General features: G+C 33.2%; 95 protein-coding genes (1 of these 95 running past the window's edge). 46 read left to right on the forward strand and 49 right to left on the reverse strand.

What is annotated here, in order from left to right; translation table 11 throughout:
* Together dapA and ACFO3N_RS19540 are read right to left on the reverse strand one after the other, a co-directional pair.
* A protein-coding gene (dapA, locus tag ACFO3N_RS19535) for a 4-hydroxy-tetrahydrodipicolinate synthase (protein ID WP_250835676.1) crosses the window boundary here: on the reverse strand, positions 1-851 show its 5' portion. The gene continues 31 nt to the left of window position 1, outside the view; only the first 851 of its 882 coding nucleotides appear in the window; its start codon is at positions 849-851; the stop codon falls past the left edge of the window.
* Between the two features lie 12 nt (positions 852-863).
* On the reverse strand, positions 864-1,376 hold the full coding sequence (locus ACFO3N_RS19540; protein WP_379800581.1) for a DUF6913 domain-containing protein: 513 nt from the start codon (positions 1,374-1,376) through the stop codon (positions 864-866).
* Positions 1,377-1,423: 47 nt separating this feature from the next.
* On the opposite strand from ACFO3N_RS19540, the gene ACFO3N_RS19545 reads away from it, so the two are divergent.
* Together ACFO3N_RS19545 and ACFO3N_RS19550 are read left to right on the forward strand one after the other, a co-directional pair.
* Complete coding sequence (locus ACFO3N_RS19545) at positions 1,424-2,203, forward strand: 5'-nucleotidase C-terminal domain-containing protein (RefSeq protein ID WP_250835674.1); 780 nt, start codon at positions 1,424-1,426, stop codon at positions 2,201-2,203.
* 46 nt (positions 2,204-2,249) lie between these two features.
* On the forward strand, positions 2,250-3,161 hold the full coding sequence (locus tag ACFO3N_RS19550; protein WP_379800583.1) for a bifunctional metallophosphatase/5'-nucleotidase: 912 nt from the start codon (positions 2,250-2,252) through the stop codon (positions 3,159-3,161).
* On the opposite strand, the gene ACFO3N_RS19555 is transcribed toward ACFO3N_RS19550, so the two are convergent.
* The 9 genes from ACFO3N_RS19555 to rpsF all read right to left on the reverse strand — a co-directional run bounded on the left by ACFO3N_RS19555 (position 3,151) and on the right by rpsF (position 22,348).
* On the reverse strand, positions 3,151-3,840 hold the full coding sequence (locus tag ACFO3N_RS19555; RefSeq protein WP_379800585.1) for a hypothetical protein: 690 nt from the start codon (positions 3,838-3,840) through the stop codon (positions 3,151-3,153). The two genes, ACFO3N_RS19550 and ACFO3N_RS19555, sit on opposite strands and share 11 nt — an antisense overlap.
* A complete protein-coding gene (gene ligA, locus ACFO3N_RS19560) occupies positions 3,830-5,833 on the reverse strand; it encodes an NAD-dependent DNA ligase LigA (RefSeq protein WP_379800587.1) in 2,004 nt (667 codons plus the stop codon). Before ligA ends, ACFO3N_RS19555 begins: the two co-directional genes overlap by 11 nt.
* A 245-nt stretch (positions 5,834-6,078) precedes the next feature.
* Positions 6,079-8,016, reverse strand: a complete 1,938-nt coding sequence (locus ACFO3N_RS19565) for an OmpA family protein (RefSeq protein ID WP_379800589.1) — start codon at positions 8,014-8,016, stop codon at positions 6,079-6,081.
* Positions 8,017-8,027: 11 nt separating this feature from the next.
* The gene (locus tag ACFO3N_RS19570) at positions 8,028-8,960 is read right to left on the reverse strand and encodes a PorP/SprF family type IX secretion system membrane protein (RefSeq protein ID WP_379800591.1); all 933 of its coding nucleotides are present in this window, start codon (positions 8,958-8,960) and stop codon (positions 8,028-8,030) included.
* A gap of 47 nt (positions 8,961-9,007) precedes the next feature.
* Positions 9,008-19,420, reverse strand: a complete 10,413-nt coding sequence (locus ACFO3N_RS19575) for an Ig-like domain-containing protein (RefSeq protein ID WP_379800593.1) — start codon at positions 19,418-19,420, stop codon at positions 9,008-9,010.
* Between the two features lie 1,167 nt (positions 19,421-20,587).
* Entirely contained in the window at positions 20,588-21,061 is a 474-nt protein-coding gene (locus ACFO3N_RS19580; protein ID WP_248726366.1) for a DUF6495 family protein, read from the reverse strand.
* Positions 21,062-21,195: 134 nt separating this feature from the next.
* Positions 21,196-21,636 carry a 50S ribosomal protein L9 gene (gene rplI / locus ACFO3N_RS19585; protein ID WP_095927713.1) on the reverse strand — a complete coding sequence of 147 codons (441 nt, stop codon included), beginning with the start codon at positions 21,634-21,636 and terminating at the stop codon, positions 21,196-21,198.
* A 68-nt stretch (positions 21,637-21,704) separates the two neighbouring features.
* A complete protein-coding gene (rpsR, locus tag ACFO3N_RS19590) occupies positions 21,705-22,001 on the reverse strand; it encodes a 30S ribosomal protein S18 (protein WP_002987043.1) in 297 nt (98 codons plus the stop codon).
* 5 nt (positions 22,002-22,006) lie between these two features.
* Positions 22,007-22,348 carry a 30S ribosomal protein S6 gene (gene rpsF, locus ACFO3N_RS19595; RefSeq protein ID WP_068842999.1) on the reverse strand — a complete coding sequence of 114 codons (342 nt, stop codon included), beginning with the start codon at positions 22,346-22,348 and terminating at the stop codon, positions 22,007-22,009.
* 177 nt (positions 22,349-22,525) lie between these two features.
* Between rpsF and ACFO3N_RS19600 the strand changes: the two genes are divergently transcribed.
* Complete coding sequence (locus ACFO3N_RS19600; RefSeq protein WP_008463025.1) at positions 22,526-23,224, forward strand: LytR/AlgR family response regulator transcription factor; 699 nt, start codon at positions 22,526-22,528, stop codon at positions 23,222-23,224.
* Positions 23,225-23,233: 9 nt separating this feature from the next.
* On the opposite strand, the gene priA is transcribed toward ACFO3N_RS19600, so the two are convergent.
* From priA to nadC, 6 genes are all read right to left on the reverse strand, one after another.
* A complete protein-coding gene (gene priA / locus ACFO3N_RS19605; protein ID WP_379800596.1) occupies positions 23,234-25,684 on the reverse strand; it encodes a replication restart helicase PriA in 2,451 nt (816 codons plus the stop codon).
* Between the two features lie 50 nt (positions 25,685-25,734).
* Positions 25,735-26,139, reverse strand: coding sequence for a type II toxin-antitoxin system VapC family toxin (locus ACFO3N_RS19610; protein ID WP_379800598.1), 405 nt, complete (start codon positions 26,137-26,139; stop codon positions 25,735-25,737).
* A 314-nt stretch (positions 26,140-26,453) separates the two neighbouring features.
* On the reverse strand, positions 26,454-27,200 hold the full coding sequence (gene bla-B1-FLAV / locus ACFO3N_RS19615; protein ID WP_379800600.1) for a subclass B1 metallo-beta-lactamase: 747 nt from the start codon (positions 27,198-27,200) through the stop codon (positions 26,454-26,456).
* A gap of 10 nt (positions 27,201-27,210) precedes the next feature.
* A complete protein-coding gene (locus ACFO3N_RS19620; RefSeq protein WP_379800602.1) occupies positions 27,211-27,639 on the reverse strand; it encodes a DUF2147 domain-containing protein in 429 nt (142 codons plus the stop codon).
* Between the two features lies 1 nt (position 27,640).
* Complete coding sequence (locus tag ACFO3N_RS19625; protein WP_095927719.1) at positions 27,641-28,564, reverse strand: YihY/virulence factor BrkB family protein; 924 nt, start codon at positions 28,562-28,564, stop codon at positions 27,641-27,643.
* 80 nt (positions 28,565-28,644) lie between these two features.
* On the reverse strand, positions 28,645-29,502 hold the full coding sequence (nadC, locus tag ACFO3N_RS19630; protein WP_095927720.1) for a carboxylating nicotinate-nucleotide diphosphorylase: 858 nt from the start codon (positions 29,500-29,502) through the stop codon (positions 28,645-28,647).
* 205 nt (positions 29,503-29,707) lie between these two features.
* On the opposite strand from nadC, the gene ACFO3N_RS19635 reads away from it, so the two are divergent.
* The 7 genes from ACFO3N_RS19635 (at position 29,708) to rlmH (ending at position 35,594) form a co-directional block, all read left to right on the forward strand.
* Positions 29,708-30,808: a DNA alkylation repair protein gene (locus tag ACFO3N_RS19635; RefSeq protein WP_379800605.1), complete on the forward strand. Its 1,101-nt coding sequence runs from the start codon at positions 29,708-29,710 to the stop codon at positions 30,806-30,808.
* A gap of 251 nt (positions 30,809-31,059) precedes the next feature.
* Positions 31,060-31,941: a pirin family protein gene (locus ACFO3N_RS19640; RefSeq protein ID WP_379800607.1), complete on the forward strand. Its 882-nt coding sequence runs from the start codon at positions 31,060-31,062 to the stop codon at positions 31,939-31,941.
* Positions 31,942-31,943: 2 nt separating this feature from the next.
* On the forward strand, positions 31,944-32,339 hold the full coding sequence (locus ACFO3N_RS19645; RefSeq protein ID WP_095927723.1) for an OsmC family protein: 396 nt from the start codon (positions 31,944-31,946) through the stop codon (positions 32,337-32,339).
* A 5-nt stretch (positions 32,340-32,344) separates the two neighbouring features.
* The gene (locus ACFO3N_RS19650; protein WP_379800610.1) at positions 32,345-32,629 is read left to right on the forward strand and encodes a GNAT family N-acetyltransferase; all 285 of its coding nucleotides are present in this window, start codon (positions 32,345-32,347) and stop codon (positions 32,627-32,629) included.
* A 390-nt stretch (positions 32,630-33,019) separates the two neighbouring features.
* Positions 33,020-34,435 (forward strand): adenosine deaminase, encoded by a 1,416-nt coding sequence (locus tag ACFO3N_RS19655; RefSeq protein ID WP_379800612.1) that lies wholly within the window; start codon positions 33,020-33,022, stop codon positions 34,433-34,435.
* Positions 34,436-34,608: 173 nt separating this feature from the next.
* Positions 34,609-34,911, forward strand: coding sequence for an antibiotic biosynthesis monooxygenase family protein (locus tag ACFO3N_RS19660; protein ID WP_379800614.1), 303 nt, complete (start codon positions 34,609-34,611; stop codon positions 34,909-34,911).
* A gap of 209 nt (positions 34,912-35,120) precedes the next feature.
* A complete protein-coding gene (gene rlmH, locus ACFO3N_RS19665) occupies positions 35,121-35,594 on the forward strand; it encodes a 23S rRNA (pseudouridine(1915)-N(3))-methyltransferase RlmH (RefSeq protein WP_035648259.1) in 474 nt (157 codons plus the stop codon).
* Positions 35,595-35,623: 29 nt separating this feature from the next.
* Here rlmH and ACFO3N_RS19670 read toward each other — a convergent pair whose 3' ends face one another.
* Positions 35,624-36,256, reverse strand: coding sequence for a hypothetical protein (locus tag ACFO3N_RS19670; RefSeq protein WP_379800617.1), 633 nt, complete (start codon positions 36,254-36,256; stop codon positions 35,624-35,626).
* A gap of 139 nt (positions 36,257-36,395) precedes the next feature.
* The gene (folP, locus tag ACFO3N_RS19675) at positions 36,396-37,220 is read right to left on the reverse strand and encodes a dihydropteroate synthase (RefSeq protein WP_379800683.1); all 825 of its coding nucleotides are present in this window, start codon (positions 37,218-37,220) and stop codon (positions 36,396-36,398) included.
* 227 nt (positions 37,221-37,447) lie between these two features.
* Between folP and ACFO3N_RS19680 the strand changes: the two genes are divergently transcribed.
* From ACFO3N_RS19680 to ACFO3N_RS19760, 17 genes are all read left to right on the forward strand, one after another.
* Positions 37,448-37,990 carry a DUF1599 domain-containing protein gene (locus tag ACFO3N_RS19680; RefSeq protein ID WP_379800619.1) on the forward strand — a complete coding sequence of 181 codons (543 nt, stop codon included), beginning with the start codon at positions 37,448-37,450 and terminating at the stop codon, positions 37,988-37,990.
* 72 nt (positions 37,991-38,062) lie between these two features.
* On the forward strand, positions 38,063-39,163 hold the full coding sequence (locus ACFO3N_RS19685; RefSeq protein WP_379800620.1) for a BT_3928 family protein: 1,101 nt from the start codon (positions 38,063-38,065) through the stop codon (positions 39,161-39,163).
* 96 nt (positions 39,164-39,259) lie between these two features.
* Complete coding sequence (locus tag ACFO3N_RS19690; RefSeq protein ID WP_379800622.1) at positions 39,260-40,285, forward strand: hypothetical protein; 1,026 nt, start codon at positions 39,260-39,262, stop codon at positions 40,283-40,285.
* A gap of 70 nt (positions 40,286-40,355) precedes the next feature.
* Positions 40,356-41,015 carry an alpha/beta hydrolase gene (locus tag ACFO3N_RS19695; RefSeq protein WP_379800623.1) on the forward strand — a complete coding sequence of 220 codons (660 nt, stop codon included), beginning with the start codon at positions 40,356-40,358 and terminating at the stop codon, positions 41,013-41,015.
* A 323-nt stretch (positions 41,016-41,338) separates the two neighbouring features.
* Positions 41,339-41,836 (forward strand): TlpA family protein disulfide reductase, encoded by a 498-nt coding sequence (locus ACFO3N_RS19700; RefSeq protein ID WP_320492622.1) that lies wholly within the window; start codon positions 41,339-41,341, stop codon positions 41,834-41,836.
* A gap of 103 nt (positions 41,837-41,939) precedes the next feature.
* The gene (gene tpiA / locus ACFO3N_RS19705; protein ID WP_379800624.1) at positions 41,940-42,692 is read left to right on the forward strand and encodes a triose-phosphate isomerase; all 753 of its coding nucleotides are present in this window, start codon (positions 41,940-41,942) and stop codon (positions 42,690-42,692) included.
* Between the two features lie 220 nt (positions 42,693-42,912).
* Entirely contained in the window at positions 42,913-43,746 is an 834-nt protein-coding gene (prmA, locus tag ACFO3N_RS19710) for a 50S ribosomal protein L11 methyltransferase (RefSeq protein ID WP_111424285.1), read from the forward strand.
* A 36-nt stretch (positions 43,747-43,782) separates the two neighbouring features.
* Positions 43,783-44,058 carry an ATP-dependent Clp protease adaptor ClpS gene (locus ACFO3N_RS19715; protein WP_095927736.1) on the forward strand — a complete coding sequence of 92 codons (276 nt, stop codon included), beginning with the start codon at positions 43,783-43,785 and terminating at the stop codon, positions 44,056-44,058.
* Positions 44,059-44,233: 175 nt separating this feature from the next.
* Positions 44,234-45,505: a sterol desaturase family protein gene (locus tag ACFO3N_RS19720; RefSeq protein WP_379800625.1), complete on the forward strand. Its 1,272-nt coding sequence runs from the start codon at positions 44,234-44,236 to the stop codon at positions 45,503-45,505.
* An 8-nt stretch (positions 45,506-45,513) separates the two neighbouring features.
* Positions 45,514-46,200, forward strand: coding sequence for a lysoplasmalogenase (locus ACFO3N_RS19725; RefSeq protein WP_379800626.1), 687 nt, complete (start codon positions 45,514-45,516; stop codon positions 46,198-46,200).
* A 20-nt stretch (positions 46,201-46,220) separates the two neighbouring features.
* On the forward strand, positions 46,221-46,667 hold the full coding sequence (locus tag ACFO3N_RS19730; RefSeq protein WP_379800627.1) for a 2-dehydro-3-deoxyphosphooctonate aldolase: 447 nt from the start codon (positions 46,221-46,223) through the stop codon (positions 46,665-46,667).
* Between the two features lie 20 nt (positions 46,668-46,687).
* Positions 46,688-47,026, forward strand: a complete 339-nt coding sequence (locus tag ACFO3N_RS19735) for a hypothetical protein (RefSeq protein WP_379800628.1) — start codon at positions 46,688-46,690, stop codon at positions 47,024-47,026.
* Between the two features lie 241 nt (positions 47,027-47,267).
* Complete coding sequence (kdsA, locus tag ACFO3N_RS19740) at positions 47,268-48,086, forward strand: 3-deoxy-8-phosphooctulonate synthase (RefSeq protein ID WP_379800629.1); 819 nt, start codon at positions 47,268-47,270, stop codon at positions 48,084-48,086.
* A 22-nt stretch (positions 48,087-48,108) separates the two neighbouring features.
* Complete coding sequence (locus ACFO3N_RS19745; RefSeq protein ID WP_320492617.1) at positions 48,109-49,014, forward strand: hypothetical protein; 906 nt, start codon at positions 48,109-48,111, stop codon at positions 49,012-49,014.
* 100 nt (positions 49,015-49,114) lie between these two features.
* The gene (locus ACFO3N_RS19750) at positions 49,115-49,792 is read left to right on the forward strand and encodes a YiiX family permuted papain-like enzyme (protein WP_379800630.1); all 678 of its coding nucleotides are present in this window, start codon (positions 49,115-49,117) and stop codon (positions 49,790-49,792) included.
* A gap of 90 nt (positions 49,793-49,882) precedes the next feature.
* The gene (locus ACFO3N_RS19755) at positions 49,883-50,335 is read left to right on the forward strand and encodes a hypothetical protein (protein ID WP_379800631.1); all 453 of its coding nucleotides are present in this window, start codon (positions 49,883-49,885) and stop codon (positions 50,333-50,335) included.
* Between the two features lie 4 nt (positions 50,336-50,339).
* Positions 50,340-50,642: a hypothetical protein gene (locus ACFO3N_RS19760; protein WP_379800632.1), complete on the forward strand. Its 303-nt coding sequence runs from the start codon at positions 50,340-50,342 to the stop codon at positions 50,640-50,642.
* A gap of 55 nt (positions 50,643-50,697) precedes the next feature.
* Here the strand turns inward: ACFO3N_RS19760 and ACFO3N_RS19765 are convergent, their stop codons facing one another.
* The 16 genes from ACFO3N_RS19765 to dnaK form a co-directional block, all read right to left on the reverse strand.
* Entirely contained in the window at positions 50,698-52,089 is a 1,392-nt protein-coding gene (locus ACFO3N_RS19765; RefSeq protein ID WP_379800633.1) for a M20/M25/M40 family metallo-hydrolase, read from the reverse strand.
* Positions 52,090-52,255: 166 nt separating this feature from the next.
* A complete protein-coding gene (locus tag ACFO3N_RS19770; protein WP_379800634.1) occupies positions 52,256-54,175 on the reverse strand; it encodes a discoidin domain-containing protein in 1,920 nt (639 codons plus the stop codon).
* Positions 54,176-54,204: 29 nt separating this feature from the next.
* Complete coding sequence (locus ACFO3N_RS19775; RefSeq protein ID WP_320492611.1) at positions 54,205-54,978, reverse strand: glycerophosphodiester phosphodiesterase family protein; 774 nt, start codon at positions 54,976-54,978, stop codon at positions 54,205-54,207.
* Between the two features lie 91 nt (positions 54,979-55,069).
* Positions 55,070-57,370 (reverse strand): beta-glucosidase BglX, encoded by a 2,301-nt coding sequence (bglX, locus tag ACFO3N_RS19780; RefSeq protein WP_379800635.1) that lies wholly within the window; start codon positions 57,368-57,370, stop codon positions 55,070-55,072.
* Positions 57,371-57,380: 10 nt separating this feature from the next.
* Positions 57,381-58,094: a carboxylesterase family protein gene (locus ACFO3N_RS19785; RefSeq protein ID WP_379800637.1), complete on the reverse strand. Its 714-nt coding sequence runs from the start codon at positions 58,092-58,094 to the stop codon at positions 57,381-57,383.
* A 6-nt stretch (positions 58,095-58,100) separates the two neighbouring features.
* The gene (locus tag ACFO3N_RS19790) at positions 58,101-59,477 is read right to left on the reverse strand and encodes a glucoamylase family protein (protein ID WP_379800638.1); all 1,377 of its coding nucleotides are present in this window, start codon (positions 59,475-59,477) and stop codon (positions 58,101-58,103) included.
* Positions 59,478-59,550: 73 nt separating this feature from the next.
* Positions 59,551-61,029, reverse strand: a complete 1,479-nt coding sequence (locus tag ACFO3N_RS19795; protein ID WP_379800639.1) for a RagB/SusD family nutrient uptake outer membrane protein — start codon at positions 61,027-61,029, stop codon at positions 59,551-59,553.
* Between the two features lie 4 nt (positions 61,030-61,033).
* On the reverse strand, positions 61,034-64,048 hold the full coding sequence (locus ACFO3N_RS19800; RefSeq protein ID WP_379800640.1) for a SusC/RagA family TonB-linked outer membrane protein: 3,015 nt from the start codon (positions 64,046-64,048) through the stop codon (positions 61,034-61,036).
* A 244-nt stretch (positions 64,049-64,292) separates the two neighbouring features.
* Positions 64,293-67,037 (reverse strand): helix-turn-helix and ligand-binding sensor domain-containing protein, encoded by a 2,745-nt coding sequence (locus ACFO3N_RS19805; protein WP_379800642.1) that lies wholly within the window; start codon positions 67,035-67,037, stop codon positions 64,293-64,295.
* Positions 67,038-67,137: 100 nt separating this feature from the next.
* Complete coding sequence (locus ACFO3N_RS19810; RefSeq protein WP_379800644.1) at positions 67,138-67,794, reverse strand: hypothetical protein; 657 nt, start codon at positions 67,792-67,794, stop codon at positions 67,138-67,140.
* A 9-nt stretch (positions 67,795-67,803) separates the two neighbouring features.
* The gene (locus tag ACFO3N_RS19815; RefSeq protein WP_379800646.1) at positions 67,804-68,988 is read right to left on the reverse strand and encodes an acetate/propionate family kinase; all 1,185 of its coding nucleotides are present in this window, start codon (positions 68,986-68,988) and stop codon (positions 67,804-67,806) included.
* Between the two features lie 72 nt (positions 68,989-69,060).
* A complete protein-coding gene (gene pta / locus ACFO3N_RS19820; protein ID WP_379800648.1) occupies positions 69,061-71,154 on the reverse strand; it encodes a phosphate acetyltransferase in 2,094 nt (697 codons plus the stop codon).
* Positions 71,155-71,220: 66 nt separating this feature from the next.
* Positions 71,221-72,294 (reverse strand): magnesium/cobalt transporter CorA, encoded by a 1,074-nt coding sequence (corA, locus tag ACFO3N_RS19825; protein ID WP_379800650.1) that lies wholly within the window; start codon positions 72,292-72,294, stop codon positions 71,221-71,223.
* 151 nt (positions 72,295-72,445) lie between these two features.
* The gene (locus ACFO3N_RS19830) at positions 72,446-72,886 is read right to left on the reverse strand and encodes a hypothetical protein (protein ID WP_379800651.1); all 441 of its coding nucleotides are present in this window, start codon (positions 72,884-72,886) and stop codon (positions 72,446-72,448) included.
* The gene (locus tag ACFO3N_RS19835) at positions 72,876-74,063 is read right to left on the reverse strand and encodes an AAA family ATPase (protein WP_379800652.1); all 1,188 of its coding nucleotides are present in this window, start codon (positions 74,061-74,063) and stop codon (positions 72,876-72,878) included. The genes ACFO3N_RS19830 and ACFO3N_RS19835 overlap by 11 nt, the downstream gene beginning before the upstream one ends.
* 103 nt (positions 74,064-74,166) lie before the next feature.
* Positions 74,167-76,050 carry a molecular chaperone DnaK gene (gene dnaK / locus ACFO3N_RS19840; RefSeq protein ID WP_248726323.1) on the reverse strand — a complete coding sequence of 628 codons (1,884 nt, stop codon included), beginning with the start codon at positions 76,048-76,050 and terminating at the stop codon, positions 74,167-74,169.
* A 388-nt stretch (positions 76,051-76,438) separates the two neighbouring features.
* On the opposite strand from dnaK, the gene ACFO3N_RS19845 reads away from it, so the two are divergent.
* The 5 genes from ACFO3N_RS19845 (at position 76,439) to ACFO3N_RS19865 (ending at position 79,963) form a co-directional block, all read left to right on the forward strand.
* Entirely contained in the window at positions 76,439-77,488 is a 1,050-nt protein-coding gene (locus ACFO3N_RS19845) for a hypothetical protein (protein WP_379800653.1), read from the forward strand.
* Positions 77,489-77,568: 80 nt separating this feature from the next.
* The gene (locus ACFO3N_RS19850; RefSeq protein WP_379800654.1) at positions 77,569-78,015 is read left to right on the forward strand and encodes a hypothetical protein; all 447 of its coding nucleotides are present in this window, start codon (positions 77,569-77,571) and stop codon (positions 78,013-78,015) included.
* A gap of 81 nt (positions 78,016-78,096) precedes the next feature.
* Entirely contained in the window at positions 78,097-78,552 is a 456-nt protein-coding gene (locus ACFO3N_RS19855) for an SRPBCC family protein (RefSeq protein ID WP_379800655.1), read from the forward strand.
* A 65-nt stretch (positions 78,553-78,617) separates the two neighbouring features.
* Entirely contained in the window at positions 78,618-79,403 is a 786-nt protein-coding gene (locus ACFO3N_RS19860; protein WP_379800656.1) for a TlpA disulfide reductase family protein, read from the forward strand.
* Positions 79,404-79,525: 122 nt separating this feature from the next.
* Positions 79,526-79,963: an acyl-CoA thioesterase gene (locus ACFO3N_RS19865; protein WP_057122622.1), complete on the forward strand. Its 438-nt coding sequence runs from the start codon at positions 79,526-79,528 to the stop codon at positions 79,961-79,963.
* 95 nt (positions 79,964-80,058) lie between these two features.
* On the opposite strand, the gene ACFO3N_RS19870 is transcribed toward ACFO3N_RS19865, so the two are convergent.
* Positions 80,059-80,751, reverse strand: coding sequence for a hypothetical protein (locus ACFO3N_RS19870; RefSeq protein ID WP_379800657.1), 693 nt, complete (start codon positions 80,749-80,751; stop codon positions 80,059-80,061).
* A 281-nt stretch (positions 80,752-81,032) separates the two neighbouring features.
* Between ACFO3N_RS19870 and ACFO3N_RS19875 the strand changes: the two genes are divergently transcribed.
* The 6 genes from ACFO3N_RS19875 to ACFO3N_RS19900 all read left to right on the forward strand — a co-directional run bounded on the left by ACFO3N_RS19875 (position 81,033) and on the right by ACFO3N_RS19900 (position 86,488).
* Positions 81,033-82,022 (forward strand): alpha/beta fold hydrolase, encoded by a 990-nt coding sequence (locus tag ACFO3N_RS19875; RefSeq protein WP_379800658.1) that lies wholly within the window; start codon positions 81,033-81,035, stop codon positions 82,020-82,022.
* 144 nt (positions 82,023-82,166) lie between these two features.
* Positions 82,167-82,556: a DUF1398 domain-containing protein gene (locus ACFO3N_RS19880; protein WP_095927817.1), complete on the forward strand. Its 390-nt coding sequence runs from the start codon at positions 82,167-82,169 to the stop codon at positions 82,554-82,556.
* Between the two features lie 14 nt (positions 82,557-82,570).
* On the forward strand, positions 82,571-83,428 hold the full coding sequence (locus ACFO3N_RS19885; protein WP_379800660.1) for a ThuA domain-containing protein: 858 nt from the start codon (positions 82,571-82,573) through the stop codon (positions 83,426-83,428).
* A gap of 3 nt (positions 83,429-83,431) precedes the next feature.
* On the forward strand, positions 83,432-84,277 hold the full coding sequence (locus ACFO3N_RS19890) for a sulfurtransferase (RefSeq protein ID WP_379800662.1): 846 nt from the start codon (positions 83,432-83,434) through the stop codon (positions 84,275-84,277).
* A gap of 197 nt (positions 84,278-84,474) precedes the next feature.
* Entirely contained in the window at positions 84,475-85,698 is a 1,224-nt protein-coding gene (locus ACFO3N_RS19895; protein ID WP_379800663.1) for an ATP-binding cassette domain-containing protein, read from the forward strand.
* A gap of 175 nt (positions 85,699-85,873) precedes the next feature.
* Positions 85,874-86,488 carry a 3-keto-alpha-glucoside-1,2-lyase-like domain-containing protein gene (locus ACFO3N_RS19900; protein ID WP_379800664.1) on the forward strand — a complete coding sequence of 205 codons (615 nt, stop codon included), beginning with the start codon at positions 85,874-85,876 and terminating at the stop codon, positions 86,486-86,488.
* 220 nt (positions 86,489-86,708) lie between these two features.
* On the opposite strand, the gene ACFO3N_RS19905 is transcribed toward ACFO3N_RS19900, so the two are convergent.
* Entirely contained in the window at positions 86,709-87,752 is a 1,044-nt protein-coding gene (locus ACFO3N_RS19905) for an RluA family pseudouridine synthase (protein WP_095927823.1), read from the reverse strand.
* On the reverse strand, positions 87,742-88,362 hold the full coding sequence (locus ACFO3N_RS19910) for a PASTA domain-containing protein (protein ID WP_095927824.1): 621 nt from the start codon (positions 88,360-88,362) through the stop codon (positions 87,742-87,744). Before ACFO3N_RS19910 ends, ACFO3N_RS19905 begins: the two co-directional genes overlap by 11 nt.
* 449 nt (positions 88,363-88,811) lie before the next feature.
* On the opposite strand from ACFO3N_RS19910, the gene ACFO3N_RS19915 reads away from it, so the two are divergent.
* The 5 genes from ACFO3N_RS19915 (at position 88,812) to ACFO3N_RS19935 (ending at position 92,740) form a co-directional block, all read left to right on the forward strand.
* Positions 88,812-89,783, forward strand: a complete 972-nt coding sequence (locus ACFO3N_RS19915) for a D-alanine--D-alanine ligase (RefSeq protein WP_379800665.1) — start codon at positions 88,812-88,814, stop codon at positions 89,781-89,783.
* Positions 89,784-89,929: 146 nt separating this feature from the next.
* Positions 89,930-90,622: a DUF421 domain-containing protein gene (locus tag ACFO3N_RS19920; RefSeq protein ID WP_379800666.1), complete on the forward strand. Its 693-nt coding sequence runs from the start codon at positions 89,930-89,932 to the stop codon at positions 90,620-90,622.
* 135 nt (positions 90,623-90,757) lie between these two features.
* Positions 90,758-91,216, forward strand: coding sequence for a pantetheine-phosphate adenylyltransferase (gene coaD, locus ACFO3N_RS19925; RefSeq protein WP_379800667.1), 459 nt, complete (start codon positions 90,758-90,760; stop codon positions 91,214-91,216).
* A gap of 2 nt (positions 91,217-91,218) precedes the next feature.
* Positions 91,219-92,091: an alpha/beta hydrolase gene (locus ACFO3N_RS19930; RefSeq protein WP_379800668.1), complete on the forward strand. Its 873-nt coding sequence runs from the start codon at positions 91,219-91,221 to the stop codon at positions 92,089-92,091.
* Positions 92,092-92,161: 70 nt separating this feature from the next.
* Positions 92,162-92,740, forward strand: coding sequence for a PhnA domain-containing protein (locus ACFO3N_RS19935; protein WP_379800669.1), 579 nt, complete (start codon positions 92,162-92,164; stop codon positions 92,738-92,740).
* A gap of 277 nt (positions 92,741-93,017) precedes the next feature.
* On the opposite strand, the gene ACFO3N_RS19940 is transcribed toward ACFO3N_RS19935, so the two are convergent.
* Positions 93,018-93,461: a hypothetical protein gene (locus ACFO3N_RS19940; protein ID WP_095927830.1), complete on the reverse strand. Its 444-nt coding sequence runs from the start codon at positions 93,459-93,461 to the stop codon at positions 93,018-93,020.
* A 200-nt stretch (positions 93,462-93,661) separates the two neighbouring features.
* The gene (locus tag ACFO3N_RS19945; RefSeq protein ID WP_379800670.1) at positions 93,662-95,026 is read right to left on the reverse strand and encodes a DEAD/DEAH box helicase; all 1,365 of its coding nucleotides are present in this window, start codon (positions 95,024-95,026) and stop codon (positions 93,662-93,664) included.
* A gap of 294 nt (positions 95,027-95,320) precedes the next feature.
* On the opposite strand from ACFO3N_RS19945, the gene ACFO3N_RS19950 reads away from it, so the two are divergent.
* Positions 95,321-97,048: a M14 family metallopeptidase gene (locus tag ACFO3N_RS19950; protein WP_379800671.1), complete on the forward strand. Its 1,728-nt coding sequence runs from the start codon at positions 95,321-95,323 to the stop codon at positions 97,046-97,048.
* Positions 97,049-97,234: 186 nt separating this feature from the next.
* On the opposite strand, the gene ACFO3N_RS19955 is transcribed toward ACFO3N_RS19950, so the two are convergent.
* The 9 genes from ACFO3N_RS19955 to ACFO3N_RS19995 form a co-directional block, all read right to left on the reverse strand.
* Complete coding sequence (locus tag ACFO3N_RS19955; protein ID WP_379800673.1) at positions 97,235-97,906, reverse strand: hypothetical protein; 672 nt, start codon at positions 97,904-97,906, stop codon at positions 97,235-97,237.
* A gap of 11 nt (positions 97,907-97,917) precedes the next feature.
* Positions 97,918-99,288 carry a hypothetical protein gene (locus ACFO3N_RS19960; protein WP_379800674.1) on the reverse strand — a complete coding sequence of 457 codons (1,371 nt, stop codon included), beginning with the start codon at positions 99,286-99,288 and terminating at the stop codon, positions 97,918-97,920.
* A gap of 315 nt (positions 99,289-99,603) precedes the next feature.
* Positions 99,604-100,023 (reverse strand): helix-turn-helix domain-containing protein, encoded by a 420-nt coding sequence (locus tag ACFO3N_RS19965; RefSeq protein ID WP_379800675.1) that lies wholly within the window; start codon positions 100,021-100,023, stop codon positions 99,604-99,606.
* A gap of 137 nt (positions 100,024-100,160) precedes the next feature.
* Positions 100,161-100,559, reverse strand: a complete 399-nt coding sequence (locus tag ACFO3N_RS19970) for a hypothetical protein (RefSeq protein WP_379800676.1) — start codon at positions 100,557-100,559, stop codon at positions 100,161-100,163.
* A 37-nt stretch (positions 100,560-100,596) separates the two neighbouring features.
* Positions 100,597-101,058, reverse strand: coding sequence for a hypothetical protein (locus ACFO3N_RS19975; RefSeq protein ID WP_379800677.1), 462 nt, complete (start codon positions 101,056-101,058; stop codon positions 100,597-100,599).
* A 189-nt stretch (positions 101,059-101,247) separates the two neighbouring features.
* The gene (locus ACFO3N_RS19980; RefSeq protein ID WP_379800678.1) at positions 101,248-101,646 is read right to left on the reverse strand and encodes a hypothetical protein; all 399 of its coding nucleotides are present in this window, start codon (positions 101,644-101,646) and stop codon (positions 101,248-101,250) included.
* Positions 101,647-101,650: 4 nt separating this feature from the next.
* Positions 101,651-102,439, reverse strand: coding sequence for a hypothetical protein (locus tag ACFO3N_RS19985; RefSeq protein ID WP_379800679.1), 789 nt, complete (start codon positions 102,437-102,439; stop codon positions 101,651-101,653).
* Positions 102,440-103,426: 987 nt separating this feature from the next.
* Positions 103,427-104,008: a hypothetical protein gene (locus tag ACFO3N_RS19990; protein ID WP_379800680.1), complete on the reverse strand. Its 582-nt coding sequence runs from the start codon at positions 104,006-104,008 to the stop codon at positions 103,427-103,429.
* A gap of 9 nt (positions 104,009-104,017) precedes the next feature.
* Complete coding sequence (locus tag ACFO3N_RS19995) at positions 104,018-105,256, reverse strand: hypothetical protein (protein WP_379800681.1); 1,239 nt, start codon at positions 105,254-105,256, stop codon at positions 104,018-104,020.
* A 629-nt stretch (positions 105,257-105,885) separates the two neighbouring features.
* On the opposite strand from ACFO3N_RS19995, the gene ACFO3N_RS20000 reads away from it, so the two are divergent.
* Positions 105,886-106,116 carry a DUF4287 domain-containing protein gene (locus tag ACFO3N_RS20000; protein WP_095930836.1) on the forward strand — a complete coding sequence of 77 codons (231 nt, stop codon included), beginning with the start codon at positions 105,886-105,888 and terminating at the stop codon, positions 106,114-106,116.
* A 54-nt stretch (positions 106,117-106,170) separates the two neighbouring features.
* Positions 106,171-106,911: a DUF6882 domain-containing protein gene (locus tag ACFO3N_RS20005; RefSeq protein WP_379800682.1), complete on the forward strand. Its 741-nt coding sequence runs from the start codon at positions 106,171-106,173 to the stop codon at positions 106,909-106,911.
* Positions 106,912-107,155: the final 244 nt, after the last annotated feature.

Consider the following 107,155-nt stretch of genomic DNA (forward strand, 5'->3'; position numbering starts at 1 on the left):
AGCCTTGTTGCTAGAGATTCATCAACAGAAACCAATGGTAGACGAACAGTATTCTCAGCAATTCCAAGGGCTTGGAAGATTTGTTTGATTCCAGCTGGATTTCCCTGCTCAAAAATCATATCAATACTGTCTGACAAAAAGTAATGTGTTTTGTAAGCGTCAGCCGCTTTTTTATTTAGTCCTAAACGGATCATTTCTGAAAATTCTTTAGGAAAACCTTGTCCGATTACAGAAATAACACCTGCTCCTCCCGCCAAAACGATCGGCAAAGCTAGCATATCATCACCAGAAATCACTAAGAAATCTTTTGGAGCATTTTTAATAATCTGCATCGCTTGAGCCATATCTCCAGCCGCTTCTTTAATGGCTACAACATTTTTAAAGTCGTTAGCCAAACGCACCACTGTTGAAGGAAGCATGTTACTTGCCGTTCTTCCAGGAACATTATATAGGATTACCGGAATTGGAGAAGCTTCAGCAATTGCTTTAAAATGCTGATAAATTCCTTCCTGAGTTGGCTTATTATAATATGGAGAAACCGATAATATCGCTTCAAAAGCAGAAAAATCTCTTGTTTTTAACTCCTCAACAATCTGCATAGTATTATTTCCTCCAACTCCTAAAACTAGAGGCAATCTTCCTTTATTCACATCGATTACAGTCTTTATAACCAACTCTTTCTCCTCTGCTGTAAGGGTTGCATTTTCTGCTGTTGTTCCCATTACAACAAGATACTCCACTCCGCCATCTATAGAGAAGTTTACAATTCGCTGTAAAGCCTCAATGTCAACTGAAAAATCTTTTTTAAATGGCGTCACAAGCGCAACACCAGTTCCTATCAATGATTGCATATTATTATTAATTTATTTTATATTTTTTAAATACCTAAACAATTCCGAAACGAATAGTTTATAGCTTCCTAATTCTGTACTAATCATCCAACGATTTAGCCTCTGGTCTACAGCAGAAAATCCGACTTTAAATTTAGCTTTTGACTTGCTCGTGATTAACATCAGAATACTATTCTCGACATTATAATAACTCAGCAAAAGATCAAATTCTGAATTCACAAAATCATTCAAGAAACCTTCTGTAATTTCTCCGTTCCAACTGATATGTTTTTTACCAAAAGTTGGGCGGGGACAGACTTCTTTTTCCCTAAATTTTCCTTTGTATGCAAGAACTTTTATATTTTCTAAAGCAATTCCGTGGAGCGTTAACTCCTTTATTAGTGCTTCCGAATATTCAAAATCGCTCTCATCTATCAATAAACCAATTGATTGGACGTTCTTAGTAAATACTTCGTTTTTTTCCTTATTTAAATTATTATTTAATGATTTTTTTACAAAAAATTCCTTTATATAATTCAAAAACATAGTACTTTTACTAGATTACAAAATTAATTATTTAAGTTGCATTTAAAATGGTAAAACTAAAAAAGTATAACGGATTTTTAAAACTTTTTGTTATATTCTTAACACTTTTTTTAATCTCTTCCTGTAGTAAGAATAACTACAATTTAACTAAAATTGAAGGAAAACAACTCCCAGTTACTGAAAAAGCTGCAGAAACTCCTGAAATTGAAAACTTTATTAAGCCTTATCGCGATCACATCAATAAAGATTTGGATAATGTATTGGCTTATTGCCCAGAAACTCTTGACAAAAGCACTGGAAAATGGCAAACTGGCATTGGAAGCCTGATGGCAGATGTTTGTGTGCTAAGAGGAAACATTGTTTTTAACGCTCGCGAAAAGAAAGATATCGATTTATGTCTTTTAAATCATGGCGGTATTCGTGCTATTCTTCCAAAAGGAAATGTTACAACGAGATCGGCTTTTGAAATTATGCCTTTTGAAAACAGCTTGGTTGTTCTAGCTTTAAAAGGTGAGCAAATCTCAGAAATTGCTGCTTATATTATTAAGGAGAAAAAACCTCAGCCATTGTCTGGAATGACTTTTACTATTACTAAAGACAATAAGGCAAAAAACATCATGGTGCAAGGCAAACCGCTTGATTTAAACAAAACGTACTATGTTGCTACAAACGATTACTTGGCAAATGGTGGAGACAGCATGACTTTCTTTGCAAAAAGCACTCAAAAGTTTGACTTAAACTACAAGCTTAGAGATGTATTGATTGATTATTTTAAAGAAGTTGACACTGTTGTTGCTCCAAAAAATATCAGAATCACAGAGGAATAAAAAATTATAAAAAACAAGCAAAGCATTTCTGCAAAAAATATATAAAATGAAAAGAAGAGAGTTTATCGAAAAAACAGCAGCGAGTACTGCCCTATTAAGTTTAGGATTGTCTTTGAGCAGTTTTGAAAGTAACGAGATTAAACATTTAACGATTCTACATACTAATGATGTGCATAGCCACATTGACCCTTTTCCTGCTGATGATCCGCGTAACCCTAACAAAGGCGGTGTTTCTCGTCGTGCAACGTTGATTGAAACTATTCGTAAAGAAAATCCGAATGTACTTTTATTGGATGCTGGTGATATTTTTCAGGGAACGCCATATTTCAATTATTACGGAGGTGAATTAGAATTCAAATTGATGAGTATGATGAAATATGATGCTTCTACAATTGGAAATCACGATTTTGATAATGGTCTTGACGGATTATATGCACAACTTCCCCACGCAACTTTTGACTTTATCAACTCTAACTACGATTTTAAAAATACGGTTATGGACGGACATGTGAAACCGTACAAAATCTTTAATAAAAATGGAATTAAGGTTGGTGTTTTTGGTGTTGGAATTGAATTGCAAGGTTTAGTAGATAAAAAATTATATCTAGAGACGGTTTACAACAATCCTGTTGAAGTTGCTCAGGATATGACAAAACTTTTAAAGCAAGAACAAAAATGTGATTTGGTAATTTGTCTTTCGCATTTGGGTTATAAATACAAAGATGATGCAACAAAAATTAGTGATTTGATATTTGCTGAACAAACTCAAGACATTGATTTAATTATTGGAGGACATACGCACACTTTCTTAGACAAACCTACAATTGTAAAGAATAAAGCCGGAAAAGAGGTTCTTGTTAATCAAGTTGGGTGTTACGGAATTAATTTAGGCCGTATCGATTTCTATTTTGATAAAAACAAAGCGTATACAAACCAAAGTGCAACTATTATTGTATAGTCTTTTTTTGAATTCTAGCTTTTTCTAAAAAGTATTCTACCATAAAGAAATAAGCTAGAATTTGAGTTGTATCTCGTATTAAAACTAAAACAATAGAATACGAGAAATATTCATTAAAAATATAAAAAATATCAGAGAAGATGTAGCTTACTGCCATGAGCGACATTAGTAGCGCTATATGTGTTCCTTTTGTGATGTAACTTACAAAACAGAAATAGCTCAATATACTCAGAACGATTCCGTACACGGTGTATATTACGATAAATTTTCTCATACTGTCGAGCTGCAGGCTCAAAACAGAGATTAACAAATAGACGATAAAAACAACTACAATAGAAATAGGTAGAATATCGCGTTTGGTTAATCTGATTCTTTCGTGCTGTCGAATAAACATGATGACGATTAAACTATAAACAACTAGAAAACTGAGCACTCCACCTAATTCTGAGCTTTCAATATCCATTAAGTCATAAACTTGTCCAATAAAACAGAATAAAAAAATCAATCCTTCTGTTTTTCCGATTTGAAACTCACTGCTAATTAAATAATAAATAAAAATAGCAGGGAGAACAATCGCTTTTGCATATGTCGCAAAAACATCTTGTTCTGTCCAATCAAAAATGATGGTACAAAACAAGCCGAAAAAGAACAAAATTAATGATGGTTTATTAGGCTTCATTCAATTTGTTTATAAAGTCTTCTTCTGATAATATAGTGATGTTCAGCTTTGTTGCTTTTTCCAGTTTTGCTGGTCCCATATTATCTCCCGCGACTACAAAATCTGTTTTTGCAGAAATTGAGCTTCCTACTTTTCCTCCATTATCTTCGATAGCTTTCTTTAATTCATCTCTAGAAAATTGGCTAAAGACGCCAGAAACTACAAAAGTTTTTCCAACAAATTTATCAGTAGCATTTGGGTTTATTTTTTCTTCAATTTCAAATTGAATTCCATAACTTTTTAATCGTTCAATAATTTTTCTATTTTCTTCATTTTCGAAGAATTCGATAACACTTTTAGCAATTCTTTCTCCAATTTCATCAACCAAAATTAAATCCATTAAAGAAGCCTGTGCTAAAGCATCTATGTTTTTATAATGTTTGGCTAGTTTTTTGGCAACTGTTTCTCCAACAAAACGAATTCCAAGTGCAAACAACACGCTTTCGAACGGAATTTCTTTTGATTTCTGAACTCCGTTTACCAGATTTTCAGCAGATTTTTGAGCCATTCTTTCCAAATGCAGAATATCCTCAACTTTCAGTTCATACAAATCGGCATAATTGTGCACTAGGTTATTTTTGAAAAGCAGCGCCACTGTTTCTCCCCCAAGCCCTTCAATATCCATTGCTTTTCTTGAAATGTAGTGCTGAATTCTTCCAATAATCTGCGGAGGACATCCGTAGAAATTCGGACAATAATGATTGGCTTCTCCAACATTTCGAACCAATTCTGTATGGCACTCTGGACAATAAGAAATATAATGTGTTGGTTCTGAATTTTCAGGACGTTTGTCTAAATCTACTGCAATGATTTTTGGAATGATTTCTCCTCCTTTTTCAACAAAAACAGTATCATTTATTCTAATATCTAATTTTTCAATTTGATCGGCATTATGAAGAGAAGCTCTTTTTACAATAGTTCCAGCTAGCTGCACAGGTTCTAGATTGGCAACTGGCGTGATAGCTCCAGTTCTTCCAACTTGATACGAAATTGATTTTAATTTAGTTGAAACTTGTTCTGATTTAAATTTGTAAGCAATTGCCCAACGTGGCGATTTTGCTGTATATCCCAATTCTTCCTGATGCTGAATGCTGTTGACCTTTACAACAACTCCATCTGTTTCATAAGGCAAATTATGACGGTGAACATCCCAATAATCAATGAAGTCAAAAACTTCTTGCATACTATTAACTAGTTTTGCTTCTTTTGGAACTTTAAAGCCCCAGCTTCTGGCTAATTCTAGTCCTTCATATTGCGTTTTAAAAGGCAGATTGTTTCCTGTTACAAAATAAAGCAAGCATTCTAGCGGGCGTTTGGCTACCTCAGCACTGTCTTGTAATTTTAAACTTCCCGAAGCAGTATTTCTTGGGTTTGAATATGGAGTTTCACCAATTTCTATTAATTCCTGATTCATTTTTTCAAAACCAGCAAACGGAAGAATAATTTCTCCACGAATGTCAAACTTATCAGGATAATTTCCTTTCAAATGCAATGGAACTGATTTTATGGTTTTTATGTTGCTCGTTACCTCATCTCCTTGAAAACCATCTCCACGCGTTAAGGCTTGAACTAATTTTCCGTTTTCATATGTAATACTTATTGAGGCTCCATCGTATTTTAATTCGCAGGTATATTGCAAGTTTACGTTTCCTAAAACTTTCTGAATGCGGTTTTCCCAATCTAAAAGATCTTCTTTAGAATAAGAATTATCCAAAGAATACATTCTGTATTGATGTGCTATTGTTTTGAAATTTTTGGTGACAGTTCCTCCTACTCGCTGAGTTGGCGAATTTTCGTCAAAAAACTCTGGATGTTTATTTTCTAAATCCTGAAGCTCTTTTAGCTTAATATCAAAATCATAATCTGAAATTGTAGCATTGTCTAACACATAATAATTATAGTTGTGCTGATTAAGTTCATTTCGTAATGCTTGAATGGTCTCTTGAATGCTCATAAATAGTAAAATATTGCAGATTATAATAATGTAAAACTGAATATCAAAATTAGAATTTATTTTTGTTCAAATGCAGAAAAAATAAAAGTTTTAAAAAATCAAAAATCAGACTGCAAATCCATGCAGTCTGATTTCCTCCTTGTCCATTATTCTTAAAAAAAGAATTAAAAAAAACCAACTTCCAAATGGTTTTGACGTTTTATATTTTTAACTGAAAATCAATACTTTACAGTACAAATATAGAACTATTTTTGAATAATGATAAAATCTGAACGTCTATTTAGCACATGCTCCTCTTCAGAACATTTTACACCATTTTTACATTTATTAATTAATCGTGTTTCACCATAGCCGATAGCACTTTCGATACGAGAAGCATCTATGCCCTGCGAAAGGATATAATCTCGAGTTGATTTTGCTCTATTATCTGAAAGTTTCAAGTTGTACGAATCCTTTCCGCGTGAATCGGTATGCGATTCAATTTTGATTCTGATGTTTGGAAACTTCTGCATGATGAAGACCACTTTAGACAATTCTTCTACAGCTTTTGGTGTAATGTCATACTTGTCATAATCGAAGTAAATTGGATTTACATCCACTTTTTCTACTCCTTGTTTTTTGACAACTAAGTCATCATAATTGCTCAATTCAAAATTTACATCTTTTATTTCACCACCATTTTCACCAGTTGTTTCAACTGTTTTATCATCACTACTGTAATTTAGTTTTGCGGCAATCATTTTTACCACTTTGTTGCAAGGAACTTCAATAGCATATTTTCCGTCAAAGTTTGTTTTGGTTTCGCCCAGAACTTCACTAAAAGAGTTATACGCCATTATCGTAACATCTGTTAAAGGCTTTTTTGTTTTATGATCGATAGCCATTCCAGAAATACTTTGGTTGCAAACTGGTTTTCCTTTTACAAAAGAGTAAATATCATCATCGCCCTTTCCTCCTGCTCTGTTGGAAGAAAAATAGCCATAAGCACCTGTTCTATCAATTATAAAAGAAAAATCGTCTTTATTACTGTTGATAGGCGCTCCAAGATTTCTTGGCGCAGAAAATGTTCCATCGGGTAAAAGTTTACTTTCATAAACATCTAAATCACCCCAGCCATAATGTCCATCAGACGAAAAGTATAAAACTCCGTTTTGGTAAAATGGAAACACTTCGTTACCAATCGTATTAATATTAGATCCTAAATTTTTAGGAGAACTCATGGTTCCGTCGGCCGCAATTTTCACCATGTACAAATCTGTTTCGCCTTGACCTCCAGGCATGTCTGAAGCAAAGAAAAGCAATTGTCCGTCTTCGCTTAATGATGGATGTCCTACAGAATAATCGTCGCTATCAAAAAATACTTTCTGAGGATTTTCTAATTTATTATTGACAATTGATCCTTTGACAATCTGAAAATTGTTAACTCTGGCCTCATCAACAACCAATTTATTTTTCTTTACAATATTGGTCGAATAATAAATGGTACTTCCTTTATTATCAAAACTTGCCGTAGCTTCGTGATATTTGGTCATTACGTTTGGAAGAAAAACCGTCTCGTTGAATAAACTTCCGTCTGCCGGATTTCTTTCTGCAATGTACAAGTTAAGAAAAGGCTGATTATTCCAGGTATACAATTTTTCACTAAACTTTGTTGTATCACGAGCTGACGTAAATACTACATTATCTTTAAAAAATGTAGCTCCAAAATCTGATTTACTGGTATTAATATCCAAATTTTTAATGGTGTAAAGCGGTTTTGCTTTAGCAACGCTGTCAATGTATTTCTTTTGGGCAACATATTTATTAATCTCTACTTTATCACCTTTTTTATCTAGATATTCTTTTGTGATTTTATCTGCCTCATCATAATCCATAACTGCTTTCATAGATTGAATATAACGCAGGTAGTAAATATCAGTCAGATTATTTCCTTGCACTTCATATAACTTTCTATACCATTTTAATGCATTTCTAGAATCAGAAATAAAATAATAGGAATCTGCTGCGTTCTTCAAAGTCTGTGCTGATGGATCTTTTATGTTTTGCAAACATTCTTCGTAAGCTTTGGAAGCATCCAAATAAGAGAAGTTTTTAAACAAAGCATCAGCTTTCTTTAAGTTAGTTTTTTGAGCGAAACTAAAAGTAACGCTCAAAATTAAACATAGGATATATAGTTTTCTCATAAGTTTTGTTTTTAGAAGAATCGAGGAGATTTAATTTTGCTTTGGTTTTTCACAAATTGATAACGCAAGATGATCTCGTGTGAACCATCATTGTATTTATTCAATTGGCTTACAGTATAATCAAAAGCATATCCAAGATAGAAACTTGGTGATATTTGAAAACCTGCCAGTATGCTTATCGAATCATCTGTTCGATACGCTCCTCCTATAACAAACTTTTCTTGAATCATGAAATTTGCTGATACATCTGCGGTAAGCGGTGCTCCACTTACTGCTTTTACTAAAAATGCCGGTTTAAATTTCAAATTTGGATTCAAATCAAAAACATATCCCCCCATTAAATAGTAATGCAAACGATCATAGTCTATAGATTCTTTTACATCGTCATAGTAATCATTCTGAATAAAACTTGGAATAGAGAATCCTACATACCATTTTTCTGTATAGTAGTAAATACCTGCTCCTACAGCTAGTTTCATCTGATTGTTAATATTCTGATTTAACAAAACATCATCATCATCGTAGTATCTTCCTTTAGACCAATCGATATTTAGCATTCTCGTACCGGCTTTTATACCAAAAGCTAATCTTTTTTCATATCCGAGAGGTAATGAATAAGAGAAGTTTCCATCAAGATATAGTTCGTTGGACGGTCCGATTTTATCATTTACAATACTTAAACCTACTCCTAATTTTTCATTTCTAAGAGGAGCATGAATAGAGAAAGATTGTGTTTCTGGAGCTCCAGGCATTCCGACCCATTGAGAACGATATAAAAGTGCTGCTTCTATGGTTCCGGTAGATCCAGCATACGCTGGATTTACCGCCATAGTGTTATACATATACTGGGTATATTCGGGATCTTGTTGTGCCGAAGCGCAAACCGTAATAAAAGAACATATTAAAATGAAATATGTTTCTAATGATTTTATATATAGTTTCATAACGATACTTATTTAGTTTAATTAATTAGATGATTAATAGAAGTGGATTATCTCATAATAGACAACCAGCCTTTTTTAACCGTTCCATCTCCAATGGTTATCACATAAAAATAAGTACCTGTTGGCAGCATATCTCCTCTATTAACTACACCGGATACATTTGCTGTACCGTTCCAATCATTTTCATAACGTGTTTTACTATACACTAATGCTCCGTATCTGTTAAATACTTTCAGTTCGTTGTTTGGATAAGACTCAATACAGTCAATTCTGAACAAATCGTTTTTACCATCATTGTTTGGAGTAAACTCATTGTAAACCGTTAGACAAATTGGTTCTAATGTAACCGAAGCTGAATTATTTGATGCATCAACATCTAAAGGAGTCGAAATTTCAACAGTAGCAACGCTAGTGTAGTTTCCGCTTGATAATACTTCTGCAACAACTGTCAATACTACGCTCTGACCTGCCGTTAATGTTGGTATAGTCCAAAGCTGTGTCGCTGGATCGTATGTTCCTGCAGTTGCCGAAGAACTTACCAATTGTAAGCCGCTAGGAAGCAAATCACTCACAATAGTATTTATAAAATCTCCTTCACCTACATTGTTTACTGTAATCGTAAACGTTACTTTATCTCCAAAGTTCGGTGTTGGATTATCTACAGTATGTGTAATAGTTAAATCTGAACAGCTTGCAACAGTAACATCTAACGTTTTAATTGTTCTTTCGTCGCAATTATTAACATAAGCCACAGTTACTTTTCCTGGACCAATATCTGACCAAGAAACTGTTACAGAACCATCGTTTGTACCACCACCTGAAACAATAGTACCTCCATTAATAGTCCATACATAATTAGATTTACCATTTGCAATTGAATATGTTACGCCTTTGAACACACAAGGAGTATCATCTGTAGTAGCAAGCTGAACGGCAGCGTCATTTTCGAATGCAATTGTAACTCCTAATCTTGGTCCGTTATCACAACCGTTAAATGTGTTAGTCAACGAACCAGCATAATAAGTCGTTGCTGTAAGCGGAGTTGTATTTGCTAATGCTGTTCCGCCAGTTGCAGATGCGTACCAAACTACATTTGTTTCGTTTACAAAAATACTAGCCAATGTTGGCAAAGCTGATAAACAGAATGTTTGTGTAGTTCTTGGTGTTGTAATTACGCTTGGTGAATTTACATTTACCGTAACAGCTAATCTAGCTGGATTTTCGCATCCAATAGCACTTGAAACTGCACCATAATATGTACCTGTAACAAGAGCTGTTGTTGGCGCAATTGCTGTTCCTCCTGTAGCTGTGCTATACCAAACAACATTTGCTTCGTTTACTTGAATATTTGCCACTGTTGGCGAATTTAAAGTACAGAAGTTTTGTGTTGTGTTAGCCGTAGTTGGTGTTGGACTTGGATTAACTACGGTAACAGTCACCTGCAGACGAGTTGAACTTTCACATCCTGATGGATCAACTATATTTCCGAAATAAATTCCTGAAGTAAGCGCTGTTCCTGCTGGAATTGCTGTTCCTCCTGTTGCTGCTGTAAACCATGTTACATTGCTTTCGTTTACCTGAATATTGGCAATAGTTGGAGCATTTGCAGAACAGAAAGTCTGTGCTGTACTATTTGTCGTTGGATTTAATGTATTACCAACTGTTACAGCCACTTGCAATCTGACACTGCTTTCGCAACCTGTTACTGGATCTTTAATTGCTCCGAAATAAGTTGTTGTAGTTAGCGCAGTTGTCGCAGCCAAAGCAGTTCCTCCTGTTTGAGTTGTGTACCAAACGACATTACTTTCATTCACTTGAATATTAGCAACTGTAGGATTTGTACCTGTGCAGAAAGTTTGTGTAGCAGCAGTTGTTGTTGGTGTTGCAGGGTCAGTCACATTTATATCAACTGTTAATCTTGAAGCGCTTTCGCATCCTGTTACAGGATCTAAAATTGCTGCAAAATACTGGCCTGTTGTTAAAGCTGTTGCTGATGGAATTACTGTTCCGCCTGTTAAAGCTGTATACCAAACAATATTTGTTTGATTAAACTGAACACTTGCAAAAGTCGGTGCGTTTACCAAACAGAAGTTTTGTGTTCCTGCTGTTACTAAAGTCGGAGTTCCCGGATCGTTTACAATCACATCAACCGTTAATCTTGAAGCGCTTTCGCAACCTGTTGCTGGATCTAAGATCGCTGCAAAATACTGTCCTGTTGTTAAAGCTGTAGTTGGAGCAATTACTGTCCCACCTGTTAAAGCTGTGTACCAAACAATATTAGTTTCATTAGTTTGGATGCTTGCAAATGTCGGAGCATTAGCCAAACAGAAGTTTTGCGTACCTGCTGTTACTAATGTTGGCGTTCCTGGATCATTTACAATCACATCAACTGTTAATCTCGCAGCACTTTCGCAGCCTGTTGCTGGGTCTGAAATTGCAGCAAAATATTGGCCTGTTGTTAAAGCTGTTGTAGGAGCAATTACTGTCCCGCCTGTTAAAGCTGTGTACCAAACAATGTTATTTTCGTTTGTCTGAATGCTAGCAAATGTTGGAGCATTAGCCAAACAGAAGTTTTGTGTTCCTGCTGTTACTAGAGTCGGAGTTCCCGGATCACTTACAATTACATCAACTGTTAATCTTGAAGCGCTTTCACAGCCTGTTGCTGGGTCTGAAATTGCAGCAAAATATTGGCCTGTTGTTAAAGCTGTTGTTGGAGCGATCAATGTTCCGCCTGTTAAAGCTGTATACCAAACAATATTCGCTTGATTAAACTGAACGCTTGCAAATGTCGGAGCATTAGCCAAACAGAAGTTTTGCGTACCAGCAGTTACTAGAGTCGGAGTTCCCGGATCGTTTACAATTACATCAACTGTTAATCTTGAAGCGCTTTCACAGCCTGTTGCTGGGTCTGAAATTACAGCAAAATATTGGCCTGTTGTTAAAGCTGTTGTAGGAGCAATTACTGTCCCGCCTGTTGAAGCTGTGTACCAAACAATATTAGTTTCGTTTGTCTGAATGCTTGCAAATGTCGGAGCATTAGCCAAACAGAAGTTTTGTGTTCCCGCTGTTACTAATGTTGGTGTGCCTGGATCGTTTACAATCACATCAACTGTTAATCTTGTAGAACTCTCGCAGCCTGTTGCAGGATCTGAAATTGCTGCAAAATACTGGCCTGTTGTTAAAGCTGTTGCTGATGGAATCAATGTTCCGCCTGTTAAAGCCGTATACCAAATTATGTTAGTTTCATTCGTCTGAATGCTTGCAAATGTTGGAAGGTCTTCTTTACAGAAAGTTTGTGTTCCTGCAGTCACCAATGTTGGTGTTCCCGGATCGCTTACAATTACATCAACTGTTAACCTTGAATTGCTTTCACAACCTGTTGCAGGATCTGAAATTGCCGCAAAATATTGTCCTGTTGTTAGAGCCGTAGTAGATGGAATCAATGTTCCGCCCGTTGAAGCTGTATACCAAACAATATTAGTTTCATTTGTCTGAATGCTGGCAAATGTAGGCTGATTTACCTGACAGAAATTTTGTACTCCTGCTGTTACTAAAGTTGGTGTTCCCGGATCGTTTACAATTACATCAACTGTTAATCTTGAAGCACTTTCACAACCTGTTGCTGGATCTGAGATCGCTGCAAAATACTGCCCTGTTGTTAAAGCTGTAGTAGATGGAATCAATGTTCCGCCTGTTGAAGCTGTGTACCAAACAATGTTAGTTTCATTCGTCTGAATGTTTGCAAACGTAGGAGCATTTGCCAAACAAAAGTTTTGCGTACCTGCTGTTACTAATGTTGGAGTTCCTGGGTCATTTACAATTACATCAACTGTTAATCTCGCAGCACTTTCACAACCTGTTGCAGGATCTGAGATTGCTGCAAAATATTGTCCTGTTGTTAGAGCCGTAGTAGATGGAATCAATGTTCCGCCTGTTATAGCTGTATACCACACAATGTTAGTTTCATTCGTCTGAATGCTGGCAAATGTAGGAAGATCTTCTTTACAGAAAGTTTGTGTTCCTGCAGTCACCAATGTTGGTGTTCCCGGATCGCTTACAATTACATCAACTGTCAACCTTGAATTGCTTTCACAACCTGTTGCAGGATCTAAAATTGCCGCAAAATATTGTCCTGTTGTTAGAGCCGTAGTAGATGGAATCAATGTTCCGCCTGTTATAGCTGTATACCAAACAATATTAGTTTCATTAGTCTGAATGTTGGCAAATGTAGGCTGATCTACCTGACAGAAATTTTGTACTCCTGCTGTTACTAATGTAGGTGTTCCTGGATCGTTTACATTTACTGTTACTTCTAATCTTACTGAACTTTCACAGCCTGTAAGTGCATCTGTAGCTGCTCCGTAGTAAATTCTACTTACTAAAGGAGTAGTTGAGGCAATTACATTTCCACCTATCGCTGCATCATACCAAATAACATTGCTCTCATTTACTTGAATATTTGCAACTGTAGACGCAGAAGATAAACAGAAATTCTGAGTATCGTTTGTAGTTGTTGGCGTATTTGGATCGCTAACTATAATTACTGCATCTTGTAATGTTCCTGCTAAATTTTCGCACGTATTAGTGCTTGAAACCGCTACATAATAGGTGATCGGACTTACTGCTTTTGTTAAACCTGTAGCAGTTAAAATACCAGCTGCATCTATTGCATAACTAACCCCTGCTATTACAGCTCCATTTGTAATTGGCTGCGTTTTAGCAGCGTCTAAATACCAAGTAAATACTGGGCTAGTTAATGCTGGTGCAGTCGGAGTTAATGATGCTGATAAGCCTGGGCAAACCGTTACATCATCAACCAAAATATCGCTTCCTATTGAAGGAGGCAAAATTGTGAATGTGATTTGTTTTCTATCTGCTGCTGCAGTTTCACACAATTCATCTGAACTCACTCCAACGAAATAAGTATAAGTTCCCGGAGCCAATCCGTCTACTGTCAACTGTGCAGTTATTTCACCAGGAATTAACTGACTTGTTGTTCCATTAAAACTATACCAATGGTATACAGGATTTGTTAAAGCAGGAGTTCCGCTTAAACCTGTTGCTAAAATTACAGTTCCAGAAGCAGAACAAATTGACGTTGCTGTTCCTCCGTTTAACGTAATATCTGTTAAAGCATTTACTGGAGCAGAAGCTTTTACTTCAACAGTAACTTCTCCTCTTGCATAATTTTCACAACCGTAACGTACTGGTTGTACATAATACTTGTAAATACCTGCAGTTAAATTATCTGGTAGCGTAAAAGTTGGTCCGCTAGCCACCAAGTTCCCTCCTGTCTCGGCATCGTACCATCGATAGGTTGAACAGGCGACTTCAGGAATCTGGAGTTCAATTTCGCTGCCCGGACAGACCGTAATTTTATTCTGCGGATCTGCTCCAATAACGGTGGTGTTAGCTGTTCTTTCTACAGTATGAACTCTTAAGAAATCTAATACTCCAGCAACACCTCCTAAACGAATTCTAACTCTATCATAAATCTCTGTTGGAGAAGACACTAATACCATTGCCAAAGAATTTCCTGGCAATAATTTTATACTCAATAATGTACTTGTATTTTGAATTGGAGCACCAACTGCCACATTTCCTAAATAACGCTGAATTGAGAATCCTGTAAGCAGATTCACACTTAAAAGACTGCCTGGTTTTGAAACCACAATTCTTAAAGTATCACTAAGAACAGAAGGTGTTTTAAATTGCACCGTTAAATCTGCTGCTGCAGCAACTCCAACTCCACTATACATTGTAGCAAAAGTTGTTACGTCATTATCAGCAACATTCCAAGCATCACTTACACCTATTAAAGCAGTTGCCGCACCTATAGGAAGGTTTATATCTGTAGCACCATAAAAAATATCCTGAATATCTCCTGGAGTACAAGTTACAGCAGTAACTGGTTTATTATAATGAGCTTCAAATACTTTTGTATTTTGAGCAAGACTTAAAATTGAAGAAGATACAATACGAATACCATCATAATCTTGCGGACCTGATGCATCTGAAGGAACAAAAGTAAACTCATAAGTATTGTCTCCTGAAATTAGTTTTAATAGCGATCCCGACACAGGCTGCATTGCTCCAATAAGATTACCTCCAATAGTTCCTACTACCGATAAGTTCTCTCCAACAGCCAACAAACTATATTCAGATCCTAATTTAACTGTAACAGGAGTACCTTTAGCAATAGGAGTTGCCCAAGTTAAATTCTGCCATGTTGTGCCAATTCCTAAAAGTCCTAAACCAGTAGTAATTGTTGAGAATGTCTGAGGATTTCCATCAATTGCATTTGCATTGTTTGAAACACTCCCAGTAAGTATAAAGCCTTCACTTTCTCCTGATGCATAAACTCGTTCTGTCAAGTTTTGACAGCTAGTAAGATCTATCACATTGATTACCTTAGTTGCAGTAACACTACAAGTTCCTAAAGTTGCAACAGCCGTGTAGGTGTAAACTCCCGGAACATTTAAAGGACCTGTTGTAAATGGAGGACCTGCAAGCGCAACACCTTGTGGGTTAAACCATGTTACAGTTCCTGTAGAAGTAGCATTTAACGCAACATCAGCTCCAACATTTACAGATTCTTGCGGATTGGTAACCGCTAAAGTTGGTACTCCATTAATTGTTACCGTCACAGACTGCCTAGCTGAAGGGCAAGTGCTTGTCGCGCCCTGTGCTTGTATAGAATAAATACCACTTACTGTTACATTTGCAGCAGCATCGGCGGTCATTACATTATTTAAAGGATCATAAAAAGTATAAGTAGCTGCTGAATCAAAATTAGTGATTGCATTAGCCAAATTGGCACTACCACAGGCTACTAATGGAGTAGTTATAACAGTTAAAGGTGTTGTTGAAGGGAAATTAACCGTTACTAGTTTTAAATCTCCATTCACATTCTCACAAGTACCTCCATTAACTGCAGATATATATAAATTGTAAGGAGAATTTAAAGCTGTCAAACCAGTTAATGACAGAACACCAGTAATAGGATCTTTTGCAAATGTTATGCTTCCATCTACACTTCCATCTACAATTTCTGTTGCTTTATTTTGATCTCTATAATACTTAAACTGAACACCAGCAATATCAGAAGATGGAGTTAAAACTGCCTCTCCAGAACAAGTAGCTTCAACTGGACTTGTAATTACAATATTTGCTGCAGTCGGAATTGGTAAAACATTAACAGTAACCGCTTGGCGTAAACTGTTAACACAACCTGCTCGTGTTGCTTCTAAGTAGTATGTAGTGGTAGTTATTAATGGAGCTGTTGGAGTTACGCTTACAACATTTCCTAAAGTTGGAGAATCATACCATTCAAAAGTTTCTCCTCCTGTTGAAGTTGCAGATAAATTAGCTGATTGACCAGCACAAATTGGTGCCGTTGCTCCAGTTATTGTGGCATTTGGAAATCTATAAGAAGCTCCATAAATGTTTACAGTTGTCAATAAACCAACCAATGCTCCCAATCTAATATCCACTCTATCAAATGCAGCCGTTGTTGGGTAACTAACTTTGAATTTGTTTCCTGATAATACTTGTAAGTTCAATAAACTATTGTTTACTGCAAGTCTGCCTGGATTTTCAACTCCTCCTAAAGAAGTTCCTATGCTTACAGATCCCAGCAAGGCAATATCAGCAAGACCACCTGGTAACTCTAACTCAACATCAATAATATCCCCCGCTTGACCAGGTGTTAGAAAATTTAGCTGTTGTTGTATGTATGAATCAAGTACTCCCGCAGTTATTGTCAAAGAAGAAAATGTATTTGGATTTCCGTCAACAGCGTTAGGTCCGTTAACACCATTACATAAAACACATAATAAACCAGGGTCAACCGTTATGGCTTGTGTACTTGGCTGTAAACAAGTACTAACTGTATTGGTTACTATCACATTAATAGCAGCTCTTGAAGTGCTTCTACAATCTGATGCCGTATTTACAGCTTCAACATAAAATGTTTCATTTGCTGTTAAAACTGGATTAGGTATATAAGTATTACTACCAGTACCTTGCAAAAGAGTTCCTCCTGTTGGAGCATCATACCATAAATAAGAAACTCCAGGGCTACTTACAACAGACAGCTGTACATTCTGACCTGACTGAATAATAACGCTAGAAGATACAGGCACTGGTGCCGCTGGTCTAGGATTTACATTTACATTTACCGCTGTACGAGTACTTAAACAAGTTCCAATTACTGCTTCAATATAATAAGTAGTTGGAACAGTTAGATTTGGAGTTACAAAAGAAGTTCCTGTAAATACCAAAGTTCCTCCTGTAGCAGCATCATACCAATTATACGTTGTGCCTGCAACTGGAGATTGAATTGTTATCGTTGTCGTTTCTCCACTACATAAATTTGCAGGAACAGTAGAAATCGCCGTTGGCGCCACTGGACTATCAACTGTAACAGTAAAAGGATTTCTTACACTATTAACGCAACCATTACGAGTTAATTCAACATAATAAGTTGTATTAGCTGTCAAGGCTGGAGTTGTAAAAGAAGCTGTACTGCTTAATAAATTTCCACCAGTTAAAGTATCATACCATCTAATAGTTTCCCCTAAAGCCAGATTAGCATTTAATGTCGCCGTTTGTCCACTGCAAATTGTAGTATTTCCAGAAACAACTGGAGCTTTATATCTATAGGCCGCCTGATAAATATCCAAATTAGTTATAAGACCAAGCACACCTCCTAAACGAACTTCTACACGGTCAAAATTGGCACCAGCCGTAACGCTTGCTCTATATCTAGTACCGCTCAACAACTGTAAAGTAATAAGAGGATTATTAATTGCAACTCTATCATTATTATAAGTTGCACCATTGTAGGTTGCCAAACTAATCACGCTTAACAACTGAACATCTGCTAAACCTCCTGGCAATTCTAAGTCAACATCAACAATATCACCAGCTTTTCCTGGATTTGTAAATTGTAATGTTTGCTGCATAGATCCTAATACATTGGCAGGAAGAGTAAGCCTTGTTGCAGTTGCAGGATTTCCATCTACAGAAAAATTCGGATTTGTAGCATTACACAATAAACATACGCCAATTTGAGAAGTTACTTGACTGCTGGCTTCAAGACATCCGCCTAAAGCTGCTGGCTGAACCGTTACTGTAACGGGTACTCTCGTTGCACTGACACAATTTCCATTTGGACTTTGTGCTTCAACATAATACGTTTTAGTAGCTGTTAAAATTGGCGTTGTAAAAGTGGCTGTATTTGTTGCAACAGCTGTTCCTCCAGTTGAAGTTTCATACCAGTTCAATTGAGCTCCAACCTCTGTAGTAGATGCGTTTAACGTTGCATTCTGACCAGATTGAATAGTCACACTTTGCGTTAAAACTGTCGGAGTTATTGGAACGGCTGTAGAAACAACACTAACTGGCGTACGTGAACTAACACAGCTGCCAATAGCAGCCTCCACAAAGAATTGAGTCGTTCCTAATGGTACTGTTGGTGAATAAGTAGTTCCACTAGCTAAAGCAGGACCACCAGTTGCCGAAGAGTACCAGTTGTAAGTTGTTCCTGGAGCCACATTTACAACCGATAAAGTGGTTTGCTGAGTTGCACCTGTAGAACAAACTGTTGTTCCAACATTACTAATTCCTGGAATCAATGGATTAGAAACATTCAAGACAACAGGTACACGAACATTTCCTTCGCAGCCTGCAGCTCTAGTTATTCCTATATAATATGTTGTATTTGCTGCTAAAGCAGGAGTTGTATAAGTATTTCCTACTGCCAAAGCTGTTGTAGAAAATTCAGAACTGTACCATGCCAGCGAAGTACCCGCTGCAGGCGTTGCAGTAAGAGTTGTTGGAACTCCCGCACAAACTGTCTGCGATAAACCGCCAGATACAGTTGGTTGTGCAAATTCTAGCCTAACATCATAAACTCGTAAGCTTACCAAAAGACTTAAAAGTCCACCACCAACCTGAATTTGAATTTGGTTGGTGTCACCCGTAATAGGGAATTTTGCAACAGCAACAGTATTCCCGCTTAACAAATTCAAATTCAAAAGCGGACTATTTAAAGCCACACTGGAACCCACATTGGCTCCAGAATTTTTAGCTTGAACTGTTGCATTTGCTAAAAAACTTAAATCAAGCAATCCGTTGCCTGTACCAAAGTATATTGCAACTTGGTCACCAGCTCTAGCTGTTTGGTTTAAGGTCAATGTTTCTTCTGCAAAACATCCAAGCACTGCAACACCATTTGTTAAGGTTGCATAAGTGGATAAGCCAGCGCTATCAAAAGCATTGGCAGGACTATTAACATCTACTCCTAAACACAAAAGTCCTCCTCCTGCACTATTTGTTTGAGACACAGGTCTACAAATAGTCTGAGAGAATGCATTGGTGCATATAAAGAATAAAGTCAAAAGTCCTAATAATCTCATTTGAGGATTGAGACTACAAAAAGTAAATTTTTTTTTCATAATTTGGAAGATTAGAAAATGGACAATAAAACACCTCTTGCAGTAAGTGCAAGCACCTACGCAATTAAACAATCAGTTAAAAATCAAACAGTTAAAACAAACAATAGTAGCCTATAAAAAAAGCTGCTAAATACTGTTTTAATAAAAAAAATTATGTTGAATTCGGTATATCAAAGTATACCGTAGAACAAATTCTATCTCTTTGAGACAAAATAAGTTCTGTTTTTTTAGAGGAAAAATGATTGTAATCAATTTTCCAAGAGGAGTGATTTGTTGCAGGCCTAATTTTCATAATGAAAATTTTAGTTGAAAGTAGAACTGGGGTTCTTTATATATGTTGATTCATTTTTTTCAGAAAGTTGATTAGTCTTTTCTAAAATTAACTAGCTGCAAAGCCAGTTCGAATCTATTTATATCCAATAAAATTATTCTCCCTTATAATTAGCCCGCCAAATGGGGTAATTAAAAGACAGCAAACTAAAATGTAAACCTTTTGAAAAAAAATTAAGTATTAGGTAACGATTAAATTTATCGTTGAAACGAAGTAAACGAAATAGATTAAAAAATAAAACTAAAACAAAATGTACGATTAAAGTAAATTTGATAAAGAAAGTAATTGTCAATTCCATACGCAGACTTATTAGGTTGTGGTGTAATTTCTCAATTTTCAATCTTAACAACATGGCAAATAATTTTCTAACCAATATGTCTTGAAAACCAAAAGAAAACTTTGTTTAACTTTTGTTACCTAAAATTAGGTAAAACAAAAACATAAAACAAACATAAAATTCTTATAATTTATTCATAAAACTTTAATTACAAGATTATAGGCACTTCAAAACATCAAGAAAACAGCTACTTTTAACATAATTAGCATACAATTTCTCTATTAAACAAAATATTAAACAAAATATGTTAAAACGAAATAAACAAAGAATAATCCTACATTAAAAACAGTTTTATCGACAAAACTATCCGTAATAAAGACCAAACGCAATAAAACTGTTTCACGAAACCTTAAAATCTAAAAAAAATGAAAGGTTTAAAAAAAAACAAGTAGAAATACGGAGTCAAAAATTTTAAAAAGATTAAACAAAAGTTAAAAACAAAAAAAGCAGACAGTTTCCAACAACTGTCTGCTTTATTAAAAACCTTACAAAAATTATTTTAAGATTCTATAATTGTATTAATTTGATTAAACAACTGTCCGTCACTTAAAAAAGCGCCTTGTTTAATCAATTCAAAAATCGAAGAATTACGTTCCTCTGTAAACACTTTCTTCCCGACTTTCATTTCAATATTATCTGTAAACATATTATCGCTTAACCATTGAAGCCCCTCTTTAGTTAAAAAATCAACCTCTGGAGAAAAAGTTTTCAAAACAATTGACTTAATATAAGTATCAAAACAATGAAACAGAAAAATATGGCTCTTAGAAAAATGTTCCAAATATTCTGCTCTACCTAATACACCTTCCCAAATCAAATCTGAAAAAACATCAAGTTCCTGTTCTGCAACTTCTGGTTTATTAATCTTAAGCTCTTCCCACTCTTTTCTGTCTATTGCTTGTGTTGCCAAAAAACTTGCAAATTCAGCATGTAATTCGTCAAACTGTTCTTTTGTTAATCTTGCGTATTTCATTTCTTTTTTTAGGCTTTATGCTTTACGCTGTGAGTTCTAAGCCAACAGCCATAAGTCTAATTATTACTATTAATCTTGCCTTAAACAAAAAAATCCCGACTTTCATCGGGATTTTTGTATAGATCTAAAAACTATTACTTTTCAGCAACAATTTCGTAAGCTAATTCAACGATTACATCTCTGTGTAAACGAACTGTAGCATTGTATTTACCTAAACGTTTTACAACACCGCTAGTGATGAATTTTCTATCGATAGCATTACCAGATTTCTCTAAAGCAGCAGCAATATCGATGTTAGTGATAGAACCAAAAAGTTTCTCTCCACCAGCTTTTGCAGTAAGTTTAATTTCAAGAGCTTTTAAAGTTTCAGCTATTGCTTTAGCATCAGCTACAACTTTAGCTTCTTTGTGTGCTCTTTGTTTTAGGTTTTCAGCTAAAACTTTTTTAGCAGAAGGAGTTGCTAAAGTAGCAAAACCTTGAGGAATTAAAAAGTTACGACCGTAACCAGGTTTTACAGATACTACATCATCTTTAAACCCTAGGTTTTGTACGTCTTGTTTTAAAATAATTTCCATGTTGTTGTCCTTATATTTTAGAAGTTAGGTTCTGATCAAACAGAAACCAGCGACTAGATTTTTTTATACTATTTTAATAAATCGGCCACGTATGGCATTAAAGCTAAGTGACGAGCTCTTTTTACAGCTACAGAAACTTTTCTTTGGTATTTTAATGAAGTTCCAGTTAAACGACGTGGAAGAATTTTTCCTTGTTCGTTAACAAATTTCAATAAGAAATCAGCATCTTTATAATCGATGTATTTGATTCCTGATTTTTTGAAACGGCAATACTTTTTAGTTTTGTTAGTTTCAATGTTTAAAGGCGTTAAATATCTGATATCTCCGTCTTTTTTTCCTTTTGCAGATTGCTCGATTGTAGACATAATAATTACGCTTTAGTAGATTTTAATTTTGCTCTTCTTCTCTCAGCCCATGAAATAGCATGTTTATCTAAACTTACAGTTAAGAAACGCATAACTCTTTCATCACGTCTGAATTCAGTTTCAAAAGCTAAAAGAACTTCTCCAGCTACTTTGAATTCGAATAAATGGTAAAAACCACTTTTTTTGTTTTGGATTTCGTAAGCCATTTTTTTAAGACCCCAATCCTCTTTCGATACCATTTCAGCTCCTCTACTAGTAAGAAATTCTTCAAATTTCGTTACTGTTTCCTTCACCTGAACCTCAGATAAAACGGGATTTAAAATGAAAACAGTTTCATAATGATTCATAAATAAAAATTTTATTTGTTAAAATTGGGTGCAAAAGTAAGCATTTAATTTACATATCCAACATTTTTTTTCTTTTATTCGTCATAATGCAAAAAAGATGCCTCAACCTTAGTTTTTTTTACAAAAAAATAATACATTTACTACTGCTATCCTGAATTTATTCTAAATATAAATGTTATGAAACTAAACTGTGTTGTTGTAGATGATAGTTCTATACAAAGGACAATTATTGCCAAATTGGTCAATAATCACCCAGGCTTGCATTTAATCGGGGATTTTTCTAATGCAATTGAAGCAAAAAGTTGTATCTCATTAAATAATATTGACTTAATATTTCTTGATATTGAAATGCCTGTTATTAACGGATTTGATTTTCTTGACGGATTAAAATCAAAACCGCAAATTATATTTATTACATCCAAAGCCGAATATGCCCTTAAAGCTTTCGACTACGACGCTACCGACTATCTTCAGAAACCTATTGCAGTAGATCGTTTTAATGCCTCTGTAAAAAGAGCAATTGATATGCATTTGCTTAAAAAAGATATCAAAGAAGAAGAAGGCGAACATATATTCATCAAAAGTAATCTAAAAAAACTTAAAATCTTTACTTCAAAAATAAAATGGATTGAAGCTTTTGGAGATTACGTAAGAGTAGTAACCGAAGATGACAGTAATTTGGTGCTCTCTACTATGAAATCTTTTGAAAATGATTTATCTAAAGACAAATTTATTCGTGTTCACAAATCGTATATTATTAATATCGATAAGGTCGAACGTTTCAATAGTAAATTTGCCGAAATTGGCATTACCAAAATACCGCTAAGCCGCAATAAAAAAGAAGATCTAGTAAAAGCACTTTCAACTTCTTCTTAAATTGCCGTTTTAATAAAAATCAACGTTTACTACAACTTTTATAGCTCTATATTGAGCCACAGCTTCAAAACTATTCAGCATTTTCTGAATAGTTTTTTTTGTGTTTCCTAAATGAAGATTATGCGGAATCTTTATTAAAATAGTTCTGATATATTCATTTCGTATTCTACTTATCGCTGGCTCTTCTGGCCCTAAAACAGGCATTCCTAAGTTCTGACTTAAAACCTGATACAGCCACATAGCCCCTTCCTTCAATTTATCAAAATCTTTATGCTTTAGCGTAAGCTTAATAATCCTGAAATAAGGCGGATATCTATAAATTTGTCTGTCATACAACTGTTCTTTATACATACCTATATAATTATGGTTTGTAACTTGTTGAATTGTATTGTGATTCGGATTGTAAGTTTGAATGACAACTTTTCCCTGTTTTTCTGATCTTCCTGCTCTTCCCGCAACTTGAGTCATCATTTGAAAACTACGTTCAAAAGCCCTAAAATCTGGATGATGAAGCATATTATCCGCATTCATAATTCCGACCAAACCTACATTATCAAAATCAAGTCCTTTGGCCAGCATTTGAGTACCCACCAAAATATCAACTTCACGATTTTTAAACGTATCAATTATCTTTTCAAAACCAAATTTACCTCGAGTAGTATCTTGATCCATTCGAGCTGTTTTTGCTTTCGGAAAAAGCGAAGCCAGCTCCTGCTCTATCTGCTCAGTCCCAAATCCTTTTGTAGTTAAATCTATACTAGAGCAATTATGGCAATTTGTAGGTTTTGCTATAGAATAACCGCAATAATGGCATCTCAATTGGTTCTTATGCTTATGGTAAGTCAAACTTACATCGCACTGCTGACAATGCGGAACGTGCCCGCAAGTCAAACATTCTATTATAGGCGAATATCCCCTTCTATTTTGAAACAAAATAACCTGCTCACCTAATGACATCGATTCTGCAATCTCTTCGATTAAAAGATCGCTAAAATGTCCCGTCATTTTTTTTCTGAAATGCTTGTCTTTTAAATCAACTAAAAGCACTTCAGGCAAGCGGACATTTTTGTAACGTTCAGAAAGTGTTACCAATCCGTATTTATCATTTTGGGCATTAAAATAGGTTTCAATGCTAGGCGTTGCAGAACCCAATAACACTTTCGCTTTATGAAAATTAGCCAAAACAATTGCAGCATCTCTGGCATGGTATCTTGGTGCAGGATCTGTCTGCTTAAAAGTCTGCTCGTGTTCTTCGTCAACAATTAATAATCCTAAATCATTAAAAGGCAAAAACAAAGCCGATCTTGCTCCAATTACAATTTGTGCTTTTGGAGAATTTTCAAGCGTTTGCCTCCAAACCTCAACTCTTTCATTATTACTGTATTTAGAATGAAAAACAGCTACTTTGTCTCCAAAATGGAAACGCAATCTCGAAACCAACTGTGTAGTAAGGGCAATTTCTGGCAACAGATACAAAACCTGTTTTCCTGTCTGCAAATACTCTTCAATTAACTTGATATAAATCTCAGTCTTTCCGCTAGAAGTTACACCATGAAGCAGACAAACTTCTTTCTCCAGAAAACTATTTTTGATTCCAGAAAAAGCATTTTCCTGAGCCTCACTAAGCTGCAATTCCTTATCTGATACTTCCCCATTAAATGTAACACGATCATGCTGCAAATAATACTCTTCGAAAATTTCTTTTTCAACTAAAGCCTTTACAACCGCTGCTGCTACATTTGAAACTTCCGTAAGTTTTTTGACCGTAATAGGCTTTTTCTCCGAAGCATTCAATTGAAAATAAGTTAAAACAATTTCTTTCTGTTTATTAGCACTTTTCAGCACTTCGAGTAATTCGGCCAAGCCGTTATCCGATTCGTATTTTGAATGCAATTTAACATATCGAACCAATTTTGGCTTGTATGTTTCTTTTATTTCTTCATCCAAAAAAATAATATCTTTCGCGATTAGCTTTTGCAGAATCGGAAGTATATTCTTTTTATTTAAAATCGAAGTAATCTCCTGAATCTTTAATGAACTTTGATGATGTAGCGCTTCATAAATCAAGAATTCATCATCAGAAAGTTCGCTATCATTCACCACAACGTCAGGCTTGTGCGAAATGATTGTTTCACTTTCCAACAATAATCCACTCGGAAATGCGCCTCGATACACATCTCCAATTCCGCACATATAATAATTTGCAACCCAAAGCCAATGTTTAATCTGGATTTCGGTTGCAATGGGCACTTCATCTAAAATTTGATGGATTTCTTTAGCTTCGTATAATGTTGGAGCATTTTCATGAACGTCCAGAACAAGCGCTGTATATATTTTACTTTTACCAAATGGTACCGCAACACGCATTCCTTTTTTTATGAAATGAAATTCGGCTTCAGAAATTCGGTATGTAAATGTCTTAGCTAATGAAAGTGGCAAAATGACTTCGATGAAAAACATGCAGATATTTTATAAGTATTGGAAAAGGTTTAAAGAATAAAAAATCACAGTTAACTTCTTTCAAACCAGTTTTCCATTTGAATTCCGTCTAAAAGCTTAAAATCCTTAACATTGTCGGTAACCAAAATTAATTGGTTTTCTACTGCAGTTACACCAATTAAAAGATCAAATTCGTCATTAATAGGTTTTCCAAGCTTTCGAAGTCTGACTTTCTCAACAGCATATCTTTTAATTGATCCGAAAATTGGAATTATAGTTAATCCATTTAAAAAAATATCAACCGATTTATTAGATTTTTTAGGATCAGCACTATTTTCAGCTCCAAAACGAAGTTCAGCAACAGTAATTTCTGAAATATAGCAGTTTTCTAAACCTACTTCTTTCACCATTTTGTCAAGGTTTAACTTTCCTCTCAAAAAGAAAATACAAATACTTGTATCTAATAAATATCCCATTAAAACTTAATTTCTTTGTTTTTAAAGTTTCTATTAGATTTTATTTCAGAAACAATTTCTTCAGCAGATTTTTCAGATGCAAATGCGCCAAAAGATTTATAAAAATTATTTTCTTTTGACTTGTTCCCTTTTATTGACTTTGTCAGTCTTTCTATTAATTCAATCTTGTTAGAAAAGCTAAGCCCTTCGAACAAACCTGAATAAGTTTCCAATATATTTTTATCCGTTACCGTCATTTTCCCTCTTAACTATTTTAAATGCAAAATTAAACTATTTTTCAACTCAAAGCGTATAAAAACCATCATCTGAAAAAGCTACTTTTCCCCTAGAGAATTTTGAGACAAATACTCATCTACCAGCTTTAAAGTATACCCTACGGCTTTATTTGTCGTTCCTCCATCGTGCCCCGGAATAACATACTTCGGATTTTTAAATTTCGACTGAACTTTTTTTATAGATTTCTCCCATTCCTTAACATCTGCATCGCCTAAATATCCTAAATCTTTGGCTTCAACACTCTTTATAAAACATCCTCCATAAAGAATTTTCTCTCTCCCAAACCAAACCACAATATTATCTGGAGCATGGCCTTTACCTGGATAATACACTTCAAAATTATATTGCCCAACGGTAAAAGTCGCATCATCTGGAATTACAAATTCTGCTCTTCCTTCATTATTCGCTTTAAGGATTTCGTCTGTCAATTTACCTGAGTAGGTTTTAATTCCTTTTTTTCTATAAAAATCCAATCCACCCGCGCGATCTTCATGCGAATGCGTTGCAAAAACCATTACAACCTTTTTATTATGTTTCGCTTCAATGCTGTCCAACAAAGGCTGAAACTGCGTTTTATCCCACGGAGCATCAAAAAGAACAACACCTTCTTTTGTAACAACATACATAGCATTGGCAGAAATCTTTACCCCTTTGTATTCATTAAAAGTTTTATAAACATAAAAGTCACCCGTAAGATGACTTATTTGTAATGGCGAGTTCTTAGATTGTCCAAAGCTATTTGAAACTATAACTAAGAATAAAATTATTGAAGCAATTTTTCGCATTATATTTTAATTAGTTTTTTACTCTCGTCCAGTATTGTGTTCTTCCCATTAAAGAAATTCCGACATAACCGCGAAGCTTCAATTTGTCTGCAGATTCTAAAGCAAGATAACATTTGTACTTTTTACCGCTTGTAGGATCCAAAATTGTTCCTCCGTTATATTCTGAGCCATCTTTTTTAAGGCCATTCATAATTACCATACCTAAAATTGGCTTATTTTTTTCGGCTCCATCACATTTTACACAAACATCTTTTTTATGGCTGTCGCGAAGAATATCCACTACTTTACCATATATTTTGCCTGATTTCTCGTAGATTTCTACTATAGATTTAGCTTCTCCTGTTTCATCGTCAATTGTTTTCCATTTTCCAATTACACTTTGACTTTGCATGGTCAGCGCAAAGAAGAACACTCCGATAGTTAGCATCAAATTTTTCATATTATTTCTCTTTTTTTTGTTTTAATTTTCTGATAGAAGCATTCAATTCGAACCCTAAAAGCAGAATCATACAGTTTATCCAAATATAAAACATTAGAATTAATAATGTCCCAATTGAACCATAAAGTTCATTGTATTTTGAAAATTTTATAACCCAAATCCCAAAAAAGAATGAAGATATAACAATTAAAACCGTTGTAAAAACAGAACCAATGCTTATAAAAGGCACTTTATTGTACTGTTTTGTACCATAACGCAATAATATTGAAGATGTTATCAAGATCATTAAAACAACAAACAGATATCTTCCTAAAATGATCAACGGAATTCGATCACTGAGCACATCCTGAATTATTGTTTTTTGAATAAACACCTCAAAAACCACAATTGTTGCCACTGTTACAAACAGAATAACAGTCATAACAATAGAGATCGCTAGCGCAACTAAATATTGTCTAAAAAAACCACGCTTATCAAAAACGTGTTTGGAAGATTCAAAACCGCTTAGAATTCCATTAATACCATTTGCCATTAAGAATATCGAAAGCAAAAAACCTGACGATAACAATCCTGAGTGACTATTATTTAAGATATCGCTGATGATTTTACTAATAGCATCAAATGTATTTGGAGGAACACTCTGCTGAACAAACTGCAAAAAATCTTCTTGAAAATTGTCTATAGGAATAAACGGAATCAAGTTTAAGATAAACAGCGCAAAAGGAAATAAAGCCATAAAAAAGCTAAAAGAAACTGCACTTGCATGATACGAAAAAGCTCCATCAATAATCCCGATGGTGTACATTTCTAATAAATCGTACAATGAAAATCCTTCCAGCCAAGGCAGTTTTATCTTCTTCAAAAGTCGGGCTAAAGTCCGCACCACAGGCAGTTTCTCAATCCGATCTTCTATCTCTTGCGACATATTTTTTTGATTTTAGATTTCAGAGTTCTGATTTTAGATTTACAAAACTCATAACTTATAACTCAAAACGTATAACTTCCTTAAAACGCTTTCAAACTCAAATCCATATTATAAACAGAATGCGTTAAAGCTCCAGACGAAATATAATTTACACCGCATAAAGCATATTCGCGAACTGTTTTTTCGCTAATATTTCCTGAAGATTCTGTCTGACATTTTGTGCCTATTAAAGCAACAGCCGTTTTGGTATCTTCATAATTAAAGTTATCAATTAGGATTCTATGAACACCGTCACTCAATAAAATTTCTCTAATTTCATCTAGATTGCGGGCTTCAACAATAATCTTTAAATCCAGATTATTTTCCTTTAAATATTCTTTAGTTTTAGAAATAGCGCGAGTAATTCCGCCAGCAAAATCGATATGATTGTCTTTCAACATAATCATATCATACAAAGCATAACGATGATTTTCTCCTCCGCCAATTTTTACAGCCCATTTTTCTGCAACTCTAAAATTTGGAGTTGTTTTACGTGTATCTAATATTTTTGCATTTGTCCCTTCCAAAAGCTGCATTAAATGGTTTGTTTTTGTAGCAATTGCAGACATTCTCTGCATAGTATTCAAAACAACTCTTTCTGCTTTTAATATAGATTGAGAACTCCCAGAAACTTCAAAAACAATTTCGCCATACTCTACACGCGTTCCATCTTCGATAAAAGTTTTCACTTTCAGCTTCGGATCTACATGCTCAAATATCATTTTAGCCAATTCAACACCAGCAATTATTCCTTGATCTTTTACCAATAATTTAGCCTGACCGTGTGCTGTATCAGGAATACAAGCCAGCGAACTGTAATCGCCTGGACCAACATCTTCTCTAATGGCATTACTGATTAAAAGTTTTAATTCTGCTTGAAATTGAGCTTTGCTTATCATTTTTCTGTTTTTAATAATAATGCTAAATTAGGATATATTTTATGGATTTGAAAGTTCTGACAACATGAAAAATTACATAAAACATTAAATATCTCTTTTTTAACCATTAAGATATTCCTAAAAATAAAGTTACAATTCTTAACAAAACTTAATCTCTTAATAAGCGTTCAATTAAATATCTTTGAAGTTCAATCAAACAAAATTTATGGGATTAATTAAAGATATTTACTCGGTTTCTTTTTACGAAAAATTTGGTCAGGCTGTCGCCGAAGTGCATCCTTCATTCAACAAAAAGAAATTCATCGACACTATTTACGAAGGTAATTTTATTCAAAAAGAATGGAAAGAACGAATGAAGCATACTACAGTTGTACTTCATCAATTCATGCCTCAAAATTTCGTAGAAGCCACTTCTTTAATTGATAAAATCATTGAAAACTTAAAGAGAAATAATTTTGCAGACAGCAATTTGGCTTTCATTTTCTTTGCCGATTATATCGAAATGTATGGTTTAGATGATTTTGAAACTTCAGCGAAAGCCTTTGTTTCCATAACACAATTTATAAGCTGCGAATTTGCCGTTCGTCCTTTTATTTTAAAATATAAAGAACAAATGATCAGAGAAATGACAAAATGGTCATTGCACGAAAATCATCATGTTCGCAGATTGGCAAGTGAAGGCTCCCGCCCCAGATTACCTTGGGCAATGGCAATTCCGTTTCTTAAAAAAGACCCCTCGTCTATTCTTCCAATTTTAGAGAATTTAAAGAATGATCCCTCAGAATATGTCCGCAGAAGTGTTGCCAATAATTTAAATGATATTGCAAAAGATAATCCGCAGATTGTGTTAGAAATCGCCAATAAATGGAAAGGACACAGCAAAGAAACCGACGGAATCATCAAACACGGCTGCCGAACTTTATTAAAACAAGGTCATCCTGAAATTTTAGGCCATTATGGTTTAGAAAGTACCAATATTGAGCTTTCTTCATTTGAAATTAAAACGCCAATTGTAAAAATTGGTGATTATTTGCAGTTTCAATTTCACTTAAATAATAAAAATGAAGAACCAAAAACAATCCGTTTAGAATATGCGGTTCATTATAAAAAAGCAAAAGGGCATTTGGCGAAAAAAGTCTTCAAAATCAGTGAGAAAATTTACCAGCCGAATCAATTAACCAAAATCGAAAGAAATCAATCTTTTAAATTGATTACGACGCGAGTTTTTCATACTGGAGTGCATCAATTATCAATTATCATTAATGGAACTGAGAGTGAAGTTTTGGAGTTTGAATTGATTGATTAAACAGAATCTCTTTAGTGTTGTCAGACTGAGCGAAGTCGAAGTCCCGTAAAGTGATTCAGCATGCGGGACTTCGACTTCGCTCAGTCTGACAAAAATACACTTCACTTTACAATAACAAAAATGAAATAAATTATTCGGAGGTTTTCCTTACTTTTATAATTCAAAAATCCAAAAACAACTTTTCTTAATCTAAATTAAGTTACAGAGACGCATCACAACTGTAATTTTGTTTTCAAATCAAATAATACCACATGTCAAATATCAGTTTAATTATCGAAGAACGTGCTGCCAATATTGGCAACTTTATGGTTGGGCGATTATTGCCTTTCCGTGAAAAAAGAGCTGTCGGACCATTTGTATTTATTGATCATATGGGACCCGCGCATTTAAGTGATCATGAAAATATGGATGTTCCTCCACATCCTCATATCGGACTTTCTACTCTTACATTTTTGTTTGAAGGAAGCATTATGCACCGCGACAGTTTAGGAACAGAATTGGAAATAAAACCAGGCGCTGTAAACTGGATGACAGCGGGTAAAGGAATCGTTCACTCCGAAAGAACTCCTGAATATTTAAGACATTCAGACAAAATGCTTCACGGATTGCAAATTTGGGTTGCGCTTCCAAAAGAATTGGAGCAAATGGAACCTAATTTTACGCACGTTGAAGCAGATGATATTCCGGCTTGGGAAGAAGATGGCGTTTCATATAAATTAATTGCTGGTGAAGCTTTTGGCAAAAAATCTCCAGTTCCTGTTTATAGTCCGCTTTATTTTATTGAAATTAAAAGCAAAGAAGCGAAGAAAATCAATATTGGACATCATTTATTTGGCGAAAGCGGTTTGTATATTTTAGATGGAAGCATTAAAAATGGCGAACATACTTACGATCCGAGACAAATTCTGATTACAACTGAAGCTTCTCTTTGCGAATTCGAAATTGCCGCGAATTCGACTGTTTATATCTTTGGCGGACAGCCTTTTCCTGAAGGGCATTTTATCTTTTGGAACTTCGTTTCATCTGACAAAAACCTCATCGAAAAAGCAAAAACAGATTGGACAAATCAAACTTTCCCAAAAGTTCCAGGTGAAACTGAATTTGTTCCATTACCAGAACCAAGAATCAAATAAATATGGATACAGTAAAAGCAACAATAGACACACGAAAATATCGTACAGAAATAACTTCTAAAACAGGCAATATTCTAATTGCTGACGAACCGCAAGAAATGGGCGGAAAAAATTTAGGCTTTAGTCCTTTTGAACTCCTAGCTTCTTCGCTCGCTTCTTGCACTTTAATTACATTGCGAATGTACATTGACCGCAAAGCTTGGGATGTTTCAGAACTTACAATCTGGGTAGATTTTGAAAAGAATGAAGAACATACTGTTTCTTTATTCTCAACCAAAATCTTAATTACAGGAAATGTAGACGATGCTCAAAAACAGCGAATTTTGAAAATTGCCAACAGCTGTCCTGTTCATAAAACACTTATAAATACAATTAAAATAGAAACTTCTTTAGTATAAATAATATGGAAATTCAACAAATAAACGATATAAGAAAAGGCTATTTTGAAGCCATAGAGGATGGAAAAGAAGCCGGAAAAATGACTTACACTTGGGCTGGAGATAGCAAATTCATCATTGACCATACCGAAGTAAGCCCAGATTTTAACGGAAAGGGCGTTGGTAAAAAATTGGTTATGGCTGCCGTAGAATATGCAAGAGCAAACAACTTAAAAATTATTCCGCTTTGTCCGTTTGCCAAAAGCGTTTTTGATAAAGTTGAGGAAATTCGTGATGTACTTTTTTCTTGAGTTTCTAAGGTTCTGAGATACTAAGATTCTAAGTTTTTTTTAACCGCAAAGAACGCAAAGTTTTTTTCGTAAAGCTTTGCGAACTTTTTCGTTTATATTAAGTTAAGCTTGGAATAAAACCTTGCGAACTTTGCGATAAAAAAAACTGGTTATGCCCGCAGTAGAGTTTTTCTAACCGCAGAGAACGCGAAGGATTACGCAAAGTTCGCAAAGTTATTTTCACAAAGCTTTGCGAACTTTTTCGTTTATATCAAGTTAAGCTTTTAATAAAACCTTGCGAATTTCGCGATAAATCTTTGCGCTCTTTGCGGTAAAACTCACCACAACAAAAAACAAATTTTCAAAATTCTCCGAAAACTCGTATATTTGCGCGTAATTTAATCTTAGAGTATGACAAGAATAATTACGCTTTTCTGTATTTTTATAGCACAAATCGGCTTTTCTCAATCGGCTGAGAGTTATTTAGAAAAAATCAGAAATAATGAAGCTCTCTTAACGGCTTTCTTTCAACAAATGCCTAAAGGAGGCGATTTACACCACCATTTTTCAGGATCAGTTTATGCAGAACCTCTTTTAGAAAGAGCTATTGCAGAAGATTTTTATTTAAATCTGGAAACTATGGCAGTTTCTAAAACCAAACCCGAAAAAGGAAACTGGGAAAACTTCTCCTCTCTTAATAACAAAGGAAAATTAGAATATTACGAACAGCAAATCATGCAAACTTGGTCAGTAAAAGATTATAATGGTTCTGTCCCTTCTGATGATCAGTTTTTTGATTCTTTCATGAAATTTGAACCTACTATCGCGGGGCATTTTGCAGAAGGAATGCTTGAACTAAAAAAGCGCGCCATTGCAGAAAACGTTACTTATATTGAAACGCAATTATCTACAATTCCATGTGATATGAATGTTTCTGACTTAGCTGATTTCAATACGAAACTTCGTCAAGCTTCAGAACAGAAAGATGAAAAAACAGTTCTGAAACTTTTGGATGAATTGTATAAATCTCTTCAGAAAAAAGAGGCTAAAAAATATGCTGAAGATTTCAACACTAATTTCATTGCCAAATTGCATAAAGATTTAAAAATGGATGACGATAAATTCACAATGCGTTATCAAAACTTTGTCCTTCGTTTTATGGAACCGGTAGATTTGTTTAAAAATCTAGTTATTGCTTTTATTTCGTCAAGCGAAAGTAAACTAACTGCGGGTGTAAATATCGTTTCACCAGAGCACGGACAGATTTCCATGAAAGATTATTGGTTGCACATGGTGATGTTTAAATACTGTCATTCCAAATTTCCTGACGTAAAATATACGCTTCATGCTGGTGAATTGACTTTAGGTTTAGTTCAGCCAGAAGAATTGACTTGGCATATTAATGACGCCATTTATGTAGCAGGTGCCAACAGAATTGGCCACGGAGTTGATATCGCTTACGAAGCTAATTCTTATGATTTATTGAAATATATGGCTCAAAAAAATATTCCGATTGAAATCAATTTAGTCAGTAATGAATTCATTTTGAAAGTAAAAAAAAACAGACATCCATTTACGCTTTACAAAGAATTTAATGTTCCAATTGTGATCAGCACAGACGATGCAGGAATTTTAAGAAGCAATATGACGGAACAATATGTTTTACTAGCGAAAAGATATCCTGATGTGAATTACGAAACAATTAAAAAATACGTTTATAACAGCATTAATTACAGTTTTATTCAAGACGCATCAGTAAAAAAACAATTAATAAAAGATTTAGACAACCGTTTTAAAACTTTTGAAGCGAAGTTTTCTAAAAACTAATCTAAAATCTGTGTAAAAATTTCACGCAGATTTTAAACGGATTAAGGCTGATTTAATGAAGATTTTTTTTTACCAAAATACTAAAAATAAAATCAGCTTAATCTGCAAAATCTGCGAGAGTATATTTTTTTCCGGCAGATTTGGCAGATCCAGCAGATAAAATTCCTTTAAATATGATACTAGAAGCAGCATTTCTTTTCGTTAAACCAGAATTAACTTCTCAATTTGAAGTCGATTTTACAAAAGCAAGTCAATACATTTCTTCAATTGATGGTTATTTAGGGCATCGATTAGAGAAATGTCTGGAAGTCGAAAACAAATATCTTTTATTGGTCGATTGGAATACATTAGAAGATCACACAGTAGGTTTTAGAACTTCTGAAGCGTATCTGGAATGGAAAAAGATTTTACATCATTATTACGAACCTTTTCCAATTGTAGAGCATTTTGAAACGGTTTTTGCAAATAAAAAATAATGTTTTTATTTGCCACAGATTAAAAGTATTAAAAAGGATTTTCTATTTGCTGTTTTTGTCAGGCTGAGCGAAGTCGAAGCCTACGTCCAATTGGAACGCCCTTCGACTTCGCTCAGGGAGACAATCTAAAGAAATCATTCTAATCCTTTTAATCTGTGGCAAAATAAATTCGTGCGAATTCGTGCAATTCGTGGCAAAAAAATTAACCAATGAACATCAAACTTATAGCCATAGGCAAAACAGATAATAAATCGCTTCAAACTTTGATTGACGATTACACCAAACGTTTGTCCTTTTACATCAAATTTGATCTGGAGATTATTCCCGATATCAAAAACGTAAAAAACTTATCTGAAAGTCAGCAAAAAGAAAAAGAAGGCGAATTAATTCTGTCTAAACTTTCAGCAACTGATCAATTGATTTTGTTGGATGAAAACGGAAAGACATTCTCAAGCGTTGGTTTCTCAGAAGAATTACAAAAGAAAATGAATTCTGGTGTTAAAACTTTAGTTTTCGTAATTGGTGGTCCTTACGGATTTTCTGAAACCGTTTATAAAAAAGCACAGGGAAAAGTTTCGCTTTCGCTAATGACGTTTTCGCATCAAATGGTTCGTTTGTTTTTTATAGAGCAATTGTACCGGGGATTTACCATTTTAAGAAACGAACCTTATCATCATCAATAGTTTTTTTGTTTCAGGTTTAAAGTTTCAAGTTAGAAAATGAATTCTACTGGAAGCGTATCAAGATTATAAGTCACGTCTTTTTGAAGTAGAATTTTATATTGAATATATTCTTCATAACTCATGTTCTTATCAAATAAAAATACTAGATCTGGTACTTTATCAAACTTTATACTATAAAACTGCTTTAGTATTTCTGATATTTTTATTTCCTGATTTCCCATAAAAACCTGTTTTTTACCTTTTCTAAAGTAAACCACAAAACTTCCTGCTGTAGGTTTCTCCATTTTATAAAACACTTTCGTGAAAGGCAAAAAGGCTAGATTTTTCCCAATAGAATCTGCGTAGGAATAATAATTTTCGGCATTTTCGTTTTTGTGGGCACTGTCAGCTCGCTTTTTATCCTGCATTTTGATTACCTGCGGAATTACAACTTTTAATGGCAAACGCTTGTCAATATTGAACATCCAATTGGTTGAAATAATCGCACTCTTTCTATTCAAATCGGCAATGGTATCTTTTCCTTCTTTTTTAAAGAAAATGTAAATCGGCGAATGATCTTGTACATCTTTTACGATTGTAACATTTGATTTTGGTAATAAAACGTCTTCTTTTTTTCCGCAGGAGAAAAGTAGGAAAGCTATAATTAGGATAAAGTATTTCATATTTTTACAATTCATTTTACACAAAGTTTGTCATTTCGACGAAGGAGAAATCTTCGCAAGTAACTCTGCAACGAGAATCCATTCTTTGTTGATCTAGCAACGAAGATTTCTCCTTCGTCGAAATGACAAAACTGGCGATTTATAAACTCATTTTATTAAACAAAGTAACACATTCCACCGCTTCTTTCACATCATGCACACGAAGAATTTTTGCACCTTTTGTCAAAGCAATGGTATTAAGAAAAGTTGTTCCGTTTAAGGCTTTTTGAGGCGTAATATCCAGCGTTTTATAAATCATTGATTTTCTTGAAATTCCAGCTAAAACGGGCAATTCTAAAAGATTAAAAAGTTCCATTTTTTGCATGACTTCATAATTCTGATCGGTTGTTTTGGCAAAACCGAAACCAGGGTCTAAAATCAAATCGTTGATTCCTAAAGCTCTCGCTTTTTTGACTTTTTCAGAAAAATAAAAAAGCATTTCTTTAATGATATCGTCATATTGGGTCAAACTCTGCATCGTCTGCGGATTTCCACGCATATGCATCATGATATATGGAACGTTATAATATGCAATTACTTCAAACATTTTTTCGTCCAATTCGCCTGCCGCAATATCGTTTATAATTGCTGCGCCGCTTTCTATACTTGCTTTTGCAACCTCAGCCCTAAAAGTGTCAATAGATAATAAAGTCTTTGGAAAGTGTTTTAAAATCAATTCTATTGCAGGAACAATTCGGTCAATTTCTTCTTGTTCGGTTACAAACTCAGCACTTGGTTTGCTGGAATACGCTCCAATATCGATAAATGTTGCACCTTCAGAAAGCATTTTATCTACTTGCGAAATAATTTCGTCTTCGTTTTTATATTTTCCTCCATCAAAGAAAGAATTTGGCGTAACATTCAAGATTCCCATTACTTTAGGAATCGATAAATCTATAAGTTCACCTTTGCAATTAATCGTCATGCGTTTTGTTATTTTTGTTTCATGTTTCATGTTTCAAGTTGATGCAGATTGCGTAAGTTCGAAAAGCTAAAACTCGAAACCTAAAACTTGAAACATTTTTTTAGTTTCAAGTTACTGCTGTTAACACTTTGTTTAGAAAAAACTTGAAACAAAGAAAACCGGAAACTTGAAACTCTTTAATTTAATCCTTATTTTTGAAGAAATTTTAGCAAATATACAGCATATAAATGAAGAATACTTCCCAAGAATTTGATAATGTTATTGAGGTTTGCCGAACCTTGTTCATCAATAAAATGAAAGATTATGGTAGCGCGTGGAGAATTTTAAGATTGCCATCGCTAACAGATCAAATTTTTATAAAAGCGCAACGAATCAGAAGTTTACAGGAAAATGATGTTCGTAAAGTGGATGAAGATGAAAAAGGAGAATTTATCGGAATCATCAATTATTCTATTATGGCTTTGATTCAATTGGAATTAGGCGTTGTTGATCAGCCCGATCTTGACGTGGAAAAAGCAACTGAATTATATGATGCTAAAGTAAAATTGACCAAAGAATTAATGGAGGCCAAAAATCATGATTATGGAGAGGCTTGGCGTGATATGCGCGTGAGCTCTTTAACTGATCTAATTTTGCAGAAACTCCTTCGCGTTAAGCAAATTGAAGACAACAAAGGGAAAACAATCGTATCTGAAGGTATCGATGCCAATTATCAGGATATGATTAATTATTCTGTTTTTGCTTTAATCCTAAACCCAATTACTAAGTAAAATTCTAAATTTTAAATTCCAAATTCCAATGCTAAAATTGGAGTTTGGAATTTGAATTTTTAAACATTCATTATGAAAAACATTATTACTCAATTTTCCCGATTATTTGTCGGCGTATTATTTATCATTTCCGGATTAATCAAACTAAACGATCCAGTTGGATTCTCTTATAAACTGGCTGAATATTTCAGTGAACCTGTTTTCAATATGCCTTTTTTAGAACCATTGGCTTTGGGATTGGCGATTTTTTTAGTGATTTTAGAAGTAGTTTTAGGTGTAATGCTTTTGGTTGGCTACAAATCAAAACTAACAATTTGGGCTTTACTTTTATTGATTGTTTTCTTTACATTCCTTACTTTCTATTCTGCTTATTTTGATGTGGTAAAAGATTGCGGATGTTTCGGAGATGCTTTACATTTAACGCCTTGGCAATCATTCACAAAAGATATTGTTTTACTATTCTTTATATTGATTTTATTCATCAACAAAAAATTAGTAAAACCTTTATTCTCTAAATTGGCAACCAATATTATCACTTTAATCAGCATTGTTTTGTGTGTTTTTATTGCGGTTTGGGTTATCAATCATAATCCGATTAAAGATTTCCGTCCGTATAAAGTGGGAACAAACATCGAAAAAGGAATGGAAATTCCAGAAGGTGCTCCAAAATCGGTTGTAGAAATGATTTTTATCTACAAAGTAAATGGCGTAGATAAAGAATTTACAGAGAAAGATTTAATGAATATTCCTGAAGGCGCTGTTTTTGTGGATCGTAAAGACAAAGTAATTTCTGAAGGTTACGTTCCTCCTATTCACGATTTTACTATGACAAAAGATGATTCTGATTATAAAGAAGAATTATTAAAAGAGCCAAAATTACTGATTTATGTAACTTACGATTTGAATTTATCAAATCCAGAAGGAATGAAAAAATTAGCAAAAGTTACTGCAGATGCAAAAGCAAAAGGTTATAAAGTAATCGGAATGACGGCTTCTGGAGCTGATGAAATTGCTAAAGCCAAAAAAGAATATGCTTTAGACATTGATTTCTATTTCTGCGACGGAACAGCTTTAAAAACTGTCGAAAGAGCAAATCCAAGTATTGTTGTGGTACATGACGGAACTATCGCTCAAAAAGTGCATTACAATGATACAGATGATTTGAAACTATAAGAAGTTTAAAATATCAGATATTTACAGAACGCCAATATTCTTTTTTTTTAGATTTATTGGCGTTTTTTTGAATAAACAATTTACCCATAAGAAAGTATGAGTTCAAAACTAAAAAATGAATTAACTAGCACGTTTTCTAAAAATCTTTATCTTTTTTCATTTCTATTCTTTTTAATTCTTTATGCTATTTGTGATTTTAAATTTTACGAAACTGATGGTATACATTTGCTTCCTCTTCATGTCCTAGCATTAATTGCTGGTATTATTTTTGAAAGTAAAAGAATTACAAAAACGTGGAAAACAGCTACTTTAATATCAATTATTTCTTTTGTTGCTACTTTTTCTTTAGGGCTTTATCTATATCATATCTCGCCTAATTCAAAATTTGATTTGACGCAAATTTTAAATTTAAGTATTTTAGCTTGGCCTTTTGTTTTCTTTATTTTGTATGTTACTTTTTCATTAATATTTAATCATCGAAGAATTGTTCCTCAATTGACAGAAGGTATAACCTTATTGCTTTCGATATCCATGATTTATTGGGTTATAGATACTGGTTTGGTAAGGTTTGATAATATCATCTTACGAACATTTATTATTGTTGTACTTTCACTTTCCTTATTTTCTTTATATAATGCTTTTAGTAAAGTTTATTTATCGGATACTAAAAAACTAATTCTAAGCATCTGGAGTTCGGTAATTATGATGTTTTTCGCTATCGATAATTTATCGAGTTTTTCTGGAAATGGAATCGTTGTAAGTTCTAACGAATTAATACAAGGAACTTATATTGCAATTCAATATTTTCTTTTGGGCATTTCAAGTATTTACATGATTCAGAATTTTATGATGCTCATTGGTTTTCTGCCAAGTTGGAAAATATTCTTCTTTGTAGAGTATTCTGACACCATAAGCGAACTCAAAAATCAACACATCGATAGATATTCAGATATACAGGTAAACAAATCAGATTCTAAGTTCTGTATTCTTTTTGTTAGTACTATATTCTTTTTTAATTATTTTTTTGAAATCGTTCCCAGACAATTTATAATCTGGTTAACTTTTGTAACATTTCCATTTCTTTTAATGACATATAATCATTTTCTAAAAATGAAAAAATAAACTTATTTTTCACTTCTATGACGGCTTTAAAATCCTACATTTGGTTATAACCAAAAAACAAATTTAACCAATGAAAAAACTCATTAAAGCTTTTACTCTTTTGCTTACAATTTTATCTAGCATTTTATCTTTTAGCCAAACAAAAAATGAAGACCAACGTTACATTTTCTTTTTTCACAACAAATTTGTTGAAGAAAATGATTTAAATGCAGTTCATCCAGAATATGGCAGAGCAGAATACAATGAGATTTTAGAATCTTATAAAAAAGATGGCTTTATTGTTTTTAGTGAAAAAAGAAAGAAAAATACCAATTCTGCCGAATATGCCGAGAAGATCGCAAAACAAATCAAAAAGCTTATAAAGAAAGGCGTCCCGCCAAATCATATTACCGTAATTGGAACTTCACAAGGTGGTTATATTGCCCAATATGTTTCGACTTATCTCTCCAATCCAGATGTGAATTTCGTTTTCATTGGTTGTTTTAGAGATGTTGATATTCAAGAAATTCCCGATCTTAATTGGTGTGGAAATATTTTGACTATTTATGAAAAATCAGATATTTACGGAGTTTCTGCCATTAAAAGAAAAGAAACTTCGAAATGCAAAATAGATCATTTTAAAGAAATTGAACTTAATACAGGTCTAAAACATGGCTTTTTGTACAAAGCGGCAGACAATTGGATTGCTCCAAGTAAAAAATGGGCAAATGGCAATTATGAATTAAATTAAGCATTGAAAAACATAAAGGAAGCCTTCAATAATTTTGATTTTATTGGAGGCTTTTTTTATTGCAATCTGACGTTTTTTTGATTATTTTTTTTTTCCAAAAATAAAATTTTTATCATTTTTTTATTTGTAAAAAACCTCCATTAGAAAAAAACACCATTTCCTACCTCAACTATTACGATTTCAATACTGTTTTTTCAACCAAAAAACGGTGATTTGTTACAAAATAAACGACTCTTCAAATTTTGTTAATCTACAATTGGCATTCAATTTGTTTGTTTAACTTTGTGAATTCAGTACCCTAATAAAAATAATTTTAATCAAATATGAAACAATTAGTTCTAGTCGTAATTGCGTTTATTTCTTTTTCTTGCTCACAAGCTCAAAAAACAGCTTTTTCTAAAGAGGCTCTGTCTGAGAAATTATTAGCCACTGACGGAAGTCAGGTTACCTTCAAAAACATCTTAAAAAAATACAAAGGCAAAACTTTAGTGATAGAAGTTTGGGCTTCTTGGTGTGGTGATTGTGTCAAAGCAATGCCAAAATTAAAAGAGCTACAAGCTAATAATCCTGATGTGTCTTACTTATTCATTTCTGCTGATAAAACGGCTGACAAATGGAAAGCTGGAATCGAAAAACATGAGTTAAATAAAGGCGATCATTACATGATGAACGATGGCATGAAAGGGCTTTTTGGAAAAGCCATTGACTTAGACTGGATTCCAAGATACATTGTTGTGGATAAAACTGGAAAAATCGTTTTATACAGAGCGATTGAAACTGATTTTGAGAAAATCAATTCTACTTTACAATCATTGAAATAAGCTTTCAATAACAAAAACAATATCAATGTCAAAATTCAATTTAAAGATTCAATTTAAATTTTGACTTCTTTCAAAAACAAAAAAATAATATAAAACTACCAAAATGAGAAAATCGATTGTTGCAGGAAACTGGAAAATGCATAAAAATGCTGCGCAAACTGAAGAATTATTAAACGAATTAGTGGCTAAAATTCCAGCTAAAACAAATGCACAAGTTATTGTAGCTCCAACTTTTGTAAACTTACAAGCTGCTGCTGCAAAATTAAAAAATACAACTATTGGTGTTTCTGCTCAAAACGTTCACCAAGCTGAAGGTGGTGCTTTTACAGGAGAAATTTCTGCAGATATGTTAACAAGCATTGGCGTTAACACTGTAATCTTAGGTCACTCTGAGCGTAGAGCTATTTTCCACGAAACAGATGCTTTAATTGCAAACAAAGTTGATACAGCCTTAAAACATGACATGACAGTTATTTTCTGTTTTGGAGAAGAATTAAAAGATCGTCAGTCTAATAATCACTTTAACATTGTTGAAAACCAATTACGTGATGGTGTTTTCCATATCGCAAAAGAATCTTGGTCCAAAATTGTTTTAGCTTACGAGCCAGTTTGGGCTATCGGAACTGGAGAAACTGCTTCGCCAGAACAAGCACAAGAAATGCACGAATTTATCAGAGAAACTATCCGTAAAGCTTTTGGAGCTGAAATCGCTGATGAAGTTTCTATTTTATACGGTGGTTCTGTAAAACCAGAAAACGCTAAAGAAATCTTCTCTAAACCAGACGTAGATGGTGGTTTAATTGGAGGTGCCGCTTTAAAAGCTGACGATTTCTTAGCTATTGTTACTGCTATCTAATTTTAGATTTTAGATTTTAGATTTTAGATTTTAGATTTTAGATTTTAGATTTTAGATTTTAGATTTTAGATTTTAGATTTTAGATTTTAGATTTTAGATTTTAGATTTTAGATTTTACAAAAAACCATTCGCGGTGCGAATGGTTTTTTCGTTTTGGAATTTGGAATTTTTAAATTGAAAATTTATAATTTAAGGATTACCTTTGCAAAAATTTTTATTTATGTCAAACATCTATTTAGGATATCATTTTACGATTGAGCCGAAAGAATTAGGATCAGAAATTTTAGTTGCTGAATTGGGCGAAAAAGCGTTTGAAAGTTTTACAGAAACAGAAAACGGAATTTCGGCTTTTGTGAAGAAGGATTTATGGGATGAGAATATTCTGGATGATATTTACATTTTACAATCTGAAGAGTTTAAAATTGAATATACCATTGAAGAAATCGATCAGGTAAACTGGAACGAAGAATGGGAAAAAAATTTCGAACCAATCGATGTTGATGGAAAATGCCACGTAAGAGCTCCTTTTCACCCAAAAACCGATGCTGAGTTTGATATTTTGATCGAACCTAAAATGAGTTTCGGTACTGGTCATCATGAAACTACTCATATGATGATTCAGCATTTATTGGAAATGGATGTAAAAGGCTTAAAAACACTTGATATGGGTTGTGGAACTGCCATTTTAGCTATTTTAGCAGAAATGAAAGGCGCTGAACCTATCGATGCCATTGATATTGACAATTGGTGTTATTTAAATTCTATTGAAAATGCCGAACGCAATAATTGCAAACATATCAGCGTTTATGAGGGCGATGCGGCTTTATTAGCGGGTAAAAAATACGATTTAATCATTGCCAATATCAACAGAAATATTTTGTTGAACGATATGCAGGCTTATGTTGATGCTTTAAACCCAAAAGGAATTATTCTTTTTAGCGGTTTTTATGAAGAAGACATTCCATTTATTGACGCTTCATGCGTTGAAAAGGGATTAACTTATGTTAAAAAGCTTCAAAGAAACAACTGGGTATCTTTAAAATACGTAAATTAGATACTGATAATCAACTCAGTACAAAACCTATAAGATATGAGTACTAAAGAAAAAGTAAGAGAAAGAGTTCGCGAAAAAGAAGCCATTGCTTTTAATAACGAGATCATTGTTTATAATGATGATGTAAACACTTTTGATCACGTAATCGATACTCTTATGCGTGTTTGCGACCATACGGCTGAACAAGCCGAACAATGCTCTTTGATTGTTCATTACAACGGAAAATGCACTGTAAAAACGGGTCCGATTGAAAAACTTAAACCTCAATGCACACAACTTTTGGAAGCTGGACTTAGCGCCGAAATTGTTTAATTGATCCATAATTTAAAACGCATTCTGTTTTGTTCTATATTCGAATAAAATAGAATGCGTTTTTTATTTGTCTTATTTTAAATCAAAATATCACATTAAAAACCGTTTAATTTAACAATAATTTAAAAAGCATTTGATTTTATTCTATATTTGAACGAAATAGAATGCTTTTTTTATGGAAGAATATGGAAAGATATTGATTATTGCAATGCCCATTTTTTTGACTTTAATTATCATTGAAAAAATATACGGCATTTATGTAAAAAACGATACAGCGCCACTAATAGACAGCGTATCGAGCATTAGTTCTGGAATAACCAATTCTGTAAAAGATGTTTTAGGACTCAGTATCACTTTTCTTTCTTATGAATGGCTGGTTTCTAAAATTGCATTACAACACTTAGAAGTCAATGTCTTGTCTTATTTTATAGCCTTTTTTGTGATTGATTTTTATGGATATTGGAGTCATAGACTAGCGCATCAGATTAATTTTCTTTGGAACAAACATGCTATTCATCACAGCAGTGAAGAATTTAATCTTGCCTGCGCATTACGTCAGCCAATTGCTAGTTTGGTTAATCTATTTACTTTTTTATTGATTCCTGCTGCTTTGTTGGGTGTTTCTGCTTCAGTAATTGCAATAACGCTTCCTATTCACTTGTTTTTGCAATTTTGGTATCATACCAAACACATCAAAAAAATGGGCTTTTTGGAGCATATTTTAGTAACTCCTTCGCATCATCGCGTGCATCATGCCATTAATCCAGAATACCTAGACAAAAACCACTCTCAGATTTTTATTTTTTGGGATAAGCTTTTTGGCACTTTTCAAGAAGAACTGGACGAAGTTCCACCCGTTTTCGGAATCACAAGACCAGCTAATACCTGGAATCCTATTAAAATAAATTTTCAGCATTTGATTTTACTTATAAAAGATGCCTGGCGCGCTCCAAAATGGAAAGACAAACTCACCATTTGGTTTAAACCAACAGGTTGGCGCCCCGAAAACTTTGAAGAAAAATATCCTGTAAACAAAATTGAAAATGTTTTTAATTTTGAGAAATACGGCACTCAAAACTCTCAAAAATTAATTTACTGGTCGGTCGTACAAGTTTTAATAACATTACTATTTGTAAGCTATCTATTTGAAAATATTGCCAAAATTGGTCTGCCCAATATTTTCATCTACGGTTTTTTTATTTTCGTAACCATATATAGCTACACGGAGTTAATGGACAAAAATAGATTTGCTCTCTTATGGGAAGGCACCCGAATAGCAATAGTAATGGGTATTATTGGCTATTACGGAGACTGGTTTGGGCTAAATCGTACAATCCCAATTAGTAATTATATTATTTTTACCTACCTGATTTTATCTTTTTCAGCAACACTTTATTTTGTTAATTTTGACTTTAAAACCAACCAAAACCAATATACCAATTCATAACCCCTATTATGAGAAACTCATCTTTTTTTAAAATTTATGCTGCATTTAGTGTGGTTTACCTCATTATTCTGCTCACTGGCCACGAACGTTTTGATCTTTTTCTCAAACCCATTCTAATACCAATTATTGGGTTTGGCGCTTACTTTTATAGAAATTTTCCAACGCAGAATATTTTATTAGCTGCACTTGTACTCTCTTGGCTTGGAGATGTTATCTTACTTTTTACAGATCTTGGTGAAATATATTTTATTTTAGGACTCTTATGTTTCCTATCTGCACATATCATCTACTGCATTCTTTTCAATAAGCAGAAGAGAATTAGAAAAAAACAAAACAAACCAATTTTTATATTTGGCAGCATATTAATCGCAGTCTATTTAATCGGGATGGTTTCTGTATTAATGCCCCATTTAGGAGATCTTGAAATTCCTGTTTCTATTTACGCTTCGGTAATTTCAATTATGCTTCTATTTGCTTTCAACGGATTTTTAGTGTGGGAAAAGCCGGGAAATCAGCTTGTGTTTTTAGGGGCTATTTTCTTTATTATTTCTGATAGTATTCTGGCTGTAAATAAATTTTATGCTCCAATTCCTAAAAGCTCCTTTTTTATTATGCTAACTTATCTTCTGGCACAATATCTGATTGTAGTTGGTGTTTTAAAACTAAATCCAAAAAAAGAACAGCAAACAGTTTAACTTTTCCAACAACCTCAATCATGAAAAAAATAGCACTTTTAATTGTTTTAGTAATCATTGCTTCTTCTTGCGTAAGCACAAAATCGACTTTAAAAAATGTTGATGATAATGCGCCTGATTTGATTTTGAAGAAGGACAATACGTTTGCTATAACGCAATTTGCTAAAGACAAAAAGTACGGTTATGATCCTGATTATCCTGTTAATATATTTTTTCAAAATACCAATAGTGAGACTTTAAACGAAAGCCGTTTCTTAAATGCTTTGGCGGGTCCAAATGGCGAAAAAATTACGTATACTAGATTAGAAACCTGCTGTCCGTTCCCAACCAAAAGAAGCAATATGGGCGCTGGATTTTTGAATGTTTATGAATTGAAATGGGAAGGGCAGAAAAAGCCTGTAAAACTGTATTTGAATATTTATGAAAAAGGGATTTTAATGGTTCCGATGGGATTGAGGTTGAAATAAAATAATCTCAGATTAAGATTATGCTTAATGCATTACCGCTATTGCTTATTATTTTACCCGTATTATCACAATTAATATGGGGAACATTTTCTATCTATAAACCTGCCTCATTTAAATTCAGCCAAATTTCTTGGATCAATTTTATCCTGCAAATTGCACTTTCTCTTGTGGCTTTTAATATTGCTGATTATAATTTTTCTAAACAATATGAACAATATCCCAATCCTATGAGATGTGGTATGCCACTTGTAGGAATGGCTGTAGCATGTTTCTTATTACTTTTTGTTTTGATTTTGATCCTTGTAATTCAATTTCTAATTAAAAGATGGAGAACAAAAAGAAATAGGATAAATTCTTAATATTTCTTAATAAAGACAGTATTAAGCTGCAAAATTCTAGAACATGATAAATGTCATTTATTAGTTTCTTTTCATGCTTTAATATTGCCACGGAAAAAGCACTTAATGGTTTTAAAGAAATTTTAGCAATTCGTTAATTCTACTCAGCTCCTAGTCAGCTATTCGAGTTCTTAAAATAATCTTAAATCTTCATCTGCTATTCATAAATCATAACTACCTTTGCAGTGCAAAAAATAATTTTATGAACTTACAACATATTCCACAAATTAAGCATACTGACAGCGGAAATTTCTTTTTATTGGCAGGGCCTTGTGCTATCGAAGGAGAAGAAATGGCTCTTAGAATTGCTGAAAAATTAGTTGGTATTACAGACAATCTTCAGATTCCTTATGTATTTAAAGGATCTTTTAAAAAAGCAAACCGTTCTAGAATTGACAGTTTTTCTGGTATCGGTGACGAAAAAGCTTTAAAAATCTTAAGAAAAGTTTCAGAAACTTTTCATCTTCCAACTGTAACAGATATCCATACAAACGAAGATGCTGACATGGCAGCTCAATATGTTGACGTTTTACAGATTCCTGCATTTTTAGTTCGCCAGACCGATCTTGTTGTGGCTGCTGCCAATACCGGAAAAGTGGTAAACTTAAAAAAAGGACAATTTATGAGTCCGGAAAGCATGAAACATGCTGTTCAAAAAGTTTTAGACTGTAATAATGAGAATGTTATGGTTACAGATCGTGGTACTATGTTTGGCTACCAAGACATGATTGTTGATTTTAGAGGTATTCCTACTATGCAGCAATATGCTTCTACAGTTCTAGATGTAACACACTCTTTACAACAGCCAAATCAGACTGCTGGTGTTACAGGCGGAAGACCTGACATGATTGAAACAGTAGCAAAAGCTGGTATCGCAGTTGGTGTTGACGGTATTTTTATCGAAACACATTTTGATCCTGCAAATGCAAAAAGTGATGGTGCTAATATGCTTCATTTAGACTATTTTGAAGGTTTGATGAACAAACTAGTAGCTATTAGAAAAACGGTTAACTCATTTTAATTTTTTATAATACTTAAGTTCTTTGAAAACAAAAATTTTATTTTTCTTACTGACCTGTGTTTCTTTAAACACATTTGCTCAGGAAGAAATACCAGTACAAAAATATGCTGCCCATAATAAAGGAAAATTCTTTGTTATGTGGGGTGGTAACAGAGAAAGCTACTCAAAATCTGATGTAAACTTTAGAGGTAAAGATTACAACTTTACAGTGGAGAATATGGCTGCTCATGACAAACCAAAAGGATGGCATGTTGATTACATCAATCCTGTTAACATGACTATTCCTCAAACCAATTTGAGATTGGGTTACTTTTTTAGTGATCATTATAGTGTGACTATTGGTGTTGACCACATGAAATATGTAATGTCACAGAATCAAATCGCAAATGTTACCGGAAACATCAATTTACCTGCAGATGATCCTGCGTCAATTTACAATGGTAATTACAACAATACTCCTGTGGATATGTCTCAAGGAGGGGCTAAAGAAGGCGGTTATGGCAATGGTGAAATAAATGTAAATGGTCCAGCTTTTTTAATGTACGAACATACAGATGGTTTAAACTACATTAATACAGAAGTTGCAAGATTTGATGATGTTTCTAAATGGTTTGGATTACCAAATATTGATAAAGTTCAGATTAACTTAACCGAAGGTATTGGCGCTGGAGTTTTATATCCTAAAACCAATACTACTCTTTTAGGTAAAGAACGTCACGATGATTTTCACGTTTCTGGTTATGGTGTTTCTGCAAAAGCTGGTTTAAACGTTACTTTCTTCAAGCATTTCTATATTCAGGGAGAACTAAAAGGTGGTTACATCAATATGCAAGACATTAGAACAACTACTAGCAATGAAGATAAAGCTTCTCAGCACTTTACTTATTTTCAAAGAATTATTGCTGTTGGAGGTATTTTTAGACTCTAATATTTCGTAAAATATATTTTAGAAAATAGCTGCCATTTTATTTGGCAGCTATTTTTTTTATTATTTACTTTGCACTTCAAAGTACTTTAAATTTTACTTTATGAAAAACAAAAAATATCTATTTCCGATTATTACTTTTTTCTTAAGCTTTAGCTGTGCCTTATTCGTGGCTATAAAAGTTTTTCCGAATAATCCGTTTACTGGAACATCCAAAACAGAAAAAACAGCTGTTAGCAAGTTTAAAGACGGAGATCTTATTTTTCAAACATCAGAATCTAAACAGTGTGAGGCAGTTCGCATTGCCACAAATTCGAAGTTTTCTCATTGTGGAATCATTTATGATGTTAACGGAAAATGGTTTGTTTTTGAAGCCGTACAGCCTGTAAAGCTTACTCCGTTGGAAGATTGGATCCAACATGGAAAAGATCATAAATATGTAGTTAAACGATTAAAAGACGATACTGTTTTGAAACCAGAAGTTTTACAAAAAATGAAAGACTACAGTCAGCAATTTAATGGCAAAGAGTATGATGCTTATTTTGAATGGACTGATAACAGAATATATTGCTCTGAATTGATCTGGAAAATTTATAAAAATGCTGCAGGAATCGAATTGTCTCCACTTAGAGAATTGAAAGATTTTAATTTGAAAGATCCGAGAGTTCAAAAAATACTAAAAGAACGTTATGGCAACAACATACCATTAGAGGAAAAAGTCGTTGCCCCTTCTGACCTTGCCGATTCTACTATTTTAAAAACTGTAATAGACACTTACTAATATTTTAAAAAGCTAGATTGCTTTATTGTTTCTAGCTTTTTTATTTACCTATTTACTTTGAAATTCAAAGAACTTTATAAAAACTAACCTATGAGAGATTATTTGATTGAAAAACTGTATGAATGTTCTAAAAAACCGTATCAAAAATACTTCAAAAAGAACCAGCCTTGGAATATTGAGAAAGGTCTTCTAATGGATTATCCTAAAGAAAGTCTAGGATTTAGCTTGGGAAGTTTTCTATATCAAAATCATTTTGATATTCAGGAAAAACTAGAAGATCACGACATTATTCATGTCCTTACCAATACTGGAGTTTCGGTTTATGAAGAAATCGGAATGCAGTATTATTTACTTGGAAATGGAAAAAAAAGCTTGTATTTATTTATGGTAATTCTAACAGGAACTGTTTTTTATCCGAAACGTATGAGCTATTTCATTCAGCAATTTAAAAGAGGAAAAAAGGCAAATGCTTTTCATTACCTCGATTTTTCAAAAATGCTTTTTTTGCCAATTCAAACTATTCAGCAAACTTTTAAAATTTAACAACATGAAAACAACTTATAATTCTTCTGAAGAAAAACAGTCTACAGAATTAGCTATTGGTACATTTATAATCAGTACAATTCTATTTATTCTTTACATCGTTTCAAACGGAAGTGCTATGATTTTAGTTATTGCATGGCCTTTTGCTTTAGGAGCTATAATTGTAAATACAATTATGTTTTTACATTTGACAGATTTGTTTATTCATCTCTCAGAACAGCGAAAAGATATTGGAGTGAAGCTTTTAATCTTATTTTCAAATATTCCAATCCTCTTTTTTTATTATTTGGTTGTGATGAAATCTTGACATAAAAAAAGCCACAAGTAAACTTATGGCTTTTTGTGTCTTATTTTTTTGAAACTTAATTTGCTTTTTTAGTTTCGATTCCGTTTTGGTCTAATAAATACATTAATGTGGTCATTGTTGCTGCACCAAGTTCAAGCTCTCTTTTATTGATTGCATCAAATTTATCGTTTGCTGCGTGGTGATAATCAAAATAACGCTGAGAATCTGGTTTTAAACCTGCTTTTACAATAGCTTGAGAAGTCAAATGACTAATATCTGAACCTGCATGGCCAATTGTGAAACTGTGTACCAAATAAGGCTCAAAAAGGTCTTTGTAACCTTGAATTTTTTTCAAATTAGCATCATCTGCTTCAATTGAAAATCCTCTTGGAGAAAATCCGCCTGAATCACTTTCTAAAGCAAAAATGTGGTTTTCTTTATTTTGTTTTGAAACCTCTTCATATTTGGCTCCGCCTCTTCCTCCATTTTCTTCGTTCATAAACAATACAACACGAATCGTATTTTTTGGTTTGTAGTTTAAGTTTTTCAAAATACGAATTACTTCCATACTCTGTACTACTCCTGCTCCATCATCATGAGAACCATCTGCTAAATCCCAAGAATCTAAATGTCCTCCAACAACCATAATGTTTTCTGGAGTTACACTTCCTGTCAATTCGCCAATTACATTATAAGACAATGCATCTGGTAAAGTTTCGCAAGATTGTTTAAAATAAAATTTCAAAGCTGGATTTCTTTTTAAAGTTTTACTCAACAATTCTGCTCCATTTGTACTAATAGCAGCTGTTGGAATATATTGTTCTTTTGGCAAATCACCGTAGCTTTGAGTACCTGTATGAGGGAAGTCGTCTAGACGTAAATTCATAGAACGAACAATTGTTCCAACGGCACCTAATTTTGCGGCTTCTTTTGCTCCAGCATACCTTTGGTCAACACAAGCTCCATAAGAAGTAAAAGTTTCAATATTTTCAGGATTCATTGGTCTGTTATAGAAAACAATTTTTCCTTTTACTTTATCTGCTCCAAGTTCATTTAGTTCTTTAATTCCTTGAACTTCGATTATTTCTGCTGTAAGACCTGTTTTTGCAGTAGCTACAGAACCACCAAGTGCACAAATTGGCACAGTAGTTTTTACTTTTCCATCAAGAATGTAAGCCGTTTCTTTTTCGCCACGTACCCAATGAGGCACCATAACTTCTTGTAAATAAACTTTATCTAGTCCTAAACTTTCTAATTGTCTTTTAGTATAGTCAACTGCCAGTTCTGCACCTTTAGATCCAGACAAACGAGCCCCGATATCGTTAGACAAATATTCTAACCAAGTGTAACATTTTGATTCGGTTAAAGCTTTTTTATAAAATAATTTGATGTTTTTTTCATCATTTGTCTGAGCAAAAGATGTCAATCCGCTTAAAACTAATGCAGTTAAAAGAATTGTTTTTTTCATAGTTTTGATAGTAATTTTGGAGTTTAGTATACCATTGGTATATTAGCAAAGGAACAAAATTATTAACATTTCTGACGTCTTTTTCTCAACCTTTTCTCAAAAAAAAGCTCCAATTACAAATTTTTCAATTTGCAATTAGAGCTTTTACAGATTTTATAAATAAAGACTATTTAACTTCTATAATCTTATTTTTTGTTCCGATTCCGTTTTCATTAAAAGGCTCAATAGTAAAATAATATTTTGTTCCTTTATCTAAACCTCTAAAATCATAGGTATTATTACCGAAAACCATAATGCTGTTATACAATTTATCTGGTTCAATTCCGTAATAAATATTGTAACCAATCGCATCAGCTTGCTTTTTCCAAGAAATCATCGCATTTCTAGAATCTGCCTTGTTTCTGTCTACTTTAAAAGAAGCAACAGCTTTTGGTTTTGCTGCCAATCCATTTCCAAAAACTCTAAAATCTGAAATTGCAAATAAACCAGATGCATTATGAATATTCTCCATTTTAATGTAACGCGCTTTAATAGATTTTGAAAGCTCTACATAATCATGAGGTGCATCTTTATCATTTTTAGATTTATCTACAACCAAAGTCCAATTTTGAGCATCATCAGACATGAATATTTTATATTGATAATAGATATCCATTGCTTTATTAAACTGCGTTGCTTTATGATCTGCGTAGTTAATTTGTAAAGCATTAATTTCCATTTGTCTTCCTAAATCCATTTGAAGCCATTCTCCTGGATTGCTAGTTTTTGCAGACCAATAGGTTTGAATGTTTTCATCGGTAAGATTTTCTGGTCCATAACAGAATTTCTCATATACTTTTTTACCGCCATTATCCATTCTGTGCGTTTCTACTTCCATACATTCTTCTGAAGAAGAAACCGTTACAGGCTTTTTATAGGAAAGCAGCATCCATCCAGAAGAAGCTCCTTTTGTTTGATCACGTTGGGCTGTTGGCAATACAATTGGAAAATCCCCATAAGCTGTGATCGAATACATTACATCATCTTTATCAAATCCGGCAGGAAACATATCTATACGACGCTCAAAACGATCTTTAATAGAGATCTTGCACGTTCCTGTATTCCAGTAATTTCCATAATTATCTGCGAAAGTATTTCCGTGTCCTGCTCCAATTACAAATCCGCCTGGTTTATAAGACATCGGATTGTGTTTTTGGTACGTAAATGGCCCTAACGGATTATCTCCAACATGAACACCATTTGCGTAGCCTTTAAATTCGGTTGCAGGTGCACCATACTGCATATAATATTTTCCGTTATGTTTTGTCATCCAAGCCCCTTCAATGAAATTCCCCCACGGCGCAGGTTCCATATCATTGTTTGGTCCAAAACGTTCCCATCCATGAGCTGATGGATCAAGAATTGCTACTTCTTTAACTTGTCCATAAACTTTCTGAATATCCTCTACTTCTGTCGCTTTATACAATTCTGCATAGTCTGCTTGATTTCCTTTTGGAAGCCAAGTATTATAATCAACCTCAACACCTACAAGTGGTAATTTTCCGCTTGAGCCGTAGTACATATATACTTTTTTGTCATCGTCTTGAAAAATCGCTGGATCCCAAGTTGGCAACATTGCTTTATCTACGTGACGTGTCCATCTTCCCGATTTCGGGTCTGCCGTTTTCCAAATCGGATGATCTCTCTTCCAAGTTGAACCTACATAGAATAAAGTATCGTTTACAACCCACGCTGCTGGAGCACATTGGTCGTCATCGCCTGGCTGCCTCTGGAAACTCCCGTAAACAAAATTCCAGTCTGACATGTCTTTACTCCAAAAGAAACCAGCCTGATTGGTTGCAAATAAATAATATTCGCCTTTATAAGTAATAATTACAGGATCGGCGCTTGAACGGCGCGATTCCGGAATTCCGTTGTGATTATGAGTCGTAAAATTGTACCCAATATTTATCGGATTACAATAGGTTGTTGCTGGTCTGCTAGGGTCAAACCATTCTGTTTTACCAGAATTTTGTGCCGAAAGGCTACTTCCGAAAAGCATCGAAAGCAATAAAATTGGCTTAAGTTGTTTATATATATTCTTCATGGTTAGATTCTTTAGTTAAGCTTTACAGCTTATTTTTTAATCTCTTTTCTTTCCTTTAAAAGTTCGGGTTCGTTTGTAGTAATGTAATTGAATTTGTGTGCAATAATCCAATCCATATCTTTAGCCTCATTAACAGTCCAAGCATTTAGAATAATTTTATTATCCTTTGCTTCTTGTATCCATTCAGGATGTTTTTGAAAAACAGAATAATGGTAATCAACACCGTTAATTTTATCCGCTTTTACCTCTTTTGGAGATTTATTCCCTTCTAAATATTGCAGAGAAGTTTTCGGATCTATTGCTCTGATTTTTTTTAGAATATCGTAATCAAAACTGATGTAGCAGGTATTTTTATCGGCTTTTAATTTTTTAATGGTTTCGACTGCTGCTACACCCGTTTTTTGTCCTCTTTCTTTACTGATTTCCGAAGGTTTAATTTCGCAAACTAAAAGTGTGTGCTTGTTATTTCGCATTCCTTCGGAAATATATTCATACAGCGTTGGAAGTTTTTCTCCGTTAGAAAGTTTAAACTTTATCAAATCTGCATAATTTGTTTCTTCAATAAGCAGTTTGTTGTAATGGGCATCATGATTGATTACAAGTGAATCATCTGCTGTTCTCCAAACATCAAACTCTGATCCTGGCAATTTTAAATCTATTGCATGTCTTAATGATGCAATAGAATTTTCAGGCAGATTATTCTTTTTCCATGCTCCGCGATGTGCTACTATTGCGTTCTTTTGCGCATTGCAATAGGAGAAAGCAATAAGACATACGGCACTAAATATTTTAATTTTATTCATAATAACGTAGTTAAAAAATTACAAAAAGGTTTTGTCTTTTTAGAAAAAAAGCCCTCCAAACGAAGGGCTTTTCACTAATCAAATAAACCAACTATTTAGTTAACTCAAAACTAACTTTCTTATCGGCATTTGAATTTCCTCCAATGAAAATATCAAACTGCCCTGGCTCTGCTACGAATTGTAAATCAGAGTTATAAAATTTTAAATCTTCAACAGTAATATCAAAACTTACTGTCTGTTTTTCACCTTTTTTAAGTGCTATTTTTTGGAAACCTTTTAATTCTCTAACTGGTCTTGTTACTGAACCAACTAAATCTCTAATGTATAATTGAACTGTTTCTTTTCCGTCAAAATTTCCAGTATTTGTTACATCAACAGTTACTTTCAATTTTCCAGATGGATTCATTTTATCAGAAGAAATTTTCAAGTTTGAATAATCAAAAGTCGTGTAGCTTAAACCAAATCCGAATGGGAATAAAGGCTCGTTTCTTTCGTCAATATAATTTGATCTGAATTTCTCGAATTTACCTTCTGTGTTAGAAAGTGGTCTTCCTGTATTTTTGTGTGCATAATAAATTGGCAATTGTCCAACACTTCTTGGGAAAGTTGAAGTCAATTTTCCTGAAGGATTTACATCTCCGAATAACACATCAGCAATTGCATAACCAGCTTCTGTACCAGCAAACCAAGCATTTAAAATTGCTGGAACTGTTTTTTCTTCGTCTGTAATTACTAACGGACGTCCATCAAATAAAACTAAAACAACTGGTTTTCCAGTTTTTAATAACGCATTTAATAAATCTTTCTGCGCTTGTGGAATTTCTAAGTTTGTACGGCTGCTAGATTCTCCGCTCATTTCTGCAGATTCTCCTAAAGCTGCTACAATTACATCTGACTGCTCTGCTACTTTTAAAGCTTCTGCCAATAAATCTTCTTTTGAACGAGCATCACGGTGTAAAGTTTTACCGAACATTGTCGCATTAGTTTCAAAAGTTTCATCGTAATCTAAATTGCTTCCTTTTGCATATAAAACTTTAGTTCCAGCTCCCGCTACTTCTTTAATACCTCTCAATAATGAAACGGCATTTTCCATTTTTGTAGCCACACTCCAAGTTCCTGGCATGTTTTCTTTAGCATCTGCCAATGGTCCGATTAAACCAATTGTTCCAGATTTTTTAAGTGGTAAAAGCTGGTTTTGGTTTTTTAATAAAACTAAAGATTGTGCAGCAATATCACGTGCTTCTTTTCTGCTATCTGTTGTAAAAATCTCTGTTTTTGCTCTCTTCTCATCACAATATTTATACGGATCTTGGAATAATCCTAAGTCGTATTTTGCTTCTAGAATAAGTTTTACAGCATTATCGATTGTTTCGATTTTTACTTTTCCTTCGTCTAAAGATTTTTTCAAAGTTCCTAAGAAACCTTCTCCAACCATATCCATTTCAACACCAGCATTTAGAGATTGAGCAGAAACTGCTTGTAAATCTCCCATTCCGTGCTCAATCATTTCAGGAATTCCAGTAAAATCTGTTACTACAAATCCTTTAAAACCCCATTGTTTTCTTAAAACATCTGTCATTAACCATTTGTTTCCTGTTGCTGGAATTCCGTCAACTTCGTTGAAAGAAGCCATAACCGAACCTACACCAGCATCTACTGCAGCTTTGTAAGGAGGGAAATAGTCATTAAACATTCTAATGTGGCTCATATCAACAGTGTTGTAATCACGTCCGCCTTCTGGAGCTCCATATAATGCAAAGTGCTTAACACAAGCTAAAATTGAGTTGTTTTTTGAAAGGTCATGCTGTTGGTAACCATTCACCATTGCTTTTGCAATCTGGCTTCCTAAATATGGATCTTCTCCTGAACCTTCAGAAACTCTTCCCCATCTTGGATCGCGAGATATATCAACCATTGGAGAAAATGTCCAGTTGATACCGTCTGCACTTGCCTCTTTTGCTGCAATTTGCGCACTTCTTTCAATTAATCCCATATCCCAAGTACAAGATAATCCTAACGGAATTGGGAATGTTGTTTCGTAACCGTGAATAACGTCCATACCAAAAAGCAACGGAATTTTTAAACGACTTTTTTCAACCGCAATTTTCTGTACTTCTTTAATTTTTTGAACTGATTTAATGTTGAACAAACCACCCACTTTTCCTTCAGCAATATTTTTTGCCACATTTGAGCTGTTTGCCTGCCCAGTGGTAATATCACCAGATGTTGGCAAGTTTAACTGACCCAATTTCTCGTCTAAAGTCATTTTTAACATTAATTCCGCCACAAATTCAGACTTTGGTTTAATTTTCACTGTATTTTTAGCTGGCTTTTTTTGAGCATAACCCAAAACAGCGCATCCTAAAAAAAGTAAGACTAATTTGTTTTTCATTCTATTCTATTTATTTGTTTGTATTCGTTTTTCTTTGCTGTAACATCCAGTCATAGATCTCTTTGTTATCATAAACTCTTGTCCAGCTGTCATGATTTGCATCATCAAAAATGGTCAGCTTTACATCTTTGGCATTACATTTTTTCAATTCATTGTAAATCGTGATGGCATAATTTACATTGACCACATTATCCTGTAATCCGTGGAAAATTCTGGTTGGAATATTGGCTATTTCACATGCTTTTTCTAACTGAATTAAATCTACAAAGCCAGCGACAGGTACGTTTGCGGCAAATAGATCCGGATGTGCAAAAGCCAAATTCCAAGAAGCCCAACCTCCTGAGCTCAAACCAGTAACATATATTCTTTCTGAATCGATTTTATTCTCTTTCTGAATTTTTACAATCAGCTGATAAATTGATTCTATATCCCAATTTTCATCTTCTTTGCATTGCGGAGCCAAAACATAAGCGTCTAATTGGTGTGTTTTTAAATATTTTAAAGGACCATTAATTTTTACTTTCTCCAAATCGGTTCCTTTTTCTCCATCACCCGAAATAAAAACAATCAATGGCTTATTCTCCTTAACATTCTCTGGACGATGCAAAACATATCCCAGTTCATATTTAGACATTATAACTGTATTAATTTTCCCAGTTGTTTCACTCTGCCCAATAACAACTATAGAAAACAACAGAAATATAAATGCTAACTTATTTTTCATAGAACCTTAAATTCCGTATTTCCCAGATTTAAATCCAAGTTTTATTAAACCTTGTTTTACTTCTGGTGCATTCATAAACAATTTCCACAATAGTCCTGTTCTGTAATTTTCGATCATTACAACTTCTGGACCTTGATCAATTGCCAAATAGCGTTTTGCCACCCATTTATTTCCTAAACTAAGAGCATCATAAAAACCTGCATTTCCCCAAGTTTCATCTTTATGATTCTCATATAAATTGCGGATAAATGTCATTGATTCTTTTGGCGTATAAACGATTGAGCTAATTGCTGCTGTTGGCGAAATCACACCTTGATCGTTACTTGGCATGTGTGCATTATATCCAATAGAACCATCAGGATTTCTTGAATATGATGCAGTTAACCCCCAATATTCTGGACCATAACCTTCAATTTTTTTCGGGTTTTCAACACAATATTCGTAGTTAATTTTAGTCTGGTTTACATTTAAATCCCAATAATTAGCATATTTATCGCTTAATTGGTTTGGATCTAAACCTACATAAGAATAATGCGCCCAGAATAATGGACCACCAAATTCTTCTGCCCCATTATGCTTTAAAATAAGTGGGATATTGTATTTTGTTTTTGAAGAAACTATACCACCGCTTCTCGCCCATCCTTCGTGATATGCTTTTGCATCGATTGTATGCGTTGGCGAAGACGCTGCCATTACGTAAGTAATAAGACATTCGTTATATCCTTGTAATGGAAAATTCATCTCCCAAGCATAACTTGGAGACCAGTGCCAGTACAAAACATTTTTATTGTTTGTGTACCACTGCCAGTCAACACCTTTCCAAAGTGCATCAAATTTTTGTGCTACCGCTTTTTCTTTTTCAGAACCATCTTTAAAATATTCACGAACGGTAATCATTCCTGCAACCAAAAATGAAGTTTCGACTAAATCACCACCATTATCCTTGGTTCCAAAAGGTTTTACTTTTCCTGTATTTCCGTCAATCCAATGTGACCATGCTCCATGAAAACGATCTGCTTTGCCTAAAAAATCTGCAATTTTGTTAAGTCTCTCTACTCCTTGCTCTTTAGTAATATAACCTTGAGACATTCCTGAAACAAGTGCCATTAATCCGAAACCTGAACCTCCTGTTGTAACGATATTAGAATCATTTTCAGGATAAACTCCGTCAGGATGATAACGTTCTCTCGCTAATCCAGAATTTGGTTCTGCATAGTCCCAAAAGTATTTAAAAGTTTCTTTTTGAACAGCATCTAAAAGCTGCTCATCTGTTAATGCAGTAACGCCAGAAGTATTTTCCTGTACATTTTCTTTCGACTTATCGGCATTAGATCCACAACTAAAAAAAGTAAAAGCTAAAAATAAAACTGAAATTCTAACCATTATAAAAATTTAAGATTTTAATAAATAATCACTTCCCTTAGAAAATCTAAAGGAAGTGATATTAAGATTTTAATTAATAACCAGGGTTTTGTGTTGTTACCCCTCCAGATTGTTGAACCACTAAAGCCGGAATTGGAAATAACTCATGTTTACCAACAATAAAAGTTTTTCCGCTTGGGAAAGTAGCACTAACATCTGCTTTCATAGCTGCTTCTGCCTGTCCTGTTCTTACAAGATCAAACCATCTGTCATGTTCAAAAGCAAATTCTAATCTTCTTTCTTTATAAATTGCTTTTCTAACATCTGACTGACCTGTTGCTGGAGTATCACCTAATCCCGCTCTATGTCTAATTTGATTGATCAAAGGAATCGCTTCTGCAGTTTGACCTAATTCATTTAAAGCCTCAGCCTTCATTAATATTACCTCAGCATATCTTAAATATCTAAGATTTACGTCTGTAAATTCCTGATTGTAAAACGCTGATGAATATGCTTTATAATTGTACATTGGGTTAGATACAGTAGATGCCACCTCTCTACCATCATACAAAACAGAACCTCTAAAAATAATGGTTGCGGCTTTTCTAACATCTCCAGCTTCGTAAGCATCAGCAAGTCCTTGAGATGGTGTATTGAAACCCCATCCCCATCCTCCAGCACCTCTAGGCGCTTGAGACACAGTATAATTTCCTATTCCATATCCTGGAGAAGAAGTTCCTCCAATTCCATTAATTTCAAAAATTGACTCTGGACCAAACTCTCCTTCTTTCTTGTATTGCAAAGAATAATCAGAAACTAAAGAATAACCTGTTACTTGATTGCAATTGTCAATTACTTTTTGCCAGTTTTTTTGGTATAAATTAACCTTAGCTAACAAAGCATAAGCAGCTCCTTTAGAAGCACGTGCAACATCAGTCCCACTATATGAAGATTTTAGCGGTAAAGCTTCGATAGCATCATTTAAATCTTTTTCGATAAAAGCATAAACTTCTGCTGGAGTTTTACGAGTTAACTGCATAAGTCTGTCTTCTTCATTTCCAGGAATTGGCAAACGGTCAACAATTGGAACTCCTCCATATCCTTTAACTAAAGTAAAATACATAAAAGCTCTTAAAAACTTTGCTTCTCCTTCTAATCTTGTTTTTAAAGCTGGCGAAACTTGCGTAAGTTTTGGAAACATTGCTAATGCTTGATTAGCTCTGTTGATTCCTGCATAATTATAATTCCAGATACTACTGAATGATGGTGTAGAAGAATTAAAAGTTAAAGCATCTAGAACATCTTTATCTGTACCAGTATCTCCAGGATCAGAACCTTTGTCTGCGTCGTCAGTCATAATACTGCTTACCCCATTCCAAGCAAAAGAAGACATGTCCCAAGATAAAAATATATTATAAACTGCATCAACCATTGATGTAGCTCCTGCATCGCTATCAACTAAAGCTGGATCTGCAGGAATATTTTTTGTCTGATCTACTTCTAAAAATTCGTCTGAACATCCAGATACAAACAAACCAGAAAGTATAAAAAGTGATATATATAATCGTTTCATGATATTAAAATTTTAAGTTTGCACCAACTACAAATGTTTTCAATGCCGGGTAAGCATCTAACTCTACTCCCTGAGTACCTTTAACTAATTCTCCATCTCCTAAAACCTCAGGTGAGAATCCTGAAAATTTTTGACTAATGAAAGGATTCATAGCATTTACGTAGATTCTACAATAGTTGATAAAACCTTCTTCTCTTAACGGAAGTTTATAACCTAATGTAATGTTATTGATTCTGAAGAAGTCTCCAGATTCTAAATAATAAGTTGATGCTACTGGAACCTGATTAAATGGAGCTGGATTAGATCCTGATGTATTTGTTGGAGTCCACATGTCATTAAGTAAAGAAGCTTCTACATTTTCTCCATAAAAACGCTGTGCTTTTTTTCCGTTATATACTTTTGCTCCATTTGTTCCGTATCCGTCTACAGAGAAATCAATATTTTTATAATTTAATCCTAAAGTAACGCCGTAAGTAGAAGTTGGTAAAACAGAACCTACATATTTCCTGTCTTTAGTTTGATCTAAAGCACCTTGAGCTACCTTATTTCCGTCTGCTGTATAGTACAACATCTGTCCGTTTGCTGGATCAACCCCTGCATATTCGTACATATAGAAACTACCTAAAGGCTGTCCTACTGATGTATTATCAAGTATTTTTGTTACTTGACCATTTCCTAATGAACCACCATTAATTGTTGCAAGTCTAACATTTTTTAAACTAGCTAATTCATTTTTGTTATGAGAGAAATTTCCTCCTACCCAGTAACTTAAGTTATCAGTAATTTTGTCATCCCAACGCAAAGCAATTTCGTACCCTTTATTAGATACCTCACCTACGTGTGTTGGAGATTCTACAGTAATTCCTGAAGTTGAGTAAGGCGTAACATTTAAAATAGCATTGTTAGTGTTTTTACTATAAACATCAAACGATCCTTTTAATCTACTATTAAACAACTCAACATCTATACCTGCAGAAGCTTCTTCTACAATTTCCCATGATAAACTTGGATCAATTTGCGAGTTAATAGTTGTTCCAGAACCTCCATTGTAATCTACTCCAGAAGTAAATGACTGAATGTTTAATGGAACTTTTTGGTTTCCTAATTTACCCCAAGAACCTCTAACTTTTAATAAATCTAAATTTTTAATATCAGATAAGAAGCTTTCTTTTGTTACAATCCATCCAATACCAACTGATGGGAATGTTCCCCAACGGTAGTCGCTTGAGTAATTTGAAGATCCATCACGTCTTACAGTACCTGTTAATAAATATCTATCCAATAATTTATATTGAAAACGTGCAAAATATGATGCTAATCGAGCTTGATTATCATTTACAGCTTTATATGTAGTTACACCTCCATTTTGTGCGTAATTAATACCATCAAGCCCCCAATAGTTACTATTTGGGTTTACGTTTCTAATATCTGCAGTAGTTTTTGATCTCGTTCCAATTACGTTAGCCTCAATACCTGCAGTAACTTCAACATCATGAATTTCAGCAAAAACTTTGTTATAAGTAAAATAGTTTGATAAATTCCAGTTGAAATAATCGTCAGTGTTTCTTGTCAAAGTGTTTGTATTCAAACTCTTTTTGTCATAAGCAGATTCTACTCTGCTCGGATCAGCTGCTAACCAAAGACCTAAATTATCAACAAAATTATATTGTTTATAAGTAAAATATTCTCCATTAAATTGAGATGTAAACTTCAATGATTTCATGATGTCCCAATCTAATCTTAATCCACCTTGAAGTGTAACTGTTTTTTGTTGCTCGTTGTTATAATCTAAGGCAACAACAGGGTTTCCAACTGAGTTAAAAGAATCTCCCGTTTGAGAAATAACTCCATTTTGTATAAATGGCACACCATATTTCCCATTAGGATAACGTACCGGAACTAAAGGCGATTGTCTGTAAGCAGATGTGAATGCAGACATTGGCTGTGGAGTATTTTTTATAGAACTAACACTGAAGTTTTGGCTAATTTTAAGTTTCTCCGAAATTTTGTACTCATTGTTACTTCTAAAAGTAGTACGCCCGTATTCAGTTCCTTTTAAGATACCCTCTTCTTCGTAATTACCAACACTAAAGAAATATTTAATATTTTCTCCTGATCCAGAAAGCGATACGTTATTTTGAGTGTAAACTCCTGTTCTTGTTATTTCATCAAACCAGTTTGTATTATACGGTTGATTTTGAGAAAATCTTCCAGCAGGAAACTGACTAATAAACGCTGCATTATTATACTGAATATATTGGTCAGCATTTGCCATTTTCACTTTCTTTAGAGGAGATCTAAAACCAGCATAGCTATCAATATCTACAGTAAGTTTCCCTTTACCTGTTTTAGTAGTAATCATGATTACCCCATTTGCACCTCTTGTTCCATAAATGGCAAGTGCAGAAGCATCTTTTAAAACCTCATAAGAAGTAATATCATTTGAGTTGATATTATTAATGTTATCAGTAGGCATACCATCCACAACATATAACGGATTTCTTCCTCCTAATGCAGTACCAACCCCTCTAATAACAATAGAAGGCGTACTTCCTGGCGCATCTGAAGTAGCAACTTGTACCCCTGCAGCTTTACCTTGAATAGCTTGAGAAGCATTTATTACTTTCATTTTGGTAATCTCTTCGGACTTAATTGAGCTTACAGCCGAAGTATTATCAATTTTCTTTCTTGTACCGTATCCAATTACAACTACTTCTTTTAAAGCAGTATCGCCCGCTTCTTTTAAGGTTATTGTCATTGGTGCGGCAGTAGCCGGTACAGAAACCGAATCAAAACCCAACATAGAGATCTTTAAAATATCTCCAGGTTTTGCATTAATTGTAAAGTTTCCGTCGAAATCTGCATCTGCAGTTGCTCTAGCATCAGCTGAAGCGATAATTGCTCCTGGAATTCCCATTCCATTACTGTCTACTACTTTTCCTTTAATTGCTTGAGCTTGCCCCATCATATAGGTAGGCAGCAGCAAGAGCGCTAAAAAGCTAAAAATAAAATTTTTCATACAGTACGTAATCGTTTAAGTTAGTAGAGCCAAATTAAGCAATTACAACGTTGTAGTACATCAAACACCACTACAACATAGCTACATCATTATGTTAAATTTTTACCTTACAACAATGATTATCAACACTATAAATGTTAAAGAAATTCGTTTAACATAACATTATGATGTAGTAATGATGTATCGCAATTATATAAAAAATGATATGGAAAAATATAAATTCTGTAAAAAACAAAACCAAATCTTACAGAGTTAATAAAAACTTGGACAAGTTTTCGTCCTGAGTAAGGTTTAGCTTCTTTCTAAGACGATATCTATGCAATTCTACACCTCTAAAAGAGATATTCATCATAGGAGCAATTTCTTTAGAAGAAAGATTCATTTTTAGATAAACACACAGTTTTATATCCTTTGGAGTTAGTTGTGGATATTTTTTAGAAAGGTTAATAATAAACTCATTGTGAATTTGATTTAGATTGGTTTCAAAAGTTTCCCATTCGTGCTTATTCACTTCATTGATTTTAATCGCTTTTCTAATTTCATTCTTTAGTTTGCCAAAATCTTTTTCGGTTTCCAAAATACCTTGAATTTTATCAATCATTTCTGTTTGTTTGGCAATTGATAAAGATTTACCTGCTACTTCTGAAGATTTTGCTTGCAATTCTAATTCCAAGATATGTTTTTCATATTCTTGAATATTAAGTTCGTTTTCTTTCTTCAACTCCATCTCCAGAATTTCTCTCTGATGTTTTAATTCTTCAGCCTGCAATTTTAATTTTTGCATATAGCGAAGTTTATTCCATTTATAATAGAAAAATAAAACTGCTCCAACCACAAGAAGATATAATAGAATCATCCAAAAAGAGAAATACCACGGCTCTGCAACTTTAAATTTATAAGAAGAAACTTTATCATAAGTAGATCCATCATGTTTGAATATTTCTACTGTATGATCACCACTGCTTAAATTATTTAAAACTATTAATCCATCTGAAATAGAGATAAATTCTTTTTCCTTATCAAGTTTATAAAACAAATTTGGTCTGCTCGCGCCATAAATTCCAGAAATAACGTTAATCTTTAATTCCGTATTGAATTTAACTTTCTCTTCATTAGGAACTAAAATATCATTACTAAATGCTTCAATTTTTACTCCAGAATTTTGTTTGTTTTCATATTCGAGTTTAAGTGAAACAAATCCGTCATCGAGATTAAACAGATAATAATTATCTTTCTTGAAAATCCTTAAATTCTCATTGATTAATTTTCCTTTATAATATTTCTCCTGAATAATATTCCACACAAACTTGTTACCTTCTGTATAAATATGATATAAGATTCCGTTTTGCAAAACCATAAAATGATCATCGTCTATGGAAACAATATCTGTTACATTTTTAAAACTTGTATTAAACAATTCATTTTCTTCCAATTTACCAGCTATCGAATTGTAGGTATACCAAGAATTGTTAATTAGAAAAAGTATTTCTTTTCTAAACTCAAAAATCTTTATTCCAAAATCGTTTTGTATTTTACTCTGCTGTGTGACATTTTCAACTTTTAGCGTGTTGTAATTATCATCTAGTAAAACACGATACAAACCACGATAATTATCTGCAGCCCAAATTTCATTTTTTTTATTTTGAGCTACATATTTTATAGGTTTTGCAAGATCTTTTATGATTTTATAATGAGACATGTTTGCGGGATCGTCATAAACAAGAATACCGCTATAAGTCGATTGAAAATAAGTGTCATTAATACTGCTCTTGGACATATTCCAACCTCCGCTAACGCCATTTATCTTGCTCAGCGTATTATTTTCATACGAAAAAGTACCATCATTATGACCTATAATATATTTTCCGTCAATGAGAGAAATATTCCAGCCCTGCCCTTGCGTATTAGGCATCATATTAAACTTTCCGGCACTATATTCAAAAATTCCATGATTTGAAGCAATTAAATAGCCTTTATTAATTGAAGCGACTGCATAAACTGATCCTAAAAGTCCAGAATTATCATAAAAGAAAGAAATAGGAGAATTAACCTCAACGTGCGCAATACCATTATCTAAACCAACCCACAAATCATTTTCTTTATCCAATCCTAAACTTAAAACCGAATTATTCATTAAGACATTATTGCGTTCAATATTTTTAAATGAATTGGTTTTTAAATCTAAAATGAAAATTCCACGATTTCCAGTTCCGATAATTAGTTTTTCATTTTTGACAAATTTTGCCACATTAATTGTAGCCGATTTTAAAACTTCATTTATGGGATGATCCCAACTTCTTAATCCATTTTTTTCTACAATAAAAACTCCTTTTTTCTGTGTAAAGATGTAAGTCTGGTTTTTATACTTTTCTATGGCATGAACAACAGTATTTTTCAAAACATTCCATCCTTTTGGATTGGCAATATATTTACCATTCATTTTAAAAATTCCGTCTATAACTGAAGCAACATATAAATCTTTATCTACACCAAAACAATAAGAAATAAGAAATGGAAATTTAATTTTCTTAATTGTTTTTCCATTATAAATAAAAACATCATTAAAAGATTGAAAATAAAGAGACCCGTTAAATTTGAATATTTTCCATATTTCCTCGTTGTCCTTCTCATCAAACAATCTGAGGTTTTTGGTAATAGAAACATAGTGCATTGTTCCTTCTTTTCTATACCAATAGCCAAATTCTTTATAAGAACCAGAATAGATTTTATCTCCCTCAATCAGGATAGATCGAATGATCGTTTTGTTTGGAAGTGTATATTTTTCCCATTTTACTCCGTCGTAACGAAGCAAGTAGTGATTATTGGCAAAATACATCGCATTATCATTTCCTTGTGCCACATTCCAGATCTGATTATCACCCTGATAATCTGATTTGCTGTAATTTTCGACAAAGGGAAGTAATTCTTGTGCTTGAAGTTGTAAAGCGATGAAAAAGAAGATAACTGATTTAAAAAGTATCGATTTCAAAGTATTCGTTTTTAACTTCAAAGATACTCACAAATATTTAATTTTTAGGTCAAAAAAAACTCCTCAAGCTTGAGGAGTTTTTTATACTATTTAGATAAAATCATTTTTTAAAATTAAGTAGTACTGATTGAGGAGCGTAATTAATATCAAATCCTTTTTCTAAAGATTTTTTCACTTGTTCAATATATTCTTCATTGACAGTTTTTTTATCATTAAATTCCATCAATTCTCTTTCAGTTTTTAATTCTGTTTCATTCCTAATTTCAAATATATCCCATTCAGAATAATCTTTCGGATTGATTAAACAACAAACTGTCTGTGGTCTAATACTATTTACAAATTCATCCAAATTACAAATCCCGTTTTCTAATTTATAATTCAACCAGTCTTTATCTGCAATATCAGAAACATGAAAAACATGCACTGTATTTTTTATCTTATTTAACAGTACAAGTTCTGTACAATTATATAAATGACCTATTTGAATAAAATGGTCTGAAATTTCAGATCTAAACTCTTTTTCAAAAACATCTAATTCTTCTGAAGTGTTTAAAAAACTAAATGGCTTTTCAAATTCATCATCATCACCATCAATAATTAAATTTGCTGGGATTGAAAGTAGATTGTCTCCAAAAATTTTATATTTATAAATTTGTCTGAAATTTTCAGGAAACAACAAACCACTTTCGATGTCCAATTGACAATATCCAGAATAATCTTCAAGTTGCTTTTCAAGCTCAAATAGTTTATTGTCCATTTTTAAATTTTAATTTTTTAGTAATTGAAAAACCTGATTGGCAATTTCATACTCCTCATCTGTCGGAACAACTAAAACTTTTGTAGTAGCATTTTCTGAATTGATTTCTCTTAATTCTTTAGAACGAATTTGATTTTTTGCTGCGTCAATTTCAATTCCAAAATAATTCATATCTGTACAAATCAAATTACGCATGTATGATGAGTTTTCTCCAATTCCCGCAGTAAAAACAATAGCGTCAAGTCCGTTTAGAGCTGCTGCGTAAGCACCAATCGTCTTTCTGATTCTATAAGCATTCATATGTAATGCCAACTGGCAATCTTTGTTTCCTTTTTCGGCTTCAGCTTCAATATCACGCAAATCACTGTAGCCTGTAAGACCAAGCATACCGCTTTGTTTCAGTAAAACAGCATTTACTTCATCTGGCGTATATCCTAAATTTTTAATCATATAAAAGACCACAGACTGATCAATATCTCCAGCACGAGTCCCCATGATTAAACCATTTGAAGGAGAAAACCCCATTGAAGTGTCAATGCATTTTCCATTTTTAACAGCGGCCATACTGCAGCCATTTCCTAAATGAATCGTAATTATTTTAGAATTATCTTTTAAATAATTAATGGCTTTTTCAGACACATATTTATGGCTCGTTCCATGAAAACCATAGACACGGACTTTATTTTCTGTCAAAAGATAATTTGGAATAGCATATTTATACGCTACTTCTGGCATAGTCTGATGAAAAGCGGTATCAAAAACAGCAATTTGCTCAGCAGAACTGAAAATCTCTTCTGCTACATTAATTCCTTCTAAATTTGCTGGATTATGCAAAGGCGCCAATTCAAAAAGTTGTTTGATCTTTTCTTTAACTTTCTCATCGATTTTTACGGTGTCACTAAAATCGCTTCCTCCATGCACAACACGATGTCCCACTGCCGAAATTTCTGAAGTCGATTTAATAACTCCTTTTTCAGCATCCAATAGCATATTGGCTACTTTTTGTAAACCTACTTTATGATTCGGAATTGGAAGCATTTCTTCGATTGAAGCTGTTGCTGTTTTAAAAGTTATATTTGAAGTTTCTAAACCAATTCTATCAATCATTCCAGAACAGATTACTTCGTTTTCTGGCATTACCATTAATTGGTATTTAATTGAAGAACTTCCTGAGTTTATTATTAGTATTTTCATTCTTTTTAAGTTGCTAAGGTTCTAAGAAGCTAAGATTCTAAGCGTTTTAGTTTATTATTTTTTTTATTGTTTTTACATTCCCTGCGCTTGAATCGCCGTAATAACTACCGTATTAATAATATCGTCTACAGTACAACCGCGACTTAAGTCATTTACGGGCTTATTTAAACCTTGTAACATTGGTCCGATTGCCAAAGCTCCAGTTTCTCTTTGAACGGCTTTATATGTATTATTTCCTGTATTTAAATCAGGGAAAATTAATACGCTTGCTTGCCCTGCTACTTCTGAATCTGGCATTTTGCTTTTTCCTACAGTTAAATCTACTGCTGCATCGTATTGAATTGGCCCTTCGATTTTTAAGTCTGGTCTTTTTTCTTTTACGATTGTTGTAGCCGCTCTCACTTTGTCTACTTCATCACCTTTTCCAGATGATCCAGAAGAATAAGAAAGCATCGCAATTTTTGGTTCAATTCCGAAAGCTAAACTTGATTCTGCAGAAGAAATTGCAATTTCTGCCAATTGTTCTGCCGTTGGATTTGGATTAATGGCACAATCTCCAAAAACAGAAACTCGATCTTCTAAACACATAAAGAACACAGAAGAAACTACAGATGAATTCGGTTTGGTTTTAATGAATTGTAGTGCTGGTAAAATGGTATGCTGTGTAGTGTGTGCCGCCCCAGAAACCATTCCGTCTGCGTGGCCTTTGTACACCATCATAGTTCCAAAATACGAAACATCTTCCATTAAATCTCTTGCCATTGTAATGCTTACGTTTTTCGCCTTTCTTAGCTCATAGTACGTATTAGCATAATCTTCATACATTTCAGATTCTATCGGATTGATAATGTTTACTTTAGAAAAATCAAATGTAAGTCCGAGTTCTGCAACTTTGCTTTCAATTTGTTTTTTGTCTCCAATAATAGAAATATCAACCACATCCATATCTAATAATCTTGAAGCTGCGGCAATAATTCGATCATCATTTCCTTCTGGCAATACAATATGTTTTCTATGCTGTTTAGCTCTTTTAACCATGTTGTATTGAAACATCTTTGGAGTCATTCCTTCAGGTTGGAAAGTGATTACTCTTTGCGATAGCGCTTCAATTTGAACGTACTTTTCAAAAGTGTTAATTGAGGTTTCAATCTTGTGTGTATTGTTAGCGTAAATCTCCGATTTAATCGAACCTATTTTATTGGTGATATGATAAGTTCCGCCATCAACAGCAATAATTGGGACAATAGGAGAAAGTCCTTCTATAAGCTTTAAAATACTTTCTTCTGGAACAATATTTCCTGTTAGGATAATTCCTGAAATAGTTGGGTAATTTGCTGATTCATTTGCTTGTAAAGCTCCTAAAATAATATCAGAACGGTCTCCTGGAGTAATAACTAACGCATTGTCATGCAAATGAACCAGATAATTATGCAATTGCATTGCTCCTACACTATAATGTCCAATTTCATTATTCAGATAATTTTCTCCAAATAGCACTTTAGCATTCAATTCATGTACAATTTCCTGCATGGTCGGATTATTCAAACTCGAAATAAGCGGAATTGTATTAATCAAAACATTTGAAGGCAAACTTTTTTGCAAGCTCGTAGTAACCAATTCTATATTTTCTGGCTGTACTTTATTGGCAAAAACGGATAATACTTCAACCTCTTTTACTTTGAAAGAATCATAAACCAGATATAAACTATCTAAAAGTTCTTCTAAGGTTTTACCAACACCTGAACCTACAATTATGGTTGGAATTCCGAGGTTTTTGGCAATCAAAACATTTAAGTCTAATTCGATAGAAGTTCCCTCGCCTGTAAAGCTAGTTCCTTCAACTAAAACAAAGTCAAATCGTTCTTCCAGCTTCTTATATTTCTCAATAATTAAATCTAGAACCTCTCCTATCTTACCTTTATTTTTTTTCTTGATCAATCTGCTCTTGGTAATAGCATACGCATCGTCAAACGCAATATCAAGGTTAAAATACGACAAAACAGTTTCGATATGATTATCTACCTCACCATCCACAAAATCTTCGATTATAGGTCTAAAATATCCTACTTTAGCCGTTTTACCAATTAAGATGCTCATTAAACCGAGCGTAATAATTGATTTACCACTATTATGGTCGCTAGTGGCTATATATATTGCTTTACTCATAATTATTTATATTTATTCTAAATAACAAAATTACATAAATACTATTTCTCTGGCTTGCAACAAATGTTAAAACCAGCGTCTTTTTTTGAAATAAACGATCAGGGCTACTACGAGCAAGAACATAATACCCATAACTACAAAATAGCCATTTTGGGTTTTAAGTTCTGGCATGTTTTCAAAGTTCATTCCGTACACTCCAACTATAAAAGTAAGCGGAATAAAAATTGCTGAAATAATCGTCAGCGTTTTCATGATTTCGTTCATTTTTCGGCTTTGTTCCGAGAAATAAAAGTTTGAGGCACTTTCCAGTGCGCTCATGTCAGATTCTATCTGCTCTAAAAGCTCTAGACTCTTTTGATGAAGTCTGATAAAGAAATTAAATGTTTCTTTCTGAATCAAACCGTTGGATTCGTCATCATCTTTAATCGTTTTTAGATAAAACAAAGAATCCCGAAGCGGTATAATGGAGCGTTTTAAGAAATTTAAATTATCGCGGTGATTTTCAATTTTCTCTAAAATAACGGGTTTCGCTTCTTTTTTGGTCAAATTGATTAATTCTTCAATTTTATCTTCTTCGTCTTCCAATGTGATGTAGAAATTCTCCATTACAGCGTCTAAAAGCAAATACAAGAGATAATCTACCTTTTTGGTTCTAACAATTCCTGCATGCGTACGTAAGCGCTCGCGAATATGGGTAAAGAAATCACTTCGTTTTTCTTGAAAGGAAATTAAAATTCCGTCTTTCAGAATAAAACTAATCTGTTCGACACTGATATTATCAGAATACTCAGAAGGCAAAAGTGATTTTATATTAAAGAACAGAACATTTTGCTGTTCTTCTAACTTGGTTCTTTTTGTTGTGTTTAAAATATCAGCTAAAAGAAAATCGTCAAGCTTAAAATGCGCTCCGATAGTTTTTATCAGATTAATATCGTTTAAACCATGAATATTGAGCCAATTGTTTTTAGTATAATCAAAACAAGAATTAAGGGCAAGAACTGTAAACTTATCATATTCAACAACATCATTATCATTATAAACAAAAAGTTGCATTTCTGTTTCGTGCTCTTTGTGGGTGCCAGTATACTCTAAAGTAATGTGTTGCAACTTACGTCCTTTCTTGTATTTGATCTTTCTCATCCATGAAAATTTACAATAGTAATATTACGAAAAAGAATCCGAACAGGAAATGACAATTATCAGTTTGTGGAAAACCTAGACTTAGATGAAACTGTGGTGCGTCTCTACGTTAATTGGTACAAACAAAAAAACCGAGCTAAAAATTCTCGGTTTATTTTGGTATATATTTAAATTCTCTACTTTTAATTTCTAAAAGTCTTCCATATCTTTTAGCAAAAGCTTGTTTTAAATTATTAGTTTCTGTACTTGATAAAGGATTTCTTGAACTAATAATAAATCCAAACCTTTTATCTTTTGGAATTCTTATTATTGTAGATTCAAAAATACTTATTGTGCTAATTATTTGATCTAAAGCAATCTTAACATCTTTCCCTTTTAATTCTATAAAATAAAAATCGTTGTTTAGATGTCTAGCAAATCCAAAATCACATTTTTGAACCTTTTTCGAAGCGATTAAACAATCGTCTATTCTTATTTTTGTAAAATCTTCTTTAGAATCAATTTCAAATCTTTTTCCATTTTCAGAAGCTACTTTACTTTTTGAACAACAACCTTGATTTGCTTTAATTAATTCATCAAAACTATTGTGCATATCGTAACTCTGTTAATTTATCAAACTCGTCTGAAATAATATCAGAAACTCCATCAATTGCATTTGTATCTATACTTCTAAACTCTTCATTTTTGATTGAATATACTTTCCCATCATTTCGTACTTCATAAACAGAAATTTCATCGTAATCAACCCACTTATTTTCTGAAACAATTAAGTTTATCTCTTCTTTCAAATCAGTATGTTCATTGAAAGTGTTTTTCGCTAGAATTAAAGTGTCTAATGAAGAGAGAATATAAGGGCTATGAGTAGTAATTACTAGATTATTCTTAGTTTCTTTTATTTTTTCTACTAAATAATTAATTAAGTTTTTTTGTTTAACTGGGAAAAGATTAAGTTCTGGTTCTTCCATCAAAATAGTTTTAACTTCTCCACTATCTGAATAATTAATCTCATATTCTAAAACCAATAACAATGGAAGCAAAGATTGTATTCCGCTTGAAGTCTTAGATAAAACATACTCTTTTTCTTCAATTTTAACATATTCTGATTCATTATCCCATTTGAAATTAATCCCAAATGATTCAAAATAAAGTTCTTTTATTTCTTTTCTTGCAACTTCATATCTTGCAGAAAAATCCTTAAAACAATTAGGCAAAGCAACATTATTTGCCCATAAACCAGATATAGATGAACTAAGCATAGAAACTAAAATCCTTTCAGCAGGAATGTATATTGGCGATGAATGAAGTGACTTATCAATATTTATAATTTGCTTAATCATTTTTTTTAAATCATCAACAACTCTATCTGCATATTGATTATTTTCATTATTTAAAATCTCATTAATTTTATTATTAAGATCTATTAAAGAATCTTTTTCAATATTTTTTTTTGTATCATTTGTTGGAGTAAATAAGAATTTACTTTTACGCGATTTCAAGTCATTTTTAGAGATCGTAATTCGTAAATTATCATGGATATATTCAAATGAAGATTCCTCTGTATCAAAATCAATATTGTAATGTCCTAATAGTCTATTGAACTCTCCAATTCTGTCAGCACCAAAAGTTAAATCATTATCTCTAAAGATCGTTATCAACTTCGCTAAAACGCTTTTCCCTGTAGAGGTATCTCCAATAAACACAACATATTTAGTCAAATCTATTTCAGCTTCTTTAATTGGTCCAAAATTTTTAACTATTAACTTTTCCATTTTTTATTTTCTAATTACAATGTAAATATAACAAAAAAACCGAGCCATTTCTGACTCGGTTTTCAATCTTAATACTTTGTACTAATTACTTAGTACTAAAGAATTATTTTACTTCTTCGAATTCAACGTCTTCAACGTTATCTCCAGAAGACTGCTCTTGTTGTGGAGCAGCTTGTTGTCCTTCACCACCTTGAGCGTACATTGCTTCTGTAGCTGTTTTCCAAGCTGCATTTACATTGTCTAATCCTTTTTGGATTGCGTCAAGATCTTGAGATTGGTGAGCCATTCTCAATTCAGTTAAAGCGTATTCGATAGCTGTTTTTTGATCGTCTGTCAATTTATCTCCTAACTCTTTCAATTGAGATTCAGTTTGGAAAATAGTACTGTCAGCTTCGTTCAATTTCTCAGCTCTTTCTTTTGCAATTCTGTCAGCATCAGCGTTAGCTTCAGCATCTTTTTTCATTTTTTCGATTTCTTCAGCTGTTAATCCAGAAGAAGCTTCGATACGGATATCGTGAGATTTTCCAGTTCCTTTATCAGTTGCAGAAACTTTGATGATACCATTAGCATCGATATCGAAAGTTACTTCGATTTGAGGAACTCCTCTTGGTGCTGGTGGAATACCGTCTAAGTGGAAACGACCGATAGTTTTGTTATCAGCAGCCATTGCTCTTTCTCCTTGTAATACGTGGATTTCAACAGATGGTTGAGAATCAGCAGCAGTAGAGAATACTTGAGATTTTTTAGTTGGGATAGTTGTGTTAGACTCGATTAATTTAGTCAATACACCACCCATAGTTTCGATACCTAAAGAAAGAGGAGTTACGTCAAGTAACAATACATCTTTTACATCTCCAGATAAAACTCCACCTTGAATAGCAGCTCCAATAGCAACAACCTCATCAGGGTTAACACCTTTAGAAGCTTTTTTACCGAAGAATTTTTCAACTTCGTCAGCGATTCTTGGCATACGAGTAGAACCTCCTACAAGGATTACTTCGTCGATATCAGATGTAGATAAACCTGCATCTTTTAATGCTTTAGCAACTGGCTCCATAGAACGTTTTACTAAAGAATCAGATAATTGCTCAAATTTAGCTCTAGATAATTTTTTCACTAAGTGTTTTGGTCCAGAAGCAGTAGCAGTTACGTATGGTAAGTTGATTTCTGTTTCAGCAGAAGATGATAATTCAATCTTAGCTTTCTCAGCAGCTTCTTTCAAACGCTGTAATGACATTGGATCTAAACGTAAGTCAATACCTTCTTCAGTTTTGAATTCGTCAGCTAACCAGTCAATAATAACTTGGTCAAAATCATCTCCACCTAAGTGAGTATCACCATTTGTAGATAATACTTCAAATACACCGTCTCCTAATTCAAGAACAGAGATATCAAAAGTACCTCCACCTAAATCGTAAACAGCAATTTTTTGATCATTTCCTTTTTTATCTAATCCGTAAGCAAGTGCAGCAGCAGTTGGCTCATTGATGATACGCATAACTTTAAGACCAGCGATTTCTCCAGCTTCTTTTGTAGCTTGACGCTGAGCATCGTTAAAGTATGCAGGAACAGTGATAACTGCCTCAGTTACTGTTTGACCTAAATAGTCTTCAGCAGTTTTTTTCATTTTTTGAAGTGTCATAGCAGACAATTCTTGAGCAGTGTATAAACGACCGTCAATATCCACACGTGGAGTATTGTTGTCACCTTTTACAACACTGTAAGGAACTCTTTTTGCCTCTTCTTGAGTTTCAGCAAAAGTGTGTCCCATAAAACGTTTAATAGAAGCAATCGTTTTTGTAGGATTCGTTACTGCTTGTCTTTTTGCAGGATCACCTACTTTAATTTCTCCACCTTCAACAAAAGCGATGATAGATGGTGTAGTTCTTTTTCCTTCTGCGTTAGGGATAACAACTGCTTCGTTACCTTCCATTACAGAAACACAAGAGTTCGTCGTACCTAAGTCAATTCCGATTATTTTACCCATTTTTTATATATTTAATTTTTGATTTAATTTTATAACTCAGGTGGCATAAGTCAATCTTTGTGCCAATATAAAAAACTAAATAAAATTGTCAGTTTTAGCGTCAGTGCCCTAAAAATCATCTGACAACATGACATTTCCAAAACCTGACATTCATGGCACAACATTGTATAACTGTCATTTTTTTTAGTACTATTAGCTTTTCATTATGATTTGAAAACTAATAATTATGACTTCAAAAATCTCTTGTAGAGGAAAATGAGAAATGGCAAAGAAGTTTCGACAGAAAGAAAATAAAATTTATGTTTTTAGTTTTTTGCTTTTGACTGAAGTGCTAAAAAACTTACATTCGTATTCTAGTTGCAAAAAAACATACAATCCTTAACCAATCATGAAGCAAATTTTACTATTACTTATTTTAGGTACAATAACTGCATGCCAAAACAAAAACTATCCAGATTTAATAAACAAAGAATCGAAATTTTCAGATTCAGATTTTACAAAAGAACATTTTCAAGAATTTTTGATTTACGAAGATATCACCACTAAAAACAGTAAATTACCTAAACCTAAACCTTCTGCAAAAAAACAATATCCTTGGATGCTATCAGTCTCTAAGGAACGTACAGAAGAAACTCTTAATCAAATTGAGAAATCTATAATCGCAATAACAGACGGTGCCTCTGATTATAATAAAGAACCTTCAAATTCTATTAACTTTTCTTCGCTGGTAGATAATTTTTATACAGAACAACAACTTTCAGAATATAGAAAAAATAGAAGCATAACTACACAAACTTCAATTTTAGATTATATAAAAGCCACGATTAAAAAATACGATTTGACCAACGAAAAAAATGAAAAAATAAAATTGAATGGAGAAGTTCTAGGTTTAGGTGGGGGTGGTTTTGAAGAAAAAAATGGAAAGCTTTTAGAAGGAATTGTATTTCAAACCCTTGGAATGGGAGATTCAAAATATTTAAGACTGAAAGGTTATGTAGATATTGAAGTAGAAATTCCAGTAGAATATGAAAAGATAGAAATTACCAAAAGTGATATTGGAGACAAATTTAGCATTGGAGGCCAAAAAATACAGATTTTAGAATTTGATGCTAATGCAATTCACTATAAATTATTTAATTCTGATTCCCAAAATTTCAGCGTTTATATAGACAATTGCAACGGAAATTATGGAAGTGTGCAATCTCCTGAAAATATTTATGATAAATTTAGAGACAATCAAGGATTAGACTATGCTTCCTTTTTGAAAAAATATAAAGAATTTGGTTTAGACAAAATGGAGAATCCTAATGAGGGTAATTTTGTTTCAGTATTAAAATCAGACGACTGCCAACTCGAAAAAGTCTTTTTCTACTGTTCAATAACTTCGAAATTGGCAAAAAAGACCATTAGGGTTCCTGTTAACATTCAAATAAAATAATAGGATTGACGGAAGCTTCATTTAATTCAAACCTAAAGAATAATTTGACTATGCACCACACATAATAAAAGACAGTAAAAATGAAACTAAGCCTCAAATTTATATTCCTTACTATACTATTTATCCCTATCTTAACATTGTCGCAAACAAACAAAAATTACATTGCTATAACTTACTCAAGCATATGTTGTGGGACACCATCTGAAAAACCTGTAATGGATTTTGTAAAAAAGGTTGAAAAAAAATTGAAACTAAAACCTTTTGAAATATTTATAGAAAATGGCTTAGGAAAAGAAGGTGAACATAGTTTTTATATTGGAACAGATAACTTGATTAACAATCAGTTAAAATCTTTTTGGAATAATCTAAAACACATAGCATATAATCAAAATCAATCCAGATCAAAAAATGAAAATGGGTTTGTAAATATAGAAGACAAACTTATATCTAATTCTACTTTGGAAAATATAAAAGCAAATCCAAGAACCAGTATTAGTTCGTTAGAAATTTATAATTACAAAGAATAAAATTGTATAAAAAATTCTTAATTAAAAATTAAACCCATTAACTTTACTATAACAATTTGATTTTCAATAAAAAAACTCAAAATGACTTCAGATATTCTTACTACGACATCAGATTCAGAAATTGTAACCACACGTATCCTGAATTTCCCGCAAGAACTTGTTTTTAAAGCTTGGAGCGATCCAGAACATTTGCAAAATTGGTGGGGTCCAAAAGGTTTTACTAATACTTTTCAGGAGTTTAACTTTTGCGAAGGCGGAAAATGGAGCTTCATTATGCATGGTCCAGAAGTTGGAAATTATGCCAATGAATGCGAATTCATCAAAATAGACAAACCCAATCTTATTGCTTGGAAACGCCATTCGAAACCACTTTTTCAAATCTTAACCACTTTTGAAACTGTTGCCGAAAAACAAACCAAAGTAGTTTTTAAAATGCTTTTTGAAACTGAGGCAGAATGCCAGAAATTAAAGCCTTATGTTGTCGATAAAAACGAAGAAAACTTTGATAAACTGGAAGTTGAATTATCTAAAATGTAATTATGAAAACTTAATTCCGTATTTTTACCTTATCATCAATCATTAAACAATCAAAAATCAATCACATGAAAAAAATTATCCTTCTAGCAATTTTTCTAATTGCTCAATCCTTTTATGCGCAAAACCAAGTCGCAAAAAAACCTGAAACCGTTATTATTATCAACAACGAAATTGCCACAATGGATCAAGTTATGAAATATGGCAATGAGGGTTATATCAAATCAATGAATAAAGGCGTTAGTGAAGAAAAGCGAAATGAATTAGCAAAAAAATTTGGCGATAAAATTGGCGATAGAGAATTTATATTGGTCGTAGAGGTTTTTACCGAACAAGAAAAAATCGAAAACGATAAAAAGATTAAAGACAATGCCTTAGATCCAAAACCTCAAGTCGAACAAAAACAATTTCTTTTAAATATCAACGATAAAGCAAAAGACTTTACTTTAAAACTTGTCGACGGCAAAGAGGTAAAACTTTCTGACTTAAAAGGAAAAGTAGTACTGGTTAATTTCTGGGCAACTTGGTGCGCACCATGCTTACAAGAGTTTTACGATGTTCCATCAAAAATTCTTGAACCTTTTAAAAATGACAACTTTGTGTTTTTAGCAATTTCAAGCGGAGAAAAAGAAACTGCAGTGGCTAAAAAAGTAGTGAAGTTAAAAAATGATGGCCTTAATTTTAATTTCGGCATTGATCCAAATAATATAATATGGAATCAATATGCTACAAATGCAATTCCTAAAAACTTTTTAATTGATCAAAACGGAATTATACAATATGTGGCAGTAGGAAATGCTGAGGGAAACCTAGACAAGATAGCAAGCGAAATTAAAAAACTGCTTTCAAAATAGATTATTGGACCGCTATTTATAATTTTGAAAACGAAAAAAAATTATGCACGCATAGTAATTTTGTGCTATTCGTTTGTTTTTTATTTGTAATTTCGGTTTTTCAATAAAATACAATATTAAAAATGGCTTCATTTACAAAAGAAATATCTTTCCGTTGGTCAGATCTTGATCCTAATTTTCACGTTCGCCACAGCGCCTATTATGATTTTGGCGCGCAACATCGTATCGAAATTTTAGAAGAATTGGGTTTAACATTAAAAGTAATGCAAACGCAAGGTTTTGGTCCTGTTTTGTTTAGAGAAGAATGTGTTTTTAGAAAAGAATTAAAACTTTCTGATAAAATATTCATTCATACTAAAACTTCAAAAATGAAAGCCGATGCTTCTCGCTGGTCGATCATACATGAATTTAGAAGAGAAGACGATACACTTTGCGCAACAATCACAGTTGATGGCGCGTGGATGGATACAAAACTGAGAAAACTAGCTTCTCCAACTCCAGAAATCGCGATTCAGGCTTTGAGTATTTTTCCAAAAAGTGATGATTTCGTTGGACTATAAACCAGTAAATCTTAATCTTATAAAAAAATCCCAAAAACAATTTTAAAACTTGTTTTTGGGATTTTTCTCTTAACCAAATTGTATTTTTAATTTCGTTATTCAAACTTTAATCCAAAGTTTACTTTTTCAAAAGTAGTACTGCAGGAAAAGGCAAATCGTCCGACATTAACAGTTCCGAAAATGCCGCCAACGGAATGTCCAGAATAAAATCCGCCAGCAGAAAATCGGCGAACCTGATATTTTAAAGCAATATCATTTACCCTCGAACTCAACTGTCCAAAAGCAATTACATGCGGGATAATTTCATAACTCCCAAAAACTTTGGGAACCAGTTTTTTGTAATAATCAAAACTTTCGTCAGTTTCATAATCAATAATTGACGAATGTAAATTTTCGAGGTTTCCGCCAATATAGGTGTTTTCAGAAAAATGCCAGGAGATACTGAAACCTGTAAAAGTTCCCTCATAACCGCTTCTAGAATCTACATAACCGATACCAATTGTAGCTCTAAATTTTTCGCAAATTTTCCCTATATACCCCACATAAGTGCGATCGATTTCAGACTTGTCAATTCCAGCACCAAAAATGATATTGTCTTCACACATCGTAAGAGCATACTGAAAATAAGCTGAATATTGATCTTGATTTGCCGCGACGACACTCCGGCCTTTATCGAGATCTATATTTGGGGAAATTAAGGTTGAGTTTATAACGGCGAAATCAAAAGTATTGAGTTCTTGGGCAAATGTGGGGACAGTGAGCAGGAGCAAAAGTAGTGTCTTCTTCATAATACTATTTTTTAAGGCTTACAACATTCTGATACTAAATTACATACATTTTTCCTGTTAATAAAAGAAGTTCTTTGAAGTGCGACATTACTCGTCAAAATACATTATTTTCATAATCAGCTTCATTTAATCGATAAAAACTCAATAAATCATCGATTATTAACACTAAAAACAATGAAACCATTTTGAATACTTTTTTTCTGATAACTTTAAGATAATATGCTTTGTTTTAAAAATGGTTCGGTTTAATTTTATAAGTCGTAATAAAAAATGCATTTAAAATGAAAATACTCAAACTACTCTTTATACTAATTCCTTTCTTAAGTTTTGGCCAGCAAGGAAATATAAAAGCACTGGATATTAATTTAAGTAATTATGAATATCCGTTTCCTGTTCATTTTATCGAATTGAGCAGTCAGCGCCAGTACATGAAAATGAGCTACATGGATATCATTCCAGAAAACTACAATCAAAAAAATATTGTGTTACTTCACGGAAAAAATTTCAATGGCGCTTATTGGGAAACTACTATTAAAGCCTTGACAAAAGAAGGGTTCCGAGTAATTGTTCCTGACCAGATTGGATTTGGGAAATCGACAAAACCAGACCATTTTCAATACACTTTTCAGCAGTTAGCCGAAAATACCAAGAAACTTTTAGATCATTTGGGAATTCAAAAAACCACAATTTTAGGGCATTCTATGGGCGGAATGTTGGCAACGCGCTTTGCATTAATGTATCCTGAAACAACAGAAAAATTAGTTTTAGAAAATCCGATTGGTTTGGAAGACTGGAAATTAGTCGTTCCGTACAAACCTGTTGACTGGTGGTACGAATCGGAATTAAAACAGAATTACGAAGGCATCAAGCAATATCAAATGGCAAATTATTACGATGGAAAGTGGAATGCAGATTATCAAAAATGGGCCGAACTGGGTGCAGGATGGACAACCGCACCAGACTATGACCGCGTTGCTTGGAATTCTGCCCTTTTGTACGATATGATTTTTACACAACCTGTTTTATATGAATTTAAAAATATTAAATGTCCAACGCTATTAATTATAGGAACGAGAGATAAAACTGCTTTAGGAAAACCACTTGTTTCTGAAGAAGTGAGAAAAACAATGGGGAATTATGCAGAATTGGGCAAAAAAACACAAAAAGCAATTCCGAATTCAAAACTCGTAGAAATTCCAAATACAGGACATTTGCCACATATCGAATCTTTTGATTCGTTTATAAAATCATTAATCGTATTTTTGAAATAATATTTTTTTCGCCACTAATTACACAAATTTACACGAATTAGACTTTTGCCACAGATTAAAGGATTAAAATGATTTAATCTGTGTAGATCTTTTTAATCTGTGGCAAAATCTAAAATCTAAAATCAACTATCTAAAATTTAAAATATGTTTACAATCGAACAAATAAAAGAAGCACATGGAAAAGTAAAAAGCGGTGCAGATTTTCCAAATTATATCCAGGATTTAATCATTTTAGGCGTAAAAGGATATGATACTTACGTTCACGACGGAAGCACTGTTTACTACGGATTAAATAATTATACCGCCGCAGCCGAAGAAAAATATCCGGAAATTAAAGTTGCTGATTCTCCAAACAAAGAACTTTTTATAGAAAATTTGGTAAAACATCAGCATGGCGAAACCGATTATATGACTTTCTGTAATCATTGTGCACAAGCTGGAATTGCAAAATGGCGTGTTGATATTATTGAAATGACTTGCACGTATTTTGATAAATCGGAACATGAAATTTTAATCGAAAAAATTCCTGTTTAATCGGTTCAACATTCATGGCTTTTTTTAACCAAAACTACCAAACCGTCTTTAAGAAAAGCATTGTAATTTTTGCTTTAATAGTTTCTTTCTTTGGCTTTTCTCAAAACAAAAAAGAACATTCAAAATTTAAAGTCATTGCTTTTTATACGGCTAAAAACGATCAGGCGCATATTAGTTTTGTACTCGAAGCCAATAAATACTTTCCAAAATTAGCTGCAGAAAATCATTTCCAATATGATTCTACAAGCAATTGGGATAATTTAAATGCTAAGTTTTTAGCGAAATATCAGGTGGTTTTATTTTTGGATACAAGACCTGAGAAAAAAGAACAGCGAGAAGCTTTTCAAAAGTATATGGAAAATGGCGGCGGTTTTATTGGATTTCATTTCTCTGCATTCGCTTTAAATGATTCTAGCTATAATCAAGATTGGAACTGGTATCACAACACCTTCTTAGGTTCTGGCGAATACGGAAGCAATACTTGGAAACCAACTTCGGCAGTTTTGAGAGTAGAAAATGAGCACCTTGTGACTAAAAATTTACCTAAAACCTTCTCTTCTGCTCCAAATGAATGGTACAGATGGTCGAATGATTTAACCAAAAATCCAGATATTGAAATTTTAGTGGCTATTGACGAATCTAGTTTTCCACTCGGAACTGGCCCAAAAGCCCACGAAATTTGGCATAGTGGCTATTATCCAGTTGTTTGGACCAATAAAAAGTATAAAATGCTGTACGTAAATATGGGCCATAATGATATTGATTATGAAGGCGGAACAAACAAAACCTTATCGTACACTTTTGAAAACAAAACACAAAGTCAATTAATTTTGAATGCTTTGCTTTGGCTTGGAAATTCAAAGAAAAAATAAAAAATGTCAACTACTCTTCCTCCTATCATTACGGCTCAAGAATTAATTGCTAATCCTAAAATCATTTTAATTGATGCTAGAGCTGGCGCGAATACTTTTGACAATTATCAAAAAGAACATTTAAAAAGTGCTCGTTTTGTTGATTTAAATCGCGATTTGTCCGCAGTTCCAGAAAATCCTGCCAATGGCGGAAGACACCCCTTGCCTTCTCCTGAACAATTTGCAAAAACACTTTCTGCATTAGGAATTGCACCTTCCGATCCTGTTGTCGTTTACGATGATAAAAATGGCTCTAATTTCGCTGCGAGATTCTGGTGGATGATGCGTGCGATTGGACATGAAAAGATTCAGGTTTTAAATGGCGGTTATCAAGCTGCGATTCAAGCTGGTTTTCCAACCAATTCTGGAAATGAGACTTTTGAAAAAACAGCCTATCCTTCTCAAGAATGGAAATTGGCTTTAGCAGATATTGAAGAGGTCGAAAAAGCTCGTAAAAACAATCAAAATATCGTAATCGATGTTCGTGACAAAAACCGTTACGACGGCTTAACAGAACCTCTGGATTTAATTGCTGGACATATTCCTGGAGCCATCAACGTTCCCTTAACTGAAAATTTGGACGAAAACGGATTGTTTAAATCTGCCGAAGAATTGGCCGAAAAATACAAAGCTGTTCTTAAAGATATAAAACCAGAAAATACAATTGTCCATTGCGGCTCTGGCGTTACAGCCTGTCACACGTTATTGGCAATGGATTACGCTGGACTTCCAATTCCGAAATTATATGCAGGTTCTTGGAGCGAATGGTCAAGAAACGATCGCGAAATGGCAACACAACAAACAGAATAATTTTAGCCACAGATTTCACAGATTAAAGTGATTTTTTTTAGCCACGCCCCGAGCGATAGCGAACAGGCGAAACAATTTCACTAATTATAAATGATAAAAAATTCGTGCGAATTAGCGAAATTCGTGGCAACACATTTTTTTAATCTTTTTAATCTGTAAAATCTGTGGCAAAAAAAATAATACAAATAAAAATTACAATGCAACACTGGGATATACTTTTATCAAATCAGGTAAATAAAAAGAAATTAATAGACAATATATTAAATGGCGAAGCAACGGGCGAATTAGCCGTTTTTAATCATCAAAAAGGAATACTGTTTTCTGATATTGCTATCGAAAAATTCATCGAAAAAGAATTTCAATATGACAGCGTAGAAGCCTCTCCAGATTCGCACAGACAACTTCGCACTTTTTCGTCTGGCGAACGTAAAAAAGAGTTTTTAAAATACTGCATCAATCAAAAGCCAGATTACATTATTTTCGATAATCCTTTTGATCATTTGGATCAGGCTTCAAGAGTAATTTTAGCCGATTCATTAAAAGATCTAACCAACGATATTGCAATTATTCAGCTTTTAAATCGTACTGTTGATGTACTTGAATTTGTGCCCAATAAAGCTCAAATTAAAGACAATACATTCGAATTGTATCCATTCAAAAAAACCGAAAATCATTTCAAAACATTAAATACAACTGCAATTCCTAAAGCAACAGAAACTCATACTTTTCCAGAAGATGAACTAATCAGACTTGAAAATGTTTCGGTGAGTTATGACGAAAGAAAGATTCTAGACAACATTTCATGGACAATCAAACAAGGCGAATTCTGGCAGTTAATTGGTCCAAATGGTTCTGGAAAAAGCACTATCTTATCTTTGATTACAGGAGACAACCCGAAAGGATTTGGACAAAATTTATTCTTATTTGGAAGAAAAAAAGGAACTGGCGAAAGTGTTTGGGATATTAAAAAACAAATCGGGATTTACACTACTGCTATGATGGATCTGTTTCAGAAGGGTCATACGGTGGAACAGATGATATTATCGGGATTCTTTGACCAAATCGGATTGTATACAGAACCTACAACACATCAGAAAAATATTGTAACGCAATGGCTCGAAGTGATTGAAATGACGCATTTAAGAAAAAAACGTTTTATAGATCTTTCTATCGGGCAGCAGCGTGTGGCATTAATTGTTCGCGCCGTTTTAAAACATCCGCCATTATTAATTTTAGACGAACCTGTAGAAGGTTTAGACGACGAAAATGTAGATTTGGTAATTCAGCTCATCAACACCATAAAACAAGAAACCAATGTTTCTATACTTTATGTTTCACACCGAATCGAACAAGGCCTTGCTCCTACTTCTGTTTTCGAACTTTTACCATCAGAAACGGGATCAACCGGAAAAATAAAATAGCAATCAGAATTGAATTAAAATGAGTTAATTAGATAATAGGTCAATTAGAAAATTTACCGACAGAACGCAAAGCATATCTGTAGAGATGCCATGCAGTGCGTCTCCGCAACGAATATCCACAATACGTTAGACGTACAGCAATGCCCCCTACGCAATACCGCAACAATACCAAATTATGATAAAGCAAATAAGCATTACATTTATTTTTTTACTGATTTTAAGTTCGTGTTCAAGCACGATATCGACTTCTAAAAAAGAATACATTTTACAGGATTCAAAAAAACTAAAATCAAATTGGAAAATCGATTCTAAAGAATGGGTTTTAAAAAATGATACCCTTACAGGAAACGGTTCTCTTTCGCCTTGGGGAGTTTTGGTTTCAAAAAAACAGCTTCCTAAAAATTATGAAATTGATTTTAAAGTCAACATGACAAATTCATCATTATTCGAAATCATGCTCAATTTGGATAAAGGAAAATACATTAGAACTTACTTATACCAAATTGATCAAAACATAGTAATTGGCGACGGGGTCTATGATAAAAAAGACGATTCATATGGAAAACGAGGTGGGAAAACCTTATTCAAAAAACCAATGAAACTAGAAAACAACAAGTGGTATGCTGTAAAAATTAAAGTTTTAAACAACCAATTATTCTTTTCTATAGACGATAAAACAACTTTAGAATGTTCACTCGAAAAAAACAACCTAAACCAAAAAGGAAAACTAGGTTTCATAACCAACGGAGAAGTTAAAATAACCAATTTAAGAATTAAATCTCTACAATAATTTAATTACCAGAAGCAATATATGCCATTACACAAAGCATATCCGTAGAGGCGCACTGCAGTGCGTCTCCGCAACGAATATCCACAATACGTTAGACGCACTGCAGTGCGCCTCTACAGAATATTAGAACAATAATAAATTGCGTTAAAACAAAAAAAAGCTCCTATTTTTTATGGAGCTTTTTCTATATTCTATAATCTATTCTCTATTTTCTAAAGAACTAATTCTCATCTTCCGTATTATGCGACTTCACATAAACACGCCATTTCTCAATACAATCCTGAAAATCCTGAGGCAATTCTGTATCAAAGCGCATTAATTCTCCCGTATTTGGATGAACAAATCCAAGCGTTTTTGCATGCAGCGCCTGACGTGGTAAAGCTTTAAAACAATTCTCAATAAACTGTTTGTATTTTGTAAAAGTCGTTCCTTTCAAAATCAAATGCCCACCGTAACGCTCATCATTAAACAACGGATGACCGATGTGTTTCATATGTGCACGAATCTGGTGCGTTCTACCTGTTTCTAATTTACAAGAAATAAGAGTTACATAACCAAAACGCTCCAAAACTTTATAATGCGTAATAGCAGGTTTTCCAATTTCTGGATCATCAAAAACCGCCATTTGCATACGGTCTTTTAAATGTCTCGCTAGATTTCCTTCAATTGTACCGCTCTCGGCCGCAACATTCCCCCAAACTAAAGCGATATACTCACGTTCGGTAGTTTTAGCCTCAAATTGTTTTGCTAAATGCGTCATTGCTGCTTCTGTTTTAGCTACAACCAAAAGACCAGACGTATCTTTATCAATTCTATGAACCAAACCTGGGCGTTCACTGCTATTCATTGGCAAATTATCAAAATGATGCGCCAAAGCATTAACCAACGTTCCGGTATAATTTCCGTGACCAGGGTGCACAACCATTCCAGGCTCTTTATTAATCAATAAAAGAGCATCGTCTTCATACACAATATTCAGCGGAATATCTTCAGGAAGAATATGATTTTCAAACGGAGGATGCGACAACATAACCGTTATCACATCAAAAGGTTTTACTTTGTAATTTGATTTTACTGGAATCTCATTCACAAAAATGTTTCCATTAGTTGCCGCATTCTGAATTTTATTTCGTGTGGCATTCGGAATCAAATACATTAAATATTTGTCAATACGCAAAAACGCTTGACCTTTTGGGACTTCAAATCTGTAGTGCTCAAATAATTCGTCTTCCAGATCTAAATTTTCTTCAATATTATTGTTCATCACTTGGGGTTTCTACAGGCGCTGCAGTACTATCTGTTGCCTGACTTTCATCTACATAACTTGCTTTTCCGTCTCCTAAAACCAAATCGATTTTAGACGCTTTCAAAACGCGATCTCCTACTTTTAAGTTTCTTCCTTTTAAACGCATTTCCAAAACCATATCTTTTCCAAGATTCGGAATATACGTAATCGTTCCTGGCTCAAGACCTAACGCTTTCAACGTTGGAACAGCTTCACGATATGTTTTTTCGATTAAATCTGGAATTTTCACAGAAGAAAAACCAGATGCATTAATCTTAATATAAATTTTTCTACCCACTTTTACCATCGTTCCAGGCAGTGGATCTTGCTCTACAACGCTATATTTTGGGTATTCACTTCTGTAATCAACACTGTCCAAAAGAACATAATCTAAATCCAGTTCATCCAATTTATTTTCAACTTGCTCTTCAGTTAGTTTAGACAAATTCGGCACTGCAATTTCGTGACCGTGATCTGTTGTAAAAGTTAACCAATGCATAAATAAATAACCAATAACCGCAATTATAGCTGCGGCCGCAAGCAATTGCAAGAAAAAAACTCGGCTTGTTAAATACTGACGTAAACTCATAAATTTATTTTTAATAGCGACAAAGATAAAGTATTTCGTTTCAAAAAAAATGATAATTTTGTTTAAAACAAGAAACTCGCATGATTGTCATCCTGAGCGAAGTCGAAGGATAATTTTCAGGAGCCATTTCCTGCTATCCGCTGTATTCCCGATAAACAAAAACTACGGCTAAAAAGCCTTGTTTTTCTAAATCGGGAGATGCCGCTTCTATCAGGGCTAGGACACTCGGTTTCATAAGAACGTTTTCTTTTTGTCAGACTGAGCGAAGTCGAAGTCACACAAAGTGATTTAGCACGCGGAACTTCGACTTCGCTCAGTCTGACAATCAAAACGAATAAAAAAACATTTAAGAAAAATTAGTTCACCTGCTCCATCTTTTCGCTATAGCTTAGATTGTGGCAAAAACTTGAAACATTAAACTTGAAACAATTAAAAAATAAAAATATACAATGAAAAACATTGCCATCATCATGGGCGGCTATTCCAGCGAATACAAAATATCATTAATCAGCGGGAATGTCGTGTATCAATATCTTGACAAAACAAAATACAACGGATTCCGTATTCACATTTTCAAAGAAAAATGGGTTTATGTTGATCAAAATGATGCCGAATTCCCAATCGATAGAAATGATTTTTCAGTTACCGTAAACGGCGAGAAAATTACTTTTGACTGTGTTTTTAATGCCATTCACGGAACTCCAGGCGAAGACGGATTAATGCAAGCCTATTTCGAATTAATCGGTCTGCCACAATCTTCTTGCGATTATTATCAATCGGCACTAACATTCAATAAAAGAGATTTATTATCAGTTTTAAAACCATACGGAATTAAAACTGCAGTTTCTTATTATTTGAACAAAGGAGACGAAATCAATACTGCAGAAATCGTTAAAAAAGTTGGGCTTCCTTGTTTCGTAAAACCAAACAAAGCAGGTTCAAGTTTCGGAATCTCAAAAGTAAAAACTGAAGCTGAATTGCCAATTGCGATTGAAGTTGCGTATAAAGAGGACAACGAAATCATTATCGAAAGTTTCCTTGACGGAACTGAAGTTTCTGTTGGCGTAATTAACTATCAAGGAGAAATTAAAGTATTGCCAATTACAGAAATTGTATCAGACAATGATTTCTTCGATTACGAAGCAAAATACGAAGGAAAATCGCAGGAAATCACGCCAGCGAGAATCTCTGACGAAATGACTAGAAAAGTTGGCGAAACAGCAAAACGTGCCTATGAAGTTTTAAAAATGAAAGGTTTCTCTAGAAGCGAATTCATTATCGTAAACGACGAGCCTCATATGCTTGAAATGAATACTATTCCTGGTTTAACAACAGAAAGTCTAATTCCGCAGCAAGCAAAAGCAGCCGGAATTTCTCTGGAAGATTTATTCACAAACGCAATCGAACTAGCTTTGAAATAAGATGTTAAGATACTAAGGTGCTAAGATTTTAGCACCTTATTTTTTCGCATTGTCAGGCTGAGCGAAGTCGAAGCCTTTTAACTATGAATCTTTGAACCTAAAAACCTTAGCCTCTTAGAATCTCAGAACCTTAGCACCTTAAAAAAATGAAAGAAATCTTCGAATGGAATAGACTATTTTTTAACGAATTGCCAGAAGTTTTTCTTTTGGAAGTAATATTTCGTTCGACAGTAATGTTCACCATTTTACTGTTAACGCTTAAACTGGCTGGTAAACGAGGTGTTAAACAATTATCAATTTTCGAAACCGTAATTGTTATTGCATTAGGTTCTGCTGCTGGCGATCCTATGTTTTATGAAGATGTCGGAATCGTTCCGGCAGCAATTGTCTTTTTGGTCATTATTATTTTGTACCGTTCTGTGACATGGCTTACTGGAAAAAGTAAAAAATTCGAAGAGTTTATAGAAGGTAAAACCGAATGTTTAATTAATGATGGGAAATTTTCTATATCAAGTTTTAAAAAAGAAACTTTGGCACAAGATGAATTTTTTGCTGAATTACGCATCAAATCGATCGAACATTTGGGGCAAGTAAAACATGCTTTTATAGAAACAAGTGGCGAGATAAGCGTCTTTTATTACGAAGACAAAGATGTTGGATACGGATTGCCGATTCTGCCTTTGCTTTTTGAGAAAAAAAATAGAATTATACCAGAAGATGGAATATATTCCTGCTCTTTTTGTGGTAATACTGAAAAATTAAACAAAGGAACTTCAACTTGTAAAGACTGCAATAAAGACGAATGGGTTCCTTCAATCAATAACAAGAGAATAACGTAGATTTAAATTCCAAAAATAAAATACCAAATTCCAAACTATAAAAATTTTAAACTCAAAGAAACAAAGCTTCAGTAATTTTTTTTAAAACTTTGAGCCTTTGTGCCTTTGCAGCTTTGAACCTTAAAAAAGAAAGAAATGCGAAAAGCCATATTTCCAGGATCGTTTGACCCCATTACATTAGGACACGAAGATATCATCAAAAGAGCTATTCCTTTATTTGATGAAATTATAATTGCCATTGGTGTCAATGCCGAAAAAAAATACATGTTTTCGTTAGAAGAAAGAAAACGCTTTATTGAAGAAACTTTCAAAGACGAACCAAAAGTTTCTGTTATTACTTATGAAGGATTAACGATTGATCTCGCTAAAAAAGAAAAAGCCAATTTCATTCTAAGAGGTCTTCGCAACCCAGCCGATTTCGAATTTGAAAAAGCCATTGCACATACCAACAGAAAACTGTCTAAAATAGAAACCGTTTTCTTATTGACAGCCGCAAGTACCTCATTTATCAGTTCGAGCATTGTGCGCGATGTATTGCGTCATGGTGGCGAATATGAAATGCTGGTTCCAGAAGCAGTTAGAGTGAAAAAATAACTATGAATAAGAAACAAATTCTTTTTTGCATTATTACGCATGTATTTTTTCTGATAATTTCATCAAACAAATTACTAGCACAAAAAGATAAGGATTTTGAGAAAGAAATAGAAAATCCTAGTCAATACAATTTTGACAAAATTGATTTTGTTGATTCCGAAAATAATGAAAAATTAAGCGGTACTTTAATATCTCCAAAAACAGAATATTCGAAGATTATTATAATTGTTCCTGGTAGTGGAAAGAATACAAAAAATTCGCATTACGTTTTAGCAGAAGAAATATTAAAAAACAATATTGCTGTTTACCGATTTGATGATCGTGGAGTTGGAGAATCAGAAGGAAATATTAATTTTAGTGTAGATCAAATAATACGTGATCTATATTATGCTTATACTAATATTAAAAAAGCAAGCTATTTATCTCAAAAAAGTATTGGAATTTTGGGACACAGTTTGGGAGGAATTGCAACTATCGATAATTATCAAAAAGGTCTGAATTTAGATTTTATTGTACTGATGTCAACTCCATTTGAAAAATATGGAAGATTTACTAAATCACAATTCCCTTTTAATAGCATTAAAAAAGTAAGTGCCAAAACTGTATTTGAAAACATAAATATCCCCTTATTATTCCTAGTAGGTTCAAATGACAGTTTCTTAGAAAGTGAAAAAACTGCCGATCTTTTACGCTCAGTGAATAATAAAAACATTGATATTAGAATAATCGATGGGTTAAATCACTTCTTAATAAAAGGCAATGATGACTGGAAAGAAACAAAAAAATACAATGATTTATATCACATGGACCAAAAAGCCTTGGCTGAAATTATTAGCTGGATCAAAAACCTTAAACTAGATTTAAATCAAAAATAGTTCTAATCATTAAATTTGCAATGCTTATCAATTATAAGTAATTTCGCATTTTTAAAACAAACAATAAATAATGAGCATCGAAAGAGAATTAAGCAAACGAAGCGGATCTAAATGTGAGCTTTGTGGTGCTGAAGAGAATTTAAAAGTTTATCAAGTCCTGCCAACTAAAAAAGGTGGAGTTGATGAAGCTGTATTAGCCTGTAACACTTGTATTGACCAAATTGAAAATCCAGACAACGTAGATTTAAATCACTGGAGATGCCTGAACGACAGTATGTGGAACGAAAATATTCCAGTACAAGTTGTAGCTTGGAGAATGTTAAGCCGCATGCGTGCTGCAGGATGGCCACAAGAATTACTAGATATGATGTACCTAGATGAAGATACACTAGAATGGGCAAAAGCAACAGGAGAAGGCGAAGATGACGAAAATAAACTAGTCCACCGCGACAGCAACGGTGTGGTACTACAACACGGAGATTCTGTAGTTTTAATTAAAGATCTTAAGGTAAAAGGTTCTAGCATGGTTGCCAAACAAGGAACTGCTGTTAGAAACATCCGTTTAGACCACGAAAACGCCGAATACATTGAAGGAAAAGTAGACGGACAGCAGATTGTGATTATTACACAGTATGTGAAGAAGATTTAAATAAAGTTGCTAAGGTTCTGAGATGCTAAGATTCTAAGTTTTTTTTAGAATACTAACTATTTAACCGCAAAGCACACAATGATTTACGCAAAGTTCGCAAAGTTTTATTCACAAAGCTTTGCGAACTTTGCGCTTTTATAAAGCTTAAAATTAGAAAAAAACTTTGCGTACTTTGCGGTTAAATCAAAGACAAAGTATATCAACTTAAAACCTGAAACAAAAAAAGCCCGTTCATAAAACTGAACGGGCTTTTTAAGTATATTGTTTTAATCGAAAATTATTTTTGGAATAATTTATTGATCTGATCTTTTACGAATGGCTCAGAAACGTTGTTTGTTGCTGCGTCTCTTTCTTTACCAGAAACCATAAACTGAACTGTAGCTTTGTCTGGAACCACGTTTCCTGTGTAGTGCAACCAAATGTAGTTGTTAGGTAACTCTAATTTGATATCGTACAACGGAGAAGCTGTAAATCCGCCCATGATAATGTTGTATAAAGCGTTATAAGCATTATCGATGTTCTTAAATGAAAATTTTCTCAAAGTCGAATCGTCATCACTTTGAACAATAGTGTAATACACAGTGTATTCGTCACCAATTTTCTGAATGTAGTTGTTATTTACTTTTCCTAATTTTTCTACAGGAACCGTTTCTAGAACCTTAACCTGTGCAAACGAAATAAAAGTAAAAAACAATGCGGCAAGAGTAATAATCTTTTTCATATAGTATTTGGGGTTACAATTTTACGAACACAAAAAAACACAGAAATATTGAAAAAACACCTATCAATTCGTTATTTTTTTAACATAAAATTGTAAAACTTAGCCAAGCAATCCTAAACTATTGAAATACAATAAAATAAATATTGTAAATTCCAAAATCCAAATTCCAAAATCCAAAATCTAAAATCAGAAATCAGAAATCAATACTTCCCTCTCTTCTCCTCTTCTTCTTTCTTGATGACATTACGAGCGACTTCTATTTTAAACTTCTTCCCTTTCATTTTTTCATCCTTAATATTCTTCAGAAGATCTTTTACTTTATTATATTTTACCGCTGCAAACGAAACAAAATCTTTTACTTCAATCAAACCTAAATCGTCTTTTTCTAGTTTTCCCTTTTGCGAAAAGAATCCAACAATATCAAATTTATTCAGTTTTGTCTTTTTACCGCCGCTGATATAAATAGTCTGAAATTGAGGCGGATTCGGAAGCGAAACTTTACCTTCAACATCCAAAACCTCCATTTCGTAATCAATGTAGTCTAATTGTTTTTCACTTTCGTGAATAATTACATACGCCGTTCCTGTTGCCTGCATACGCGCTGTACGTCCGTTACGGTGTGTAAACTCGTCTTCTTTTAAAGGCAGATGATAATGAATAACATGTTTCATTTCTGGAATATCCAAACCTCTTGCTGCCAAATCGGTTGTAACCAAATACGTAACACTTCCGTTTCTAAACTGAATTAAGGCACGCTCACGCTCTTCCTGATCCATTCCGCCATGATAATACACCGAATAGATTCCTTTTCCGTTTAAAGTATCGCTAATGCGTTCTGCAGCATCACGATGATTGCAGAAAATAATTGCCGATTCTGATTTTAAAGAACAAATCAAATTGAATAAACTTTGCAGTTTATCTTTTGCTGGCGAAATCACCATTTTCATCGAAAGATTGGTTTTCTCTTCTTCCTCTGGAATAAAATCCAAAACAACCGGATTTACAACTCGCGTATATTTCGGAATTTCAATATCTGAGGTCGCCGAAACCAAAACTCTTTTGTTGACCTTCGATAATCGTCCAATGATAAAAGACATCTGTTCGTGAAAGCCTAATTGAAGCGATTTATCAAATTCATCCAAAATTAAAGTCTGAATTTTATCTGTTCTAAAAGTTTCTCTTTCAATATGATCGGAGATTCTTCCAGGCGTTCCAATTAATACTGCTGGCGGATTGCTTAAATTCTTGATTTCTGTTTCGATTGAATGCCCGCCATAACAAATATTGACTTTGTACTGCGTTCCCATTTTTTTCCAAACCTGTTCAATTTGAAGTCCCAATTCGCGTGACGGAACCAAAATCAAACATTGAACAGACAACACTTCTGGCTGCAACAATTCCAATATCGGAAGTAGGAAAGCCAATGTTTTTCCAGATCCTGTTGGAGAAAGTAATAAAGTATTGTTTTCGTTTAAAATAGCATCATGTGCCATTTCCTGCATTTCGTTTAGGCTTTTAATCCCTAAATTCGAAAGTATATCGTTGGAATGGTGTTTTTTATTCATTTTGCAAAAGTAGAGAAAAATAGTGGGCAGTTTACAGTTTTTAGTGTTCAGTTTACAGTCGCAGTTACAGTTTTCAGTCTTGAGTCAAGTTTATGCAGAAATCGTAAAAAAACTATTTCACGCAGATTTTGCAGATTAAGGCAGATTTTTGTTTTTATTATTTTTAAAAATCTTTTTTTAATCTGCTCAAATCTGCAAAATCTGCGTGAAACCAATAAACGCAAAGCTTGTCAACTTGAAACTTGAAATCTGAAACAAAAAACTATATATTTGATTCCTATTAAACCCAAAAACATGAAACTTTTTACATTTCTCTTTTCACTTCTCACTATAACCATTACTGCTCAAAACAATAAAAAATACGATACTTTTTTTGAGAAAGGAAACGGAAATCAATCTGCTTCGTATCAAGAAACTATTGCTTATTGGAAGATGCTCGCTGCCGATTTTCCGACTATTCAAATGAAAGAAATGGGACTAACGGATTCTGGTGAACCTTTACACATGATTACCTTCAATCCTGACAAAGAATTTGATTTTGATAAAATCCAGAAAACCAAAGCTGTTCTATTTGTAAATAACGGAATCCATGCTGGAGAACCAGACGGAATCGATGCAACAATGCAATTCTTCAGAGATTTGGCAACAGGAAAAATGAAAGCGCCTAAAAACACGGTTTTGGTTACCATTCCAGTTTATAATATTGGCGGGGCTTTAAACCGAAATTCGACAACGCGCGCCAACCAAGACGGACCTGAGATTTATGGTTTTAGAGGAAATGCAAGAAATTACGATTTGAATCGTGATTTAATGAAATCGGATACGCGAAATACAAAGAGTTTTGTAGAGATTTTTCAGAAAATAAACGCCGATGTTTTTATCGATAATCACGTAAGCAATGGTTCTGATTATCAATACAAATTGACGTATATTATGACGCAGCACAACAAACTGGGAACCGTTTTGGGTGATTTTATGAATAACGAAATGATGCCGGCTTTGGTAAAAGATCTTCAGAAAAAGAAAATCGAAACTACGCCTTATGTCGATTCGTTTAAAGATACGCCAGACAAAGGTTTCGGACAGTTTGTAGATAGTCCTCGATATACAACGGGTTATACTTCATTGTTTAATACGATTGGTTTTGTGGTAGAAACACACATGCTTAAAAAATATGCCGAACGTGTAAAAATGACCTACGAATACATGAAATCGACTATGGATTTTACCGACGCGAATTATCAGAAAATAAAAGATTTAAGAGTAAAGAATTTAGAACAATATCAGCCTAAAAAATCATACACTTTAAAATGGGAATTGGACAGTACAAAAGCGACCACTTTTTCGTTTTTAGGATATGAAGCGGGTTACAAAAAAAGCGACGCTACAACAGGAAATCGTTTGTATTACGACAGAAGCAAACCGTACAAAAAAGACGTTCCGTACATTAAAGAATTTAAATCGGTTAAAGAAGTCGTGATTCCAACGGCTTATATTGTTCCGAGAGGATATTGGAATATTATTGATCTTTTGAAAAACAACAATATCTCGTTTATACCAATTAAAAACGATACGATTATAGAAGTCGAAAGCTACAGAATTGCCGATTTTAAAACCGTTCCGTCTGCTTATGAAGGACATTATTTGCACAGAAACACAACCGTAACTTCTAAAATGGTTAAAATGGCTTTCGCCAAAGGAGATTACATCATTCCAACAAACCAAAAAGGCGTAAAATATCTCGTAGAAGCTTTTGAACCAGAAGGCGTAGATTCGTTCTTTAATTGGAATTTCTTTGATGCTATTTTACAGCAAAAAGAACATTACTCAGAATATATTTTTGAAGATACTGCAGGACTGCTTTTAAAAGAAAATCCGTCTCTTAAAGCAGAATTAGAAACCAAAAAACAAAACGACCGCGAGTTTGCTAAAAACGCCCAAGCGCAATTGGATTGGATTTATAAGCATTCTGTTTATTATGAAAAGGCGCATATGCAGTATCCTGTTTATCGTGTTTTGTAGATTTTTTTTGCCTGTTTTTTTAACGCAAAGTGCGCTAAGATTTTTTTGATTTTGATTGGGTTGGGCTTGCGATAAGAACGCAAAGCTAGAAGTGTAAAACTTTGTCAAAATTCTTGCTCAAAGTTTTGTTGCGCAACGTTTGTCATTTCGAGGAACGAGGTTTTTCTTTTAGCTATTAAACTACATTTAAAATAATTTTACATTATTTTTGGCTTCTTCTATATCTTCTTCTTTAATTCTGAATACATCTAGAATTAAAGAATCAAATTTTTCTAAGAGAATATCTTTGCTACTAAATTGGAATTCATCATTGATTATTTGATTTCTAAATTCATCCATTTTAAAGATGCCAAGAATGCATATTTTCTCGAAACTTAATTTGTAAGTGTCTCTTTCCGCTTTCATCATTAACTTATCTTTTATTCCTCCTTTAAGTGTTATGAACATAAAAACATTCTTACAGTATTCAAAGGCATCTGCAACACTTTTTTCTAGATTTTTTTCTATATCAGAATCATCTACAAAATTATTACTAAACAATTTCACAAATCTATTCTGCAAACCATCTAATGAATTAAAAGCATCTTGATAAGTTAGGCAGTTAGCGTTATGTAGAAATTGATTTCGAATGCTCATCACATCATTCATTATAGTTTTATCATCCTTTTCAATTGCCCCATAATCAAGCAGCAAAAGCATTTTTTGGTTAAATGATAAACAGTTAGATGTATTACCGAAGCTTTTTGTATTTTGAAAATCTTCTCTATCAAATATAAATCCTAAGGTATAACTTGCTGTTGTTTCAAGTGCCAAAGAATAATTTAAAACATCTAATCTACATTTGTCTGTATGTGTCATTCCGTTTTTTTTTAAAATATACAATTTTTAAGTTCTGTAAAATAAGATTGTCTTTGATTTTTTAAATCTACAAAAACTGAAACTGGAGATTTTTGTCGATAATTTTTAAGCTTTTCTTTAACGTCAACTTCATTTTTATAAAACCAAGCAGCCGAACCGATTACTAAGGGTAATAGTGAAATATGATTTGTCACAATAGGTACAGCTAAATTTGCTCCTAACCATTGCGCCCTAGACGTCTCAGCTTGTTTTCTTATTAATTTCCATTCTGATTCTGCTTTATTTATCTCTTCCATAAAACCCTCCTGTATAAATTTCAATTTTTGAGGGTTGAAATTATCTATTGTAGTACTATCAAGCTCTTTATAAATCTTTTTTAATTCTTGCCGAACACCTGCCAATCTATTCTCCTTTTTCAACTCAAGAGCAAAATTAGTATCGACATTGTTTAAAAAAGGCAGAGGAATGTCCGAATACAGTTTGTTCGTTTTAACCCAAAAATCATTTACTCCAAAACTTTTAATTATATTCCAATTAGTTTCAGATGGAGTGTATAAATTACCTCCTGTTTTATCAGCAACATAAAGAAGAGAATCTAATGAACCACCGCCTTTTGTAGGATTTATTGTTTGCCTCCCTTTTAAATCGCTACTTAAGTTCTTATAAAGAGGATTAGCTTTAGGCATTATTTCTATAATTCTATCAGCAAAATCTTCAGCTTCCTGAATGCTAAATGAAGGCTGTTCTATCACTAAAAGGTTTTCAATTATTTGCTCTCTATTTTTATTGTGAAAAATATCCGCAAATTGGGTGGCTAAATCTTGTAGAATTTCCTTTTGAAAAATTCTATCTTTTGTAATATCGGCTTTAACTGCTTCTGAAAATCTTTTTTTAGTAAGAATATCAATTTCGCCCCGAAGTTTTAAATTATATTCACAAGGATTAACAATTAATTTTACTATACCTGCTCTTACCCACTTTTGTAGAACCGTATAAAAATATAAAGACTCTAAAAAATCAGGTAACCACAATTTTGGATTTTTTGTTGGGTCGTAAGCGTGACTGGTCACTGATGGATTTTGAAGAGGATGAAAAACTATTATTTTATCTGAGTAAAGGGAAAACCTAACAACCTCATCAATTATTTTACTGCCTTTTAGGGTGCTGTAATGAATGTTCGTAAAATCGGTATTTGATTTTACCAATTCCTCTGTATAATTAAAATTTAGCGGATATAGCTTTGAAAAATATCGATATGTTCGAACAATCTTTTCCTTAGTAATTTGTTTAGCGATGTTATCCCAATTTCGTTCCTTATTAATCTTAAATGTTTCATTAAGGAAATCGTAAAATTTTGAGTTTTGTTCGTCAAAGTAATCCATAACTATCAAACTATATTTTTGGTTTTGCTAATGTAAGATTTATTTTAATTTATAGGTCGACTTAAAATCATTTTTGCTAACTGGCGGGATTAAACCATACGCGTGTTCCAAAAAGCCCAAAAACACCGAAATCGCCAACTGCTTGACGCAAAATAAGCCCCCGCTTGCGCGAGCGTCCCGTTCGTGAACGAAATCTAAGTCAAAACTAAAAGAGCACGAGCGAGACGCTTGCGCCAGCTACAATAAACCCTATTAAAAAGCCTAATAAAAAACAATTTTATTAGGCTTTTTTAAACTCAATAAAGAACAAAAAACTTATTTATCCTTCAATATTTTTCCTAAATACTCCACTTTATCTTTTTCAGCTTGAACCAAACGTTCGTAAAGCTTTTTATTTTCTTCGTAAGCTTCAACTAACTTATCTAGTGGATTAAAATTACAGATATTATTGGTTCCGAAATTAGTACCATGACTTCCACTATTATCATAGAAATTATTAAAAAAATTAATTGCTGCTTCTTCTGAAAAGTTTTTCAGCGCTTCAACACTTACGCCCAAAGCTTTTGCAATCTGTTTTAGCTTTTCTTCATCTATCGTTTCACTATTTTCTAAAGCAGAAATCGCCTGCTGGTTTGTTCCTAAAGCCTGAGCCAAAGCTTCTTGCTTCATGTCACGAAGTTCACGAATACGGCTAATTTTTCTTCCTATATGGCTTGGTTTTGTAAATGCGCTCATAATTGTAATGTATTGCTTATTAAACAAAAGTACGATTTTTGAGACATGAAATTAAATAAGTTTTAAGTTTCTGAGATTCTAAGATGCTGAGCCTTCTTTTTAATGCTTAATTGAGCGAACTTAAATTGAAATAAATTTTATTCAATTTCAAAACTTGCTTCTACTTGTAAGTAACTTTTTTTACCATTTTCAGTTTTGACTAAAAAAATAACGTAATTTTTTAGGTAATCCCAAAGTTCATAATCTCTTAATTTTAATCTTCTATTTTCGTCATAGAATTTAGACGACCTAATATATTCTTTAAGATTAATTTCTCTTTTTTTAGTCTTGTAATTCTTCATCTTCTGAACTCCAGTAAAGTAAAATCCTCCTACAGTAGCACCACTACCATCTTCTATGTAAAAATGATTTGGAATTTCGGTATGCGTATTAATGTATTGACTATCATAAGAAAAGAAAAGTGTGTCTTTTACTTTTTCCTGAGCTTGAGAATTTATTCCAAGAACAAAAGTCACTAATAAAATGAATATTTTCATAATTTGTTTTCCAAATTTCAAGCTTTATCCTAAATATTTATCCAAAAATCATAATTGAAACATTTACTTTAATATATTCGGTCTTTTTATCACTTTCTCTTATTAAAATAATTTTATAGTTTTTCATAAAATCGACCAGTCCTTTTATATCTAATGCTATTTTTCCTTGATTTATAAAGAATTTTGAATTCCTTATAAAATATTTTAAATCCAAGACTTGTATAGGTTTTAAATCAAATAAAATTTCAGCTACTTGAAAACAAAATTCGGTATGTCCATTTCCATCTTCAATAAAAAAAGTTTTTGGAATATTCTTGTTTTCAAACAGATAAGAATTATCTATTTTAAAATACAACGTGTCTTTTTTTACTTTTTGCTGCGCTTGTACATTATTTAAAAAAAATAAATGCATTACTAGTGTGCATCCTATAAAAACAAAGCTTTTAAATTTCGACATCATCATTAAAATCAAATTAAGTTTGATATTATTTATTATCACAAAGGCGAACTTGTGTTAGCTTCTTAGCCACATTATTATACATTGCATCTATAGATGCTTTTTTTTCAGCTGATAATTCATTCCAAGCTTTTACCCTTCCATCCCTCAATCCTCCCCACGCAAGATCCTCGTAAAACGCATCAATTGGTGGTTCTTGAGCTAACTTAAATTGATATAAACTGAAAAATTTTATTCAATTTCAAAACTTGATTCTACTTGAATATAGCTTTTTTTACCGTCTTCAGTTTTGACTAAAAAAATAACATATTTTTTAAGATAAGTCGAAAGATCATAATCTTTTAATTTTAACCATCTTTTTTCATCATAGAATTTAGACGACCTAATATATTCTTTAAGGCTAATTTCTTTTGCTTTAGTTTTATAATTATTTATTTTTTGAACTCCAATAAAGTAAAAGTCCCCGACATTAATACCACTACCATCTTCTATGTAAAAATGATTTGGGATTTCTTTATGGTTAATAATATATTCGCTATCATAAGAAAAGAATAATGTGTCTTTTACCATTTCTTGTGCTTTTGCAGATGTTAAAAATGTAGCTAATAATAAAAAGATAAGAGTTTTCAAAATATTAATCATAAACAACCTCTCCAGCATTTACTTTAATAAATTCATTTTCATCTACTTTAACAAAATAAACAACATAATTGCTAAGGAAATCTGCTAAAGCAGTTTTATTCAATTTTTGTTTTTTGTATTTGCTACAAAATCTTTGCGATTGAACAAATTCTTTCAAATCAATCAATTTGTTTATTGTTAAGCCTCTATCTATCCCTTCCTTTTGAAAAAATATATGTTGGTTCCCATTACTGCCTTTAATTAGATACCATTTAGGATCAGTTGTTGATTGGTAAATGTATTCATTATCCAATTTGAAATAAAGTGTATCTTTTATTTTATTTTCAATTACATTCCTGTCTTTATCACGTCTAGGATAATAAGAAACATAGTTTAATTGTAGAGGTTTAATAAATTCATTTCCATTTACAAAATAAATAACATATTTATCAATCAGAGAATCCTTGACCTTTTTTTCGTCTACAATTTGGTTATGCTTTCCGTCAAAATAAAACTTTCTATTTTCAATATATTTTTTAATTGAAAGAACTTTTTTGGGTTTTAAATTTTTGGTTAAGTAAATATCGCCAATAAAAAATATGTAGCCATTGGTTTTTGTCCGCTTCATATATTCATTTGTCGTTTTAATCCACTCTGGATACGTTTCGTTTTCTAAATCTGGATTAATGGTGGGCGAAATGGTGTAATATTTATCTATGCCAAAATAAAGCGTGTCTTTTTTCTGAGAGAATATCTTACTCACAAAAAAGAAATAAAATATAGATAGAATATATATTTTCATATTAAATGTTTTTGAGTTCCCCTTGCTAGTGCAAGCGTCTCAATCTTGTGACAACAAAGATTCACATCAAAACGCTCATGCTAGCAAAAAAATTAAGACATTTTGATATCTGGTTTTTGTTTTTTCACTACTGTTATGACGTAAACCGATGATATTAAAAACAGGGTTAAAGGGAGTAAAAAAGCAATGTGTATGTTCCGGTAATTATTCACTAATCCTGTAACGTAAACTTGATAAAACAACAACACTACAAAACAGCCCAAAAGAACTTTATAATTCCTACTGATTAAAAACAAAATAAGCAGAAAAAATAAAGGAATAATTGATAACCCTTCCCACAATATCCCAAAACTTATGCTATTAAAAAGGTCGTGCCAAAATTGGTAGAAATAAATCAGCAGCAGAACAATAGTTGGAAAACCATTCTCTTGAACTCCGAAGATTAATAGAAAAGAAAACATTGCGATGAATCTTGCAACTTTTAAATTTATTGACATGTTCTATTTGTGTTAGGTGCGTTAGCTGTTGTAATAATATAATTTGGAAGAGAAAATAATATGCCAGCGACAATATCTGGAGTGTAAATTACACCTGGTACTCGCAAACGAACAAGATTAATATTGACTATAACAATGTCCTGAGCATCCAGCGAGTGACCCGCAAATTTAACGGTGGCACAATTGATATTTCTCAGCGTACCGCCTTGTTCACAAATTTAAGCAAGCTTAAGCTAAAATAAAAAAACCTCGAAAGCAATTTTCGAGGTTTTTTTTATTTGTTATTTCCTGTATTTTCTCTTACGAATTGATATAGTTAAAAAGACCAAACTACCGATTAGGAAAAACAATGAACTAAAATAAAAATAACTTATATGATAGTAAGTGTCATAATAGGAAATCGTATAAAAATATTCATTGCTCACGAAAAAATAAGCAGTAATAATGAGACAGATTACAAAAAAGATTAGATAATATTTAGTTATTGTTTTCATATATTAATATTATTAAAAAATGCATTAAACATAGTAAAATTACCTAGATAAATGTCGCCGAAACTAGAATCAACTATTACGTGATTCATAAGTGATGGGGGAAATTTTTCATACAAAAGTTTCTTCTCAACAATCGTTTCAACATCAATAATCAATTCATCAATTTTCCTTGTGTCTTTTTTTTCTCGCCCTAATTCTTCTACTCTCGATTTTGTAAAAAAAGGTTCAGCAGGATGCCAGCTCTTTCTAATCACATAGTATGGCATTAAAATACTAATTTGCAGAGAAATCAAATATAGTTCGCCATCTTCAAAAACATTTAAATAGAAGGTATAACACCTATCCTGATTAGAATCCAATCTTGAAAAATCTTCAAAGTCTTTTAATATTTGGTCATTTTCAAACTCATTCTTTATACTTACCCGAATATCTAAATTTGTTTCATCATTAAAATAATCAATTAATGACGTAAGTCTCTTATACTCGATACTTTGCATATATTTTACTCTATCATTCCAAGGGCAAATACCCGCTGGATAATAAAGATTTACTTGCTTTAACAAAACCTCTTCTAACATATTTTAATTTTAATTTTCATCGCATTTGCCAGTTCTACTTGGATTTGTTTTGTAATTCGTCGCTGGAAGTGATGATCCAGTATTAAAATTAACAGTGCCACCATTAGTATACTCCCTATACTCTTTAATCAATCTACTTTGAAACTCGGTACGCAAAATTAAATCAGACACTTCTGTCCTAGCATACTTAGCATCCATATCATTCATAACTTTATTAAGAACTATTGCAGAAACAGTTGCTGCTACACCAGGAGTGACATCCACATTTCCTTTATTGAAATTTATTGCCATACCGAAAAGAACCCCCTGAGGAAAATCAACAACGTGATTAACTCTTGCTCCTTTATTATCAAGTACAATAATTCTAAAATAAATATTTTTGACCACAGCTTCTTGCCAATTAGCCCCTTTTTTAGAAGTAAAATTAAAGCTTTCGCAACTAGGCGGTAAGCCCAATGTAGAACTTTCTCCCAGATATTGCCCATTTTCACTATAGTGTGAATAATGTGCCATTCGCTGTAACTTTATAGCTTCTACATCTCCTGAACCATCACAAGGGTAAGGTAAGATATTAGTACTTTTTGTAACCTTTTCGCCGACATAGATAACCTCTAAAATCTTCGGACCGTTACTAATTATTCGCCAAACGTCTTGAGTTAGCCATACAGTTTGTGTATATGTTGCGTCACACAAAGGTATCTTACTTGTAATTTCCGACGGAACATAAAACAAATTTATTGCTTTTGTTAAAACATCCAAATCTTCTTTTTCAGAAATATTTTTCGCTTCACCGTTCCTAACTACAACCGAGCCTAAATTTTCTCCATTAAAGGAATACACATTCAGTCCCCCTGTAAACCCCTTTAGCTTTGTTATAGTCTGAGGATAAGCAACACTTTTTGCAAGCGTATAAACTTCTAAAAAATACGATTGCGATTTGCCTTCATTTTCAATTGTAACACCTTGATACTTTAATTGGCTTTGCAGAACATTAGATTCAAAAGTGTTTACAACTTTTTCTTTGGCTGAAAACTCTGAAATTTTAAAATTGTCTTTTTCAATTTCATTGACCTTTTCAAAATCAGCTTCAACATTTTGGGCAATGTTAAGATTTGAAAATTTCGCTAATTCTAAATTAGTCTTAGCAACTTTTGCATTTTCCTGTTTATTTTCTAGCTCATCATTTTGGCACGACAAAAGAAAAAGTGCAGTAAAGGTAAAAACGGAATACTTAATAAACTTGTACATATTACATTGGGTGGTTAGTAGTTAAAATAAATTTATTTTTCAAATTTTGATATTAGCACTTTAAGCTATATCATTTTCTTATTTTCCTGCAATTGACAAATTTCACTCGCGGCATAATAAGCTCATTTTTTTCTAATAGATTCATAAATAAAACAATTTAAAAGTTAGTATTTATCAAAAATATTCTTAATAATTTCAAGATATTACCAGATAAAGACTAAAAAATAACAGAATAAGACATTTTTTACTCAAGTCAAAAAATACCGTTGTTCTAAAGCTTTTTTTTGTATTATTCAATAGCTTTTTAAGAAATTAAAAGCATTATAAAACGCCAATCTAAAGAGGATTAAGCGCAACCTTTTCATTCTTTTTTTACTTAATCATATTAAATATGATTATGTGATAAATGACAAAAATCTTTTAGAGAAAAAAACTATTACAAATGTGCGCTCCAGTACAAAATATAGCCCCTTAACAGTTAGAACTGAATATCTATATACTTATAAGTGATAAAAAAGTTCTAAACACCATTTGTTTGACAAAGTTGAGCTAAAGAAATTTTGAAAAGCGAATACTAATCTTACTTTAATTTGTACATTCGTCTTGCTTAACTATTTAAATTCTATTTTATGTCATTTCAAGGATATCTAAAAACGATTAAAGAAAAAACAGGAAATGGTCCAGCTGAGTTTAGAACTCTCGCTGAACAAAAAGGATTTACTTCAAACGGAGAATTAAAAGCAGAAGTAAAAGCCGGAGATATTGTTAACTGGCTTAAAAATGATTTTGCTTTAGGACAAGGGCATGCAATGGCTATTTATGCTCTCCTAAAAGGCATTAAAAATGAGGATAGTGAATAAAACTTAACTAGAAAATCAAGAATTTCAATTTTATAATTATACAAGCCATAAAAAATGGGACTATTTAATAATCTTTTTAAAAAGAAAGAAGAAAATACAGAATCAAATACAAATCAGCTAAATGTTGCTAAACATTTTACCTCCGAAAATGATTTTTTAGAAAAATATGGAGCTTTAGCTTTAGAAAAGCAAAGAAATCTTTACAGCGTAACTGGTGAACTTTCTTGGAATGTTGACATGAACAAGGAAGAAATTACTTTTGGAGATGATCTTACTTTTCCAATGCAGGTTTTGGGCTCTTTTTCGCATTCGTCAGAAACTTGGCTATGGCTTTGGGAAAATAAAGCGGGCGGTTACGCAGAATCTGTTATGCAACAGGCGCTTTTATTAAAGCAATATGGTGAAGAAAATAATATAGAATTATTAAGCGTTGGAAAATTTGATGCTGTACAAAACGATTTGCATTTAATAGGAATGATTGCCACTGAAATGTTTAATTTGAGCGGCTATTATCTTGGAAATTACGGTCAAGGAACAATGGTGGTTACGATAAAAGATGATGCAATTGACAACTCTGAAAGTGAGGAATTGTCTAGAATTCTGACTGTTTTCCCAGAATTGATTTCGACTTTTGAAATTCAGAATCATAAAAATGCTTTTACCAATTATCTTTCTCAAAAAGGTTTTGAATTGACTCCAAACGGAAATGAAGTTAAAGCAGAAAAAGACGGAAATATCATTAATGCCGTTTTTAACGAAAATAATCTTTTAACAGCTTTAAATGGTAATTCTTAAGCTTATAAATAATTAAAACGTAAAAAGATCTTTTGAAAACAATTGCCCGCGTGAGGGATAGAGCCAATCCGCCGCGGCGGAAGCAAAAGCCCGGCAGCAATAAAAAAAGACCCAATGAATGCACTGCCCCCAAAAAGTTAGACGCTATTTGGGGGCATTTTTATGGAAAGAAAAGTCAAGCACAGCTATGAATTCAAACTTGAGTGTGTAGAATTAGTAGTTGTTAAACATTATTCATTTGCAT

This window comes from Flavobacterium chungangensis, from assembly GCF_042654045.1.
In the GTDB taxonomy this organism is placed as follows: domain Bacteria; phylum Bacteroidota; class Bacteroidia; order Flavobacteriales; family Flavobacteriaceae; genus Flavobacterium; species Flavobacterium chungangensis.

Bases quoted from the DNA above. Each gene is read 5' to 3' on its own strand.
- coaD (WP_379800667.1), top strand. From the start codon at position 90,758: ATGCGAAAAGCCATATTTCCAGGATCGTTTGACCCCATTACATTAGGA.
- ACFO3N_RS20005 (WP_379800682.1), top strand. From the start codon at position 106,171: ATGGGACTATTTAATAATCTTTTTAAAAAGAAAGAAGAAAATACAGAA.
- rpsR (WP_002987043.1), bottom strand. From the start codon at position 22,001: ATGTCTACAATCGAGCAATCTGCAAAAGGAAAAAAAGACGGAGATATC.
- ACFO3N_RS19800 (WP_379800640.1), bottom strand. From the start codon at position 64,048: ATGAAAAATTTTATTTTTAGCTTTTTAGCGCTCTTGCTGCTGCCTACC.
- ACFO3N_RS19650 (WP_379800610.1), top strand. From the start codon at position 32,345: ATGGAAATTCAACAAATAAACGATATAAGAAAAGGCTATTTTGAAGCC.
- ACFO3N_RS19830 (WP_379800651.1), bottom strand. From the start codon at position 72,886: ATGCACAATAGTTTTGATGAATTAATTAAAGCAAATCAAGGTTGTTGT.
- ACFO3N_RS19775 (WP_320492611.1), bottom strand. From the start codon at position 54,978: ATGAATAAAATTAAAATATTTAGTGCCGTATGTCTTATTGCTTTCTCC.
- ACFO3N_RS19715 (WP_095927736.1), top strand. From the start codon at position 43,783: ATGAGTACTAAAGAAAAAGTAAGAGAAAGAGTTCGCGAAAAAGAAGCC.
- rplI (WP_095927713.1), bottom strand. From the start codon at position 21,636: ATGGAAATTATTTTAAAACAAGACGTACAAAACCTAGGGTTTAAAGAT.
- ACFO3N_RS19815 (WP_379800646.1), bottom strand. From the start codon at position 68,988: ATGAAAATACTAATAATAAACTCAGGAAGTTCTTCAATTAAATACCAA.
- ACFO3N_RS20000 (WP_095930836.1), top strand. From the start codon at position 105,886: ATGTCATTTCAAGGATATCTAAAAACGATTAAAGAAAAAACAGGAAAT.
- ACFO3N_RS19960 (WP_379800674.1), bottom strand. From the start codon at position 99,288: ATGGATTACTTTGACGAACAAAACTCAAAATTTTACGATTTCCTTAAT.
- ACFO3N_RS19730 (WP_379800627.1), top strand. From the start codon at position 46,221: ATGAAAAAAATAGCACTTTTAATTGTTTTAGTAATCATTGCTTCTTCT.
- rlmH (WP_035648259.1), top strand. From the start codon at position 35,121: ATGAACATCAAACTTATAGCCATAGGCAAAACAGATAATAAATCGCTT.
- ACFO3N_RS19635 (WP_379800605.1), top strand. From the start codon at position 29,708: ATGGGATTAATTAAAGATATTTACTCGGTTTCTTTTTACGAAAAATTT.
- ACFO3N_RS19940 (WP_095927830.1), bottom strand. From the start codon at position 93,461: ATGAAAAAGATTATTACTCTTGCCGCATTGTTTTTTACTTTTATTTCG.
- ACFO3N_RS19600 (WP_008463025.1), top strand. From the start codon at position 22,526: ATGAAACTAAACTGTGTTGTTGTAGATGATAGTTCTATACAAAGGACA.
- ACFO3N_RS19570 (WP_379800591.1), bottom strand. From the start codon at position 8,960: ATGAAACTATATATAAAATCATTAGAAACATATTTCATTTTAATATGT.
- ACFO3N_RS19895 (WP_379800663.1), top strand. From the start codon at position 84,475: ATGCAACACTGGGATATACTTTTATCAAATCAGGTAAATAAAAAGAAA.
- ACFO3N_RS19690 (WP_379800622.1), top strand. From the start codon at position 39,260: ATGAGTTCAAAACTAAAAAATGAATTAACTAGCACGTTTTCTAAAAAT.
- ACFO3N_RS19755 (WP_379800631.1), top strand. From the start codon at position 49,883: ATGAGAGATTATTTGATTGAAAAACTGTATGAATGTTCTAAAAAACCG.
- ACFO3N_RS19985 (WP_379800679.1), bottom strand. From the start codon at position 102,439: ATGAAAATATATATTCTATCTATATTTTATTTCTTTTTTGTGAGTAAG.
- ACFO3N_RS19970 (WP_379800676.1), bottom strand. From the start codon at position 100,559: ATGAAAATATTCATTTTATTAGTGACTTTTGTTCTTGGAATAAATTCT.
- ACFO3N_RS19620 (WP_379800602.1), bottom strand. From the start codon at position 27,639: ATGAAAAATTTGATGCTAACTATCGGAGTGTTCTTCTTTGCGCTGACC.
- ACFO3N_RS19990 (WP_379800680.1), bottom strand. From the start codon at position 104,008: ATGTTAGAAGAGGTTTTGTTAAAGCAAGTAAATCTTTATTATCCAGCG.
- prmA (WP_111424285.1), top strand. From the start codon at position 42,913: ATGTCAAACATCTATTTAGGATATCATTTTACGATTGAGCCGAAAGAA.
- ACFO3N_RS19655 (WP_379800612.1), top strand. From the start codon at position 33,020: ATGACAAGAATAATTACGCTTTTCTGTATTTTTATAGCACAAATCGGC.
- ACFO3N_RS19995 (WP_379800681.1), bottom strand. From the start codon at position 105,256: ATGTACAAGTTTATTAAGTATTCCGTTTTTACCTTTACTGCACTTTTT.
- folP (WP_379800683.1), bottom strand. From the start codon at position 37,220: ATGACGATTAATTGCAAAGGTGAACTTATAGATTTATCGATTCCTAAA.
- nadC (WP_095927720.1), bottom strand. From the start codon at position 29,502: ATGATAAGCAAAGCTCAATTTCAAGCAGAATTAAAACTTTTAATCAGT.
- ACFO3N_RS19725 (WP_379800626.1), top strand. From the start codon at position 45,514: ATGAGAAACTCATCTTTTTTTAAAATTTATGCTGCATTTAGTGTGGTT.
- ACFO3N_RS19550 (WP_379800583.1), top strand. From the start codon at position 2,250: ATGAAAAGAAGAGAGTTTATCGAAAAAACAGCAGCGAGTACTGCCCTA.
- ACFO3N_RS19855 (WP_379800655.1), top strand. From the start codon at position 78,097: ATGACTTCAGATATTCTTACTACGACATCAGATTCAGAAATTGTAACC.
- ACFO3N_RS19865 (WP_057122622.1), top strand. From the start codon at position 79,526: ATGGCTTCATTTACAAAAGAAATATCTTTCCGTTGGTCAGATCTTGAT.
- ACFO3N_RS19945 (WP_379800670.1), bottom strand. From the start codon at position 95,026: ATGAATAAAAAACACCATTCCAACGATATACTTTCGAATTTAGGGATT.
- ACFO3N_RS19750 (WP_379800630.1), top strand. From the start codon at position 49,115: ATGAAAAACAAAAAATATCTATTTCCGATTATTACTTTTTTCTTAAGC.
- ACFO3N_RS19860 (WP_379800656.1), top strand. From the start codon at position 78,618: ATGAAAAAAATTATCCTTCTAGCAATTTTTCTAATTGCTCAATCCTTT.
- ACFO3N_RS19880 (WP_095927817.1), top strand. From the start codon at position 82,167: ATGTTTACAATCGAACAAATAAAAGAAGCACATGGAAAAGTAAAAAGC.
- corA (WP_379800650.1), bottom strand. From the start codon at position 72,294: ATGAGAAAGATCAAATACAAGAAAGGACGTAAGTTGCAACACATTACT.
- ACFO3N_RS19875 (WP_379800658.1), top strand. From the start codon at position 81,033: ATGAAAATACTCAAACTACTCTTTATACTAATTCCTTTCTTAAGTTTT.
- ACFO3N_RS19555 (WP_379800585.1), bottom strand. From the start codon at position 3,840: ATGAAGCCTAATAAACCATCATTAATTTTGTTCTTTTTCGGCTTGTTT.
- ACFO3N_RS19680 (WP_379800619.1), top strand. From the start codon at position 37,448: ATGAAGAATACTTCCCAAGAATTTGATAATGTTATTGAGGTTTGCCGA.
- ACFO3N_RS19540 (WP_379800581.1), bottom strand. From the start codon at position 1,376: ATGTTTTTGAATTATATAAAGGAATTTTTTGTAAAAAAATCATTAAAT.
- ACFO3N_RS19955 (WP_379800673.1), bottom strand. From the start codon at position 97,906: ATGACACATACAGACAAATGTAGATTAGATGTTTTAAATTATTCTTTG.
- ACFO3N_RS19920 (WP_379800666.1), top strand. From the start codon at position 89,930: ATGAAAGAAATCTTCGAATGGAATAGACTATTTTTTAACGAATTGCCA.
- ACFO3N_RS19795 (WP_379800639.1), bottom strand. From the start codon at position 61,029: ATGAAACGATTATATATATCACTTTTTATACTTTCTGGTTTGTTTGTA.
- ACFO3N_RS19835 (WP_379800652.1), bottom strand. From the start codon at position 74,063: ATGGAAAAGTTAATAGTTAAAAATTTTGGACCAATTAAAGAAGCTGAA.
- ACFO3N_RS19935 (WP_379800669.1), top strand. From the start codon at position 92,162: ATGAGCATCGAAAGAGAATTAAGCAAACGAAGCGGATCTAAATGTGAG.
- ACFO3N_RS19915 (WP_379800665.1), top strand. From the start codon at position 88,812: ATGAAAAACATTGCCATCATCATGGGCGGCTATTCCAGCGAATACAAA.
- ACFO3N_RS19785 (WP_379800637.1), bottom strand. From the start codon at position 58,094: ATGAAAAATAAGTTAGCATTTATATTTCTGTTGTTTTCTATAGTTGTT.
- ACFO3N_RS19905 (WP_095927823.1), bottom strand. From the start codon at position 87,752: ATGAACAATAATATTGAAGAAAATTTAGATCTGGAAGACGAATTATTT.
- ACFO3N_RS19910 (WP_095927824.1), bottom strand. From the start codon at position 88,362: ATGAGTTTACGTCAGTATTTAACAAGCCGAGTTTTTTTCTTGCAATTG.
- ACFO3N_RS19760 (WP_379800632.1), top strand. From the start codon at position 50,340: ATGAAAACAACTTATAATTCTTCTGAAGAAAAACAGTCTACAGAATTA.
- ACFO3N_RS19545 (WP_250835674.1), top strand. From the start codon at position 1,424: ATGGTAAAACTAAAAAAGTATAACGGATTTTTAAAACTTTTTGTTATA.
- tpiA (WP_379800624.1), top strand. From the start codon at position 41,940: ATGAGAAAATCGATTGTTGCAGGAAACTGGAAAATGCATAAAAATGCT.
- pta (WP_379800648.1), bottom strand. From the start codon at position 71,154: ATGAGTAAAGCAATATATATAGCCACTAGCGACCATAATAGTGGTAAA.
- ligA (WP_379800587.1), bottom strand. From the start codon at position 5,833: ATGAGCATTCAAGAGACCATTCAAGCATTACGAAATGAACTTAATCAG.
- ACFO3N_RS19625 (WP_095927719.1), bottom strand. From the start codon at position 28,564: ATGTCGCAAGAGATAGAAGATCGGATTGAGAAACTGCCTGTGGTGCGG.
- ACFO3N_RS19770 (WP_379800634.1), bottom strand. From the start codon at position 54,175: ATGAAGAATATATATAAACAACTTAAGCCAATTTTATTGCTTTCGATG.
- ACFO3N_RS19890 (WP_379800662.1), top strand. From the start codon at position 83,432: ATGTCAACTACTCTTCCTCCTATCATTACGGCTCAAGAATTAATTGCT.
- ACFO3N_RS19645 (WP_095927723.1), top strand. From the start codon at position 31,944: ATGGATACAGTAAAAGCAACAATAGACACACGAAAATATCGTACAGAA.
- rpsF (WP_068842999.1), bottom strand. From the start codon at position 22,348: ATGAATCATTATGAAACTGTTTTCATTTTAAATCCCGTTTTATCTGAG.
- ACFO3N_RS19950 (WP_379800671.1), top strand. From the start codon at position 95,321: ATGAAACTTTTTACATTTCTCTTTTCACTTCTCACTATAACCATTACT.
- ACFO3N_RS19660 (WP_379800614.1), top strand. From the start codon at position 34,609: ATGATACTAGAAGCAGCATTTCTTTTCGTTAAACCAGAATTAACTTCT.
- ACFO3N_RS19870 (WP_379800657.1), bottom strand. From the start codon at position 80,751: ATGAAGAAGACACTACTTTTGCTCCTGCTCACTGTCCCCACATTTGCC.
- ACFO3N_RS19790 (WP_379800638.1), bottom strand. From the start codon at position 59,477: ATGGTTAGAATTTCAGTTTTATTTTTAGCTTTTACTTTTTTTAGTTGT.
- dnaK (WP_248726323.1), bottom strand. From the start codon at position 76,050: ATGGGTAAAATAATCGGAATTGACTTAGGTACGACGAACTCTTGTGTT.
- ACFO3N_RS19720 (WP_379800625.1), top strand. From the start codon at position 44,234: ATGGAAGAATATGGAAAGATATTGATTATTGCAATGCCCATTTTTTTG.
- ACFO3N_RS19845 (WP_379800653.1), top strand. From the start codon at position 76,439: ATGAAGCAAATTTTACTATTACTTATTTTAGGTACAATAACTGCATGC.
- ACFO3N_RS19695 (WP_379800623.1), top strand. From the start codon at position 40,356: ATGAAAAAACTCATTAAAGCTTTTACTCTTTTGCTTACAATTTTATCT.
- kdsA (WP_379800629.1), top strand. From the start codon at position 47,268: ATGAACTTACAACATATTCCACAAATTAAGCATACTGACAGCGGAAAT.
- ACFO3N_RS19670 (WP_379800617.1), bottom strand. From the start codon at position 36,256: ATGAAATACTTTATCCTAATTATAGCTTTCCTACTTTTCTCCTGCGGA.
- ACFO3N_RS19565 (WP_379800589.1), bottom strand. From the start codon at position 8,016: ATGAGAAAACTATATATCCTATGTTTAATTTTGAGCGTTACTTTTAGT.
- ACFO3N_RS19685 (WP_379800620.1), top strand. From the start codon at position 38,063: ATGAAAAACATTATTACTCAATTTTCCCGATTATTTGTCGGCGTATTA.
- priA (WP_379800596.1), bottom strand. From the start codon at position 25,684: ATGTTTTTCATCGAAGTCATTTTGCCACTTTCATTAGCTAAGACATTT.
- bla-B1-FLAV (WP_379800600.1), bottom strand. From the start codon at position 27,200: ATGCGAAAAATTGCTTCAATAATTTTATTCTTAGTTATAGTTTCAAAT.
- ACFO3N_RS19735 (WP_379800628.1), top strand. From the start codon at position 46,688: ATGCTTAATGCATTACCGCTATTGCTTATTATTTTACCCGTATTATCA.
- ACFO3N_RS19640 (WP_379800607.1), top strand. From the start codon at position 31,060: ATGTCAAATATCAGTTTAATTATCGAAGAACGTGCTGCCAATATTGGC.
- bglX (WP_379800635.1), bottom strand. From the start codon at position 57,370: ATGAAAAACAAATTAGTCTTACTTTTTTTAGGATGCGCTGTTTTGGGT.
- ACFO3N_RS19930 (WP_379800668.1), top strand. From the start codon at position 91,219: ATGAATAAGAAACAAATTCTTTTTTGCATTATTACGCATGTATTTTTT.
- ACFO3N_RS19610 (WP_379800598.1), bottom strand. From the start codon at position 26,139: ATGGGATATTTATTAGATACAAGTATTTGTATTTTCTTTTTGAGAGGA.
- ACFO3N_RS19765 (WP_379800633.1), bottom strand. From the start codon at position 52,089: ATGAAAAAAACAATTCTTTTAACTGCATTAGTTTTAAGCGGATTGACA.
- ACFO3N_RS19580 (WP_248726366.1), bottom strand. From the start codon at position 21,061: ATGAAATACGCAAGATTAACAAAAGAACAGTTTGACGAATTACATGCT.
- ACFO3N_RS19900 (WP_379800664.1), top strand. From the start codon at position 85,874: ATGATAAAGCAAATAAGCATTACATTTATTTTTTTACTGATTTTAAGT.
- ACFO3N_RS19700 (WP_320492622.1), top strand. From the start codon at position 41,339: ATGAAACAATTAGTTCTAGTCGTAATTGCGTTTATTTCTTTTTCTTGC.
- ACFO3N_RS19810 (WP_379800644.1), bottom strand. From the start codon at position 67,794: ATGGACAATAAACTATTTGAGCTTGAAAAGCAACTTGAAGATTATTCT.
- ACFO3N_RS19885 (WP_379800660.1), top strand. From the start codon at position 82,571: ATGGCTTTTTTTAACCAAAACTACCAAACCGTCTTTAAGAAAAGCATT.
- ACFO3N_RS19850 (WP_379800654.1), top strand. From the start codon at position 77,569: ATGAAACTAAGCCTCAAATTTATATTCCTTACTATACTATTTATCCCT.
- ACFO3N_RS19575 (WP_379800593.1), bottom strand. From the start codon at position 19,420: ATGAAAAAAAAATTTACTTTTTGTAGTCTCAATCCTCAAATGAGATTA.
- ACFO3N_RS19965 (WP_379800675.1), bottom strand. From the start codon at position 100,023: ATGAGCGCATTTACAAAACCAAGCCATATAGGAAGAAAAATTAGCCGT.